This window comes from Comamonas sp. F1-6 (assembly GCF_039581415.1).
Lineage (GTDB): Bacteria > Pseudomonadota > Gammaproteobacteria > Burkholderiales > Burkholderiaceae_C > Comamonas > Comamonas thiooxydans.
In genome coordinates, this window is sequence record NZ_JBCPWN010000005.1 from 1 (window position 1) to 115,343 (window position 115,343).

94 protein-coding genes and 5 pseudogenes (1 of these 99 running past the window's edge) are annotated in these 115,343 nt (G+C 61.0%); 50 read left to right on the forward strand and 49 right to left on the reverse strand.

The genetic code is table 11. The features are described 5' to 3' along the window. Positions 1-252: 252 nt before the first annotated feature. From AAIL66_RS06680 to AAIL66_RS06705, 6 genes are all read right to left on the reverse strand, one after another. The gene (locus AAIL66_RS06680; RefSeq protein ID WP_034351494.1) at positions 253-1,590 is read right to left on the reverse strand and encodes an enolase C-terminal domain-like protein; all 1,338 of its coding nucleotides are present in this window, start codon (positions 1,588-1,590) and stop codon (positions 253-255) included. 37 nt (positions 1,591-1,627) lie between these two features. After that, positions 1,628-2,593, reverse strand: a complete 966-nt coding sequence (locus tag AAIL66_RS06685) for a 2-hydroxyacid dehydrogenase (RefSeq protein WP_343496295.1) — start codon at positions 2,591-2,593, stop codon at positions 1,628-1,630. Positions 2,594-2,700: 107 nt separating this feature from the next. Further along, positions 2,701-3,660 carry a tripartite tricarboxylate transporter substrate binding protein gene (locus AAIL66_RS06690; RefSeq protein ID WP_343496296.1) on the reverse strand — a complete coding sequence of 320 codons (960 nt, stop codon included), beginning with the start codon at positions 3,658-3,660 and terminating at the stop codon, positions 2,701-2,703. 56 nt (positions 3,661-3,716) lie between these two features. Further along, positions 3,717-4,628, reverse strand: a complete 912-nt coding sequence (kdgD, locus tag AAIL66_RS06695) for a 5-dehydro-4-deoxyglucarate dehydratase (protein WP_034351488.1) — start codon at positions 4,626-4,628, stop codon at positions 3,717-3,719. Positions 4,629-4,670: 42 nt separating this feature from the next. Next, positions 4,671-5,648: a tripartite tricarboxylate transporter substrate binding protein gene (locus AAIL66_RS06700; protein ID WP_343496297.1), complete on the reverse strand. Its 978-nt coding sequence runs from the start codon at positions 5,646-5,648 to the stop codon at positions 4,671-4,673. A gap of 303 nt (positions 5,649-5,951) precedes the next feature. Then, positions 5,952-6,707, reverse strand: coding sequence for a FadR/GntR family transcriptional regulator (locus AAIL66_RS06705; RefSeq protein ID WP_080745909.1), 756 nt, complete (start codon positions 6,705-6,707; stop codon positions 5,952-5,954). A gap of 143 nt (positions 6,708-6,850) precedes the next feature. On the opposite strand from AAIL66_RS06705, the gene AAIL66_RS06710 reads away from it, so the two are divergent. From AAIL66_RS06710 to garD, 3 genes are all read left to right on the forward strand, one after another. Continuing rightward, a complete protein-coding gene (locus AAIL66_RS06710) occupies positions 6,851-8,146 on the forward strand; it encodes a glucarate dehydratase family protein (protein ID WP_343496298.1) in 1,296 nt (431 codons plus the stop codon). 118 nt (positions 8,147-8,264) lie between these two features. Further along, entirely contained in the window at positions 8,265-9,266 is a 1,002-nt protein-coding gene (locus tag AAIL66_RS06715) for a tripartite tricarboxylate transporter substrate binding protein (RefSeq protein ID WP_034406932.1), read from the forward strand. A 158-nt stretch (positions 9,267-9,424) separates the two neighbouring features. Continuing rightward, on the forward strand, positions 9,425-10,990 hold the full coding sequence (gene garD, locus AAIL66_RS06720) for a galactarate dehydratase (RefSeq protein WP_343496299.1): 1,566 nt from the start codon (positions 9,425-9,427) through the stop codon (positions 10,988-10,990). A gap of 128 nt (positions 10,991-11,118) precedes the next feature. On the opposite strand, the gene AAIL66_RS06725 is transcribed toward garD, so the two are convergent. After that, a complete protein-coding gene (locus tag AAIL66_RS06725) occupies positions 11,119-12,657 on the reverse strand; it encodes an acetyl-CoA hydrolase/transferase family protein (protein WP_034406927.1) in 1,539 nt (512 codons plus the stop codon). Between the two features lie 365 nt (positions 12,658-13,022). Between AAIL66_RS06725 and AAIL66_RS06730 the strand changes: the two genes are divergently transcribed. After that, complete coding sequence (locus AAIL66_RS06730) at positions 13,023-14,003, forward strand: YihY/virulence factor BrkB family protein (protein ID WP_343496300.1); 981 nt, start codon at positions 13,023-13,025, stop codon at positions 14,001-14,003. 105 nt (positions 14,004-14,108) lie between these two features. Here AAIL66_RS06730 and AAIL66_RS06735 read toward each other — a convergent pair whose 3' ends face one another. After that, a complete protein-coding gene (locus AAIL66_RS06735) occupies positions 14,109-14,882 on the reverse strand; it encodes a ferredoxin--NADP reductase (protein WP_003059561.1) in 774 nt (257 codons plus the stop codon). A gap of 397 nt (positions 14,883-15,279) precedes the next feature. On the opposite strand from AAIL66_RS06735, the gene AAIL66_RS06740 reads away from it, so the two are divergent. The 4 genes from AAIL66_RS06740 to AAIL66_RS06755 all read left to right on the forward strand — a co-directional run bounded on the left by AAIL66_RS06740 (position 15,280) and on the right by AAIL66_RS06755 (position 20,027). Continuing rightward, entirely contained in the window at positions 15,280-16,482 is a 1,203-nt protein-coding gene (locus tag AAIL66_RS06740; RefSeq protein ID WP_034382852.1) for an ABC transporter substrate-binding protein, read from the forward strand. A gap of 94 nt (positions 16,483-16,576) precedes the next feature. Then, positions 16,577-18,502, forward strand: coding sequence for an ABC transporter permease (locus AAIL66_RS06745; RefSeq protein WP_343496301.1), 1,926 nt, complete (start codon positions 16,577-16,579; stop codon positions 18,500-18,502). Continuing rightward, positions 18,499-19,260, forward strand: a complete 762-nt coding sequence (locus tag AAIL66_RS06750; RefSeq protein WP_343496302.1) for an ABC transporter ATP-binding protein — start codon at positions 18,499-18,501, stop codon at positions 19,258-19,260. Before AAIL66_RS06745 ends, AAIL66_RS06750 begins: the two co-directional genes overlap by 4 nt. Further along, positions 19,257-20,027, forward strand: a complete 771-nt coding sequence (locus AAIL66_RS06755) for an ABC transporter ATP-binding protein (protein WP_343496303.1) — start codon at positions 19,257-19,259, stop codon at positions 20,025-20,027. The genes AAIL66_RS06750 and AAIL66_RS06755 overlap by 4 nt, the downstream gene beginning before the upstream one ends. Positions 20,028-20,037: 10 nt before the next feature. Here the strand turns inward: AAIL66_RS06755 and AAIL66_RS06760 are convergent, their stop codons facing one another. The 10 genes from AAIL66_RS06760 to AAIL66_RS06805 form a co-directional block, all read right to left on the reverse strand. After that, positions 20,038-20,628, reverse strand: a complete 591-nt coding sequence (locus AAIL66_RS06760; protein ID WP_343496304.1) for a YiiX/YebB-like N1pC/P60 family cysteine hydrolase — start codon at positions 20,626-20,628, stop codon at positions 20,038-20,040. Next, a complete protein-coding gene (locus AAIL66_RS06765) occupies positions 20,625-21,047 on the reverse strand; it encodes a DUF4878 domain-containing protein (RefSeq protein WP_343496305.1) in 423 nt (140 codons plus the stop codon). Before AAIL66_RS06765 ends, AAIL66_RS06760 begins: the two co-directional genes overlap by 4 nt. Positions 21,048-21,129: 82 nt before the next feature. Beyond that, entirely contained in the window at positions 21,130-21,987 is an 858-nt protein-coding gene (locus AAIL66_RS06770; RefSeq protein WP_343496306.1) for an SDR family NAD(P)-dependent oxidoreductase, read from the reverse strand. A gap of 71 nt (positions 21,988-22,058) precedes the next feature. After that, a complete protein-coding gene (locus AAIL66_RS06775; RefSeq protein ID WP_224649512.1) occupies positions 22,059-22,931 on the reverse strand; it encodes a CoA ester lyase in 873 nt (290 codons plus the stop codon). A gap of 79 nt (positions 22,932-23,010) precedes the next feature. Then, positions 23,011-24,006, reverse strand: coding sequence for a tripartite tricarboxylate transporter substrate binding protein BugD (locus tag AAIL66_RS06780; protein WP_343496307.1), 996 nt, complete (start codon positions 24,004-24,006; stop codon positions 23,011-23,013). A gap of 185 nt (positions 24,007-24,191) precedes the next feature. After that, on the reverse strand, positions 24,192-25,556 hold the full coding sequence (locus tag AAIL66_RS06785; RefSeq protein ID WP_343496308.1) for an MmgE/PrpD family protein: 1,365 nt from the start codon (positions 25,554-25,556) through the stop codon (positions 24,192-24,194). A 34-nt stretch (positions 25,557-25,590) separates the two neighbouring features. After that, entirely contained in the window at positions 25,591-26,784 is a 1,194-nt protein-coding gene (locus tag AAIL66_RS06790; protein ID WP_343496309.1) for a CaiB/BaiF CoA-transferase family protein, read from the reverse strand. Positions 26,785-26,955: 171 nt separating this feature from the next. Next, the gene (locus AAIL66_RS06795; RefSeq protein WP_343496310.1) at positions 26,956-28,122 is read right to left on the reverse strand and encodes an acyl-CoA dehydrogenase family protein; all 1,167 of its coding nucleotides are present in this window, start codon (positions 28,120-28,122) and stop codon (positions 26,956-26,958) included. A 61-nt stretch (positions 28,123-28,183) separates the two neighbouring features. Beyond that, positions 28,184-29,074, reverse strand: a complete 891-nt coding sequence (locus AAIL66_RS06800; RefSeq protein ID WP_343496311.1) for a MaoC family dehydratase N-terminal domain-containing protein — start codon at positions 29,072-29,074, stop codon at positions 28,184-28,186. A 22-nt stretch (positions 29,075-29,096) separates the two neighbouring features. Next, positions 29,097-30,110, reverse strand: a complete 1,014-nt coding sequence (locus AAIL66_RS06805) for a tripartite tricarboxylate transporter substrate binding protein (RefSeq protein WP_343496312.1) — start codon at positions 30,108-30,110, stop codon at positions 29,097-29,099. 134 nt (positions 30,111-30,244) lie between these two features. On the opposite strand from AAIL66_RS06805, the gene AAIL66_RS06810 reads away from it, so the two are divergent. Continuing rightward, complete coding sequence (locus tag AAIL66_RS06810; RefSeq protein ID WP_343496313.1) at positions 30,245-31,174, forward strand: LysR substrate-binding domain-containing protein; 930 nt, start codon at positions 30,245-30,247, stop codon at positions 31,172-31,174. Here the strand turns inward: AAIL66_RS06810 and AAIL66_RS06815 are convergent. After that, on the reverse strand, positions 31,171-31,800 hold the full coding sequence (locus tag AAIL66_RS06815) for a Crp/Fnr family transcriptional regulator (protein ID WP_231905838.1): 630 nt from the start codon (positions 31,798-31,800) through the stop codon (positions 31,171-31,173). The genes AAIL66_RS06810 and AAIL66_RS06815 overlap by 4 nt on opposite strands. Before the next feature lie 206 nt (positions 31,801-32,006). On the opposite strand from AAIL66_RS06815, the gene AAIL66_RS06820 reads away from it, so the two are divergent. From AAIL66_RS06820 to AAIL66_RS06835, 4 genes are read left to right on the forward strand one after another with little or no spacing between them, the layout of a single operon-like run. Further along, positions 32,007-32,945, forward strand: a complete 939-nt coding sequence (locus tag AAIL66_RS06820) for a 3-keto-5-aminohexanoate cleavage protein (protein ID WP_343496314.1) — start codon at positions 32,007-32,009, stop codon at positions 32,943-32,945. Between the two features lie 36 nt (positions 32,946-32,981). Further along, positions 32,982-34,190 (forward strand): ABC transporter substrate-binding protein, encoded by a 1,209-nt coding sequence (locus AAIL66_RS06825; RefSeq protein ID WP_012836699.1) that lies wholly within the window; start codon positions 32,982-32,984, stop codon positions 34,188-34,190. Further along, positions 34,187-35,134, forward strand: coding sequence for a 3-hydroxyacyl-CoA dehydrogenase NAD-binding domain-containing protein (locus AAIL66_RS06830; protein WP_343496315.1), 948 nt, complete (start codon positions 34,187-34,189; stop codon positions 35,132-35,134). Before AAIL66_RS06825 ends, AAIL66_RS06830 begins: the two co-directional genes overlap by 4 nt. Positions 35,135-35,154: 20 nt before the next feature. Next, positions 35,155-36,960: a feruloyl-CoA synthase gene (locus AAIL66_RS06835; protein ID WP_343496316.1), complete on the forward strand. Its 1,806-nt coding sequence runs from the start codon at positions 35,155-35,157 to the stop codon at positions 36,958-36,960. 131 nt (positions 36,961-37,091) lie between these two features. Here the strand turns inward: AAIL66_RS06835 and AAIL66_RS06840 are convergent, their stop codons facing one another. Together AAIL66_RS06840 and AAIL66_RS06845 are read right to left on the reverse strand one after the other, a co-directional pair. Next, positions 37,092-38,159 (reverse strand): nitronate monooxygenase, encoded by a 1,068-nt coding sequence (locus tag AAIL66_RS06840; RefSeq protein ID WP_343496317.1) that lies wholly within the window; start codon positions 38,157-38,159, stop codon positions 37,092-37,094. A gap of 34 nt (positions 38,160-38,193) precedes the next feature. Then, complete coding sequence (locus tag AAIL66_RS06845) at positions 38,194-39,372, reverse strand: YbfB/YjiJ family MFS transporter (RefSeq protein WP_343496318.1); 1,179 nt, start codon at positions 39,370-39,372, stop codon at positions 38,194-38,196. Positions 39,373-39,483: 111 nt separating this feature from the next. On the opposite strand from AAIL66_RS06845, the gene AAIL66_RS06850 reads away from it, so the two are divergent. Beyond that, positions 39,484-40,413: a LysR substrate-binding domain-containing protein gene (locus AAIL66_RS06850; RefSeq protein WP_343496319.1), complete on the forward strand. Its 930-nt coding sequence runs from the start codon at positions 39,484-39,486 to the stop codon at positions 40,411-40,413. Positions 40,414-40,426: 13 nt separating this feature from the next. Here the strand turns inward: AAIL66_RS06850 and AAIL66_RS06855 are convergent. Then, positions 40,427-41,098 (reverse strand): annotated as a pseudogene (locus tag AAIL66_RS06855) (ATP-binding protein); the annotation flags it as partial. Positions 41,099-41,193: 95 nt separating this feature from the next. Here AAIL66_RS06855 and AAIL66_RS06860 point away from each other — a divergent pair. The 12 genes from AAIL66_RS06860 (at position 41,194) to AAIL66_RS06915 (ending at position 52,508) form a co-directional block, all read left to right on the forward strand. Further along, entirely contained in the window at positions 41,194-41,898 is a 705-nt protein-coding gene (locus AAIL66_RS06860; RefSeq protein ID WP_343496320.1) for a TnsA endonuclease N-terminal domain-containing protein, read from the forward strand. Beyond that, positions 41,891-43,819 (forward strand): Mu transposase C-terminal domain-containing protein, encoded by a 1,929-nt coding sequence (locus AAIL66_RS06865; RefSeq protein WP_343496321.1) that lies wholly within the window; start codon positions 41,891-41,893, stop codon positions 43,817-43,819. The genes AAIL66_RS06860 and AAIL66_RS06865 overlap by 8 nt, the downstream gene beginning before the upstream one ends. 3 nt (positions 43,820-43,822) lie before the next feature. Then, complete coding sequence (locus tag AAIL66_RS06870; protein ID WP_343496322.1) at positions 43,823-44,722, forward strand: TniB family NTP-binding protein; 900 nt, start codon at positions 43,823-43,825, stop codon at positions 44,720-44,722. A gap of 2 nt (positions 44,723-44,724) precedes the next feature. Further along, the gene (locus tag AAIL66_RS06875; protein WP_343496419.1) at positions 44,725-45,675 is read left to right on the forward strand and encodes a TniQ family protein; all 951 of its coding nucleotides are present in this window, start codon (positions 44,725-44,727) and stop codon (positions 45,673-45,675) included. Positions 45,676-46,309: 634 nt separating this feature from the next. Continuing rightward, positions 46,310-47,260 carry a hypothetical protein gene (locus AAIL66_RS06880; RefSeq protein WP_343496323.1) on the forward strand — a complete coding sequence of 317 codons (951 nt, stop codon included), beginning with the start codon at positions 46,310-46,312 and terminating at the stop codon, positions 47,258-47,260. A gap of 198 nt (positions 47,261-47,458) precedes the next feature. After that, on the forward strand, positions 47,459-47,782 hold the full coding sequence (locus AAIL66_RS06885; RefSeq protein WP_080745933.1) for a metalloregulator ArsR/SmtB family transcription factor: 324 nt from the start codon (positions 47,459-47,461) through the stop codon (positions 47,780-47,782). A gap of 13 nt (positions 47,783-47,795) precedes the next feature. Further along, complete coding sequence (locus AAIL66_RS06890; protein WP_343496324.1) at positions 47,796-48,281, forward strand: ArsI/CadI family heavy metal resistance metalloenzyme; 486 nt, start codon at positions 47,796-47,798, stop codon at positions 48,279-48,281. Between the two features lie 6 nt (positions 48,282-48,287). After that, complete coding sequence (locus AAIL66_RS06895) at positions 48,288-48,794, forward strand: arsenate reductase ArsC (RefSeq protein ID WP_343496325.1); 507 nt, start codon at positions 48,288-48,290, stop codon at positions 48,792-48,794. Positions 48,795-48,919: 125 nt separating this feature from the next. Next, on the forward strand, positions 48,920-50,209 hold the full coding sequence (locus AAIL66_RS06900; protein WP_343496326.1) for an arsenic transporter: 1,290 nt from the start codon (positions 48,920-48,922) through the stop codon (positions 50,207-50,209). A 25-nt stretch (positions 50,210-50,234) separates the two neighbouring features. After that, positions 50,235-50,666, forward strand: a complete 432-nt coding sequence (gene arsC, locus AAIL66_RS06905) for an arsenate reductase (glutaredoxin) (RefSeq protein ID WP_343496327.1) — start codon at positions 50,235-50,237, stop codon at positions 50,664-50,666. Next, positions 50,653-51,369: an arsenical resistance protein ArsH gene (arsH, locus tag AAIL66_RS06910; protein ID WP_343496328.1), complete on the forward strand. Its 717-nt coding sequence runs from the start codon at positions 50,653-50,655 to the stop codon at positions 51,367-51,369. The genes arsC and arsH overlap by 14 nt, the downstream gene beginning before the upstream one ends. Before the next feature lie 62 nt (positions 51,370-51,431). Next, positions 51,432-52,508, forward strand: a complete 1,077-nt coding sequence (locus AAIL66_RS06915; RefSeq protein ID WP_343496329.1) for an ArsO family NAD(P)H-dependent flavin-containing monooxygenase — start codon at positions 51,432-51,434, stop codon at positions 52,506-52,508. Between the two features lie 105 nt (positions 52,509-52,613). Here AAIL66_RS06915 and AAIL66_RS06920 read toward each other — a convergent pair whose 3' ends face one another. Continuing rightward, positions 52,614-52,937 (reverse strand): multidrug efflux SMR transporter, encoded by a 324-nt coding sequence (locus AAIL66_RS06920; protein ID WP_343496420.1) that lies wholly within the window; start codon positions 52,935-52,937, stop codon positions 52,614-52,616. A gap of 96 nt (positions 52,938-53,033) precedes the next feature. After that, on the reverse strand, positions 53,034-53,846 hold the full coding sequence (locus tag AAIL66_RS06925; RefSeq protein WP_343496330.1) for a sulfite exporter TauE/SafE family protein: 813 nt from the start codon (positions 53,844-53,846) through the stop codon (positions 53,034-53,036). A 70-nt stretch (positions 53,847-53,916) separates the two neighbouring features. Here AAIL66_RS06925 and AAIL66_RS06930 point away from each other — a divergent pair, with 70 nt between their 5' ends. Then, positions 53,917-54,300 carry a LysR family transcriptional regulator gene (locus tag AAIL66_RS06930; RefSeq protein ID WP_343496331.1) on the forward strand — a complete coding sequence of 128 codons (384 nt, stop codon included), beginning with the start codon at positions 53,917-53,919 and terminating at the stop codon, positions 54,298-54,300. Between the two features lie 273 nt (positions 54,301-54,573). On the opposite strand, the gene AAIL66_RS06935 is transcribed toward AAIL66_RS06930, so the two are convergent. Together AAIL66_RS06935 and AAIL66_RS06940 are read right to left on the reverse strand one after the other, a co-directional pair. Then, positions 54,574-56,295 (reverse strand): UvrD-helicase domain-containing protein, encoded by a 1,722-nt coding sequence (locus tag AAIL66_RS06935; protein ID WP_343496332.1) that lies wholly within the window; start codon positions 56,293-56,295, stop codon positions 54,574-54,576. Next, the gene (locus AAIL66_RS06940) at positions 56,292-58,013 is read right to left on the reverse strand and encodes an AAA family ATPase (protein WP_343496333.1); all 1,722 of its coding nucleotides are present in this window, start codon (positions 58,011-58,013) and stop codon (positions 56,292-56,294) included. Before AAIL66_RS06940 ends, AAIL66_RS06935 begins: the two co-directional genes overlap by 4 nt. Before the next feature lie 255 nt (positions 58,014-58,268). Between AAIL66_RS06940 and AAIL66_RS06945 the strand changes: the two genes are divergently transcribed. Beyond that, positions 58,269-59,405: a hypothetical protein gene (locus AAIL66_RS06945; RefSeq protein ID WP_343496334.1), complete on the forward strand. Its 1,137-nt coding sequence runs from the start codon at positions 58,269-58,271 to the stop codon at positions 59,403-59,405. A 305-nt stretch (positions 59,406-59,710) separates the two neighbouring features. Next, positions 59,711-60,112 carry an antitoxin Xre-like helix-turn-helix domain-containing protein gene (locus AAIL66_RS06950; protein WP_343496335.1) on the forward strand — a complete coding sequence of 134 codons (402 nt, stop codon included), beginning with the start codon at positions 59,711-59,713 and terminating at the stop codon, positions 60,110-60,112. 101 nt (positions 60,113-60,213) lie between these two features. Here the strand turns inward: AAIL66_RS06950 and AAIL66_RS06955 are convergent, their stop codons facing one another. The 8 genes and pseudogenes from AAIL66_RS06955 to AAIL66_RS06990 all read right to left on the reverse strand — a co-directional run bounded on the left by AAIL66_RS06955 (position 60,214) and on the right by AAIL66_RS06990 (position 70,594). Then, positions 60,214-61,878 carry a hypothetical protein gene (locus tag AAIL66_RS06955; protein WP_343496336.1) on the reverse strand — a complete coding sequence of 555 codons (1,665 nt, stop codon included), beginning with the start codon at positions 61,876-61,878 and terminating at the stop codon, positions 60,214-60,216. Positions 61,879-62,078: 200 nt separating this feature from the next. Beyond that, positions 62,079-62,282 (reverse strand): annotated as a pseudogene (locus tag AAIL66_RS06960) (transposase); the annotation flags it as partial. An 814-nt stretch (positions 62,283-63,096) separates the two neighbouring features. Then, positions 63,097-63,444 (reverse strand): annotated as a pseudogene (locus AAIL66_RS06965) (IS30 family transposase); the annotation flags it as partial. 46 nt (positions 63,445-63,490) lie between these two features. Continuing rightward, positions 63,491-65,995, reverse strand: coding sequence for a heavy metal translocating P-type ATPase (locus AAIL66_RS06970; RefSeq protein ID WP_343496337.1), 2,505 nt, complete (start codon positions 65,993-65,995; stop codon positions 63,491-63,493). A 284-nt stretch (positions 65,996-66,279) separates the two neighbouring features. Further along, on the reverse strand, positions 66,280-67,206 hold the full coding sequence (gene copD, locus AAIL66_RS06975; RefSeq protein ID WP_343496338.1) for a copper homeostasis membrane protein CopD: 927 nt from the start codon (positions 67,204-67,206) through the stop codon (positions 66,280-66,282). A gap of 4 nt (positions 67,207-67,210) precedes the next feature. Beyond that, on the reverse strand, positions 67,211-67,597 hold the full coding sequence (gene copC, locus AAIL66_RS06980; RefSeq protein ID WP_343496339.1) for a copper homeostasis periplasmic binding protein CopC: 387 nt from the start codon (positions 67,595-67,597) through the stop codon (positions 67,211-67,213). Between the two features lie 110 nt (positions 67,598-67,707). Next, positions 67,708-68,679 (reverse strand): copper resistance protein B, encoded by a 972-nt coding sequence (locus AAIL66_RS06985; protein ID WP_343496340.1) that lies wholly within the window; start codon positions 68,677-68,679, stop codon positions 67,708-67,710. A 25-nt stretch (positions 68,680-68,704) separates the two neighbouring features. Beyond that, positions 68,705-70,594: a copper resistance system multicopper oxidase gene (locus tag AAIL66_RS06990; protein ID WP_343496341.1), complete on the reverse strand. Its 1,890-nt coding sequence runs from the start codon at positions 70,592-70,594 to the stop codon at positions 68,705-68,707. Positions 70,595-70,959: 365 nt separating this feature from the next. Here AAIL66_RS06990 and AAIL66_RS06995 point away from each other — a divergent pair, with 365 nt between their 5' ends. Both AAIL66_RS06995 and AAIL66_RS07000 read left to right on the forward strand, forming a co-directional pair. Beyond that, on the forward strand, positions 70,960-71,643 hold the full coding sequence (locus AAIL66_RS06995; RefSeq protein ID WP_003052290.1) for a heavy metal response regulator transcription factor: 684 nt from the start codon (positions 70,960-70,962) through the stop codon (positions 71,641-71,643). Further along, positions 71,644-73,047, forward strand: a complete 1,404-nt coding sequence (locus AAIL66_RS07000; RefSeq protein ID WP_066483269.1) for a heavy metal sensor histidine kinase — start codon at positions 71,644-71,646, stop codon at positions 73,045-73,047. A gap of 40 nt (positions 73,048-73,087) precedes the next feature. On the opposite strand, the gene AAIL66_RS07005 is transcribed toward AAIL66_RS07000, so the two are convergent. Then, on the reverse strand, positions 73,088-73,372 hold the full coding sequence (locus AAIL66_RS07005; RefSeq protein ID WP_003055071.1) for a heavy-metal-associated domain-containing protein: 285 nt from the start codon (positions 73,370-73,372) through the stop codon (positions 73,088-73,090). A gap of 297 nt (positions 73,373-73,669) precedes the next feature. Between AAIL66_RS07005 and AAIL66_RS07010 the strand changes: the two genes are divergently transcribed. The 5 genes from AAIL66_RS07010 to AAIL66_RS07030 all read left to right on the forward strand — a co-directional run bounded on the left by AAIL66_RS07010 (position 73,670) and on the right by AAIL66_RS07030 (position 81,216). After that, positions 73,670-74,014: a DUF4148 domain-containing protein gene (locus AAIL66_RS07010; protein ID WP_012838519.1), complete on the forward strand. Its 345-nt coding sequence runs from the start codon at positions 73,670-73,672 to the stop codon at positions 74,012-74,014. 920 nt (positions 74,015-74,934) lie between these two features. Further along, positions 74,935-76,167 (forward strand): TolC family protein, encoded by a 1,233-nt coding sequence (locus AAIL66_RS07015; RefSeq protein ID WP_343496342.1) that lies wholly within the window; start codon positions 74,935-74,937, stop codon positions 76,165-76,167. Continuing rightward, complete coding sequence (locus AAIL66_RS07020) at positions 76,164-77,684, forward strand: efflux RND transporter periplasmic adaptor subunit (protein WP_343496343.1); 1,521 nt, start codon at positions 76,164-76,166, stop codon at positions 77,682-77,684. Before AAIL66_RS07015 ends, AAIL66_RS07020 begins: the two co-directional genes overlap by 4 nt. Continuing rightward, complete coding sequence (locus AAIL66_RS07025) at positions 77,681-80,827, forward strand: efflux RND transporter permease subunit (RefSeq protein ID WP_343496344.1); 3,147 nt, start codon at positions 77,681-77,683, stop codon at positions 80,825-80,827. The genes AAIL66_RS07020 and AAIL66_RS07025 overlap by 4 nt, the downstream gene beginning before the upstream one ends. Positions 80,828-80,877: 50 nt before the next feature. Then, the gene (locus AAIL66_RS07030; protein ID WP_343496345.1) at positions 80,878-81,216 is read left to right on the forward strand and encodes a copper-binding protein; all 339 of its coding nucleotides are present in this window, start codon (positions 80,878-80,880) and stop codon (positions 81,214-81,216) included. A gap of 96 nt (positions 81,217-81,312) precedes the next feature. On the opposite strand, the gene AAIL66_RS07035 is transcribed toward AAIL66_RS07030, so the two are convergent. After that, positions 81,313-83,274 carry a cytochrome c/FTR1 family iron permease gene (locus AAIL66_RS07035; RefSeq protein WP_343496346.1) on the reverse strand — a complete coding sequence of 654 codons (1,962 nt, stop codon included), beginning with the start codon at positions 83,272-83,274 and terminating at the stop codon, positions 81,313-81,315. Positions 83,275-83,338: 64 nt separating this feature from the next. Beyond that, entirely contained in the window at positions 83,339-85,417 is a 2,079-nt protein-coding gene (locus AAIL66_RS07040) for a heavy metal translocating P-type ATPase (protein WP_343496421.1), read from the reverse strand. A gap of 926 nt (positions 85,418-86,343) precedes the next feature. Here AAIL66_RS07040 and cadR point away from each other — a divergent pair. Further along, on the forward strand, positions 86,344-86,754 hold the full coding sequence (gene cadR, locus AAIL66_RS07045; RefSeq protein WP_343496347.1) for a Cd(II)/Pb(II)-responsive transcriptional regulator: 411 nt from the start codon (positions 86,344-86,346) through the stop codon (positions 86,752-86,754). 362 nt (positions 86,755-87,116) lie between these two features. On the opposite strand, the pseudogene AAIL66_RS07050 reads toward cadR, so the two are convergent. Together AAIL66_RS07050 and AAIL66_RS07055 are read right to left on the reverse strand one after the other, a co-directional pair. Then, positions 87,117-88,001: pseudogene (locus tag AAIL66_RS07050) on the reverse strand (magnesium chelatase domain-containing protein); the annotation flags it as partial. Between the two features lie 84 nt (positions 88,002-88,085). Beyond that, on the reverse strand, positions 88,086-88,637 hold the full coding sequence (locus AAIL66_RS07055) for a MarR family transcriptional regulator (protein ID WP_343496348.1): 552 nt from the start codon (positions 88,635-88,637) through the stop codon (positions 88,086-88,088). Positions 88,638-88,729: 92 nt separating this feature from the next. On the opposite strand from AAIL66_RS07055, the gene AAIL66_RS07060 reads away from it, so the two are divergent. The 9 genes from AAIL66_RS07060 to AAIL66_RS07100 all read left to right on the forward strand — a co-directional run bounded on the left by AAIL66_RS07060 (position 88,730) and on the right by AAIL66_RS07100 (position 98,533). Further along, entirely contained in the window at positions 88,730-89,701 is a 972-nt protein-coding gene (locus AAIL66_RS07060; protein ID WP_034394273.1) for a tripartite tricarboxylate transporter substrate binding protein, read from the forward strand. 140 nt (positions 89,702-89,841) lie between these two features. Continuing rightward, on the forward strand, positions 89,842-90,834 hold the full coding sequence (locus AAIL66_RS07065) for a Bug family tripartite tricarboxylate transporter substrate binding protein (protein WP_343496422.1): 993 nt from the start codon (positions 89,842-89,844) through the stop codon (positions 90,832-90,834). Positions 90,835-90,947: 113 nt separating this feature from the next. Then, entirely contained in the window at positions 90,948-92,276 is a 1,329-nt protein-coding gene (locus AAIL66_RS07070) for a sulfatase-like hydrolase/transferase (RefSeq protein ID WP_343496349.1), read from the forward strand. Between the two features lie 374 nt (positions 92,277-92,650). After that, the gene (locus tag AAIL66_RS07075) at positions 92,651-93,403 is read left to right on the forward strand and encodes a TorF family putative porin (RefSeq protein WP_052057548.1); all 753 of its coding nucleotides are present in this window, start codon (positions 92,651-92,653) and stop codon (positions 93,401-93,403) included. A gap of 17 nt (positions 93,404-93,420) precedes the next feature. Beyond that, on the forward strand, positions 93,421-93,759 hold the full coding sequence (glnK, locus tag AAIL66_RS07080) for a P-II family nitrogen regulator (RefSeq protein WP_003059648.1): 339 nt from the start codon (positions 93,421-93,423) through the stop codon (positions 93,757-93,759). Between the two features lie 39 nt (positions 93,760-93,798). After that, positions 93,799-95,151 carry an ammonium transporter gene (gene amt / locus AAIL66_RS07085; protein ID WP_034406877.1) on the forward strand — a complete coding sequence of 451 codons (1,353 nt, stop codon included), beginning with the start codon at positions 93,799-93,801 and terminating at the stop codon, positions 95,149-95,151. A 132-nt stretch (positions 95,152-95,283) separates the two neighbouring features. Then, positions 95,284-96,432 carry a glycolate oxidase subunit GlcE gene (gene glcE / locus AAIL66_RS07090; RefSeq protein WP_343496350.1) on the forward strand — a complete coding sequence of 383 codons (1,149 nt, stop codon included), beginning with the start codon at positions 95,284-95,286 and terminating at the stop codon, positions 96,430-96,432. 18 nt (positions 96,433-96,450) lie between these two features. After that, positions 96,451-97,704 carry a glycolate oxidase subunit GlcF gene (gene glcF / locus AAIL66_RS07095; RefSeq protein WP_224649495.1) on the forward strand — a complete coding sequence of 418 codons (1,254 nt, stop codon included), beginning with the start codon at positions 96,451-96,453 and terminating at the stop codon, positions 97,702-97,704. A 76-nt stretch (positions 97,705-97,780) separates the two neighbouring features. Continuing rightward, positions 97,781-98,533 (forward strand): ProQ/FinO family protein, encoded by a 753-nt coding sequence (locus AAIL66_RS07100; RefSeq protein ID WP_045839249.1) that lies wholly within the window; start codon positions 97,781-97,783, stop codon positions 98,531-98,533. Between the two features lie 55 nt (positions 98,534-98,588). Here AAIL66_RS07100 and AAIL66_RS07105 read toward each other — a convergent pair whose 3' ends face one another. Both AAIL66_RS07105 and AAIL66_RS07110 read right to left on the reverse strand, forming a co-directional pair. Next, on the reverse strand, positions 98,589-100,019 hold the full coding sequence (locus AAIL66_RS07105) for an aldehyde dehydrogenase family protein (protein ID WP_343496351.1): 1,431 nt from the start codon (positions 100,017-100,019) through the stop codon (positions 98,589-98,591). Positions 100,020-100,147: 128 nt separating this feature from the next. Next, positions 100,148-102,170: pseudogene (locus AAIL66_RS07110) on the reverse strand (PQQ-dependent dehydrogenase, methanol/ethanol family). 161 nt (positions 102,171-102,331) lie between these two features. Between AAIL66_RS07110 and AAIL66_RS07115 the strand changes: the two are divergent. Then, entirely contained in the window at positions 102,332-103,483 is a 1,152-nt protein-coding gene (locus AAIL66_RS07115; RefSeq protein ID WP_045839407.1) for a helix-turn-helix domain-containing protein, read from the forward strand. Positions 103,484-103,598: 115 nt separating this feature from the next. Next, the gene (locus AAIL66_RS07120; protein WP_003070509.1) at positions 103,599-104,114 is read left to right on the forward strand and encodes an AmiS/UreI family transporter; all 516 of its coding nucleotides are present in this window, start codon (positions 103,599-103,601) and stop codon (positions 104,112-104,114) included. A 124-nt stretch (positions 104,115-104,238) separates the two neighbouring features. Here the strand turns inward: AAIL66_RS07120 and AAIL66_RS07125 are convergent, their stop codons facing one another. Next, on the reverse strand, positions 104,239-105,123 hold the full coding sequence (locus AAIL66_RS07125) for a DMT family transporter (protein ID WP_343496352.1): 885 nt from the start codon (positions 105,121-105,123) through the stop codon (positions 104,239-104,241). Positions 105,124-105,210: 87 nt separating this feature from the next. Next, positions 105,211-106,512: a lysophospholipid transporter LplT gene (gene lplT / locus AAIL66_RS07130; protein WP_343496353.1), complete on the reverse strand. Its 1,302-nt coding sequence runs from the start codon at positions 106,510-106,512 to the stop codon at positions 105,211-105,213. A 133-nt stretch (positions 106,513-106,645) separates the two neighbouring features. Between lplT and alr the strand changes: the two genes are divergently transcribed. Next, on the forward strand, positions 106,646-107,752 hold the full coding sequence (gene alr / locus AAIL66_RS07135; protein ID WP_003070517.1) for an alanine racemase: 1,107 nt from the start codon (positions 106,646-106,648) through the stop codon (positions 107,750-107,752). A 120-nt stretch (positions 107,753-107,872) separates the two neighbouring features. Here the strand turns inward: alr and AAIL66_RS07140 are convergent, their stop codons facing one another. The 3 genes from AAIL66_RS07140 to AAIL66_RS07150 all read right to left on the reverse strand — a co-directional run bounded on the left by AAIL66_RS07140 (position 107,873) and on the right by AAIL66_RS07150 (position 111,348). Beyond that, positions 107,873-109,072 (reverse strand): aspartate aminotransferase family protein, encoded by a 1,200-nt coding sequence (locus AAIL66_RS07140; protein WP_343496354.1) that lies wholly within the window; start codon positions 109,070-109,072, stop codon positions 107,873-107,875. Between the two features lie 217 nt (positions 109,073-109,289). Continuing rightward, positions 109,290-110,114 (reverse strand): YggS family pyridoxal phosphate-dependent enzyme, encoded by an 825-nt coding sequence (locus AAIL66_RS07145; RefSeq protein ID WP_343496355.1) that lies wholly within the window; start codon positions 110,112-110,114, stop codon positions 109,290-109,292. A gap of 4 nt (positions 110,115-110,118) precedes the next feature. Continuing rightward, on the reverse strand, positions 110,119-111,348 hold the full coding sequence (locus AAIL66_RS07150; RefSeq protein WP_343496356.1) for a benzoate/H(+) symporter BenE family transporter: 1,230 nt from the start codon (positions 111,346-111,348) through the stop codon (positions 110,119-110,121). A 108-nt stretch (positions 111,349-111,456) separates the two neighbouring features. Here AAIL66_RS07150 and AAIL66_RS07155 point away from each other — a divergent pair, with 108 nt between their 5' ends. After that, positions 111,457-112,938: a PLP-dependent aminotransferase family protein gene (locus AAIL66_RS07155; protein ID WP_343496357.1), complete on the forward strand. Its 1,482-nt coding sequence runs from the start codon at positions 111,457-111,459 to the stop codon at positions 112,936-112,938. Between the two features lie 35 nt (positions 112,939-112,973). Here AAIL66_RS07155 and bioF read toward each other — a convergent pair whose 3' ends face one another. The 3 genes in view from bioF to bioA are tightly spaced (each overlapping or abutting the next) and all read right to left on the reverse strand, a layout consistent with a single transcriptional unit that may run on beyond the window. Next, positions 112,974-114,170 carry an 8-amino-7-oxononanoate synthase gene (gene bioF / locus AAIL66_RS07160; protein WP_343496358.1) on the reverse strand — a complete coding sequence of 399 codons (1,197 nt, stop codon included), beginning with the start codon at positions 114,168-114,170 and terminating at the stop codon, positions 112,974-112,976. After that, positions 114,167-114,850, reverse strand: a complete 684-nt coding sequence (gene bioD / locus AAIL66_RS07165; protein ID WP_034351399.1) for a dethiobiotin synthase — start codon at positions 114,848-114,850, stop codon at positions 114,167-114,169. Before bioD ends, bioF begins: the two co-directional genes overlap by 4 nt. Beyond that, positions 114,847-115,343, reverse strand: the 3' portion of a protein-coding gene (gene bioA / locus AAIL66_RS07170) for an adenosylmethionine--8-amino-7-oxononanoate transaminase (protein WP_343496359.1). 847 nt of this gene lie beyond the right edge of the window; 497 of the gene's 1,344 nt are visible here — the last part of the coding sequence; its start codon lies beyond the right edge, outside the window; the stop codon is at positions 114,847-114,849. Before bioA ends, bioD begins: the two co-directional genes overlap by 4 nt.

Consider the following 115,343-nt stretch of genomic DNA (forward strand, 5'->3'; position numbering starts at 1 on the left):
ATCGCTGGGGTTGGTGTTGGGGGAGTAGCTGTCAGCAGCCGTCCACTGGCCGTTGATGAGGTTGTCGTAACGGGACATGAAATGCTCCAAAAGAGAGATTCGATAAAAGAGGTGAGCTAGTTGGGCGCTGCATTTGAAGCAGGCGCGGCCCAAAGCGATGGACACCGAGCAAGGGCCGTCCCGCAGCGAAGGTGTCGTCCCCCTCCCGCGCAGCGAGAGAGGGGGAAGCGGCGCCAGCCGCTCAGGGGGTGCTCAGCGCACCATGCAAGGCCTTTTGTTGTCGAACTTCCAGCCGGGGATCAGGTGTTGCATGGCGATGGCGTCGTCGCGCGCGCCCAGGCCGTGTTCCAGGTACAGGGCGTTGGCGCGCTTGAGGGCTTCGCGGTCCACGGTCACGCCCAGGCCGGGGGTCTTGGGCACTTCCACAAAACCGCCTTTGATCTGCAAGGGTTGCTGCGTGAGGTACTGGCCGTCCTGCCAGATCCAGTGCGTGTCGATGGCCGTGACCTTGCCGGGCACGGCGGCGGCCACGTGGGTGAACATGGCCAGCGAGATGTCGAAGTGGTTGTTGGAGTGCGAACCCCAGGTCAGGCCCCAGTCACGGCAAGTCTGGCCCACGCGCACCGAGCCGGCCATGGTCCAGAAATGGGGGTCGGCCAGAGGGATGTCCACGGACTGCAGCGACAGGGCGTGCACCATCTGGCGCCAGTCGGTGGCGACCATGTTGGTGGCCGTGGGCAGGCCGGTGGCACGGCGGAATTCAGCCATGACTTCACGGCCCGAGAAACCGCCTTCGGCGCCACAGGGGTCTTCAGCATAGGCCAGCACGCCGCGCATGTCGCGCATCAGGCGGATGGCGTCCTTGAGCAGCCAGCCGCCGTTGGGGTCCAGGGTGACGCGGGCGTCGGGAAAGCGTTTGGCCAGGGCCGTCACGGCTTCGACTTCCTGCTCGCCAGCCAGCACGCCGCCCTTGAGCTTGAAGTCGTTGAAGCCGTAGCGTGCGTAGGCCGCTTCGGCCTGGCGCACGATGGCCTCGGGCGTCATGGCCGTCATGTGGCGCACCTGGGTCCAGTCGTCCGTGCCCAGCTTGTCTTCGCCGGGCTTGACGTAGTCCAGGCCGGTCTTGTCGCTGGGACCCACAAAGAACAGGTAGCCCAGCATTTCCACGCGATCGCGCTGCTGGCCTTCGCCCAGCAGGGCGGCCACGGGCACACCCAGGTGCTGGCCCAGCAGATCCAGCAGAGCGGATTCGATGGCCGTGACCGCGTGCACGCCGATGCGCAGGTCAAAGGTCTGCAGGCCGCGGCCGCCTGTGTCGCGGCCTTCCAGGGATTTCTGCAGCTCTTGCAGCAGCTGCAGGTGCTGGCCGACAGAGCGGCCGATCAGCACCTGCCTGCTGTCCTCCAGAGCCTGGCGAATGCCTTCCCCTCCCGGCACCTCGCCCACCCCCGTACGGCCCGCGCTGTCGTGCACCAGCACGACGTTGCGCGTGAAGTAGGGCGCATGCGCGCCGCTGAGGTTCATGAGCATGCCGTCGCGGCCGGCGACGGGAATGACTTCGATGGCGGTGATGGTCGGGGTAGTGGACATGGGAAGACTCTTCAACAGACTCGGAGGGAAAAGGAAATCACTGCGCGGCGGACCAGGGCACCTCGGCCGCAGGGCGGCCCGTGGCGATGAATTGCTGCAGATTCAGCAGAACCAGGTCGGCCATGGCGCGGCGGGTTTCATGGGTGCCGCTGGCGATGTGCGGGGCCAGCACCACGTTGTCCAGGGCCAGCAGGGCAGGCAGGGGGCGGGGCTCGTCCTCGAACACGTCCAGGCCCGCACCGGCGATGCGCTTGTTCTCCAGGGCATCGGCCAGGGCGGCTTCGTCGACCACGCTGCCGCGCGCCACGTTGACCAGGAAGCCCTGTGGGCCCAGGGCGGCCAGTACTTCGGCATTCACCAGGTGGCGCGTGCCTTCGCCGCCGGCGGCGGTGATGACCAGGATGTCGGCCCAGCGTGCCAGCTCCAGCAGCGAGGGCAGGTACTGGTGGGGCGAGCCTTCGACGGGGCGGCGGTTGTAGTAGGCCACTTCCATGTCGAAGCCCGAGGCGCGGCGCGCCACGGTGCTGCCGATGCGGCCCATGCCGAAGATGCCCAGGCGCTTGCCGCTGGCGCGGGTACGGATGCCGAAGCGGCTCTTGCTCCAGTCGCCGCGGCGCACGAAACGGTCGGACTCGCTGAGGCCGCGCGTGGCGTCCAGCAGCAGGGCAAAGGCCAGGTCGGCCACACAGTCGTCGAGCACGCCCGGCGTATAGCCCACACGCGCGCCGCGGCGCAGCAGGGCGTCCTTGTCCAGGGCATCGAATCCCACGCCGAAGCTGCTCACGAACTTGAGCTTGGGCAGGGCGTCGACCACACGGGCGGGCAGGCCCATGGCGGCCGAGGTGACCGCATATTCGAACTGGCCGCCATGCTCGGCAAGAAAGCGCTCGGGATCGGGCTCCTCGGAGAGGATGCTCACCTCGTAGGCCTGAGCCAGTTCGGCATCAAGCTGGGTCAGCGGCATCTTGCCGTATTGAAGAACGCGTGGTCGGATGGTCGCCATGCCTTGGAATCCTTGGAACTTGCGGGGACTGAAAGCCCCTGTGAAAAGGGCCTGCGTGGTGGCAGGCCTGCGGGAAACGGCCTGGGGGCCATCCCGTTGTTTCTAGCTCAATCTGCGGTGATCTTTCGCGTTTGGATCAGGGTTTTCCAGCGCTCGTTCTCCTGGGCCTGAAAGCGTGTGAATTCTTCGGGCGTGTTGCCCACGATTTCCAGCCCCTGCTCCACAAAGCGCTTGCGGATATCGGGTTGCTGCACGGCGACAATGGCGGCCTTGGCCAGTCTGGACTTGACATCTGCCGGCAAGCCCCTGGGAGCGGCCATGCCTTGCCACGAATAGACCTCGGCTCCCTTGACGCCGGACTCGGCCAGTGTGGGAACGTCGGGCAGCACAGGCGAACGCTGGCTACCGGTCACGGCAATGGCGCGCAGCTTGCCGCTACGCAGATGGGGCAGCACGGCGTTGACGTTCTGGAAGGAAAAATCCACCTGTCCACCCAGCAGATCGGTGATGGCCGGTGCTCCGCCCTTGTAGGGTACATGCACGGCTTCGGTGCCCGTTTGCTGCCAGAACAGCTCGGCCGACAAATGATCCGAAGAGCCATTGCCGGAGCTTGCAAAACTGACCTTGCCGGGATTGGCCTTGAGCGCGGCAATCACCTCGCTCACGCTGCGGGCCTTTTGCGTCGGGCTGGCAACGAGCACATTGGGCGCCTGCACGGGGATGGTGATGTAGTCGAAATCCTTGCTGGCGTCATAGGGCACGTTCTTCACCATATGCGGGGTCACCACAAAGGGGCCCAGCGATGCCACCAGCAAGGTGTAGCCATCGGCCGCAGCGCGCTTGACGGCTCCCGCACCGATGGTGCCCGTGGCTCCAGGACGGTTTTCCACGACAAAGGGCTTGCCCAGTTGCTCGGCCATGCTCAGGGCCACCGCACGCGCCACGGTGTCGGTGGAGCCGCCAGCCGGGAACGGCACGATGATGTTCACGGGCCGGTCGGGAAAGTTGCCAGCCGCCTGGGCGGCCAGGGCCAGGGTGGCACCCAGCGTGATCAGTATCTTTTTCATGCTTTGTCTCCTGAAGACGCGGGGCCCGGTTCTTGGCCTGACCCCTGCATCGGGTCTTACTGGGGGCCGAGCTTGTCGATCAGGACCTTGAGTTCTTCCATCTCGGCAGGCTTGAGGTCGGTCAGGGGAGCGCGCACGGGACCGGCATCGTGGCCGACCAGCTTGGCGCCGGCCTTGATGATGCTCACGCCGTAGCCTTCGACACGGTTGCGGATCTTCAGGTAGGGCATGAAGAATTCCTTGAGCAGCTTGTGCTGCGTGGCCTGGTCATCCGTGCGCACGGCTTCGTAGAACGCCATCGCCGTCCTGGGGATGAAGTTGAAGACGGCAGAGGAGTAGACGGGGGTACCCAGAGCCTTGTAGGCGGCCGCGTAGACCTCGGCCGTGGGCAGTCCGCCCAGATAGGCGAAGCGATCACCCATCTTCATGAAGATGGAGGACATGGTCTCGATATTGCCCAGACCGTCCTTGAAGCCCACCAGGTTGGGGCAGCGCTCGGCCAGGATGGCCAGGGATTCAGGCGTGAAGCGAGAGCGGTCGCGGTTGTAGACGATGACGCCGAACTTCACGCTCTTGCAGACCTGCTCCACATGGGCGATCAGGCCTTCCTGGCCGGCTTCGGTCAGGTAATGAGGCATCAGCAGAATGCCGTGGGCACCCAGTCGTTCAGCCTCCTGGGCATGGGCGATGGCATTGCGGGTGGGGCCGCCGGCGCCGGCGATGATGGGCACCTTGCCACGGCAGGTATCCACGGCGGTCTTGATGATCTGGCCGTATTCCTCGCCATACAGCGAGAAGTATTCGCCGGTGCCACCAGCGGCGAACAGGGCACTGGCGCCATAGGGAGCCAGCCATTCAAGGCGTGCGGCATAACCCTTGGCATTGAAGTTGCCCTGGGCATCGAAGTCCGTCACGGGGAAGGACAGCAGGCCGGAACTCATCACGTCTTTGAGGTCTTGGGGTGTCATGGTAATCCTTGAAAAGAGGAGAGCAAAAAAAGATCTGGCAGCTCAGTCCAGCTGCAGTTGGGCGGCTTGCACCACGGCGCGCCAGCGCGCGCGCTCGGCGTTGAAGAATTTGTCGGTTTCGGCGGGCGTCATCGTGACGACCTCGGCACCCTGGCCGGTCAGTCGGGAGCGGACCTCGGTGGAGCGGATGGCAGCGAGCAACACCTGGTTCACACGCTGCACCACGGCTTCAGGCGTCTTGGCGGGCAGCACCACACCCTGCCAGGTGCCCGAGGCAAAACCCTGTGCGCCCTGCTCCGCCAGCGTCGGCACATCGGCAATCAGCGGCATGCGGGTGTTCTTGGAAATGCCCAGCAGCTTGAGCTTGCCGCTTTGCACATGCGGATAGGTAGCCAGCATGCCGTTCATCAGCACCTGGGTCTGGCCGGCTACCGTGTCCTGCACCGACTGCACGCCGCCCTTGTAGGGCACGTACACCCATTTGGCGCCAGTGATGCGGGCCAGCTCCACGCCAGCGAGATGGGGGGCACTGCCCGATGCGGTGACGGCAAAGTTCAGGTCCTGCTTCTTGGACAGCTCCACCAGCTCCTTGAGATTGCCGGCCTGGACGGAGGGATGCACCACCAGCATATGGGGCGAATAGGCCAGCATGGCTGCACCGCGCAGCGCCTTGGAAGGATCGAAGCTGAGCTTGGTATAGATGGAGGGAGAGATGGCCAGTGCACCGAGATCGCAGAGCAGCCAGGTATAGCCGTCGGCCGGTGCACGGGCGACGAACTCAGCGCCCAGATTGCCATTGGCGCCGGGCTTGTTGTCGATCACCACGGTCTGCTTGAGCTCCTGGGAGATCAGTTGCCCGATGGAGCGCGCAATGATGTCGGAGCTGCCGCCGGGCGGATAGGGAACGACCAGACGGATGGGCTTGCTGGGCCAGGCATCGGCAGCCAGCAATGTGGACGACAGCAAACCGCCGGCCGCCAGGGCCAGCAGAGAGCGCAGAAAGTGCGTGCGTCGGACCATGGTGAAATGTCTCCTTGTTGTGGTCAGTCATCATACAACTAGGTTTTTTTGAACACCAAGCGATTTTTTCTAAGGGTAAGCACGGATCGCTGACGTCTACCAGGCTTTGGTCTTCGTCATTTTCATCCAAGAAATATGCGTCAAACTCAATCCTCAAGATCGCTTGAAGCTATAAATTTGGAAGCATTTCCAAGTGCTCGGCGCAGCGGCACACTGCGGTCGCCGCATGCCGCGGGCGGTCCGCCGCGCTTTGCAGCGGAGTGTCTCTTCCATCTGGCGCCCGCCCAGGCCAGGGTTTCGGAATCAGGACTCTGCGCTCAGACTCAGACGCTGGGCCAGACGCAAACGCTCCCGCGAGTTGGTCAGATGGATGCGCATGGCGGCACGGGCCGAATCGGCGTCCTGGCGCACGATGGCGGCATAGATCTCCTCGTGCTCGCGGTTCACCCGGCGCAGATAGTCGGGATCGCGTGCCGGCGTATGCATGGAGGCAATGCGATTGCGCGGAATCAGCAGCGTTCCGAAGTGCTGCAGGATGTCCTGAAAATACCGGTTGCCTGTGGCCTGCGCGATGCTCAGATGAAAGGCCAGATCATGCTCGACGGTGTCGTGCCCCAGGGCGAAGTGATGCTCGAACGCCTGTAATGCCTCGCTCATGACCTGCAGATGGGCTTCGCTGCGGCGCTGGGCTGCCAGACCGGCAGCCTCGGTCTCCAGACTGATGCGCAGCTCCAGCACAGCCAGCACATCGACGGACTCGCTGAGCTCGCGCGCGCTGAGCATGGGGCTTGCGCTCTGGCGCGCGGGCAGCACAAACGTGCCTATGCCATGGCGGGTCTCGACCAGCCCTGCAGCCTGCAATTTGGACAGCGCCTCGCGCACCACGGTGCGGCTGACGTCATAGCTGCGCACGAGTTCGGACTCGGTGGGCAGCTTGTCCCCCTCATGCAGCAGGCCCTGGCGGATCTTGTGCTCGAACTCCTCGGACAACAGATTCGCCAGACTGCGGCTGCCCTTGCTGGTTTTGCTGCGCAGCGCGTACCCCTCCGTCAGCGGCAAAGACGGGGTTGATTGGGGTAATTCCGATGTCTGAGTACTCATGAGCCTGATGATAATGGCTTTCAGTTGTACGACAACATACCACAAAGCCTCCCTATTTCAACTTCGGTCCGCAGCTCCTGCGCCGCATCAGTCATCTCAAGATGAGCACTTCTCACCAGATCCGCCACATCCGCATCACGCCGATTGCCTTCCGTGATCCGCCGCTGCTCAACGCCGCCGGCATTCACGAGCCCTGGGCGCTGCGCTCCATCATCGAGATCGAAACTGCTTCCGGCCTGGTCGGCATCAACGAGAGCTATGGCGACCAACCCATGCTGGATGCTTTGGCCAAGGCCGCACCGGCCCTGGTCGGGCTCTCGCCCTGGGCCCTCAATGAAATGGAGGCCCGTGTCGTTGCCCTGGTCACTCCGCCCAAGCTCACGGCCTCGGAATTTCTAGGTCAGCAGGTCTCGCTGGCCCCTGGCACCCATGTCTCCAAGACCGTGGCCAAGGTGGTCAGCGCCTTCGAGGTCGCCATGCTGGACCTGCAGGGTCAGATGGCCCAGGCCCCCATCGTCGACCTGCTGGGCGGACCCGCACGCGACCGCGTGCCCTACTCGGCCTATCTGTTCTACAAATACGCCGAGCATGTGGGCCAGCCCTATGCACCCGACGCCTGGGGCGAGGCCCTGGCGCCGGCCCAGTTGGTGGCCCAGGCCCGGCGCATGATCGATCAGTACGGCTTCCAGAGCATCAAGCTCAAGGCCGGCACGCTGCCGCCCGAGCAGGAGGCCGCCGGCATACTGGCGCTGGCCGAGGCTTTCCCCGGCACACCGCTGCGCATCGACCCCAACGGCAACTGGACCGTGGAAACCAGCCTGAAGATCGTGCAGCAGTTGCGCGGCGTGCTTGAGTACTACGAGGACCCGGCCCCGGGCCTGGACGGCATGGCCGCCGTGGCACGCGAGTGCGATGTGCCACTGGCCACGAATATGGTGGTGACGGACTTTGCCGAGTTCCGCCGCAACGCCGACATGGGCTGCCCCGTGAAGATCGTACTCAGCGACCACCATTACTGGGGCGGCCTGCGCGCCACACAGCGCCTGTCCACGCTGTGCCGCACCTTCGATCTGGGCCTGTCCATGCACAGCAACTCCCACCTGGGCGTGAGCCTGGTGGCCATGACGCATCTGTGCGCCAGCGTGCCCCTGCTGACCTATGCCTGCGACACCCACTATCCATGGCAGGACGAGGAAGTCGTCGAAGGCGGTCGCCTGCAGTTCGAGCAGGGCAGCCTGCGCGTGCCCACCACGCCCGGCCTGGGCGTGACCCTGGATCGCGAAGCCCTGGCCCGCCTGCACGACAACTATCTGCACTGCGGCATCCGCAACCGCGACGACCTGGGCCAGATGCGCAAATACGACCCGGAATTCACCGGCAAGCAACCGCGCTTCTGAATTCCGACTCCTGCACAAAACAGACCGCACAAAGCAAGTATCCAGCCCAAGCCGAGCTGGTTCGATCGCACCCCTTTCCACAGCGCGAAAAGACGCTTTTCAACCGGAGACAACCATCATGCAACGCCGCACCCTGCTTCAATCCACCCTCGCCGCCAGCGCCCTGCTGCTGGGCACATCCCTTGTCGCCGCACCGGCCCTGGCACAGGGCAACTGGCCCACGGGCAAGCCCATCACCTATCTGGTGCCGTTCCCCCCCGGCGGCAATACCGACACCCTGGCGCGCGTGATTGCGCAGCCGCTGAGCAAGGCCCTGGGCACGCCCGTGGTCATCGAGAACAAGGGCGGCGCCGGCGGCAGCGTGGGTTCGGCGCTGGCGGCACGCGCCCCGGCCGACGGCTACACCATTCTGGGCGGCACCATCAGCTCGCACGCCATCAATGTCAGCCTGTACTCCAAGCTGGACTATGACCCCGTCAAGTCCTTCACGCCCGTCGCCATGCTCGGCTCCGGCCCTCTGGTTCTGGTGGTGCCTGCCTCCAGCCCCTACAAGACTCTGGCCGACGTGCTGGCTGGCAGCAAGGCCAAGGCCTCATCGGGCGGCCTGACCTCTGCCTCTCCGGGCAACGGCACCTCCAACCACATGGCGCTGGAACTGCTGGCCTACCAGACCGGCGTGAAGTTCACCCATGTGCCCTACAAGGGCAGCGGCCCCGCCGTGCAGGATGTCATGGGCGGACAGGTGGACATGATGTTCGACACTGCCCTGGTCGTCGGCCCGCACATCCAGTCCGGCAAGCTGCGCCCCATCGCCGTGAGCAGCTCCAAGCGCCTGGAATCGCTGCCCGATGTACCGACGATCGCCGAGGCCGGCGAGAAGGGTTTCGACATGGGCTCCTGGCAGGCCGTTTTCGCCCCTGCGGGCACGCCCAAGCCCATCGTGGACCGCCTTCATACCGAGATCCTGAAGATCGTGGCCACCCCCGAAGTCCAGGCCCGCCTCAAGAACTTCGGCATGCTGCCGTCGAACATGAGCACCGTCGAGCTGGCCGATTATCAGAAGGCCGAGGTGAGCAAGTGGGCCAAGGTGATCAAGTCTGCTGGAATAAAGGCTGAATAAGTAAGGCCCCCCTGAGCCGCTTCGCGGCTTCCCCCTCTCTAACTTGCTTCGCAAGGGAGGGGGACGACACCATCGCTGCGGGGCGGCCCTTGCTCGGTGTCCCTCGCCTTGGGCTGCGCCGTAGCCGTGCTGGCCCTCTAGAAAATTGAGACATTGCCATGAGTACCCCACTACCGCTTTCCATCACCATGCACGCAGCCGACAACGTGGCCATCGTGGCCAATGACGGCGGCCTGCCTGCGGGCACCGTGCTGCCGTCCGGCCTCACGCTGCTCGACAAGGTGCCGCAAGCGCACAAGGTGGCGCTGGTGGACATTCCCGAGGGCGGCGAGGTGCGCCGCTACAACGTGATCATCGGCTATGCGCTCAAGCCTATTGCCGCCGGCAGCTGGGTGCACGAGCGCTTGCTGCAGATGCCCGAGGCACGCTCGCTTGAGGGCCTGCCCATCGCCACCGTCCAGCCGCCCGTGCTGGAGCCGCTGGCTGGCTATAGCTTCGAGGGCTACCGCAATGCGGACGGCACGGTGGGCACGCGCAACATCCTGGCCATCACCACCACGGTGCAGTGCGTGGCCGGGGTGCTCGACTTTGCCGTGCGCCGCATCAAGTCCGAGCTGCTGCCTCGATACCCCCATGTCGACGACGTGGTGGGCCTGGAGCACAGCTATGGCTGCGGCGTGGCCATCGATGCCGTGGGAGCCGAGATCCCGCAGCGCACGCTGCGCAATATCAGCCGCAACCCGAACTTCGGCGGCGAGGTCATGGTGGTCAGCCTGGGCTGCGAAAAGCTGCAGCCCGAGCGCCTGCTGCCGCCGGGCAGCTTTCCCATCGTCGACGAACGCGAACCAGCACTCGATGTGGTCTGCCTGCAGGACGAGGCCCATGTGGGCTTTATGTCCATGATCGACTCCATCATGCGCCAGGCCGAGCAGCATCTGCGCCGCCTCGACGCCCGCCGCCGCGAGACCGTGCCCGCCAGCGCCCTGGTGGTGGGCGTGCAATGCGGGGGCAGCGATGCCTTCAGCGGCGTCACGGCCAACCCCGCCGTGGGCTTTTGCACCGACCTGCTGGTGCGCGCGGGCGCCACCGTGATGTTCAGCGAGGTGACCGAGGTGCGCGACGGCATCGACCAGCTCACCTCGCGCGCCGCAAGCTCCGAGGTGGCCGAAGCCATAATCGAGGAAATGGCCTGGTACGACGCCTATCTCGAAAAGGGCCGCGTGGACCGCAGCGCCAACACCACGCCGGGCAATAAAAAAGGCGGATTGTCGAACATCGTCGAGAAGGCCATGGGCTCCATCATCAAGAGCGGCACGGCCCCCATCACCGGCGTGCTGTCGCCGGGCCAGCGGCTGGCCGATCGCGACATCAGCCAGGGCCTGGTCTATGCGGCCACGCCGGCCAGCGATTTCATCTGCGGCACGCTGCAGCTGGCGGCCGGAATGAACCTGCATGTCTTCACCACGGGCCGCGGCACGCCTTACGGTCTGGCACAGGTGCCGGTGATCAAGGTGGCCACGCGCAGCGACCTGGCGCGACGCTGGCACGATCTGATGGATATCAACGCCGGACGCATTGCCGACGGCGAGGCCACGATCGAAGACATAGGCTGGGAAATGTTCAGGCTGATGCTCGATGTCGCCAGCGGTCGCAAAAAGACCTGGGCCGAACATTGGCAGTTGCATAACGCGCTGGTGCTGTTCAACCCGGCCCCGGTGACCTGAATCCGTACGGCGCCCTCACCTCTGAAACGCTTGCAAATCCAGAGCGCTTTGCGAAGCTGCTACCTGAGCTCCAGACAGAATCGCCGGAAACGCTGCCATGGCAGCGTTTCCGGTTTGCGCATGCGCCCTCAGGCCTGCATGGAGCCCGTCTTCAGATAGCGCTGATGCCAGGCATAAGCCTGGTCGAGCAAATGTGGCGTGTGCTTGCCCGGTGCGTCGCGCAGCGCGCGCTCCAGATACTCGCTCATCGCCACCTTGTAATCGGGGTGCACGCATCTCTCGATGATCAGACGCGCGCGCTGCACCGGAGCCAGGCCGCGCAGATCGGCCAGGCCCTGCTCGGTCACGATGACCTGTACGTCGTGCTCGGTGTGATCGACATGGGAGACCATGGGCACGATGCAGCTGATCTTGCCATCCTTGGCCGTGGATGGCGTCATGAAGATGGACAGATAAGCGTTGCGTGCAAAGTCGCCGCTGCCGCCAATGCCGTTCATGATGGACGAGCCCATGACATGCGTGCTGTTGACGTTGCCGTACATATCGGCCTCGATCAGCGCGTTCATCGAAATCAAACCCATGCGGCGGATCAGCTCCGGGTGGTTCGATATCTCCTGCGGGCGCAGCATGATGCGCTGGCGGTAGTAGTCGATGTTGGCCAGAAAGCGCTCCATGGCCGCCGGGCTCAGCGCCAGCGAGGTGGTCGATGCGGTATCTAGCTTGCCCGACTCCAGCATGTCCAGCATGCCGTCCTGCAGAACCTCGGTATAGGCGTTCAGGTGATCGAACGGGCCCTTGTTCAGCCCCGCCAGCACGGCGTTGGCGATATTGCCAACACCCGACTGCAGCGGCAGCAACTCGGGCGGCAGGCGACCCGCCTTCACCTCGTGCTGCAAAAAGTCGATGATGTTATCGGCAATGCGCATGGAGCCTTCATCGGGTGCCGTGAACGCCGCCAACCTGTCGCGCTGGGCAGTGGGCACCACGGCAATCACCTTGCTCGGGTCGCAATGCAGATAGGGCTCGCCGATGCGGTCGAACGGATGCTCCATGGGTATGGGCTTGCGCTTTGGCGGCACGGCCGCGCCGTAGTAGATATCGTGCATGCCCTCGAGCTCGGCGGGCTGTGCGCTGTTGACTTCGAGAATGATCTTGTCGGCCTGCTCCAGCCAGGTCTTGTTGTTGCCCACCGAGGTCGACGGAATCAGGCGACCGTCGGGCAGGATGCCCGCCACTTCGATCACCGCCACGTCAAGATGACCGAGGAAGCCGAACCACACATGCTGCGCCACATGGGACAGATGGATGTCCACATACTGCATGCGGCCCTCGTTGATCTCCTTGCGCACCGTGGGGTCCGACTGATAGGGCAGACGGCGCTCGATGCCATGCACCTTGGCCAGTGCGCCATCGAGTTCGGGCGAGGTCGAGGCTCCCGTCCACAGACTGATGCGGAAGTTTCCGCCGTTGGCGTTGCGCTCTTCAATGCGGCGTGCCAGTGCCTGGGGCACAGCCTTGGGTGCACCTGCGGGTGTGAAACCGCTCATGCCCAGTGTCATGCCAGATTGAATCAGGCCGGCGGCCTGGTCCGCCGTCATGATGCGCTCGCGCAAGACAGGGCAAAGCACGCGATCTGCAGGAGAAGCGGTGGAAAAGGAAGTCTGCATGTAATGTGTCTCGTCTTGCCAGCCTTCTTGAAGAGGGATGGCATTTTTTTGTAGTTCAATGGTTGCACTTTGACTGGTGCAAACCCGGATTGAACTACGACACACAGAGAGTCGCCAAGCGTAGTTGACTAGAGAAAACCCCGATGCGCTTTCTTGAAAGAAGCTGTCGAAATTGAATTCATAACTCAAAAAGGTGAGCATTCATCGCTCAACGGATAAAGGATGAAAACTTGAAACTGCTGAAATCAATCACCATGGCAGAGTTGCCAGAATGCTGGCGGAAATTACAAAATATTTGCCTGTACTCACTGCCAGCAGACATAGGCTGACAAAACCACCATGGTTCAGCAACCAGAATTCGATACATGGCTTTTGATACCTCCGGCTGGCAGCACAAGCTGCGACGCCTCGCCCACCCCCTGCAACCGCTGATCGACTCCGTACAGCTCTGGCTGCAGGCTGACGGTCTGCGCATGAGTGCCGCCATGTCTTTCTACGGCATGCTGAGCCTGGCGCCGCTGTTGCTGGCCGTCGTGGGGCTGCTCGGCTGGTGGCTGGATCGCAGCTATGTGGAAAGCACCTTGATCAGCCAGATACAGAGCGTGGTCGGGGAGCGCGCGGCACAGGTCGTCAAGAGCGCTCTGGCCAGCGCCCAGAATGCCAATCAGGGCTCGCTCGCGTCCGTACTCGGTCTGGTGATGATGCTCTCGGGCGCCACCGGTGTATTTGTGGAACTGCAGGCTTCGCTGGACAAGCTCTGGTCCATGGGCGAAGAGTCTCGCCCGCAGGAAAACAAGCCCTGGTGGAGCATGGCCATCTCACGTCTGTGGGGATTGAGCTATGTCGTGGGCCTGGGCTTTTTACTGCTGGTGTCCATGGTGCTTTCGACCGCCATCCAGATGATCACCAAATGGGCCAATGACGAGCTGCAGCTTGTGCCGCTTGGCCCGCTGATGGGACTGATCAACGAGGGCCTGTCCTTCGGCATTGCGGTGTTGCTGTTCTGGGGTCTGATGCGCATAGGTACCGGCATCAAACCCGTCACCAGATACCTGCTGCTGGGCTCGCTGACGGGAGCAGCCCTGTTCACCATCGGCAAACAGGCCCTGGCCTGGTATCTGTCCACCGCCGCCGTGGTATCGGCCTATGGCGCAGCCGGCTCGCTGGTGGTCGTGCTGATGTGGTTTTATTTCACCTCGGCCATCCTGCTGTTCTCGGCCGCCACGGCCAAGGCCTGCAGCAAATCCAAGGTCCAGCTGGGCATCCCGTTTGTCTCGCGCAAGTCGTCCAGCGCCACACCCATGGATGTGCAGCGTCTTCCCGAAAATGCAGGGGAGAACATATGAAGCCACCGAGATCGACTGCCATACCTGGGCTCGCAACCATCTGCGCCATGTCGACAATGTAAAAAGGCCTGCTGATGCAGGCCTTTTGCTCGGGGCGAGGTGGAATCACTTTTCCACAAATGCACGCTCAATGACGAAGTCGCCGGGCGTGGTGGTGTTGCCTTCCTTGAAGCCGCGCTTTTCCAGCAGCTCCTTGAGTTCGGACAGCATGGCGGGGCTGCCGCACAGCATGACGCGATCGGTCTCGGGATTCAGATCGGGCAGACCCAGGTTTTGCGGGAAGGTGCCGTTGTTGATCTGGGCGGAGATACGCCCTTGGTTGCGGAAGGGCTCGCGTGTCACCGTGGGGTAGTAGTGCAGCTTGCCCTTGACGATATCGCCGAGGAATTCATGCTCGGGCAATTCCTTCTCGAACAGCTCCTGATAGGCCAGCTCCTGCACCTGACGCACGCCATGCACCACGACCACGTTGTCGAAACGCTCATAGGTCTCGGGGTCGCGCGCCACAGCCAGCCAGGGAGCCAGGCCGGTGCCCGTGCCGATCAGGTACAGATTCTTGCCGGGCAGCAGATAGTCGATCAGCAGCGTGCCTGTGGGCTTCTTGCCCACGATGATGGTGTCACCCACCTGGATGTTCTGCAGCTTGGAGGTCAGAGGGCCTTCGGGTACCTTGATGGACAGGAACTCCAGATGCTCTTCGTAATTGGGACTGGCGATGGAGTAGGCGCGCAGCAGATTCTTGCCATCCACCTTCAGGCCGATCATGGTGAAGTGGCCGTTGGAAAAGCGCAGCGATGTGTCGCGGGTGGTGGTGAAGGAGAAAAGACGGTCGGTCCAGTGGTGGACGGACAGCACGCGTTCTTCAAGAAAAGCACTCATGATTCGTCTGAAATAAAAACTCTAAGCAGAAAACCTGCGCGGCAAATGCTGGGCGGTGGCGGGGCACTGCAGGTCAGGGCTGCTAGCGCGTTGGCTGCCGGTTGCCAAGCGGGACAAGACCTATATTGTCCGGCAATTGCACAGAAACGGGTGAATCACCCATCAATGTCTTGAGATCGAATAGTGATAAGCAGAATGAAGCTGTCCGATACCGCGGTATCGACGAAAAACTGCCCGCCGTTCTTGACTCAGGGAAAACGCTGCTCTAGGATCATTCCCCACGCGCTTTGAACAAGCGCTTTATTTGTCTATATAAATGCTCAGATTGAGCATTAGTAATTGCGGCGACCCTGTGTCTCAGGCCATGGTCGCCCACCTAGCATCGAGGAGAATGACAATGCAGTTGCGCTGGTCCCTGCCCCTGCTGACACTGGCCGCCCTGCCCGCCTGGGCACAGGGCGTGATCAAGATTGGCGAAATCAACAGCTACAAGGCCCAACCCGCGTTTCTGGAGCCCTACAAGAAGGGAATGGAGCTGGCGGTTGAACAGGTCAATGCCGCAGGCGGCATTGCCGGCAAGAAGCTGCAGCTCATCGTGCGCGACGACAACGCCACGCCGGGCGATGCCGTGCGTGCCGCCGAAGAGCTCTACACGCGCGAAAAGATCGATGTGCTCACGGGCAGTTTTCTCTCGCATGTGGGCCTGGCACTGACCGATTACGCCAAGCAGAAAAAGCGCTTCTTCCTCGCCTCCGAGCCGCTGACCGACAAGATCGTCTGGGCTGACGGCAATCACTACACCTACCGTCTGCGCGGCTCCACCTATATGCAGACCGCCATGCTGGTGGAGGAAGCGCTCAAGCTCAAGAAGAAGCGCTGGGCCATCGTCTACCCCAACTACGAATACGGCCAGTCCGCGGTTGCCACCTTCAAGACGCTGATGAAGGCCAAGCAGCCCGATATCGAGTTTGTGGCCGAGCAGGCACCTGCGCTGGGCAAGATCGACGCCGGCTCCGTCGTGCAGGCGCTTGCTGACGCCAAGCCCGATGCCATCTTCAACGTGCTGTTCGCCACCGACCTGGGCAAGTTCGTGCGCGAAGGCAATACACGCGGCCTGTTCAAGGGTCGTGAAGTCGTGGGCCTGCTGACGGCAGAACCCGAATACCTGGATCCGCTCAAGAAGGAAGCGCCTATCGGCTGGACCGTGACCGGCTACCCCTGGTATTCCATCAACACCCCCGAGCACGCAGCCTTCCTCAAGGCCTATCAGGCCAGGTTCAAGGACTACCCGCGCCTGGGCACCATCGTGGGCTACAACGCCATCCAGTCGATTGCTGCGGGCCTGCGCAAGACCAAGGGCGATCCCGACACCGAGAAACTGATTGCGGCCTTCAAGGGCCTGGAAGTCGCCACGCCTTTCGGCCCCATCACCTACCGGGCACAGGACAACCAGTCCACCATGGGCGCCTATATCGGCAAAACCGCCTATGACGAGAAGCTGGGGCGCGGCGTGCTGGTCAACTACCACTATGCCGACGGCAAGAACTACCAGCCCACGGACGAGGAAGTGAAGAAGCTGCGCCCCGCGACAGCGAACTGATTTCGCATCGGCGAAAATACCAGGCCACCTGCACTACAGCAGGTGGCTTTTTCATCTCTGAACACACTATGTCGAGCTTCAGGAGCTACGCAGCATGAGTGCATCCGGCCTGCTGGCCCAGTTGCTCAACGGACTGGCCAGCGCATCGTCGCTGTTTCTGGTTTCGGTCGGGCTGTCGCTGATCTTCGGTGTCACCCGCACCATCAACTTCGCCCATGGCTCGTTCTATATGCTGGGCGCCTTCATCGCCTACAGCAGCGTGGACCGGCTCTCGCCCCATATCGGCTTCTGGCCAGCGCTGCTGCTGGCTCCGCTGGCCTGCGGCGCACTGGGGGCGCTGACCGAGACACTGCTTCTGCGTCGCATCTACAAGGCGCCAGAGCTGTTTCAGCTGCTGGCCACGTTTGCGCTGGTACTGGTCATCAAGGATGCTGCGCTGTGGCTGTGGGGCCCCGAGGAACTGTTCGGCCCGCGTGCCGCAGGGCTTGAAGGCTCGGTGGAGATTCTGGGCCGCCAGTTCCCCACTTACGATCTTTTCTTGATAGCGGTCGGTCCCTGCGTACTTTTGGGCCTGACGCTTCTGTTGACCAGGACCCGCTTTGGCACCCTGGTGCGTGCCGCCACGCAGGACCGCGAAATGGTGGGCGCCCTTGGCGTCAACCAGGCCTGGCTGTTCACCGCCGTCTTCGCACTGGGTACGCTGCTGGCAGGCCTGGGCGGAGCGCTGCAGCTGCCGCGCGAGCCTGCGAGCCTCGAGATGGACATGCTCACCATTGGCGCCGCGTTTGTGGTGGTCGTGGTCGGCGGCATGGGCAGCATACCTGGCGCCTTCATTGCCGCGTTGCTGGTGGCAGAGCTCAAAGCCGTCTGCATCTGGCTGGGCATGCAGGAGATCGCGGGTCTTGAGCTGTCGTTCTCCAAGCTCACGCTGGTGGTGGAGTTCCTGGTCATGGCCGTGGTGCTGATCTGGCGGCCCTGGGGCCTGCTGGGCAAGCCACAGGCGCTGGCACGCAGCGCTGGCGAGCCCGAACAACCGCTACATCCTGCTGGCCGTGGAGCAGCAGCCGCATGGCTGGGCCTGCTGACCCTGCTGGTGCTGCTGCCGCTGATGGCCAGCGACGTCGAAGGCGGCAGCTACGCCACCGTGCTGCTGGCCGACATCTTTGTCGCCGCACTGTTCGCGAGCAGTCTGCACTTCATACTCGGGCCCGGCGGCATGCACTCCTTCGGTCATGCGGCCTACTTTGGCCTCGGTGCCTACGGTGCGGCACTACTGGTGCGTACGCTGGATCTGCCCATGGAAGCGGCGCTGCTGCTCGGCCCCCTGGCCGCCGCTGCGGGCGCCCTGCTCTATGGCTGGTTCTGCGTGCGGCTGTCGGGCGTCTATCTGACCATGCTGACGCTGGCGTTTGCGCAGATCAGCTGGGCCATCGTCTTTCAGTGGGATGACTTCACGGGCGGCAGCAACGGCCTGACCGGCGTCTGGCCCCCCGAATGGGCATCGCAGGGCCCGGCGTTCTACTGGCTGGCTCTGGGCATCTGCGCGCTTGGCATCTATCTGCTGCGCCGCCTGCTGTTTTCGCCGCTGGGCTATGCGCTGCGCGCATCGCGCGACTCGGCGCTGCGGGCCGATGCGATCGGCATCGACGTGCGACGCATTCAGTGGACGGCATTCGTGATCGCCGGGCTGTTTGCCGGTCTGGCCGGAGCGCTGTTTGCCTTCAGCAAGGGCGGCGTTGCGCCCGACGCCATGTCGGTCACCAAATCGGTGGATGCACTGGTCATGGTGCTGCTGGGCGGCGTGCAGACACTGGCCGGCCCCGTGGTGGGCGCGGCCGCCTTTACCTGGCTGCACGACACCGTGGCACGCAACACCGAATACTGGCGCGCGCTGATGGGGGCGACCATGCTGATTCTGGTGCTGCTGGCACCGCAGGGCATTGCAGGCTATGCGCAGCTGCTGTGGTCGCGCACATGTGGCGAGGTATGCGCCAAGGACAAAGCAGGAGCAAGGACATGAAGCTGCTGCAGGTACAGAACGTCAGCAAGGCCTTTGGCGGCGTGAAGGCCGTGCAGCAGGTCTCATTCAGCCTGCAGGCCGGCGAGCTGCTGGCCCTGATCGGCCCCAACGGTGCCGGCAAGAGCACCACCTTCAATATGGTCGGCGGCCAGTTGCCGCCCGACAGCGGCCAGGTGCTGCTCAACGGCCAGAGCATCACCGGCCTGCCGCCGCGCGCCATCTGGCGCAAGGGCGTGGGACGCACCTTCCAGATTGCACAGACTTTTGCCTCGCTCAGCGTGGTGGAAAACGTGCAGATGGCTTTGCTGTCGGCCGATCGCAGGATCTTCAGCTGGTGGCCGCGTGCCGCCAGCCACCGGCGTACCGACGCCCTGGCCCTGCTGGAGCAGGTGGGCATGGCGGCTCAGGCCGATCGCCCCTGCAGCGCTCTGGCCTATGGCGATGTGAAACGAGTCGAGCTGGCCATGGCGCTGGCCCATGATCCGCTGCTGCTGCTCATGGACGAACCCACGGCCGGCATGGCCCCGGGCGAGCGTGTCGCGTTGATGCAGCTGACGCGCCAGATTGCGCAGCAGCGCCGCATGGGCGTGCTGTTTACCGAGCACAGCATGGACGTGGTTTTCGGTCAGGCCGATCGCGTGGCCGTGCTGGTGCGCGGCCAGTTGCTGGCCGAAGGTACGCCACAAGTCATTCGCGACGACGAGCGCGTGCAGCAAGCCTACCTCGGTACCGGCCTCGTTCTTGAAAAACAGCAATGAATCAAATGCATAGCAACCAGCGCTTGATGGATAAAAGCAAGAGCCCAAAATTGCTTGAAGTCCAGAACCTCAACGCCTGGTATGGCGCGGCCCATATCCTGCATCAGGTATCTCTGTCCGTGGGGCGCGGCGAGGTCGTGGCGCTGATGGGGCGCAATGGCGCGGGCAAGTCCACCACGCTCAAAAGCATTGCTGCTCTGGTGCCGCGCCGCGAGGGCAGTATCCGCTTCATGGGAGAGGCGATAGAGAAAAAAGCCTCGCACCAGATCGCGCAGCGCGGCCTGGGCTATGTGCCCGAGGATCGCCGCATCTTCACCGAACTGACGGTGCTGGAAAACCTCGAGGTCGGCAAGCAAAAGCCTCGCCGCTGGCCCGATGGCCAGGCCGTTCCGCACTGGACGCCCGAAAAACTGTTTGCGCTTTTTCCCAACCTGGGCGAGATGCCTGACCGCCTGGGCGGGCGCATGAGCGGTGGCGAGCAGCAGATGCTGAGCGTGGCCCGCACGCTGATGGGCCAGCCCTGTCTGGTGCTGCTGGACGAGCCCTCCGAGGGGGTTGCTCCGCTGATCGTCGAGCAGATGGCGCGCACGATTCTGGAGCTGAAGGCGCAGGGCATAGGAATCTTGCTTAGCGAGCAGAACCTGCCGTTTGCCGAGGTCGTGGCCGACCGGGCCTATGTACTGGAAAAGGGCCAGATCGTGCACGCAGCCAGCATGGCCGAACTGGCAGGCGACAAGGCGGCACGCCAGCAATATCTGGGCGTTTGAAAGCCGAGGTTCAGCGCGTCGGCAGCAAGGGCGTCAGCGCGCGCAGCCGGCTGGAGCGCAACAGGCTGCTCGGCAGCAGATAACGGCCGCCCAGAATCGGCAGTTCCACCTCGGTAAATACCACCTCGAGATCCGCTCCACTTTGCAGCCAAGCCTGCCAGACCAGGGTGGTGCAATAGATGCCCTGGCCCGAGCCCAGCAGCTGAAACGGCTGGCCCTGCTGCGCCATGGCCCAGGCCACGGCTCGCTCACGCGTGCCGGGGTCGGAAGCGACCTGATACAGGCGATAGGCCCGGGCGCGCCGAGCATCCAGAAAAAAGTCCAGCGAATCCAGCACCACGGCATCCGCCTGACCCGGGCGCTCGGACGGTGTGGCATGCAACACCTGCCAGTGACCGGGCCGGCCCACCAGCATGCCCACATGGCTGAAGTCACCGCGGTCCACCGCTTGTACCAGGTGACTGACGTTCTCCGTACCTCGGCGGAAGATCAGATCGCCGGGCGCCGCCTGCGGCGGCAGTTGCGGCGTTGCGAGAGCATGGCCGGCACAGCAGGCCGAGACCGCCATCACAGCGGCCGTTGCCAGCCGCCGAAAAATCACAGCTGCACTTTCCAGACGCCCTGTTCCTGGAACAGATTGATGCGCTCGCGGCGGGTGCTGCCATCGCGATAGTGAACCTGAACCCTGAGCTTGGTGACCTGCTCTTCCTGGGACACAACTCGCTCCAGCACCTCGACCTTGAGCAAACCGCCGCGGGAGTTGATCAGCTTCTGACCGCTGGTCAGTATCCGGCGCAGCTTGCTCTCGAAACCTGCCAGCTCTTCCTTGGAAATATGGCGTGCCGAAATCAAACGTATGCAAGCGTCGAAATCGCCTTCGGCAATCAGTTGGTAAAAGTGCTGGACCAGTTCATCCTGACTTTGTTCAGGGGTGGTCGTGGCACAGGCCGACAGACCCAGAGCCAGAGAGAAGGGAAGAAGCAGACAGCAGCGGCGGGAAAGGGAGACAGAAGCAGACACGGACCGGGTACAGCAAAAGCAAAGAAGGCCGCAGTGTAGTCGCCACAACGGCCCTGCTCTTGCGTGCAGTCAGTGCACCGACCTATTCGACCACCACCGGACTGAACTCCGGTGGCGCGCCGAAGTAGGCGCGCGGCGACGGCGGCTGCGCGCCATCGATATCCTGCACGCCGTACTCGCTGGCCAGCTCGGCCGTATAGAACACGCCGCCGGAGCGCTTTTCCAGGCAGTCGGCATCGCCATGCAAGGCCAGTACCACCCGACCTATGAATTGCGGCGTTTCGGCGCTGTCGAAGCTGTCGCCGTATTTGTCGGGTTCGGCCGCGCAGACGCGTTCGGAACGTTCGGTCCTGACCAGTCCGGGCCAGAGCGAGACCACGCTCACGCCGGCAGGCTTGAAATCGTGGGCCATGTCGAAGCTCATCTTGTCCGTGCCGGCCTTGCCCGCGCCATAAGCCGGCCCATGCATATAGCAGCGGCTGCCTGCCGACGAGATATTGACCACCAGGCCGCGCGCCGCGATCAGCAGGCCGGCCGCGCAATGACTGGCCACGTAGGTGGAACGCAGACCCACATCGAGCAGCCCGGTCATCTCCAGCGGCTTCTGCCAGAAGGGGCCGGGTACGGTCAACGGATCGGGAATCGCAATCGCACAATTGACCAGAATATCGAGCCGGCCATGCTCGCGACGCACACGCTCGAACAGCGCCGCCACCTGGACATCATCGCCATGGTCACAGGCCACGGCAATGCCGCGGCCGCCGGCTGCCGTCACATCGGCAGCTGTTCTGCCTACCGTGCCCGGCAGCGGCGAGTCGCCCTCCTTCACGCTGCGCCCGGTGACATAGACGGTGGCCCCCGATGCACCCAGCGCCAGCGCCACACCCCGGCCCACGCCACGGCTGGCCCCCGTCACCACACATACCAAAGCCTGGCTCATGCTCTTTCCTTTGTGTCTTGAAGCAGCATGAATCTGAACCAGACGAGGGAACCCGGCAACGTCCGATAAGACTAGGTGTTGCGCTGCATGCGCTGCTGTGCCCAGACATGTCGGGCCAGTGTCTGCTGCGCCAGTTGGAGCACGGGCGCATCCACCATCTTGCCGTTGACGGTGCAGACGCCGCCGCCAGAGGCCTGCATGGCCTGCACCACCGCACTGGCCTGAACCACGGCCGGATCGCAAGGAGCAAACACGCGGTTGACCGTGCCGACCTGGTCCGGGTGTATGCACAGCTTGGCGCCAAAGCCCATGCGCAGCGCGCGCCGGGTGTCGATCTCCAGGCGTGCCACATCCTTGGTGTCGATGGTGACGCCATCCACGACACGGGCCAGGCCCCGCCGGCGCGATGCCAGGATCAGCGCCAGACGCACCGGCAGCAGCTCGGCTTCGTCCGGCTCGCACTGCATGCCGGCATCGACCTGAAAGTCCAGATGCCCGAAAGCCAGCCGCACCACCTGCGCAGTGCCGGCAAGCGCATCGCAGGCATCCAGGCCGGCCACGCTTTCCACCAGGGGCAGCAACGCACAGCGCGGGCCTGCTGCACCGGCAATCTGCTGCAGCACCGCCGCGCTTTCCGCCTTGGGCACCACGGCCCCGGCCACGCCGACGGCCACCAGCCGCGCCAGCGCCTGCAGATCTTCATCGAACCATGGCGTTCCCCAGGCATTGATACGTACCAGCAGCCGTTCTCGCTCGGACATGGAAAGCTGCTGCACGGCCTGCTCCAGTGCCAATCTGGCGGCCGGCTTGTCGCCAGGCGCCACGGCATCCTCGCAGTCGGCGATCACCATATCGGCGCCGCTGGCAAGAGCCTTGGCAAGCCGCTGCGGCCGGTTGGCGGGGACGAACAGAAAAGTGCAGGCGTTATGCAGCAAGGTGCTCATGGCGTCTCTTGGGAATGCAGGATGTCAATCGGGTGGTGGTGGCCCGCGCCGGGGCGCGGGCCTCATGCCGTGCACGGTCTCACTCGGCCGATACGCCGGCGGCCTTGATGACGGTGCGCCAGCGCGCGACTTCGGCCTCCAGGTGCTTGCGCAGTCCTTCTGGTGTGGCCTTTTCGGGTGTTACAAGGTCGGAGCTGAGTTCGGCGATGCGCTTTCTGACGTTGTCGTCCTTGATGGCCACGTTCAGCGCCTTGTTGATGGCCATGACCACCTCCTTGGGCGTGCCCTTGGGCGCATACATGCCGTGCCAGACCTTGACGTCAAAGCCTTTGAGGCCCTGTTCGTCCAGCGTCGGGATATTGGGCAGCGACGACAGGCGCTGAGGTGTGGTCACGCCGAAGACCTTCGCGCGCTTGCCGTCCTGGATCACGGGCACGGTCTGCGTGGTCTGGTCGCACAGCAGGTCGACCTGCCCGCCCATCAGATCGTTCATGGCGGGACCGGCCCCCTTGTAGGGCACGACGGTCAGCTTCACACCCGCCTGGTGCATGAACAGCATGCCGCACAGCTGCGACACGGCGCCCACGCCAGCATTGGCCAGCGACACCTTGTCCTGCTGCTTTTTCACATAGTCCAGCAGCTCGGCAAAGTTGTTGGCCGGGAAGTCCTTGCGCGACAGCAGGGTCATGGGGACGTCCAGCACCTGGCCGATGTACTCGAAGTCCTTTAGCGGGTCATAGGGCAGCTTTTTGTACAGCGATGGCGCAGTGGCCATGCCCATGTGATGGATCAATATGGTGTAGCCGTCGGGCTTGGAGCGCACGATGCGCGCCGGCGCCAGCGTGCCGCCTGCGCCCACGGTGTTTTCGACAAGCACCGACTGTCCCAGGTACTGCCCCATCGGCACGGCCAGCAGCCGCGCCACCACATCGGTAGGCCCTCCGGCGCTGTAGGGAACGACCAGGGTCACGGGTTTGTCCGGCCAGCCTGCAGCCATGACGCCGCTGCTGGCAGCGAATGCGCAGGCTGCGGCCGAGGCGCAGATCAGTCGGCGGCGGATGGATCGATATTGCATGTTTTGTCTCCTTTGCACTTTGTGGAAGCGGGAGGCACTCTGTGGTGGCGCCTTTTGCCCGAGGGATGCCGGCCTTGGCTGCACCGGCGAAAAGAAACTCAATAAGACTCACGCAAACAAGAATGCAGCAACGGCCTACCTCCTGAGGCAGTCGTCTGGCCTGAATCGATTTTGCGTAAGTCGTGTCAATCCAGCAGATGCCGTACCTGCGGCCATTGCGCGACCTGCCACAGCCTTGCCACCGCTGCCTGGGCGTGCTCGGCGGGCACATGGCCGCCGTAGGCGATCAGCCGCAGCGCCTTGGCCGTGATTTCCTCGCGCGACAGCGTGTTGCCGGGGTCGCCCTTGGGCTCGTCGACACGGCCCTTGAGCAAACGGCCATCCGTGGTCTGCACGCTGACCTTGCCTATCCAGCGTCGGGGATAGGCAGCGTCGACCTCGGCATCAAGCTCCATGCTCACCTTGTCGCGCAGCGCCACGGTTTCCTGTGCCAGATAGTCGCGGTCGAACTCCGTCAGCCCCGCATGGCCATGACGCGCCGCCAGCGCCAGCACGGTGCCCATGGAGAACTTGCTCTGGTGCACGGTGCTCGGCCTGACCACGGGGCCCAGCACATCGATGGCGCCCTGATGCACATGACAGGTGACCTGGGCCAGGTCGGCGGGGGTCAGGTCATGGTCCTGCATGACCTGCAGCAGCGCATCGGCGGCCGGGTGGGTGTGGCGGCATGAGGCATGCCATTTGAACGAGGTCTCGGCCGTGGCCCAGCGTGTGCCCAGCCTATCGCAGAGCCGTGCCGGGTCGGCATCCGTGGACATGCCTGCCGCCAGTCCCTGCGGCCCCGTGAAGATGTCCTGCGCGCCCGTGAAGCCGTCCTGCGCCAGGAAGGCGGCCATCAGTCCTGCTGAGGCAGCATGCGCCGTGTGCAGCTGCTTGCTGTCGGCGCCTGTGCGCAGGAACTCCCACAGCCCCGCCGACTGCGTGCCGGCCGAGCCGAAGGCATGCTGCATCTGCTCGGGCGTCAGCTTGAGCAGACGGCCCACGGCGGCAGCCGCCGCCAGCGTGCCGGCCGTGGCCGTGGTGTGGAAGATGCGGTAGTGGCTGCGACCCAGAAACTCGCCCACCCGGATGCCGACCTCATAGCCGGCAACACAGGCCTGCATGAGCTCGACGCCGCTGGCACCAAGGCTCTGCGCCACAGCCAGTGCGGGCGGGAAGACCACGGCTGCAGGATGAAACACCGAGCCGTTGTGCACATCGTCCTGCTCGGCCACATGCGAAGCAGCGGCATTGGCCAGGGCCGCCATCATGGGCGAGCTGGTGGAGGCACTGCCCAAGATTTCGCAAGCGCCCTGTGCCGGGCCCTGGGACAGCGCAAAGCGCATGATGCTCTGCACGGGGCGCGCGTTCTGGCCGGCGAGAGCGGAGCCGAACCAGTCCACCCACAGATCCTCGGCGCGGCGCTGCACCTGCAGTGGGACATCCTCCCAGCACAGCGTGGCCGCGAACCGCGCCAGCGGATGAATGCTCACTTGGGTCTCGTTCTTCATGGAATCACTCCCGCGCATACGCTGCGCACAGCTTTCACAGAGTTGCTTCTTCGGCGTACAGAGCACGGATGCGCTCGGCCGACCAGCCCAGCTCGGCCAGGATGGCCGCACTGTGCTCGCCTACGGAGGGCACAGCCTCCATGCGGTAGTCAAAGGCGCTGTTGGCACCGGGCGGCAGCAGTGCCTGCACCGGCCCGGCCGGCGTTCCCACACTGCACCAGCGCTGGCGTGCGGCCAGCTGCGGATGGGCCCACAGACCCGCCATGTCGTTGACTCGCGCATTGGCAATGCCTGCCGCGTCCAGCCGCTGCACGACCTGGGCCGCATCCAGCGCGTTGAACACATCCAGGATCAGCGCTCGCAGCTCCTCGCGGTTGGCGTTGCGCTGCGCATTGCTGTCAAAGCGCGCATCGCCAGCCAGAGCAGGCTGCAGCAGCACCTGCTCGCAAAAGGTCTTCCATTCGCGCTCGTTCTGCAGGCCAAGCATCACCGTGCCGCCGTCACCCGCCTCGAAGGGACCATAGGGGTAGATGCTGGCATGCGATGCGCCCGTGCGCGGCGGCGGCGGCGCGCCGTCCCAGGCGTAGTACATGGGGTAACCCATCCACTCGCCCAGCGCCTCCAGCATGGAGACGTCGATATGGCTGCCCTCGCCCGTACGGCCTCGCAGCAGCAGGGCCGAAAGAATATTGGTGTAGGCGTACATCCCGGCCGCGATGTCGGCCACCGAGATACCGGCCTTGGACGGAACCTGCTCCGTGCCCGTGACCGATAGAAACCCCGCCTCGCTCTGGATCAGCAGGTCGTAGGCCTTCTTGTCGCGGTAGGGACCGTCGGCGCCATAGCCGCTGATGTCGCAGACGATGAGCCTGGGATTGTGGGCCTTCAGCACCTCCCAGGACAGACCCATGCGCGCAGCCGCGCCGGGCGCCAGGTTCTGCACCAGCACGTCGGTGCCTTCGAGCAGCTGCATCAGAGCCTCCAGTGCGTCGGGCCGCTTGAGATCGAGCGCCAGGCTTTGCTTGCTGCGGTTGATCCAGGTGAAGTGCGAGGACTGGCCGTTGACGCGCTGGTCGTAGCCGCGCGCGAAATCACCGCTTCCCGGACGTTCCACCTTGATCACGCGCGCCCCCAGATCAGCGAGCTGGCGGGTGCAGAAAGGCGCAGCCACCGCATGTTCCAGCGAAACGACGGTGATGCCGTCGAGGGGTCGTTTTTTTTCAGTCATGTCGGTCTTCCATAGCGCAGTCCAAGGCACGCCGGGCATGGCCCACCTCAGAGACAGCAAGCAAGGGCCTGGGCCGGCCGCGCCGCCCCGCAGCGAGGCTGTCGTCCCCCTGCCCGCGCACAGCGCGAGAGCGGGGGGAAGGCGCGCAGCGCCTCAGGGGGGTGTCGCACATCAAAACGAGCGGGGCAGCCCGAGGATGTGCTCGGCCACATAGGAATAGATCAGGTTGGTGGAGATCGGCGCCACCTGATAGAGGCGGGTTTCGCGGAACTTGCGCTCCACGTCGTACTCGCAGGCAAAGCCGAAGCCACCGTGGAACTGGATGCAGGCATTGGCGGCCTCCCAGCTGGCCTTGGCCGCAAGATACTTGGCCATATTGGCCTGAGCGCCCATGGACTCTCGAGCGTCGAACAATTCGCAGGCCTTCCAGCGCATGAGATTGGCGGCCTCGACCTCGATAAAGGCATCGGCGATCGGGAACTGCACTCCCTGGTTCTGGCCGATGGGACGGCCGAACACCTGGCGGTCCTTCACGTAGTTCGTCACACGGTCCAGGAACCAGTAGCCGTCGCCTATGCACTCGGCCGCGATCAGCGTGCGCTCGGCGTTCAGGCCGTCGAGGATGTACTTGAAGCCCTTGCCTTCCTCGCCGATCAGGTTCTCCTCGGGAATCTCCAGATCCTCGAAGAACAGCTCGTTGGTCTCGTGGTTGACCATATTGAGGATGGGGCGCACGGTCATGCCCTTCTTCTCGGCCTCGCGCAGATCGACCATGAAGATGGACATGCCCTCGCTTTTCTTCTTCACTTCTGCCAGCGGTGTGGTGCGCGCCAGCAGGATCATGAAGTCGCTGTGCTGGATGCGGCTGATCCAGACCTTCTGGCCATTGATCACATAGCGCCCGTCCTTCTTCACGGCGCTGGTCTTGATCTTGGTGGTGTCCGTGCCCGTGGTGGGCTCCGTGACACCCATGGACTGCAGCCGCCATTCGCCCGAAGCGATGCGCGGCAGATATTTCTCCTTCTGCGCCTGCGAGCCATGGCGCAGCAGTGTGCCCATGTTGTACATCTGGCCGTGGCAGGCGCCCGAGTTGCCGCCGCAGCGGTTGATTTCCTCCATGATGACGCTGGCCTCGGTCAGCCCCAGGCCGCTGCCGCCGTACTCCTGCGGAATCAGCGCGGCCAGCCAGCCTGCCTGCGTGAGCGCGTTGACGAAGGCTTCGGGGTAGACGCGCTGCTCGTCGATCTTGCGGAAATACTCGTCGGGAAACTCCGCACACAGCGCACGGATGGCATCGCGGATCTCATGGTGGTTGTTGGAGCTGGTGTGTTCGATCATTTCAAGCCTTCTGGCGACAAACGCTTGTCCAGCAAGCGCTATCAGCTATGGGTTTCAGTCTTCAAGCCACTGTGGCCGTGGCCTGCATGGTCAGAAGCCCTTCGTGGTCCTGCGCCCACAGGTCGATGGTCCTGCCGTCCTCGCGCGGCTTTCCGTGCACGCTGAAAGGATGCAGGTCGAAGGTCGGTCGCAAGGCCTTGAAGTCGAACGCGACCACCCTGGCGCCCTGCACCTGGCGGCGCAGCAGATCGAGCAGCAGCGTGGCAATCAGCGGACCATGCACGATCAGGCCCGGGTAGCCCTCGACCTGGGTCACGTACCGGCGGTCGTAGTGGATGCGGTGGCCGTTGAAGGTCAGCGCCGAGTAGCGAAACAGCAGAACGTCATCGGGCACGATGGTGCGCGACCAGGCAGCCTGGCCCGCGAGCGGCGGCTGCTGCGGTGGCGGCACCGGGTCGCCGTGCCTTGCAGCGGCCCGGTAGACGATGTCGTGCTCTTCAGTCAGCGCCAGACCGTCCTGGTTCGAGAACCGGTGTTCCACCAGCACGAACAGCAACTCGCCCGAGCGTCCGGTCTTGTGCTGCACGCTGCGGATGGTGGAGACGCGCTGCACTTGCTGCCCCACACGCAGCGGATTACCCGCTTCCCAGCGCAGCCGCCCGCCCGCCCACATGCGGCGCGGCAGCGGCACGGGCGGCAGGAAGCCACCGCGCCGGGGATGCCCGTCGGGGCCGATCTCGCTCTGGCGCGCATGCGGCAGGAAATACAGCCAGTGCCACAGCGGCGCCACCGGCGTACCGTGTGCGGGAGCAGGGTCATCCCGGTCCAGCGTGGCCGACAGGGCACGCAGCGGAGCGGCGGTGATGACGTCGGACATGGTCTCGCTGCGCTCCTGCCAAGACTGGAGCTTGGTCAGCGCGGCTGCGTCGATCTGGACAGTGTTCGGGTTCATGGATGGAAGTGCTGGAAGGGATTCAGTTCACCGTGGCGCCGGAGGTCTTCACGATATGCGCCCATTTGGCGATGTCCTGCTTGAGGACGGCAGCCAGCTCGTCGGGCGTGACTTGACGCTCTGGCGTGCCCGCAAGCTCCACGCCCTGGGCCTGCAACTGGGCGCGCATGTCCTTGTCCGCCATGGCCTGCTGCATGCCTTCGCGCAGCCGGCTCATCACCGCAGGCGGCAGGCCGCGCGGCGCGAACAGGGCAATCCACAGCGTGCCGTTGTAGCCAGGCACGAACTCACCCAGCGAGGGCACTTCGGGCAGCAAGGGCGAGCGCGCTGCACTGCTGACCGCCAGCGCCCGCAGCTTGCCCGACTTGATGTACTGCAGCGTGGACGGCAGGCTGCCGAACAGCAGCGGTAGCTGCCCGCCCAGCACATCGTTAAGTGCCGGCGCTACGCCCTTGTAGGGGACATGCTGCAGCTGCACGCCGGCCATTTGGTTAAGCATCTCGCCCAGCAGGTGGTTGAGCGTACCGTTGCCTGCCGATGCATATTGCAATTCACCGGGCTTGGACCTGGCCAGGGCCAGCAGCTCGGGAACAGTCCGGGCAGGAAATGATGGATGGGCCAGCAGCACATTGGGCACGGCGCCGATCATGCTCACCGGCGTGAAGTCGCCCACCGGATCGAAGCCCGGCGACTTGTAGAGTGCGGGATTGATGGCCTGGCTGCTGCTGATGGTCATCAGCAATGTATGGCCGTCCCTGGCGGCCTTGGCCACGGCCTGGGTACCGATGTTGCCACCCGCACCGGGGCGGTTCTCGACCACCGTGCCCACGGACAGCTTCTCGCCCAGTTTCTGCGCCACGATGCGGCCCACGATGTCATTGGTTCCGCCCGCTGCCTGGGGCACCACCAGCACGATGGGGCGGGCGGGATAGGAGGTCTGCGCCCAGGTCGGCAGGCCCAGGGTCAGCAGGGCGCCGGCGCAGAGGCTGCGGCGCGATACCGATGGAGTGGAGGGCGGGGCTGATCGGACTGGCACGGCGACTGTCTCCTCTTTTGGGGTTGATAGCCCTATGCTCGCTGGCGCCAGCTCTGTGCACAATCTCTGATATTGGAATCAAGCCTTTTGTTTTTCCGAAGCCTTGACTTGATTGGTATAAACCATGAGCCGCCATGCAATTCGATCTCAAGGATCTAAGACTCTTTGTTTTGATAGCACAGACAGGAAGCCTGACAAGGGCTTCTGAACAATCTCACCTATCGCTTGCAGCCACCAGCGCACGTGTCAAGGCACTGGAGGAGCAGGCCGGCATGCCTTTGCTGATACGAGAGGCTAGAGGGGTAAAACTGTCGGCACCCGGCGAGGCCTTTTTGCACCATGCGCGCGCCATGCTGCAGCATTCGCAGCAATTGCAAGCCGACCTGCAGGAGTACGGCGCGGGCCTGCGCGGCCATGTGCGCGTATTCGCCAACACCACGGCCGTGACGGAGTTCATGCCCGACATACTTGCGGCCTACCTCACCCAGCACCCGCACATCAGCGTGGATCTGCAGGAGCGCCCCAATGCCGGCATTGCCGCCGACATCCGCGACGGCCGCGCCGACCTGGGCATCGTGGCTGGCGAGGTGGACACGCACGGCCTGCGCGTGCTGCATTTCAGCACCGACCGGCTGGTGCTGGTGACCCCCGACACCGCGCGCTGGGCGGACATGAGCAGCGTGGCCTTTGCCGATGTGCTGCACGAGCGCTTTGTGGGCATGCACCGCGGCAGCACGCTGCAGACCTTTCTGGAGCGGCTGAGCCAGCAACTGGGCACCACGCTGAAGCTGCGCATACAGTTGTCCAGCTTCGACTCGATGTGCCGCATGGTCGCGGCAGGCGTTGGCGTGGCCGTGGTTCCCGAGACCGTGGCCCAGCGCTACCGCGGCCTGCCGCGCGTCTGCCGCGTGCCGCTGACCGACGCCTGGGCAGTGCGCCCCCGCTATATGTTGGTGCGCGAGGAGCAGCAGGTATCGGCCCAGCTGCAGGAACTGATGGACGCCATCGCTGCCTACCATGAGCACGGCGAGAGCAACGTGACGCAGAGCGAATCTGGCCGCTAGAACGACGCGGCTGCGAGCACGCGTGATCGCAGCCGCGGCAGGTCGATGACGGTGATGCCGCCGTATTCGATCTCTATCTGGCCGGCCGCCGCCAGGCGCCGCAGCGCTGCGTTGCAGCGCTGGCGCGACAGGCCGGAGAGGTTGGCGATCTCCTCCTGGGACACCCGCAGGCGCGGGTCGCTTCCCGGATGCAGCCAGGGGTGGAACAGGCCTACCAGTGCACGCGCCACCTGACTGTCGGTATCGAGCAGATGGTGGGCCGCAAAGTTGCCCAGGAACCAGTGCATGCGCTCGTTGATCTGACGCAGCAAAAAGGCTTCGAAGCTGCGCTCGCTGCCGCGCAGCCATTCAAAGACCTCGGCAGGCATCAAGGCCACGCGGCTGTCTCGCAGAGCGATCACGTCCGCCGTGCGCGCCACTCCGCGCAGCACCGTTCCCTCGCCGAACCAGCTGCCCACCGACAGACCTCCCAGCGTGACCGAGCGACCGTCGGCGCTGCTCACCGACCATTTGAGCAGCCCTTCGATGGCGCCATACCAGTGCCGAGGCGCATCTCCCATACGGCACAGCGCAGTGCCCGCGGGCAGGTCCACCTCGCGCATCTCGGCACGCACGCGTTCGCGCACGGCAACGTCGAGCGCGGGAAACCAGGCCGAGCCAGACAGCAGTTCATCGAGGGTGGGACGGGCCGCGGCCGTTGAGCGGTGATGGCGGGCGATGGTGAAGCTCCTTGCGTACTTACCCCGAGGTCAAATGTCATCGCAACGACTGATTCGTGCAGGGGTGAAAAAAATAATAGCTGACGACCCAACCCCACGCATCAGGAGACGCCATGAGCAAGCGCAAAGTGATCGTGACCATTGCCCCCACGGGCGGCATGGCCCACAAATCGCAGAACCCCTATCTCCCTACCCAGCCGGACGAGATCGCCGAGGACGTGGTGCGCTGCTGCAATGCGGGCGCCAGCGTGGCTGCCATCCATGCGCGCCGCCCCGATGACGGCGCCACCTGCAATGCCGACATCTACCGCGACATCAACACCCGCATCCGCGCTGCGGGCTGCGACATCGTGATCAACAACTCCACGGGTGGTGGCGTGCACGGCGACATGGTGCGCGAGCTGCAGGGCGGGCGCTGGGAAATCGCCTGGGAGGAGCGCATCAAGGGCATGGACGCAGGCGCCGAGATGTGCACGCTGGATGCGACCACGCTGAACCTGAGCTTCGGCGGGCGCGAGATCCTCATGGACACGCCGCTGTCCCGGGGCCGCGAGCTGGCCGTAGGCATGAAGGCACGCGGCATCAAGCCAGAGTGGGAGGTCTTCGCACACACCCATATCCTGCAGGACGTGACCACGCTGATCGAGGAAGACCACGATGCCGCACCGCACTTCATCAACCTGGTGATGAACGTCCACCGCAACTTCCAGAACGCCATGCCGTTCTCGCCGCGCTACCTGCAGCAGATGGTGGACGTTCTGCCCGCCAACAGCATCTTCTGCGTCAGCGGCATCGGCCCCTCGCAGCTGGAGGCCAATGTGGCTGCGCTTCTGCTGGGCGGCCATGCGCGTGTGGGCCTGGAGGACAACCTCTACTACCGCCAGGGCGAGCTGGCCACCAATGTGCAGCTGACGGAGCGCATCGTGCGCCTGATCCGCGATCTCGACATGGAGCCCGCCACACCCGAGGAAGCGCGTCAGATCATGGGGCTGCAACGCGGCGGCATGCCGCTGCCCGCGTTCGCGCCCGCCGCCATGGCACAGGCTGCCTGAGCAGCACAGTTCGCACAACAACGAGGAGACAGCATCATGAACTTCACATGCAAGGCCCTGGCCGGCGCCGTGACGCTGGCCGGTGCGGCCACGGCAGCAGCCCAGATTTCGGACGATGTGATACGCATAGGCTTCATCAGCGACATGTCGGGCGTATACCGCGACTACGACGGACCGGCAGGCGCAGAGGCCATACGCATGGCCATCGCCGACATGGGCGGAGCCATCAACGGCAAGAAGATCGAGCTTGTGGCGGCCGACCACCAGAACAAGGCCGACATCGCCGCAGCCAAGGCGCGCCAATGGTTCGACGTGGAGCGCTTCGACATGCTGATCGGCGGCGTGAACTCGGGCGCGGCCATTGCCATGGCGGGCGTGGCGCGCGATAAGCGCAAGCCCTATTTCGTGGTCGGCTCGGGTGCTTCCAGCCTCACCAACGAGCAGTGTTCGCCCTACACGGTCATGTATGCCTACGACACGGTGGCCATGGCGCGCGGAACGGCCAGCGCCGTGCTCAAGAGCGGCGGCAAACGCTGGTTCTTCGTGACGGCCGACTATGCCTTCGGCAATGCGCTTCAGGCCGATGCCGCCAAGGTGCTTGAAGCCGGCAGCGGCAACGTGGCCGGTGCGGTCAAGCACCCGCTGGGCGCCAGCGACTTCTCGTCCTTCATGCTGCAGGCTCTGGCGGCCAAGCCCGATGTACTGGCCCTGGCCAACGCAGGCGGCGACACGGTCAACGCCATCAAGTCGGCGGCGGAATTCGGGCTGGCGCAGAAGATGAAGCTCGCGGGCATGATCATCACCATTCAGGACGTGCACGCCCTGGGCCTGAAGACAGCACAGGGCATGTATCTGACCGACAGCTGGTACTGGAACCAGAGCCCCGAGGCCAGCGCATGGGCGCGGCGCTTCTTCGACAAGCACAAGCGCATGCCCACCTCATTCCATGCGGGCGACTACTCCGCCACGCTACAGTACCTCAAGGCCGTGCAGGCCGCGGGCACGGACGATGGCACCAAGGTGATGGAACAGCTCAGGAAGACCCGTTTCAACGACATGTTCGTCAAGGATGGCTGGCTGCGCGCCGACGGCCTGATGGTGCATGACATGCATCTGATGCAGGTGAAGACGCCGGCCGAATCCAGAGAGCCCTGGGACTACTACAAGGTGGTCGAGACCATCCGAGGCGAGGCCGCCTGGACCACACGCGCCGAGACGCGCTGCGCGCAATGGAAGACATCATGAGCGCAGCCGCACCCGTGATACGGCGCGTGGCCGTGGTCGGCACCGGCGTGATCGGTGCCAGCTGGGCAGCGTTCTTCCTGGCGCACGGCCTGGATGTGACGGCCACCGATCCAGCACCCGGCGCCGAGCAGCGCCTGCGCGAAGCGGTGCAGCGCCACTGGCCGACCATGCAACGCATGGGGCTGGTGGATGGAGCTTCGCTCGAACGCCTGCGCTTCGACGCCGAACTTGAGCGTGCGCTGGACGGCTGCGACTTCGTGCAGGAAAGCGGCCCCGAACGCGCCGACTTCAAGGCTGACCTCTATGCGCGCATGGACGCGGCCACACCACCCCGGGTACTGCTGGCCAGCAGCAGCTCGGGTCTGCCGGTCAGCGGCATGCAGGCACGCTGCAAGACGCCGCAGCGCGTGGTTCTGGGCCATCCCTTCAATCCGCCGCACCTGATTCCGCTGGTGGAAGTGGGTGGTGGCGATGCCACCTCGCCAGACAGCATCCAGCGCGCCATGGACTTCTACGCAGCGCTGGGCAAGCGCCCCATTCATGTGCGGCGCGAGATCGCTGGCCACATCGCCAACCGCCTGCAGGCCGCGCTGTGGCGCGAGGCCTTTCACCTCGTTGACCAGGGGGTGGCCAGCGTCAGCGACATCGACACGGCCATCGCCCACGGCCCCGGCCTGCGCTGGGCGCTGATGGGGCCATTCATGAACCTGCATCTGTCTGGCGGACAGGGCGGCATGCAGCATCTGCTGGAGCACCTGGGCGGCCCCATCGAAAGCTGGTGGCGCGATCTTGGCAATCCGGCCATGACAGAGGCGCTCAAGGCTCATGTGGTGCAGGGCGTGGCCGAGGCGCGCGGCATGCGCCGCGAGGAGGAGCTGGAGCGCACGCGCGACGAGTTGCTGACCGACCTGATACGTGCCAAGGCCCAGGGCTCGCTGTTCTGAGCCCACATAAAGGAGCATGCATGCAAGCCATAGACTTCCTGTCCGATCCGCAGCAGGTGGCCCCGCCGCGAAGCCTGCGCATCGATCTCGACGACGGCAGCTTCGTGCTGCGATCGCCCGTGGCGCTCAAGCCCTATGCACGTTGCGTGGGCGAGTGGCTGGAGCGTTGGGCGCGCGAAACACCCGAGGCGCCGGCCCTGGCCGAGCGCACGCCCGACGGCAGCGGCTGGCGCATGCTGAGCTGGGGCGAGCTGCGCGAGGCCGTGGGACGCACGGCCCAGGGGCTGCTGGACCTGGATCTGCTCCCCGGCCCTGTGGTCATCCTGTCGGACAATGCCATCGATCACGCGGTGCTGATGCTGGCCGCCATGCACGTGGGCCGGGCAGCCTGCTCGCTGTCCAGTGCCTACTCGCGCACGGCGCGCGACTTCGGACGGCTGCGCCAGATGCTCCAGGTGCTGCAGCCCGCGCTGATCTACGCATCGGACGCGCGTCTGTACGGACCGGCGCTGGCGGCCTGCGAAACCCGCGCGCCCTGCGTCTTCAGCGCACATGCACCGCACTGGCCTGGCGGGCTGGATTTCGGGGCGCTCATGGCCAGACCCGAGACAGTCGCCGTGCGCACCGCCTATGAGGCCATCGCGCCCGACACGCATGCCAAATACCTGCTGACCTCGGGCTCCACAGGCACGCCCAAGGTCGTCATCAACACGCACCGCATGCTGTGCGCCAACCAGCAGCAAATGGCGCAGACCTGGCGCTTCCTGGAGCATGAAAAGCCCGTGCTCGTGGACTGGCTGCCCTGGAGCCACACCTTCGGCGGCAACCACAACCTGCATCTGGTACTGGCGCACGGCGGCACGCTCTACATCGACGAGGGCAGGCCCGCACCGGGTCTGATCGAGAAGACGGTGCGCAATCTGCGCGAAGTCCGCCCCACGCTGTGGTTCAACGTGCCGCGCGGCTTCGACATGGTGCTGCCGCTGATGGAGGCCGACAACGCGCTGGCGGCGGACATGCTCTCGCGCCTTCGCCTGGCCTTCTACGCAGCTGCGGCGCTGGCCCCCTCGACCTGGAAGCGACTGGAGGCGGTGGCCCAGCGCGTGCGCCCGGGCCGCCCCCTGTGGCTGACCACTTCCTGGGGCTGCACCGAGACCTCGCCCGCGATCACCTCGGCCCACTGGCAGCTCGACGGCGCAGGCTGCATAGGTGCGCCGCTGCCCGGGCTGGAGCTCAAGTTCGTCCCCAACGGCAACAAGCAGGAAATGCGCGTGAAGGGCGTGTCGGTTTTCCCCGGCTACCGCGACGCACCGCGCGAAACGGCAGCGGCCTTCGACGAGGAAGGTTATTACCGCATCGGCGACGCAGGCTTCGTCGTGGACGAGCAGCGACCCGAGCGTGGCGTGATCTTCAACGGCCGCGTGGCCGAGGACTTCAAGCTCTCCAGCGGCACCTGGGTCTCGGTGGGAACGCTGCGCGTGGAACTGGTGTCGCGCCTGGCGCCATGGGTGCAGGACATCGTCATCGCAGGCCACGACCGTGACGAGCTGGGCCTGCTGGTATTTGCCACGCCCGCAGGCGCTGCCGCCCCCGAAACCCTGGCACAGGCACTGCGCCGCGTGATGCACGAGCAGCGCGACGCAGGCGCGGGCAGCTCGCAAAGCCCCGGCTGCGCGCTGGTGCTGGCCGATCCGCCGGACGCGGAGGCCGGAGAGATCACCGACAAGGGCTACGTCAACCAGCGCGCGGTGCTGACGCGGCGCGCCGATGCGGTGCGACGTCTGTTCGCTTCAAAGGATGCATCGGTCATTCGCTGCAACAGCTAAAACCATAGCATTCATCGCAAGTCAGTATTCAAATCTTGGCGTAAGCAATCCAGATCTTATGCATTACAAGCGATGACAGCTATCAAATCAGATGGTTGCTCCAGGCGCACAGAATATCCGCTCAAGCCCGCTCAGGCGTGCTCCGCCTGCTCCAGCTCCTGCGCCAGCGTGAGCACGAGTTCGGCGGCGGGCATGGCGCGAGCCAGCGGTGCGCCCTGGCCGGCCCAGTGCGCGGCATAGTCGCTGCTGCCCTGCGCGCTGGCGGCCTGGTGCAGCGCCTTGCCTGCGTCATACACCATGGGATAGGCAGGCAGCGCTCCCGCATAGTCCCGTCCCAGCTGGTGCAGACGGTTGAACATGCCGCGCGCAGGACGCCCGGAAATGGCGGCGGTGATAGCCGTGTGCTGCGCGCTGTCGCCTTGCAGCTCGGCGCGGTAGGCCTGGCTGGCGGCGGATTCGGGGCAGAGGATGAAGGCCGTGCCCATCTGCACGGCGCAGGCTCCGAGCTGCAAAGCGGCAGCGATGCCGGCACCGTCCATGATGCCGCCTGCGGCGACCACGGGCAGGCGGGACTCGCGCGCCAGCAGCCGCACCAGCGCCAAAGTGCCCATCAGTCTGTCCTGCTCGGGCACGAAAGCGCCGCGATGGCCGCCCGCCTCCATGCCCTGGGCCACGATCACATCCACCCCGGCCTGCTCGATCTGGCGCGCCTCATCGAGACTGGTGGCGCAGGCCAGCGTGGTGATGCCGGCGGCGCGCAAGGCATCGACAAAACTCTGCTCCGGCAGGCCGAAATGAAAGCTCACCACGGCGGGACGCAGCTCCAGCAGCATGGCCTGCAATCGCGCATTGCCCAGCGCTGACTCGTAGATGCAGCGCAGGCCAGACGGCACGGACGCGCCGTAGCGCTCGAACTCCGGCGCCAGATAGCGCAGCCACTGTGCTTCGCGCTCGGCATCTGCTACCGGCGCACGATGACAGAAGAGGTTGACGTTGAAGGGGCGATCGGTCAGCGCACGCGTCTGTTCGATGTGCTGGCGCGCCTGCTCAAGGCCGTAGGCGCCTATGCCGACCGAGCCCAGGGCGTATGCATTGCTCACGGCAGCCGCCAGCTGCGGGGTCGAGGTCCCGGCCATCGGGGCCTGAATGATGGGATGCTGCAGACCCAGGCCTGTCATCCACAAAGGTAGTTTGCTCATCGCGCGTCTCCCGGTTGTCACATCTCGATCCTGATCATTGCGCAGTGCGGGCCAGGCGGCTTGAGGCCACCAGCAGCGCCCCCAGGCCCAGCGCTGCGCAGCCCAGCACGAACAGCTGGCGATAGCTGCCGCTGCTGGCGTAAACAAATGCCATCAGATAGCCGGAGCTGGCCTGCAGCAGCGCAAATGCCGCCGTGGCGTAGCCCCACATTTTCTTGTGCTGGCCGGGGCCGATGAGCTGCATCAGATAGCCCGAGGTGATGGCAGCCATGCCCGGCGACAGCGCCCCCACCAGAAAGCCCGACAGCGCATGGCCGCCGAAACCTGCCCAGGCCAGCGGCAGGCCGATGGCCACGGCCTTGAGGGCATAGGCGCCCGTGGTCGTACCCCACCAGCCCCAGCGCGTGGCACAGTAGGCCGCACACAGCGGCCCGACCATCGCGCCAAGCCCGAAGAATGCCCATTGCGTCGAGGCATAGGCGCCGCCCAGCTGCAGCTCGCGATCCAGGTAGTCCACCCAGAACACGGTGTGCGGCACAAAGCCGAAGGCGTCGCAGGCATAGGCGACCAGCACCAGAATCACCGCCAGGCTCCATGGCGTTGTGCTGGAGGCTGCGACCGCCGTGGGCTGGATCGCCACCGGTGCATGCAGCGGGATCTGACGCGCAGCATGCCGGCCGCTGTAAAGCGCCAGCGCAGACAGCGCCGTCAACGCCCACCATACGGCACTCAGGCTGCTGCGCGCAAACATGGGCACCAGCGTGGCGGCCAGCAAGGCGCCCACGCCAATGCCGCAGAACATCAGCGGGCCCAGCGTGGCACGGCGCTGCGGCGCTGCGGCAGCCATGGCCACCGACGGGCCCAGCACCATCAGCGCGGCACCGGCAATGCCGGAGATCAGCCGCCAGACAAAGAACAGGGCCATGGGCTGGGGCAGGCTGCAGCCTGCAAAGCTCAGCGTCACGGCCACCCAGCAGATCACCAGCACGCGCAACGCGCCCATGCGCTCGGCCAGCGGCGCGGCGACCAAAGCCCCGATCAGATAGCCGAGCAGATTGGCGGCCCCCAGATAAGCCACCTGCTCGCCGCTGAACCAGCCCGCATGCACCATCTGCGGCATCAGCGCCGTATAGGCGAAACGGGCCAGGCCGACGCCGCTCAGGGTGGCCATGAAGCCGGTCAACAGCAGGGGAAGTTCTTTGCGTTCGATCACAGCTCGGGTTATGGAGGGGAAATTGGCATCAAGCCTAAACGCTGCGACTTGATCATGTCCAATGATTCAAAATGATGACTTGCATCTCAATTCGAGATATTGGAGCCGCATATGCAACTCAAATCCCTGCGCATGTTCGAAGCCGTCTGCGAAAGCGGCAGCTTTGGTGCCGCAGCCCAGCTTCTGCACACCGTGCAATCCAATGTCACGGCCCATATCAAAAAGCTCGAGGACGAAGCAGGCGTGCAGCTGCTGATGCGAGCCAACCCGGTCTTTCCCACTCCGGCCGGACGCACGCTGCTGGAGTCTGCGCGGCAGATGCTGCAGTCGCATGACCAGGTGCTGGCCATGCTGCAAGCCCGGCAGTTTGCAGCCGGCCAGGTCAAGAGCGCCTTGCGCATAGGTTCGATGGAAACCACGGCCGCACTGCGTCTGCCACCACTGCTGGCCGAGTTGCGCAGGCAGCATCCGGGTATCGACCTGGAGCTGGACGCCCAGCCCAGCGCCGCATTGCTGATGGAGCTGGCGGCCGGTCGCATCGACTGTGCCTTCATCAACGGTGCCGCACCACAAAACGAGCTGCAATCCTGGCCGGTATTTCGTGAAGAGCTGGTGCTGGTCAGCGGACAGCCGCTGACGCGCTTCCCCACCGCCGCAGAGTTCAGCAGCGCCGTGTTTCTGGCCTTTCGCCAGGGCTGCAGCTACCGCCAACGGATCGAGTTGCTGATGGCTTCGATGGGGGTGACGGCGGTACGCATCATGGAGCTGGGCATGCTGGACACCATCCTCGGCTGCGTGGCCGCCGGCATGGGCTATGCGCTGCTGTCGCGCTCGCTGGTCGAAGCCCAGCAGCAGCGCTTTGGCGTGCATTGGATGACTCTGCCCGGCAAGAGCGGGCAGGAGCTGGCCTTTGTCGACACCTGTTTTGTGACCGCTGCCGTACAAGGCTGGTCGCCGGCACTGCATGCATTTGCGCAGGTACTGGGTGTCAATCCGCAGGCCACACGGGCACAGCCCGTGGCGCTGGCTCTTGCCGCCTGAGAGCGGCAGGACATCACGGCTGCATCAGCGCGCGGCGATACTGCAATGCCTCGGCCAGATGGGTTTGCGTGATGGCATCCGAGTCCGCCAGATCGGCAATGGTTCGCGCCACCTTCAACGCCCGGTGCGTGCCGCGCGCCGACCAGCCAAGGCGCGCTGCAGCCTTGTGGGCAAAGGTCAGCGCCTCGGGCTCCAGCTGCAGATGCGTGTCGAGCTGTGCCCCCTGCAACTGATGATTGGGCAGGCCCTGGCGCTGCAAGGCCTTGTCCCTGGCCGCACTCACGCGTTGCTGCACGGCAGCGCTGCCCTCCCCTTCGGGCGCTGCAAGCAACTCCTCGGGCGACAGCGCTGCCACCTCCACATGCAGATCGATACGGTCCAGCAAGGGTCCGCTGATGCGTGCCTGATAACGTGCCACCTGATCGGGCGAGCAGCGGCAGGCCCTGATGCGCGATCCCCAGAAGCCGCAGGGACAGGGGTTCATGGCCGCCACCAGCAGGAAACGGGCCGGGAACTCCGCCCTCTGCACGGCCCGCACGATGGTGATGCGCCCGGTCTCCAGCGGCTCTCGCAGGGCCTCCAGGGCGCTGCGCGCGAACTCGGGCAGCTCATCCAGGAAAAGCGCACCGCAATGGGCATATGAAATCTCGCCGGGCCGGGGCGGAGAGCCGCTGTTAATTACAGCGAAATCGTTAACTTTAGACACCCTCTTTTCCTCTAAAGGGGCGTAGATTTTTACTTTGAAAGGCTTAACTGCGCACAACGAAATACTGAACTGATATGGAAATTACATTGATTGGCGTAACTGAAAAGGAAGGTGGGGTACGGGCCATCCCGATGAACTACCGGTCAGTTACGGGCCGTGTTGAACCGCCTGAAGGGCCCACAGTGGGTTTCGAGAGCACGTTGGAGCGCGATTTGGCTCTGCTGCTCGACTTCGATATGACGGTCAAGCGGGTCACTTCCCAGCCATTGCGTATCGATTTCACTGTTGGATCGGGACGCAAACGGACCTACACACCAGACTTACTAGCCACCTTCCACCACACAATCGACGGCCAGACACCTCCGCCTATCCTTTACGAAGTGAAATATGCAGATGAGCTGCGCGAGCGCGCTCAAGAGCTTGAGCCTGGATTCAATGCTGCCCGCATGTTGTGTGAGCAACGAGGCTGGCACTTCCAGGTCATGGACGAAACATTTATCCGTACGACATACCTGCAGAACGTGCAGAAGCTGCGCCACTTTCGCTCCTACCCCGACGATGGGAGATCGGCCCTTATGTTGGTGGATACCTTGCGAGAGCTTGGGATCTCCACCCCGTCTGAGTTGCTTGCTTCAACATTTATGGACCGAACAAACCGCGCCCAGGCCGTGGGCGCCATGTGGCGTTTGGTGTGTGAGCAGGTTATTGGGGTAAACCTCATGAACGTTCTAACCATGAAGTCTGAGATCTGGTTAACGGAGGTCTCGATCTATGGCTAATGACTTCAACCCCGCTGGCTTTGTGGTTTGCCCAGGAGCCCCAGTGGGGTTCAACAAACGCATTCACATCGTGCGCCGCGTTCTCGCATCAGATCGTGTGATAGTGGAAGATCCCGCATCGGGGCAGTCCGAAGTGGCGTTTCTTTATCAATTGACCTCGGTTAGCAAGCTGCCGACTGCAGAAGGTACGCCAGAGACACCTGTACTAGCACGTCCGGAACTCCTGTCATTTACCGATCATGACATTGCCCAAGCAGAGGAGCGGTTTGAAGTTATTGCTCCGCTTATTACGATGCACCGACGTAGACGCAGCGACGTAGAAGCCCGAGCAAAGGAGGCAGGAGTCAGTGCAGTGACTCTCTACACCTGGATCAAGAACTACAACGGTTCCGGGCTGGTTGGCCTGATTGACTCCAAGCGCGGCGCTCCTTCAATCCCGAAACTCAATGACCGGGTGGAGCAAATCATTAGCGACACCATCGACAAAATATATCTATCGTCCCAACAGCTGGGGCCGATAGAGGTCCATCACCACGTGAAAGAGCGGTGTGAGCTAGAGAAGCTGCCCGTACCGCACATAAATACTGTGCGCAATAGGATTGCCGCACTGCCGCAAAACTTGGCCTCCAGACGGCGTGGCCATCCCGACCTGGCTGATAAAAATTTCCCCACTCCTGGGGAATTTCCAACACCATTTGCGCCACTCGGACCGGTGCAAATCGACCACGTCCGGCTGGATATCACGATTGTGTTCTCGGACACTCGTCAACCCTGGGGACGTCCGTGGCTCACACTCATCATCGACGTGATGACCCGAGTGATTGTTGGCTTTTACCTGAGCATGCGGGCACCCTCCTCTGTGGCGGCAGGCATGGCCCTGGTTATGGGCATGCTGCCCAAGAACGACTACCTCGCCTCTCTTGGAGTACCCGGAAACTGGCCGGTGCACGGAAAAATTCTGAAGATCATTTGTGACAATGCAAAAGAATTTCGCGGCAACGCCTTGAAGTTTGGATGCAAGGAAAATCTGATCGACATGGATCTGCGGCCCGTGAAAACACCTCGTTATGGGGCGCACATCGAACGCATGATCGGTAACGTTAACGCCATGCTGCGTAAAAAGCCAGGCACTACGTTTTCGAACCCTTCGCAGCGCGGCACATACAACTCTCGCAAAAAATCTGCCTATACGCTGCATGAGTTAGAGATCGAAGTTGCTGACTGGATCGTGAACCACTATCACGTCAGCAAGCACAGCTTCTTGAAGATGCCGCCTATCACTGCTTGGGAGCGAGCTGTCTTTGGGAGTGACCAACAAATTGCAGCCGGGTTACCCATCCAGATTTCCGACCCCGAGAAGCTCAAGCTGGACTTCCTCCCAATGGATACCCGAGTGGTGTCACCCACAGGGGTGCGCATGAACAAGGCTGACTACTACCATGAGGCACTCAACCGTTGGATCAATGCACCTGATCCTGAGCACCCTAGCGAGAAGCGACAGTTCGTGTGCAAGTACCATCCGAGCCGCAAACGTGAATTGTGGTTTCTTGATCCGGATCTCAAGCAATACATCAAGCTTGATCGCTATCCCTTTTACGCGCCAGTCGAGGGCGACGAAGACAGCTTTGTCGGGGTTGACGAGTACATGGCCACCGAGGCTCGTGATCACAAGGACGGGGAACGGCTGGAAGACAACGAGGCAAAGGCATCGTATCGGCAACGCAGCTCAGACCGTGAGGCTAAAGCTGTCGCAGAAACGAAGCGGGTGCGCAGAAGGGGTAATGAGGTTACACGCCCCCGAAGTGAGGACCGTTCAGTGATCGAGGAGAAAATGCAGCCAGAGAGAATTCAGGAGGAGTTCTCCAGCAATCCATTTTTGGCATTTGCGGGCAAAAAAATCACCCCGTTTGAAGGGGTGTAAAGCATGAACAGTTTTGCCCATCTGTCAGACGATGCCATTCAAATGCTGGAAGCCTCGTTACCTGAAAAGCTGACTTTCCTCCGTACCTCTCACCTTTTCTCCTATCCAGCCTTTGAGCATATCCTGCGTGATCTACAAGACTTGGTGAGATTTCCTCGCACGACAAAGCCAGAGTGCCGTGCAGTCATCGCCGATAGTGATAACGGGAAGACCACACTCACCCGTAAGTTCTTGGCCAATAACCCGGTCGTGTTGGATGAAGCGGGGTATCCGATCAACAAAGTGCTCTGGGTGGAAACACCTCCCAGTGCCGATGAACGTCGGCTCTATAGCTCAATCCTGCAAGCATTGGACATCACCCATCGTCCTGATGCGCCCCCCTCCCGCCTTGATGCTTTAGTCCAGCAGGAATTGGCTGCCCAGCAAACCACTGTGCTGGTCCTGGATGAATTGCATGCAATGCTCAACAGCCCAGCACGTCAGCAGAAGCAATTCATGGCAGCACTTAAACGGCTGTCGAACGTCCGTAGCTTGAGTATCGTGGCTTGCGGTACGGTAGATGTTTCTCGTGCCCTCGCCATCGACAGCCAGTTTGTCAGCCGCTTCACCAGACTCGCTCTGCCGCGATGGCAAGCCAACGAAACATTCCTTCAGTTGCTCGCTTCGTTCGAGACGAAGATGCCCTTGCCCCAACCCTCCAAACTGAACGCGCCGGAGAAGGCTATGGAAATTTTCAAAAGCAGCGACGGCACCATCGGGTCAGTGCAAAAAATCACTATGCGTGCAGCCGAAGCAGCACTCAAAAAAGGCAGTCCCAGTATTACCTTCAAGATCTTGCAAGAGGAGTGTCAGAGCTATCGAAGGGGTTTGCTAATGCCATCCCAGCCTCCGTTAGGAGCATGACTATGTTGCCCTTGCCAAGCGAAACACTCGGATCATTCCTAACCCGTTGGGCATGGGCTCGCGGCGAAGAGCCCTCATCCTTGTCGCATCGCCTAGGCCTGGGCTATTTAGTCTGGCGACAGGACCTTGATCGTAGCCTTCCTCATGCAATGCTCATGATCATTGCACGCGCTATCGGCGTCGAAGTTTCAATCATTCGTGATATGACGTACTGCGCGCGGCTGGCACAAGCAGATATACCGGTGCAAAGAAGCGGCTTTCAACCATGGCTGACCCCCGTGGGGATCTACCATCTGCGCCGATTACGCTTCGGCCAACTGTTCTGCCCCTTGTGCCTGAAGGAAGACACTCCACGGCATGTGCATCTGGAGTGGCGTATAGCGTCCACTTGGCTATGCGCAAAACATAGGGTGAGCTTGATGGACAGTTGCCCTGGTTGTGGAGCTCCTTTTGCGCCATACCGTAACGACTCTCTGTTGTTTGGTCGTTGTGAGCGCTGCGCACTCCCGCTGTACGATGCCCGCCCCTCATCTTGTTCTACACACCAAGTTGAGCTGCAGAGGTACGTCAATTCATTATGGAGCCAAGCTTCTGACGGCAATCCATTGCCCTTGGCACGCATGTACTGTGAATTAACAAAGGCAGCGAAATACTCTCCAGATTTCAGATTTGCCGGAGAGCCGTGGAGCTTTTGGCGAATCTTGCAGCGTGGACAGTTGCTGGAAAACGTTCTGACAAAGGAGGTGATGAAGGCACGTTCTGCGATATGTCGAGACAACGCCGAGACCCTGTATGTCAGAGCCGCTCCAACAAAGAGAGTGCAACCTCGAACCTGCTGGGTTGACCTCAAAGACCCGCAGCAGAGGGCAAAAAAAATAATGCAAATTGCCCTGCGTCTACACCCCAAGCGATCAATGTCGTCGCGTGTGAGCAAAAATGAACGCCAGTTCTGAAGTAGGCCCTGAAGGCAAGTACCTCGCACATGTCACCAAACCTAGTTGTGACAATTGCGGCCGACCTATGCAGCGGGCTCACCGCATACATCATGGGGTGAGCTATTGCAGCATCTGCTATCCGACCAATTTCCCTTCGCGGACCTGTGAGGTGTGCGGAAAGTCCGCGCGATCCCACAAGAACAACCCTTCGCCAGTCTGCCGTCAGTGCTTGCAGGAGAGCCGCACCTGTCTACGCTGCGGCAAGCTGACACCCCGTGCAGATCTGAGGGTTGGCGACAGGGTGGCTTGTGCATCCTGCGCCCCCTACTACCGCCCCCCTCGCCCGTGCGACACCTGTGGCACCCTCAGCTCCAGACTAAGCCGGGCACAAGGCTTTTCTGAGCGCGGGCAGATGTGTGAAAAGTGTCTACGCAAGACAGTAAAAGCGACCTGCAGCCATTGCCATAAGCATCGCGGTATGTTCTTCATGACATTAGCTGGCGCACATTTATGCAAATCGTGCTGTGAACACGGTCTACCTTCTCATGCGTGCCCAGGATGCGGAGAAACTGTCGGTGGTGTAGGCTTGGCACCCTGTCTCGCATGTTCTATCAAGAACTCCAATTTTCGACGGCAAGCAGCCGTGCAACCAATGCTTGAGACCCCACAAGCGAAACAGTTGCATGCGGAATTCACTCATTGGGGAAACAACACACATCGCGCCAGCAAGGTGGCAACGAATGCCTCTCGCTATCTAGAGTTCATCATGCGTATCGACAATGCTTTACAGCGTGGTCAACAACTCGGACAAGAACTTTTGATGCAGGAGTTCAGCACAGAAGAGCTACGCAGAATGGGCCTGCTTGCGCAATTCCTAGCAGAGCAGGGTACTTTGCAGCTCGATTCAACTGCACGTCGGCAGCGCTCAGACCTCAACCTCATTCAGAATAAATTGCAGTCCAGTGTTGGGCAAAGTTGGGGCAATGCTTTGCAAGGCTTTAATGCTGCGATGGACGCTCAGCCCAAGGAGCTGAATGTGCGTAGTCGCAAGGCCTACCTGCATGCTGCAATATCCTTGCTTGGCGATGCAAATGTCCGCCGAGCTGAACAACTCACGCAGGCCTGTGTTGATGGATTCATTCGTAAAAAGCCTGGTCTCCGCGCCTCACTGGGCCCCTTCCTTACGTACCTCGCACAGCAGCATGGATTGGTTCTTAAGACTCCTCGCAAAAAGGCGATATCGCCTCCATCTCTTTTGCCTCAAGCACGTGCTGTCCGAGCTTTGATGGATGCACTTGCAGGCGGTATTTCAGAGGCGGCACGACTCGCCTTAACCGCAGCGCTGTTGGCAAAGTTATTGAATGCAGACCTGGAAAAAATACTGCAACTGCGGCACATGGATGTGATCTGGCCGACCGGGGATTGCATTCGTCTCGACGGTCAATGGCTGCAGTTGCCTGAAGCCGTGTGGCCGATAGTCCGTGCGCTTGAGGCACCACCGGGAACGAACGGTAACTCATGGGCCTTCCCAGGTCGTAGCTTCACCGACTGTCTGTCGACAGCTGCGGTGAATTACCACCGCCGAAAGCACTTGATGGTTTAGGTGCGTATTCCGATTGAATTGACCACCTGTACCAGTTACGGCTGACTAGTCTGCTTATCGTGAACGGCTGAGTTCAGCCAACAGCAGTCACTTGATGCAGGACTCCATGAGCGGTCATCGACAGTCTGCGCGCGTAAAAGGTGGCCACTTATTGCGCATATTTATTCATTAATTCAACAATTGATGTATTATTCATAAATGCAAGAAGCAAACGTCATCCGCTCACTTTCCGCTCTGGCGCATGAGGCCCGATTGCGCGTATTTCGCGCTCTTGTTGTGGCCGGACCTGAAGGCCTGACACCCAGTGCACTCGCTGAGCAACTGGGCATCGCACCGAATGCACTGTCCTTTCATCTGAAAGAGCTTTTTCATGCCGATTTGGTAAGCCAGGAGCGGCAGGGGCGCAATGTGCTCTATCGAGCAGCGTTTCCTGTCATGAATGAGCTGCTGGCGTATCTCACCGAGAACTGCTGCCAAGGCGCGGTTTGCACCTCTGACACAGCAACTTCATGCCATTGCTAAAGGGAGCTTCATCATGAAACGCTTTCACGTACACCTGCATGTCGACGATCTGAACAAGAACATTGACTTTTATTCCAAGTTGTTCGGGGCTGAGCCTTCTCGTGTGGAAAGTGACTACGCAAAGTGGATGCTGGATGACCCCCGCGTGAACTTCGCCATCTCTACGCGCGGGAACCAGGCGGCAGGGCTTGACCATTTGGGCTTCCAGGTCGATGAGACAACCGAGTTGGCTGAGCTCAAGCAGCGTGCGCAGGCCGCTGATATGGCACTTCTTGATGAAGGCGACACCACTTGCTGCTATGCCCGCAGCGAAAAGCACTGGGTTACCGATCCACAGGGAGTGGCCTGGGAACACTTTCACACGCTGGACAACATCCCAGTCTTCAATGAGCCAGAGCGAGTCGCCGCACAAAGCGCGGCCTGCTGCACGCCTCATACCGCGCCAGTGCAAGCGCAGTCTTGCTGCCCCCCCAGTTCTTCCTCTAAGTCCTGCTGCTGATCCATCATGTCTGACAACAAAGCTCCCCTGAATGTCCTGTTCCTCTGCACCCACAACTCGGCGCGCAGCATCCTGGCTGAGGCCTTGCTCAACGATATGGGCCAAGGCCGTTTTAAGGCCTATTCGGCGGGCAGCAGCCCCCGAGAGAATCAGCAACCCAATCCGTTAGGACTGCAAGTGCTGCAAAAGGCTGGTGTTTCGGTGGATGGCCTGCGCAGCAAGAACTGGGATGAATTTGCCGTGCCTGGCGCACCGCACATGGATCTGATCATCACCGTGTGCGACAACGCTGCTGGGGAGGTTTGCCCGTTCTGGCCTGGTCATCCCGCCACAGCGCATTGGGGCTACCCGGACCCCTCGGAAGGCGAGGCCCCTGACGAAGCAAAGTTGGAAGCCTTCCGGCAGACGATGCACATGATTCGCCGTCGCCTGGAGCTATTGGTGAACCTCCCGGCGCAAAAGCTGGAGCAGGCCATGCTCCAGTCCACCGCGCGTGAGCTGTCGTCTCACTGAATCGACGCAGCCTTTGGAACTCCCGGGCGTAGGCCTTCGTGCAAACGTCCGAGGCCTCACGCCAGGGGGGAACGCCCACGTCTCGCCCTGATGTCACATCCAAGTTTTTCTAGGACCTATACGTCATGTTGACGGCCATCCTGATTTTCATCTTCACTCTGACGCTGGTTATCTGGCAGCCGCGCGGCCTTGGTATTGGCTGGAGCGCCTCGATTGGTGCCGGTATCGCGCTGCTGCTGGGGGTCGTGCACTTGGCTGACATTCCCGTGGTCTGGAATATTGTCTGGAATGCCACGGCGACCTTTGTCGCGGTCATCATCATCAGCCTTTTGCTGGATGAGGCCGGATTCTTCGAGTGGGCCGCATTGCACTTTGCCCGCTGGGGTGGCGGCAGTGGAGTCAAGCTGTTTGCTTTCATCGTGCTGCTGGGTGCTGCCGTGTCGGCCCTGTTCGCCAATGACGGAGCAGCCCTGATTCTCACGCCCATCGTGATGGCCATGCTGGTGGCGCTGGGCTTTTCTCCAGCGGCAACGCTGGCATTTGTCATGGCCGCAGGGTTTATTGCAGATACGGCAAGCCTGCCCTTGATCGTCTCCAATCTGGTGAATATCGTCTCCGCCGACTTTTTCAAGATCGGCTTCAACGACTACGCATCGGTGATGGTGCCAGTCAACATCGTCTCGGTCCTAGCTAGCCTCGGTGTGCTGCTGCTGTTTTTCCGACGCGATATTCCTGCCTCCTACGACGTGGCCCAGCTCAAGCAGCCGTCGGCTGCGATCAAGGATGTGGCCACCTTCCAGGCTGGCTGGGTCGTACTGGTCTTGCTGCTGGTTGGCTTCTTCGCGCTGGAGCCTCTGGGCGTCCCCGTCAGTGCCGTGGCCGCCGTGGGAGCCGCGATCTTGCTGGCGGTGGCTGCGCGTGGCCATGTCATCAGCACCAGAAAGGTACTCCATGGTGCTCCATGGCAGATCGTCGTGTTCTCGCTGGGGATGTACCTGGTGGTCTATGGGCTGCGCAACGCGGGGCTGACGGATTACATCGCCGCGTTGCTGAATCAATTTGCAGCCGGTGGCGTATGGACAGCCTCGCTGGGCACAGGCGTGCTGTCTGCGTTGCTGTCTTCCATCATGAACAACATGCCCACGGTGTTGATCGGAGCCTTGTCCATCGATGCATCCACGGCCAGCGGGGCGGTCAAGGAGGCCATGGTGTACGCCAATGTGATTGGCTGCGATCTCGGTCCGAAGATCACGCCTATTGGCAGCCTGGCCACGCTCCTCTGGCTGCATGTGCTCGCCAAGAAAGGCACAACGATTGGCTGGGGCTACTACTTCAGAGTGGGGGCAGTGCTGACCATGCCTGTGCTCCTCATCACCCTCGCAGCACTAGCCTTGCGGCTCAGTGTGGCGTCATGAACCTTGGCAACGGAAATCTAGCGCTATGAGTGACATCACGATTTATCACAACCCAGCCTGCGGCACCTCCCGCAATGTTCTGGCTTTGATCCGTAACAGCGGAGAAGATCCCACGGTCATTGAATACCTCAAGACGCCCCCTGATCGCCCCACGCTAGTGGGCCTGATCCAAGCGATGGGCATACCTGTGCGCGAGGTGTTACGTCAAAAAGGCACGCCGTATGACGAACTGGGCCTGGGCGAGCCCAAATGGACGGATGAGCAATTGATTGATTTCATGCTCCAGCACCCCATCCTGATCAATCGTCCGATAGTGGTCACCCCTCTGGGGACCCGCTTGTGCCGTCCCTCGGAGGCTGTGCTGGACATCCTGCCGCAGCCTCAACAGGCCGCATTCTCCAAAGAAGACGGGGAAGCCGTCATTGACTCGAAAGGAAATCGAATTGGCAATCTCTGATCTACCGAACCTCGACGAACAAGTCTTTGAAAAGCCCAGCCTGGAAGGCCTGTTGCCCGCACAACGTGCTGCGCACGCGCCGCGCATTCTGCTGCTGTATGGCTCGGTTCGCGACCGCTCCTACAGCCGACTGCTGACCGAAGAGGCGGCGCGACTGCTGCGCAAGATGGGTGCCGAGACCAGGATCTTCGACCCGCGTGGCCTGCCCCAGCCCGATGGTGCCCCTGACGATCACCCGAAGGTCAAGGAACTGCGTGAGCTAGCTATATGGGCCGAGGGTATGGTCTGGACGTCTCCTGAGCGTCATGGTGCGATGAGCAGCATCCTCAAAGCGCAGATAGACTGGATTCCTTTGTCCGCTGGTGCCGTGCGACCGACGCAAGGCAAGACATTGGCGGTGATGCAAGTCTCGGGTGGCTCGCAGTCCTTCAATGCGGTCAACCAGATGCGTGTGCTGGGTCGCTGGATGCGCATGATCACCATCCCGAATCAGTCGTCCGTTGCCAAGGCATTTGCCGAATTCGATGAGGCTGACCGGATGAAGCCCTCTTCGTATTACGAACGGGTGGTGGACGTGATGGAAGAGCTGGTCAAGTTCACGCTGCTGACGCGAGACTGTGCGGACTATCTGGTGGATCGCTACAGCGAGCGCCGTGAAAGTGCCGAAGAACTGTCCAAACGGGTCAATCAGCGCAGCATCTAAGCGGTTACACATGGCGCGTAGAGGGAGCGCCTGGGGGCAGCGACAACAATAGGAAGCAATCGATGTCTTTCCACGATGTGATCATCATTGGTGCGGGCCAGGCAGGCTTATCGGTAGCGTATTTCCTGCGTCGCACCAACTTATCGGTGCTACTACTCGATGCAGAGGAGGCCGGTGGAGGCGCTTGGCAACATGGATGGGACTCGCTGAGGCTTTTTTCTCCTGCTTCCTGGAGTTCCATCGCAGGATGGGCGATGCCTGCTTCTGGCGAGCAGTATCCAAGTCGTGACCATGTGGTCGACTATCTTCGCAAGTACGAGGCACGCTACGAGCTCAAGATCGAGAGGCCGGTACTGGTCACTGGCATTGAGCAAACGGAGCAAGGTTTCCAGGTCAACGCGGGTGCGAGAAGCTGGCATTCACGTGCCGTTGTATGTGCCACGGGTACATGGCGAAACCCATTTTTGCCCGAAGTTGAAGGTATGACGTCCTTCAAAGGGCAACAGTTGCACTCAGCTCAGTACGTGTCTCCTGAGCCGTTCAAAGGCAAGAGGGTGATGGTGGTCGGGGGAGGAAACTCCGGCGCTCAGATCCTGGCGGAAGTCTCACTCGTAGCGGAGTCCACGACCTGGGTCACGTTGGAGCCTCCAGCTTTTCTACCGGATGAGGTCGATGGGCGAGTGCTCTTCGAGAGGGCTACCGCACGTTGGCAGGCCTTGCAGGAAGGCAAAGATCCAGAGAATCTGCCGGGTGGCTTTGGTGACATCGTGATGGTTCCCCCGGTCCTCGACGCACGGAATCGTGGTGTGCTGCATTCTGTGGGGCCGTTCGCGCGCCTCTCCACAGAAGGAGCCCAGTGGGCCGATGGGAGCTCAAAGGCCTTTGATGCGATCATTTGGTGTACTGGGTTCCGACCCGCTCTACAGCCTTTGGAGTCGCTTGGCCTCGTGAAGGATTCCAAAGTTGCCGTGGAGGGCACGCGGGCAAGCGACCGGCCCGGCTTGTGGCTGGTGGGCTATGGGGAGTGGACAGGACCTGCATCTGCCACGCTTATTGGCGTCATGCGTACCGCTCGTAGTACGGCAAGTGAGATAGCTCAGAACCTGCCATTCCGCACTGCACTCCAAAATCGCCACTAGGTCACAGGCAGGATCAGCAGCATCTCATTGGCCGCTTTTCCCATGAACGAAGGGTGCAGTGGGCCCATTGTTGACATCCGCTACGCCGGAAGCATCAGTGGTAGATCACTTCTCAGCAGACAAGAACTTCAGGCCCACAATCCCTGCAAGGATCAGTGAGAAACAAATGATCCGTCCAAGGCTCCGGTCTTCACCCAGCATCAGAACTCCGTAGATCGCGGTGCCTACGGCCCCAATGCCAACCCAAACAGCATATGCCGTGCCAACGGGAATGGTTCTGGTTGCGAGGGAGAGCAGATACATGCTCATCACAATGAAAGCTGCACAAAACACGCTAGGGCCGAGTTTTGTGAACCCATCGGTTCTCGGCATAGCTGCCGCATAGAAGATTTCACAGACGCCAGCTAAAACCAGATAGATCCAACCCAACATACGCTCCCAAAGCGCGCAACTTTACACAACGAGTTCACGCCAGCGTCCTGCAAATGTCCTGAATAACCCGAGACGCGGATCTGCATGTCTCCATTACTTGTGACGCCACACCTTCACTGACGAAATCAGCAGGATGGCAGCAAGTCCTGGGAGCAGGATGCTTGACGGAATGACACCCAGCAAATTCCCGCCGATGGCTGCACCTGCGATGGAGCCTACCGCCATTGCCAACACAAACCGCTTGTGTGTGCGGAGAATGCCAAAAGCCTGGTCCTGGCTGTAACGCGCGAAGCCCACAACCATCGTTGGCAGGCTGACGGCCAACGAGAGCGAGCCTGCGAGCTTGATGTCCACACCAAAGAGCAGCACCAGTGTTGGAATGAGCAGCTCACCTCCGGCTACTCCCATGATGGATGCCACCACACCAATGCCAAAGCCGGCGACAACTCCTGCGATGAGTTGGGCAACGCCAGTGACCATAGGTTCGCGTGAGGCGTGCCCGTGACCGAACAGAAGAACGATAGCGATTCCCACCAGCATGACAGCGAGTACCTGATACAGCGTCCGACCGCGCATTTTGGACGCCCAGGACGCGCCGAGCCAAGCACCAGCAAGACTACCCGCCAGGAGATTCAGGATGATGGGCCACTGCACAGTCACATCGATAAAGGGAATGGAGGTGCTGCGGAACACCAGAGCGCTGGCCACCACAAACAGGCTCATGGCCTTGTTCAGAATGACAGCGTGTAGTGCGGCAAAGCCAAATAGGCCAATCAACAGCGGAAGGCGAAACTCCGCACCGCCCAGCCCAATGAGCCCGCCTAGGGTACCCACAGCGCATCCTGCTACCAAGGCGCTGACCAGGCGCGCTGCACCTGAATTCGAATCTTCCATTGCTTCAGACATTGTTCCCCTAAGGTCTCGATATGTTCATCAAGTTTATATCGGGAAGATGTTTGTAGTGGACAATCAATCCATGAAAGCGACACTCAGGTCAAAGTCCCATGACGGAACAACACAATTCCGTATCGAACTGAATCACAGCGTTGCCATCGGACCTGGCAAAGCAGACATCCTTGAGGCCGTGCAAGAGACGGGCTCCTTAGCAGAGGCCGCCCGCCGTCTAGGAATGAGCTATCAACGTGTGTGGGTGCTGGTCGGAGCAATGAACCAAGACTTCGTGCAGCCGTTGGTGCAAACGCAGCGCGGCGGGGCATCCCGTGGCGGCGCCTCACTCACAGACACGGGCCAGCAGGTTCTGAAGCTGTACCGAGAGAGCGAAAATGCCGCAATGAAAGCCATCAACAAAAGGCTGCCTGCATTGATAGCGCTGCTGCATCCGAGAGTCCGATCCGAGTGAAACTACTTTCAAGTTTGAGAGAGGCGAGACTCGGTTCCGAATTTCCGGTGTTCTAGAAGCTTGACCGACGGCTCAGGGTCGTGAGCAAGCCTCGGTCTGCCGGAGCGGACAAGCGCAGTACACCTTTGAACGACAGCTTCAGGCTGCAGTCACCCAAACCTGTAGAGACGAGTGACGATTTGAGGCAACACCTGTCTTCAAGGAGTCAAGTTCGCTTCAAATTTCCATCGGTGCGGCAAGGGGAGCAGGTCAAAGTTAGGTAAACGCGGACAACTATGACCAATCACTGAAACCGGCGTCCCTGAAGCGCTTAATCAGCGCTGCCTTTGTTGTGTCTGGCAGCGCTACCACCAACAGATCTCTCGCTCTCGTCAAGCCAACGTAGCCGATCCGCCCGTCCTCGTGGACTGGTCCAGCAAGAAGCTTGGACACGTCGATTGACCGCAGCAAGTACAAGACAGCATCGATACTCTGCCCCTTCGCCTGGTGAACAGTCCTGACGGGGGGAAGTGGTACGGTCGACGTAGCGAGGTCCTGGCACCACAACGGTTCTTCGGTGAGCTCCTTCGACGTGACTCCATACCCCCACTTCGAGATGCAGGGCAAATCGCATTTCGATTCCAATATCGTCAGCAATGGCTTTAGATTTGCCTTCAACTTCGGGAGCCAGTCACTTTTGGCGTTCAATGATGCTGGCGGAATACCCGTCGCAGGCGTCCTGAGGAAACCCCAGATGATGCGTCGCACGGCTTTTGCCAAAAGGTCGTCAGAGCCACTCAGCACCGCGGCTCTGAGGTTCGGCGGTGGCCCGTCTAGCAGCCGAAACGCGCCGTCCACTGCGTGGGTAAAGGCGTCCGCAATGTCTCCGTTTCGATCGCGACTGAAAGCCGCGCGCGCGAAGTGCTCAGTGGCTCCCTGACCCCAGTTGTCCCCAGATCCCGCGATAAGCGATACGGTGTCTCTGGCTCTGCAGAGTACTGCGGCCGAGTCATGCGCATATCCATGGATGGCAAGTATTTCAGCAAACGTCGAACGGACCTTGAAGAGCTCTTCACCCTTGTAAGTCATCAGATACGGCCCACTCTTGCGACTCGGGACGGGCCTGGCGGAGAAGTATGTCGTTTCACTCAATTTGTTGGTCACGTCCACAAGCGACTGGATCGAGCGCCGGTTCTCCGATAGCGTCTCCTTCTGACCAGCCGGCCCAGGATCAAAATTGCGTAGAAAGCTACCGTCAGCATGGGCGAACTCATAGATAGCCTGGTTGGGATCACCCACAAGCGAGACAGTCACCCCTTCAGCGATGAGTAACTCCAGTAGGCATCCGTGTACGCTTCCGATGTCCTGTGCCTCGTCGATCAGGATGTAGGGGTAGAGCTGCGCAAGAATTTTGAGCAATCGCGGCCGATTTACTAACGTGTTGATCGCCCAGTAGCGTCCAAGGTCGTGCGTGTATGCACCTGCCTTGCCCAATTTTCTAATCGCAGCGTGCGCGATGGAATCGTTGACGGGAACGGCGTTGCCGCGCATGGCAGTGTTGAAGAAATTCCATTCGACCCCATTCAAGATGGCAGAGAGGTAGCGGATTTCCTCGTTGAATCTCCCGTTGAAGAAGGTGAAACCTTTCAAGAACGGTTCGTGACCATTCACTAAGTACGGCCTTCGAACGCACTGCATCGTTGACGCAGCATGAGGAGACAGGATGTGCGATGTCACGAATGCGTCGACCGTGGATATCAGCACTCGGTTAGATAATCCATGCTGCCCTGCAGTCAACTTCGCGTATTCAGCTCGGAAGGTTTCGACTGCGACGTTTGAATAAGAGAGCAGAGCCACGTATTGCTTGGAGGTGCCAAGCTGCCGGCGGATTTCAGCGAGCCTTCGTACGGCCGTCGCCGTCTTGCCGCTGCCGGCGCAAGCAATAACTCGCTGACTAACGAGGCCTGCCTCAATGATCAGCTTCTGCTGCGGAGATGGGATAAATGGCCCGGTCATGGCGCTGTCACGTATGCCAGTGCATCGGCAATGTAGGTCGGCGTTGTGAACGAGACCCCAGGATCAGCGATGACGGCCGCAAGAGCCTGAGCAAACTCGCCCTTCTTAACGTTGCCGAGAGTCGGACCGCGATCGAACATTCCGCGAAATAACTCTCGTGGCTTTTCTGCGGCCTCTGCCGCATCGACTTTGGCTTTTAGATCTGCGGCAATGCCAGGATGGATATCGGCCAAGGCAGTCAGCATGTGCGCCTGGTTCGCAGGAAGCAGCGCCAGATCGTATTCCAGCGTGCGTGCGGCGAAGTACGCCTTTATGTGGCTGTTTGCGAGCTTGGCAATCGCACTTGCCGCCGAAGACATTGTCGGCGTAGTCCCCAGGGCGGGATAGTCTGGTGCGTCTGCGTCAGTCAGAATGGCAACTCGGATTGGGATCGCAGCGCTGCCGAAGAGCGGAGCGAAGCAATCGAAGTTCAGCCCTTCTGTGCTCAGGATCGTCACCGAGTGCTCACGCAGCTTTATGCCCATCTTGGCTGCCATGGCATCGACCAGAAAGCGCTCAGCCGCTCCTTCGACAAGGATGAGTCGGCGCGCAAAGAACAAGTCCGCACGCGTCACATCGAGGTAGCGCTGGAGCTTCTGCTTCTTCTTTGGCAGGAAGGTGACTTCTCTCGGGAAGAACGCACCAGTCTTGCCTTCGCCCTGATGTAGGCAGGTCAAGGAATCGAGCTTTGCCGCACTAGCGAAATGTGGCGAATGGCTTGTGACGAAAACCTGAACTGGCTTTTGTCCCGGTACAGGTGCTTCGATCGCCTGTAGATGTTCCAATAGCACGACCTGTAACTGAGGATGCAGGTGAGCCTCAGGCTCTTCGACAATCAAAGCCTTGTAAGCTGCATCTGGATTCAGGGCCAGCTCGCTGAGAACAACAGCCATGTAGATAAGGTTGTTGTAGCCTAGCCCGTTTTGCTCGATGTCGAGCCCTTCGACTGCAAGCGTCAAGCGTGCGGCCAGCCGCTGAAACTCGGGAGGCGTCAGGCCGATCTTCAATGCCTGTTTTAGCGTCGAGCCAAGCATCGCGACATGGCGAGTCTCAATCGCAGACTGCGTCTTCGAGACGGGTGTCTCGACTTCGAGCTTCTCTTCGAATTCCTTCAGCAGCTCGACGAGTTCCTCCTTCTCGCTTTCGCTGGCGAGCCGATCAATAAGGCGTGCTAGCTGGCTGCTACGGCTTGGTTTGAGTCCCGACGCTGGATCTCGCAAGGGAGGCAGATACACCGCCCGGAGGTCTTCAAGCATCTCTGTAGTGATGCTGTTCTCTTCATGATCGCCGCACCAACGTTTAGGACGTATTCGGCCAGTTGTTCCGTTGGAGCTGTACCGCACCCACAGATGTGCCTCGTACTTTTCGGGGGTACCCAGTGCGGCCGGCATTGGCTTCAAGGCTGGGAGAAAGTCTGCCTCTTCATCCAACGTGAGATCCCTGAACACATAGTGAAAGGTAATCTCAGTGGCGACGTGTCCGCCAGATGCGTGGAGGTCGTAGGCATCAACTCGGAGGGCTCCTTCTTCCGCAGTTGTGAGCAATGCACGTAGTCCATCCACTACCGCAGTCTTGCCGACATTGTTAGGGCCGACCAGCACATTAAGTCCCGGTCTGAACCGAAGGTTGAGCTCTTCTACCCGTCGAAATCCTTTGACATTCAAACCAGCCAAATACATTTATTCTCCTTGTTTGGTCTTCAGATATACAGTCCTTCCCCCCGTTGAAATATAACCATGGTGACTTTCATTCTGATTACTAAGATCCTTCATTGGGGATGCATATCAAGGTACCGATAAGTGACTTCAGACTGATATTGAATTTCAACGGCCCGTTAGATCATGAACAAAGCTGCGACAAGCATTCAACGCACCGACTCGAATCACCTCGCGATCATCTTTTTTCAATTCGTCGCCTAACGTCATACCGAGCCCATGGAAGAAATCACAGGAGCTGTCTGGCTACCACTTTTACCGGACGAACGCGACTTCCTTGAACACACGCTCAGATCGGCGGCCGTGCTGACTCCGGGCAACTACGACGATCCATCCGGCCCGAGCTTGGCCACCTATATCTCAAACGCGCGCATCGGTGGCGTGGAGTTCAGAGCGCTCTTTGACCGCAATCTGATCTCGCCGATTGCCCGCCTGGCCTCCGGCATGGCGATGCCCAGTAACCCCCAAGAAGAACGAATCACACGCTTGGCATGTGCAGCATTCTCGTTTTGCATCTGGGCAGACATCTTGATTGAGCCATCCATGGCTTTGTATGAATACGCATCGTCTATGGGCCATCCTTCCGCCCTACAGGATTTGCGTCACTTTCGGATCGCCGACAACGCAGACCCACGATTGCTTTTCGACATCGCCGCTGGCTTGGCCGATGCGCTGCCCGTAGAACATTTGGAAGAAGTAGCCCAAGATCCTGGAATCCAAGCGTTGAAGCCGCGCGAGGACAATTTCGCAAAGACGCTCACACCCTGGCGTCCGAACTATCTATGCGTCCTGAAAACGCTTGACCTCCTGCGATCTGGCTTGAAGCCAATAGATGCCGCCTGTGCGCTATTGGCCTGGCAGACACGCGAGTCGTTTTTTAACGGTGTTGCCTTGATGTACTGCCTGGCAGCAATGTCGCACCGCCCTCCAAAAGGCGGAATGCTGAAAGGCGTGAAGTCAACCAACATTTCGATGCTTAGAGATGGCGCAGTCAATGCCACCTGGGACATCTGTTTGTTGAAACAATTCGGATCGTATGTGATCCAATCAGACTCTCCATCCTGGAGTCTCTGGTCAGACGATTTCGCCCTGAAATCCATCGCCCGAAGCCTGTTCATTCCCAGCGAAGCATCCGAGTTGGATAAGCTGCGTGAGTTCTTTTTGAAGACCTGGGGCAAAGATGGCCCACTTCTGTTTTCTCGATATGTCCAGTTTGTGCATGAAGCCAACGTCGGCTCTCCCGAAAGGAAGAAGCATACGAAAGACGCATTTGATCGAGTCGATGAAGACATCGCGCATCTTGAAAGCAGCCTTGGCCTCCATACCATTTCTCCCGATGTGAAGAGATATGCGTAACTACAGCCTTCAGTAATTGTCGAGTACACGCCTTCGTCGTTTATTGACGTTGCCCGAGTCCTAGCGAACTCGGTTGCACAGCCATGAGTAAAGTAATTGGCATAAAGCCAATGACTGCTGAGTCGCTGAAACCGTGATTTCAGGGGCTGATCTCTGTCGACAACAGCCGCTGCACAGCAAGTATCTACTGACAAAGCCCGGACGGCAGCAGCAGTTCAGAGGTGGGGAATTTAGTCAAAATTTTTCGACTTTTGACCACTCTTCTAAAGTTGTACGTAAGCTAACAAGCTTCTCAGGAGATGATCATGACATCAGAGATCAACTCTAGCCCCAGCAAAGAAGCCGTGCTGAGCAAGGCAACTCTCAATGCAGCGAAGTACTTGGGACTGAGCCTTTCAGAGCTGGCTCAACTTCTTGAAATCAGCGAGCTGTCAGTCTCTCGGCTTGCCGCTTCCAAACGCTTCATTGATCCGTGTGGGTATGAAGGTGAGCGAGCGTTGATGCTGATTCGGATCTTCAGCGCGCTTGATGCACTTGTGGGGGGTGATATGGATGCTTCTGTCACATGGATGAACGCGCATAACAAAGCCATAGGCGATCTACCAAGACACGCGATCCAGACGCTCTCAGGTTTAGAGCGCACCATGGCATATCTGAACAATTTGGTAGCAGTAACTGCAACCGGGCAAGTATGCAAACCTCAATGAATCACGCTAGTCTTCAGAATTAACGGATTCCCAGGTTAGAGTCAGCGTAGGCAGAAGACACATTTGTAGGTATTTTCCAAATGAGTCTCCAAGAAATGGCGTTAAGCGAGGCCCGCCTTCAAATGCTTAAGGTCAATCATTCCATCGGTGATTTTGTGCTGAACTAGACGAAATGTTGCTCGGCCCTGAATGCTGGCCCAGTTGACTTTCTTCCAGCGGCCCTGATTGGCAACCGCTCTCTTGAGGATCTCGTCCAACGTTCTCTCATCGAGCATTTCTTCCTGATTTGTGAACTTGAGGACCATCGCATAGAAGCCCTCCCACTCCTGAGCCTCAAGATCAAAGAAGTAGCGGAAAGATCCATCAGCAAGCTCCAGCTCGCTCACCCAACACAGGCGAGATCGAAGGCCTTCCGCAGTGCCTATGATTGCCCAAGAAATCGGTGTGCTACCGAGCGTTGATGGCAACTCACAATAGGTAGCCCCGTTGGTCTCACTGGGGCGGCAAAGCGCATAGTCTCGGCGATTTAACAAAAATCCCTCTTGTAGCAACTGCTCGAAAGAGTTGCCTAGCGCCCTAAACCGATCCTTTATCTTATTGTGCTCATCGCCGCTAAGGGATGCACTGTTGAGATGCCCCATCTCGGAGACATGACCGGTGCTGAGTTGACGCCTGCGCTTTGGTCTAGCTATTCCAGCCTGCGGACTGGCAGAAACAAAGCGCCGGGTTATGTACCTCCTTGGAATAGTTGGGAGGTCAGACCAGCTTTCCTGGATCGCCAAGTGGGCGATGTGCTTTCCGAATTTGGTGTCTGCAGGTACGCTTAGAGCAATTGGAGCCTGCCCAGGGTCTTCAGGCACTTGCAGTCCAGAACGCTCACTGTGGCAATTGTCTCGCGCATCGTCATAGACAGGAATTGTCACCTCCGGGAACACGCGCATGAGAGGCCGAGGCAAGCGAGGGAAATGCGAATCGTAAATCCATAGAACCAACGTCACGCCATTTGCAAGCTGGTGCCCGATGAAGGAGATGCCCATGCCGCCTTCATTGGTCGTTGCATTTCCTTGCCATGGAGGAATCACTTTGATCCAGGGATCGTCCCTTTGCTCCCGGCGCGCGTTCACCAAGGAAGGATAGATACCTTGGGCCTGCGCCTTGGCGAATTCGCACTCCTCAAACAGTGCAATCGCGCGGCAGCCAATGGAAGAAATGTCCTTCTTTGTTAGCAACTCAAAGTGCTTTGCATCATCGGACATTCCCGTGTGGTCTCGGTCAATCAGTTGGTCCAACTCGCGCTGCCAATGGCCCGCCAATAGAGCATTAGAAAGAGTGGAACACACCCCATAAAACCGCCGAAAGATTTCATAGCATGGGATAAGGAGTTGCTCTCCACTAGCGGTTTCGCATATCAACACTGGCGCGTCACCGAATCTATGAGTCTTTCCGCTGACATCGTTTCCTTGCAACGGAAACGCTGCAGAGCCTTTTGCAGCGACCAATCCCACGCAGTCCCGAGCTTTCATCAACCGCCAGTTTTGAGGTGAGATGTATGCCCGTTCAACCTTGACCTGGTTGCTCATCCACAGACCGCTTTGAAGGGTCCCATCCTGCCAGTAGGAGCCCAGCGGGTATGCCGGCAGTGAGCCAGCTGCTTCATCTACGGCTAAAAGGCTAACCTCTCCGTTTGCTCGCCGTGCATACCCTAGGTTCGCAGTGTCCGTGGCGTCCACTTCTGCAAACCACAGTTGCACGCGCGCGGTGGCCATTTCAAGGTTTTTAGGAAGCACTGTGCCTCCGCCAACGAGGCGATAGAGCTTGTTATCAAGAGGCAGACGAGCGAAGGAGTGAGCTTGCACTAGATAAGAAGGAAGCGAAGAAGAGAATGCGTTTGCGTGAAGGCGAACGTAAAGGCCGGCAGTTACGACGGAGGGTAATCCCCCATAAACCACCGCTCTGACAAGTAGAGCTATGCGGCCATGGCCAGCCGCTTTTTGGGGGTGATGCCGCCCAAAGCCATATTTGGGCGTTCATGGTTGTAGCGCCACATCCACTGTGTGGCGAACTCCCGAACCTCGCGGTCGGACCAATAATACTGTGACAGCCATTCGTAGCTGACCATTCTGTTGACACGCTCCACGTAGGTATTCTGCTGGGGCTTACCGGGCCGGATGATTACTGTCCGCTATCTGAGCAAGTATGAATTTTCCAGCTGACTTCGATCAAGGCAACCAACCTTATTGCAGCGCCGGAATTAAGATCTCACCTCCGCTAAGCCACGCGCCAGCTTCCACAGCATTCCATACAACCTCGCTAACATCATGAGTGATCACGCTAGGCCCACGTGCAACATTAGCAATTATCAAAGTAGTTAAGTGCAGGTCATGCTCTGGAGGTGCGCACAAGCGATAACTTCGACCAGATTCGGTCCTGACAATCCTCCGAAGAAGATCAATCGCACAAAGTGAGGTTGTCACTCGAAATGACCCTGAGTCCATTTGGGCGCCTATGCGCAGCGTTCCAGAGTCTAGTTGCAGGATGCGCCAGTGATACAGATCAACTTCAGCCTGAAACTCAACGCTTGGTGCTTGGCGGCTGTTAGTAACGTAAATCTCCATGATGGCCTCCAATTTGCAATAGAAATGGACCAGCTAGAAGGTAGCCTAAAGCATGCCAACCGCACTTACAGCACCTTTCACCCAAGATGAACTACTCAGGTGGACTATGTGCACTGAGAACTTTCACAAGAACCAGAAGATCGCTTGCTTGTTTGGAAAAATCTTAGCCCTTGCAACGAGCCTCGGGTCTACGCTTAGCATGTCAGACTAGCAAGTTTTCTTGGTAAGCAACTGTAGGCTGATCTGCGTCATTCGCGATCCAAGGCTTGAACTGCAGCAATCGCCAACACTGGGGGTTGAGCTCCACCAGTTCTGAGCATCCACTTCATCCTTGAAACCGGCCGTTCTGCCGCTCGGTTCTCCGCATGCTAGGCTGTTGGCGTTCTCGTTCGCTCCGCACTGCCACGGGTTTGGAGGTCTCTGAAGTAGCCCTGGATGTTGGTGGCCACAGTGAATGGCTTGTGCCCCGCCATTTCCGATCCCAGGCCAAGGAACGCAAGAACTCTTGCGGCAAGGTCTGTCCATGTTTAGCCAGCGCTGCTGCCACGGTGAACGAGTCCTTGTCCACCAACTTGACCAGCATTACGTAGCGGTTGTGCCGCTCTACTAATGTTGCCACCTGGCTGTAAGCATCGCCGAACAACAGATCACCTTCCCATGTCCCGGCACTGCACGATCCTCGATGCAAGCCGGGCGCTCGCTGACGGGTACGGCATCGAGCGGGACTACCGCGTGAATCGAGTGCAATTCACCGATGCGATAGCTATCTTCTTAAACGCAGTGCATTGAAGATCACAGATGCCGAACTCAGGCTCATAGCAAGTGCCGCGATCATTGGCGACAGAAGCCACCCTGTGAACGGATACAGAACTCCCGCTGCAATTGGCACACCAATTCCGTTGTAGATGAAGGCAAACAGCAAGTTCTGTCGCATATTGCGCACTGTGTCAGTTGAGATTTCACGAGACTGGGCAATGCCACGCAAATCACCCTTGACCAGCGTGATCTGACCGCTGTTCATTGCTACGTCAGTCCCTGTTCCCATGGCTACACCTACATCAGCTTTTGCCAAGGCTGGCGCATCGTTGATCCCGTCACCAGCCATGGCAACCACATGGCCTTCACTTTGCAATCGCTCCACGAGAGCTAGCTTGTCGGCGGGCTTGACTTCGCCATGGACTTCATCAATTCCAAGCTTGGCACCAACAGCCTTGGCTGTGGTCAGACCATCTCCCGTTGCCATGACAATTCGCAAGCTGCTTGCATGAAGTGTTTGAATGGCATCCAAAGTGCTAGCTTTGATAGGGTCTGTTACTGCCAGGATGCCTGCGAACTTCCCATCAGCAGCTAAATGCATGATGCTTGCACCCTCTCCTCGCAGGCGTTCTCCGTCCGCTTGCAAGGAAGATACAGAAACGCCTTCTTGAGCCATCAGTGCGGTGTTGCCTAATGCCAAGCGCCGCCCCTCAACGGTTCCACGTACACCAATACCGCTGGCGGAATCGAAGTCCGCAGGTTTAGCGAGTTGCAAGCCTTGTTCGCGTGCAGCTCGGACGATGGCATCCGCAAGCGGATGCTCGCTACCCTGATCCAAGCTAGCGGCAAGCCTCAAAACTTCGTCAGCCGTGAAATCTGGAGCAGGAATCGCTTTATCGAATGCAGGCCGACCTTCTGTCAGGGTGCCCGTTTTATCTACGATGAGCGTATCCACTTCACGCATTTTCTCGATGGCGCCTGCGTCACGGAATAAAACGCCTTGTTCTGCAGCGCGCCCTGTGGCAACCATTACTGACATGGGTGTGGCCAAACCTAGCGCGCATGGGCAGGCGATGATGAGTACCGCGACGGCATTGATCAGCCCAAACACCCAACTGGGCTCCGGGCCAAAAACGCCCCAGACGAAGAAGGTCACTACAGCGACTAGCACGACAACCAGAACGAACTTTCCAGCCACTACGTCGGCCATTCGCTGCATCGGTGCCTTCGACCGTTGGGCCGATGCAACCATCTGAACGATCTGGGAAAGCATGGTGGCAGCCCCCACCTTTTCTGACCTCATGATCAGAGCTCCACTCGTATTGAGTGTGGCGCCGATCAGTTTGTCGTCAACGCGCTTTGTCACAGGTATTGGCTCGCCCGTGAGCATCGATTCATCAACGGCGCTTTGACCTTCCGTGACAATGCCATCCACGGGTACTTTCTCGCCTGGACGTACGCGCAGCAGGTCTCCGACATGCACGTGGCTGAGTGGAACATCTTCCTCACTGCCATCTGCATTGATACGCCTTGCCGTCTTAGGAGCTAGGCTAAGCAATGATTTGATAGCGGCCGAGGTTTGAGAACGAGCCTTCAGTTCGATGATCTGCCCCAACATGGTCAAAGAAATGATGACTACCGCTGCCTCGTAATAAACCGCTACACGACCCATGGATACGAACGAGTCGGGAAACACGTCGGGTGCCAGCGTCGCTACGAGGCTGTAGACAAAGGCGGCTCCCGATCCCAAGCTGATCAACGTCCACATGTTCGGGCTGCGGTGGATGATTGACTGCCAGCCTCGAACAAAAAAGGGCCAGCCCGTCCATAGCACCACGGGCAGGGAAAGTGTCAACTCGACCCACGTTTGGGTCTGCATAGTGAACCAGCCGAACTTGTGTCCGAACATGGCCAGAGTGGTAACAATCAGCGTGAGTGGCAGCGTCCACCAGAATCGCCGTTGGAAGTCTTGCAACTCACTGTTGTCCTCCTCTCCAACTGGGATCAGTGGCTCAAGAGTCATTCCACACTTGGGGCAGTTTCCGGGATGATCTTGCCGGACCTCCGGATGCATCGGGCAGGTATAGATCGTTCCGGCCGGAACCACGCCGGAGTCATCAAACGATTTCTGATCTGAATGACTTGCAGTCACATGGGCATGTTCGTGCGAGCTGAACAACTGGGCCTCAGGCACCAAATGCATTTGGCACTTTGGGCAGCGCCCCGGATGATATTGATGGACTTCAGGATGCATTGGGCATACATAGACTGTGTCCCCTCCTGCGTGATCAGCCTGCTCGTGACTCGATATGAATTGCGCGGGGCCATGAGCAAATTTTTGCTGGCAACCGTTGCTGCAGAAGCGATAGATCCGTCCTTCGTGAACTATCCGATGGGGCGACTGTAGAGAGACAGTCATGCCACAAACAGGATCCAGCAGAGGCTCGGCGTCAGTTTTGGTGTTTTCCAACTCAACTGATTCTGAAGAAGATCGATGCTGATGATGTTGCATGCAGATGGCCCTTCGCGATGTTGGATCGATCCTTGGCTCTTACACCATGTGAATGTCAAGCCAGAATCTGCTTGAGAAATAACTCTGTCCACCTCTTCTGAGGTACCGCAACCTGAGTACGGTGCTTGTGGCCATCTCAATCCAAGAAATGATTCTGGGGTTGAGGTGGGCTTTGTCATGACTACATGACACGGAGATCATCCAAGCATGGATCCTCCGAAGCGATGCACCCTTCCTCTCCGTGTGCAGTCCCCGTGTCAGCTGTCGGTGGGTGATCTAAAGGTTCATATTCCTTTTGGCGAAAGAATCCCTAACCAAGCCACACTCGCCAAAACCAGAACTGCCAGTGTTGCTTCCATGAACAGGCTCTGGCGTAGCTTAGCGACTGCTTGTGCATGATTTCCAGAGGTCAACGATGCCTCCAGACTTGGACTTAGCCGGAACCGATTTGCCGAAGCCAAAGCAAGCATTCCGAGAACCAGCATTAGCTTGCCTAACAGCAACTGACCATAGAGTGTCGAAACAAGCGGATCAAGCGAAGGCCCTGCGATCAACACGTAGTTGAGTACACCACTGATCCCCAGAACGACCACGATCAGCGTCCCGACCTGGGCGAAGCCATTTGATGTTCGGCTCAATATTGCTACTGTGTTTGATGCCTTATTCGCACTCGATACGGCCAAGATCAAAAAGGCGAGTAACGCACCGACCCATGCCCCTGCAGCCCAGAGGTGCGAGATGTCCGAAGCCAGGTGGATGTATCCGCGCATTCCATCGTCCATCGCACCATGACCAGTCCATGCCAGGGTCGCCAGTGCCACACCGCTAGATACGGACATGGCAACAAAGCGCAACGTTGGATTGCATTTCACCAATGCGATCAAGATGCAAAGCACCAACGCAAGAATACGAATGCACCAAGCAAGGCCCATGTGGGTGCCGGTGATGAGCATCTCGAAAACATGTGTTGATAACTCGGCATATGTTTGCGCACCGGACATCGCCTTGGCAAGGACTGTCATGCTGACCACGGACAGCCCAATTCCGAATGCTGCAAATGCACCGACACATATTCGATAGCAGCGCGCAATTGCCAAGGATCGCTCGTCATGGCCAAGGGCATAAACGCCAAACATGGCGACGCCAAAGGCCGCTGCCATGTCCAGATAAAGCGCAAGGCGCAATACGATGGTGAACCAATCCTCGGCCATTTGCTTACTTCACCTGGAATGTGACGTTGCCATTGATAGGGTGTGTGTCTGACGACACTGCACGCCAATCCACGCGATAGGCACCGGGTTGAAGCGTCTGAGCGGGAGTAATGACCATGGTTTTGCCATCGCTAGCGCCAGAGACGCTTGCGCTGACCTTCATGGCGCCGTGATTTGGCATTCCGGGCATCCCCGTCATGACCAAGTTCGCAGCCGAGAACTGAGGAACCAGCGTCTCAGAGAACTTCAACTCAATCGTGGCAGGTGCCGCGCCCTGCGACTTATCCGCAGGAGAGGAGGAGACTAACGAAGGATGCGCAAATGCTGCGGAAGCGAACAGCGTTACGGCAATTGGCGCAATGAACTTAGCGACCAGGTTTGAGCGGTTCATGAGAGACTCCTATCTAAGTGTGATGGTGGTTTGAAAATAGATGTCGAATCTAGGTCTGTAGAGTTGGCACCCCCAAGGACGCGCCAACTAGGAAGGGGAAATTGGCCAGGCTAGAACCAGAAGCGGACACCGGCCACCCAACGTGTTTGCTGAGCACGGCCACCTTCTGCACGAACGAGATCAGCGGTTCGCCCGAAACTTCCCGCACGTTCCACTCCGATATATGGAGCGAACTGACGGCTGAACTCGTAGCGCAGTCGCAGGCCAGCAGATGCTTCGGCTAGGCCCTTGCCGATATGGCGCTCTGGATCATCCTTGCCGTAAAACTGCATTTCAGCCCTAGGCTCAAGGATCAGGCGCTGTGTCAGCAATAGTTCGTAGCTTGCATTGAGGCGAAGCGCAGTTCTGCCGCCACTGCCGACATAGGCTGTGGCCTCCAGCTCGAACCAGTAGGGGGCTAGGCCCTGTACACCAAATGCCAGCCATTGACGGCTAGGTCCCACGCCGTTGTCTAAGCGCAGACCAAGCTGTGTATCCCAATAGGTTGTGGCAGCACGGCTCCATAGCAGTTCGGTGCGAGACTCTTCGAGCTTTCCTTTGGCGACGTCACCTTCTGCCTTCAAGACAGCTTTGTTGTATGAGGTCCCATACCATGCTTGCAAGTCATAGGCCGTTGAATCATCACCTCTGCGTGAAAAACGGCGTTCCAGGGTCTCACCACGCAGCGAGGCAAAGGTATGCTCGTCCGCAAGCATCAAGCGCGGGACGCCAGGCACCGCGTAATCGCCCGATCCCAAGGTCAACCCATTGGAATACCCATGAGGGTCGCGAGCATCTGGAGGTGCGGATCCCCCTTGCATCTGCATGCTGCCGTGATCCATCGCAGGGCCGCTTGCAGCGCTGCCAGTCATAGCACCATGACCTGCATGTGGATCAGCTGCGGTTGTGGCAGGGCTTGCCGGTGCTTCCATTTGCATATCCGCTTGGCCATGCGATGAATGGTCGCTTTGCGCCTGGGCCGCAATGCTCACCAGAGCGAGGAACGCAGTGGACAATGCACGAATGGGGAGTGCTTTGGACATTTTTGATCTTCCTTGTGAGGTTTGTTCAAGACACTACGACTTCGCGGAACATGCCTGCATCCATGTGGAACATCAGGTGGCAATGCCATGCCCAGCGGCCCAAAGCATCTGCTGTCACCAAGAAGCTGATTCGTTGTGCAGGCTGTACTGGCAAGGTGTGTCGACGGGCGAGGAATCGACCATCAGGGCTCTCCAGTTCACTCCACATCCCATGCAAGTGCATAGGGTGAGTCATCATGGTGTCGTTGTGCAGGATGACCCGCAAACGCTCACCGTGACGGAAGTGAACAGGCGTTGATTGCCCGAACTCCAATCCATCAAGAGACCAGGAATAACGCTCCATATTGCCCGTCAGGTGCAACTCGACCTCTCGTCCAGGACCTCGCGAGTCCATCGGACCTGAAGGTGTATGCAGATCTGCCAAGGTCAGCACCCGTCTGCCGTTATTGCGCAGACCAATACCTGGATCGTCGAGATTGGTGCGGGCCATATCGACTCGCATATCTGTTCTTGCGCCATATTCAGTGCGAGCATGGCGTGCGGTGGTGCTGGGCACTGCCAAGCCCCCAGCAGACATGGCATGCTGACTATGGTCCATCGCCATACCACCGTGATTCATGCCGCCCATCGCACCATGATCCATGCCGGCCATTGCCCCCGACATACCAGCCATCCCGGCCATGCCCGTCATGCCAGACATACCGGTCATCCCAGACATGCCGGTCATCTCCATGTCGGCTCCGGCAGTGCCATGGCTCATGGCGCCCATCATGTCGCTCATACCCAGCCATTCGACGGGATCGAGTGCAGGGACAGGAGCTTGCAGACCTTCGCGCACTGCTAACGTAGCGCGTGCGTAGCCTGTTCGGTCCATCGACTGAGCAAAGATCGTATAGGCGTCATCACGTGGCTCGACAATCACGTCTATGGTTTCGCCAGGGCCGAATCGGAATTCATCGACAGTCACAGGCTCTACGTCGACGCCGTCCACATGCACCACAGTGAGCTTCAGACCCGGAATACGTACGTCATAGAAGGTATTGCCCGCGCCGTTGACCATGCGCAGTCGGACACGCTCGCCCGGACGGAAAAGAGCAGTCCAATTGCCGGCAGGTGTGACGCCATTTGCGAGGTAGGTCAGGGTCGCAGAAGAGAGGTCGGCTAGATCCGTTGGGTTCATGCGCATCTCGTTCCACATCTTGCGCTTGTCTAATGCCGCTGACACGCCATCACGCGATGCATCACGGAAGAAATCAAAGACCGTGGGCTGGTTGTAGTTGTAGTAGTCGCCCTGAACCTTGAGCTTTGCGAAAACACGCATGGGGTCTTCGTCAGTCCAGTCAGAGAAGAGCACGACATGGTCACGATCTGCACGGATAGTCTCAGGTCCTGCGGGATCGATGATGATTGCTCCATACATGCCGGTGAGCTCCTGCATGCCTGAATGTGAGTGATACCAGTAGGAACCGCTTTGCTGAACCTTGAAACGGTAGGTGAAGGTCTCCCCAGGAGGAATGCCCGCAAAGCTGATGCCCGGAACTCCGTCCATTTGGTAGGGCAAGATAATGCCGTGCCAATGAATAGAAGTGGCCTCGCGAAGCTTGTTCGTGACGCGAATCGTCACCGTCTCACCCTCTCGCCAGCGCAGGGTTGGTGCAGGAAGCGATCCATTGATCGTTGTCGCCATGCCAGGCTTGCCTGTAAAGTTCACGGCGGACTCGGCGATCACCAGATCGAACTCGTTACCCTTCAGCACCGGAGCGGCCCCACGGACTGTTGAGCTCTGCTGCGCGAATGCCATGAGCGACTGCGTTGACAAGCCCGCCAGCACGCCTCCTGCGGCCAGTCCCTGAACGAAGCGCCGACGAGAGAACCCCTGAGTGGGAGTGACAAAAAATGGCGAATGACGCGGCATAAGGTGAAATCCTCCAGAGCTTTCAAGAAATTCGTTGTCGGCGGCGCTGCCTGAAACAACAAGCGCTCGATATGTTCAATATGCTAGGGCGCGCTGAATTTCGATGGAGTGACTCACGCATTACATTCATGTAATGCTCGCGTCATGTTCTGTGCGACTGGGGGCGTCTATCCACAAAAGCGTTCGCTGTAGCCGGGAGGCTCACGCTGCTCGCCACGATTGACGACTTCCCAGGAGGGAACAACAAGGCCGTGTTAAGCCTTTCTATCGCCAGGATTTCAGGAACATTACATTTTTCTTATCTTCATGTCAGAGGGCACCAAACTCGGCACACTCTTGATCGTCCACTGCAGCGGAGCGAGTACATGAGGATTTTGATTGTCGAAGATGAGCCTAAAACAGGTGAGTACCTGCGCCAAGGACTGACCGAGGCTGGCTACATTGCTGACCTCGTCCCAAATGGCTCAGACGGCTTACATCTGGCTTTGCAAGGTGAATACTCCTTGGTGATCTTGGACGTCATGCTGCCGGGCCTCAATGGTTGGCAGGTGCTCCAGTCTCTGCGTGATCGGGGACTACATATGCCGGTCCTGTTTCTTACTGCACGGGACCATGTCGAGGACCGTGTCAAAGGACTAGAGCTCGGCGCAGATGATTACCTGGTAAAGCCGTTTTCGTTCGCAGAGCTACTCGCCAGAGTTCGCATCATTCTTAGACGTGGACATCCGGCCAACGAAGGTACTACTCTGACTGTTGCAGATCTCGAACTAGACCTGCTGCGTCGCCGCGTATCTCGCAATGGCAAACGTGTTGACCTCACAGCCAAAGAGTTCGGACTCTTAGAGTTGCTGATGCGCCGACATGGTGAAGTGCTGCCACGTTCATTGATCGCATCGCAGGTATGGGACATGAATTTCGACAGCGACACCAACGTCATTGAGGTGGCCATGCGCCGTCTGCGAGTCAAAATTGACGAAGGCCACTCGATCAAACTGATCCAGACCGTAAGGGGCATGGGCTATGTGCTTGAAGTCCCTGAGGAGGAATAGGTGCAGCGTCTCACTCGCAAGGGAAAGCTCTCTTTAACGAGCCGTTTAGCACTATTTTTCACGGCTGTTGCGGCAGCCGTAGTGCTAGGTCTAGGCGGCCTATTCCTAGTCGTTACAGAAAAGCATTTCGTGGAATTGGACCGAATGACGCTTCAGGACAAGCGCCATTTGATCGAGAAAATTCTCCAGAACACCAAGTCGGTCGATGATGCTCGTTGGCGTTTAAATGAGGCACTGAACTATCACGAGGATCTTCAAGTCCAGGTGAAAGATGCCCAAGGAGAAACCGTATTTCAATCGCCCGCATCCGGCTTTGCAGTGCCGGATCGCAACTCGGCTTCTATCGACAAGGAAGGATCGTTTGGGGTGTGGCGGCATGCAGACGCAGAATTCCACATCTTGAGCTTTGAGACGCTACCGGCCTACGCACCGTCACCATTAAAGGTACTGATCGCAGCAGACACCAAGCATCACATTCAATTCCTCAACGGAATTCGCACAAGCTTTGCCATTTATGTGATCGCAGCAATTTTGCTGTGCTCACTTCTGTCTTGGCTCGCCGCTCGACAAGGGCTGGCACCGCTGCGAGAGATGAAATCACGTGCGGCCGTTGTGACGGGACAGAAGATGAGTGAACGCATGCCGGTCGAGGCTGTACCCGTAGAAATGGCCGATTTGGCGCATGAGCTCAATCGCATGCTGGATCGGTTGCAGGACGATTTTCAGCGACTGACAGATTTCGCGTCTGATCTGGCCCATGAACTACGCACGCCCATCAGCAACCTGTTGACGCAGACTCAGGTTGTGCTGGCATCCAAGCGTGACGCCGCGACATACCGAGACATTCTTGCCTCTAATGCCGAAGAGTTTCAGCGTTTGGCTCGTATGGTGTCAGACATGCTTTTTCTGGCCAAAACTGAACGGGGCGTAAGCCTGCCGCGCAAGGAGCAATTTTCGGCACAGCAAGAATCGTATGCATTGCTGGAGTTCTACGAGGCTGTCGCTGAAGAAAAGCAAATTCATTTGAAGTTAAAAGGCGATGGACTCGTTGATGGTGATCGACTGATGTTCCATCGTGCTGTGAGTAATTTGCTATCTAATGCTTTGCGCTACACGCCGCATGCAGGCATGGTCACCATCGACATTGAGACCGCAGCTTCCTGGACACTTGTCACTGTGGAAAATACAGGGCAGGACATTGATCCCAAAGTCCTGCCCAGGTTATTTGACCGCTTCTACCGAGCTGACCCTTCCAGGGCTCATCCGGACTCAGACGGTAGCGGATTGGGTTTGGCCATCACCCGAGCAATTGCCGAAGCTCATGGAGGCTCCATTACCGCCACTTCAGCCGATGGACGAACTCGCTTCACCTTGAAATTCCCCACTCCGCAGCCGACTTCCTAAGCAGATCAGAAAACAGGCTTTTCTTGAAAGCAAGAAGACACTATCCGCAGCAAGATGTCTTTGCTGAAGTTGAGCCGCAGCATTTCGTCTGCGGCTTCTCAGCATTTGCCTGCTCGGCTTCGGCTAACGCCAATAATTCTGGAGTGTATCCAGCGGTCTGGATGGCCAACATGTAGTCGGCGTCGCTCAGATCGCCAGAGACTTGCACCGTTTTATCTCGCGCATTCACTCCGATCTTTGCTTCATCATCGATCGCCAAAATGGAGCGCTGAATCCGCGCGGCACAGGCACCACATTTCATGTCATTGATGCGAAAAATAGCCATTACGTACTCCTTTAAAGCTTGTGGCTAAAGTTTCATCCTTCACATGATGTGAATGTCAAGCATCTGTCTGCACAAGCACTGGAGCACGCTGTGTACGTCCACTACGTTGGTCTTCACTTTTCGCTTTGGGCTTATTGGTGTGCAGATTTGGGGTAAGAGCTGCCGCGAAAAAGCTGACAACAATGTCACCGGACAGACCTGATTTTGTTGGGCTCCGATTCCTAAGATCAACCCATCTTCTCCTCACCTTGATCAAGGTCCAGGAGATGTGTTCATCAACTGTCTTAGGAGCCAACCATGTCTCAAAACCGCATCTCCATTTCCTCCGTACTCGCAAGCGTTGCTGCCGTTGTCACCCTGGCTCTTCCTGGAATGGCCTCTGCAGCCTACGAGCATCCAGCCAACAATGAACAAGGCGTGATCGTGCATCCGCAGCACTTTGAAAGCCAGAAAACCCGAGCTCAAGTCAAGGCAGAGACTGAAGCCGCCATGAAGCAGGGCCGCCTTTCTTACGGTGAAAGCAATTTCCCACGTGGAACTCCCGAGACAGGATCGAGCAAAACCCGCGAGCAAGTGATCAACGAAACGCGTAATGAATCGCCAGCTGCGCGAGATGCTCGCCTCCAATCATTTGCAGGCTGATCTCCATCAAAGACGCATGCATCGCGGATGCAGCTCTTTCCTGCATTTTTGTTCCGATCTACCGCAGAGGCCTCAAGCAACAGAGGCCTCTGCATGTAGAGCATCAGCTTGAGCGAACTACAAATTTCCCGGAAGAATTTCGGCCCAGATGATCGCAATCATCACTTAGGGGGGCGACACTGGGTTCAACGATGCGCGGACTCACCGAGGCGGATATCGCTACCGAGCATCACATTGCATGTTTCCTCATCCATTAACTTGAGGATGGGACAGGACACCGCCTTCTTCAGAACTGAGTTGTGCATACGGTGTCGCGCTTCCTTCAGACACAGCTGTAGCGTTTGCTCCTAGGATGCGAGTTAACCACTGGCTTGCCGAAGATCTGTAGCATTTAAAGATCGGTAGCAACGTATGGCCTTCACCGCGTACCCCTGGTAGATTGACTACACTAACTGCTGCCATGCTACGAAGTCGCATTCACCGCCTATCCACCGCAGTCCTTGTGGTGCTTTCGCTGCTGTTCGCACAGCTGGCGTTGGCGGGTTACGTCTGCCCACAGGAGGAAGGCGTTGATGCAATGACGGCCAGGATGGAGGCCGGCATACCATGCGAAGGTATGGACCAACAGCAACCGGTTCTGTGTCATCAGTACACCAATGCCCCGGATGTGACCTTCGAAGCAGTCAAACTGCCCGTGGCGTCATTACCTGCCATCGTGCAGGTGTTGGAGCTGCCGCTAGTGCTCGAATTTGATGCTGCACTTGCAGTGTCCTGGCCCATCACCTTGGAGGTTCGACCGCCTCCGGACCCTCTTTTTCTCTCTACTCTCAGACTCAGAGTCTGATCACTCCGTCGACTGACTGGTGCTGGCGTGGCTTGTCCATACGCCGGCAATGCCCTCGTTCGTCCACGGAGTTTCCATGTCCCCTATTTTTTTGCGAGCAGCCTCCTTGGCTGCCGTCTTTCTGCCGGCCGTTGCTGCTGCAGAATCGATTTCATTCGACCAGGCAATAAGCTTGGCCGTCCAACGCTCCGAAGCAGCCCGCGCAGCCCAGGCGGCGATGCAAGGCTCTGTCCATTCCATACAGGCTGCGGGTCAGTTGCCAGATCCCATGCTGCGGGCCGGCATCGACAATTTGCCGGTTACCGGCTCAGACCGCTTCAGCGGTACCCGTGAGTCCATGACGATGAAGCGCATCGGTATCAGCCAAGAGTGGCTCTCCGCCGATAAACGAGCCGCACGCGAAGGTGCGGCTCGTGCACGGGCCGACCGCGATGCCGTACAAAAAGACATTGCCGAAGCCGAGGCTCGCCTGCAGGTCAGCATGGCGTATGTCGATGCTTGGTTCGCCACTGAAGCACTCAAGCTAACCACACAAACCGAGCATCACTTGCACGAGGAGCTGAATGCGGCAAAAAGCCGCATAGCAGCTGCCACAGGCAACAGCGCAGAAGCGTTGCAGCTCCTATCCGCCAAAGGGATTGCAGAGGATGAAAGCGAAGAGGTTCGCCAACAACAGTCTGCAGCCATGGTCAGTCTGCAACGCTGGATCGGCATTCTTCCCGATGCCCTCAACAAGCCACCTGCCTTCCCTGCTCCCGAGGAATGGGACTACGTGGCGAGATATCCAGCCGTCGCAGGCTTAAAAAGCGACGTCGAAATTGCTCGCCAGAGTGCAAACGTCGCAGCCAAGGAGCGCTCTCCCAACTGGACCTGGGAAGTGTCCTACGGCCAGCGCACTGGCTATTCCGATTTGGTTTCAGTCGGCGTCAGCATCCCGCTCCAAATCGCACCAAGCCAGCGCCAAGACCGCGAAACCTCGGCCAAGCTGTCCATGGTGGACAAAGCAGAGGCTGACTTGACGGAGGGAATGCGCGCAGCCATGGCCGATTACCGCACCTTGACTAGCGACGCCACGCGCCTGCAGCAGCGTATCGAGAGATACCAAGGCTCCGTAGTGACCCCAGCCAGACAGCGTACTTCCGCCGCTCTGGCTGCCTACCGCTCCAACCAACTGGCCCTGACCGCCGTGTTTGAGGCACGACATGCCGAGGTCGAGGCTCAGAGAAAACTCCTCGCATTGCAGCGTGATTTGTTACGTACACAGGCCCAACTGAACCTCAAACCCATCGCTCATGGAGGTGCCCAATGAAGCGCACAGCACTGGTCACTCCATTGGTTACGGCAGGCGTGCTGCTGGCAACCGGTGGCTTCTTTATTGGCCGCTTGACCTCCCAAGGCGCTGCTCCCCAGGCCGTAGTCGCCTCGGAATCCAAGGCTCCCGCAGGCGAGCGCAAGATCCTTTACTGGCATGACCCCATGGTGCCGGGACCTCGCTTTGACAAGCCAGGCAAGTCGCCATTCATGGACATGCAACTGGTGCCCGTCTATGCGGACGAGGCCAATGACACGGGCGTCAAAGTCAGTTCTACGGTGCAGCAGAACCTTGGCATTCGGACCGCGACGGTCAAGCGAGCCGACATCGGCGCGTCGTTCGACGCCGTTGGAACGGTGCAGTTCGATGAGCGTCTGAGCGTCGCCGTTCAGACCCGTGTTGCCGGCTATGTCGAGCATCTAGCAGTGCGTGCTCCCATGGAGCAAATTCACAAAGGTCAGGCGCTGGCCACCATTTTTGCGCCAGAGTGGCTAGGGCCGCAGAACGAGCTGCTCGCACTCAAGCGTTCAGATGTGCCCCAGGACATCATTACGGCCACCCGTGAGCGCATGCGCGCCATGTCCATCCCCGCCGAACTGGTCCGCAAGACTGAGGAAACCGGGGTCGCCCAGGCTCGCTACACCTTGCAGGCTCCAGTAAATGGAGTGGTGACGGAACTCGGTGTTCGGGAAGGAGCCCAGGTGTCGCCTGGCCTGACGTTATTCCGCATCTCCGGCCTGGAGAAGGTCTGGGCCGTGGCAGAAGTGCCGGAGGCACAAGCCGTACGCCTGACGCGTGGCCAAAGGGTCAAGGCCGTTCTGCAAGCCGATGCATCCCAAACCTTCGAAGGCGAGTTGAAGGAAATCCTGCCACAGGTCAACGCCAGCACGCGCACCCTGCAAGCGCGATTCGAGGTCGATAACCGCAGCGGCAAACTGATCCCCGGATTGCTGCTGCGCCTGCAGGTCGGCGACGTTCCAGCCTCGCGCCTGGTCCTGCCTGCCGAAGCCGTCATCCGTACCGGCACCCGTGCATTGGTCATCGTCCGCAAGGAGTCTGGCAATTTCGAGCCTCGGGAAATCAAACTAGGCGAGGACTTGGGTGATCAATTGGAGGTGCTGCAAGGCTTGCGCGAAGGCGAGGAAGTAATTACCAGCGGCCAATTCCTGGTGGACTCCGAAGCGCGGCTCAAGTCAGCTCTGGGAGCCATGGAAGCCGGCCAACCCCAACCTGTGCCTGCTACGGCCACCGAAGCCTCGGGCATCTACCGCGCCGAGGGCAAGGTGGAAAGCATCGATGACGACGGGATCACGATCTCGCATGGTCCCGTACCCAAACTCAAGTGGCCCGCCATGACAATGAGCTTTGGCAAGGTCGACTCGATAACGCTCACGGGTTTGAAGCCAGGAGATCTGGTGCGCTTCGAGTTCCGAAAAGGCGGGCCCCTAGATTGGGAAGTCGTCTCCGTGAAGAAAAGCGGCAGCGACGCAGGAACCACCGGAGGCGCCAAGTGATTGCTACCCTTATCCGTTGGTCCATCGCCAACCGCTTTTTGGTGTTGGTCGTCACAGCGTTCCTTGTGGCGGCAGGCATCTGGTCGGCATCTCGCACTCCAGTCGATGCACTGCCAGACCTGAGCGACGTGCAGGTAATCGTCCGCACCACCTATCCAGGAAAACCACCTCAGGTGGTGGAAGACCTCGTGACCTACCCGCTGACCACGACCATGTTGAGCGTACCTGGGGCTAAAACCGTCCGAGGCTATTCGTTCTTTGGCGATTCCTTCGTCTACATCCTGTTCGACGACAAGACCGATCCGTACTGGGCACGGTCACGGGTGGTGGAGTATCTGAACCAGGTGCAAAGCCGCTTGCCGGTAGGCGCGACCGCCGCGCTAGGCCCGGATGCCACAGGTGTGGGCTGGGTCTACGAGTACGCGCTGGTCGACCGCAGCGGCCATAACGATATTGGACAGCTGAGAGCCCTCAACGACTGGTTTCTTAAATTCGAGCTGAAAACCGTTCCGGATGTGGCAGAAGTCGCCAGCATCGGCGGCATGGTCCGTCAATACCAGGTGGTGCTCGACCCGGACCGGATGCGAGTGCTCGGCGTTACACAGTCCATGGTCGTGCAGGCCCTGCAGAAGGCCAATCAGTCGTCGGGAGGCTCGGTAGTGGAAATGGCCGAGACTGAGTACATGGTGCGCTCGCGCGGTTTCCTTCAATCACTGGAGGACTTCCGTACCATCCCGCTCACCCTCAGCGGAGCGACACCTGTGCTGCTGAGAGACGTGGCCACCGTCCAGATCGGCCCAGAAATGCGCCGGGGCATCGCCGAACTAGATGGTGAGGGTGAAGTCACGGGGGGAGTGGTGGTCATGCGCTCCGGCAAGAATGCCCGTGCCACCATTGAGGCTGTCAAAGCCAAGCTGGAGGCGCTCAAACCCAGCCTGCCCAAAGGTGTGGAGGTGGTGGAAACTTATGACCGCTCCAAGCTCATTGATCGTGCAGTCGACAACCTGCGTGTCAAGCTCCTGGAGGAGTTCGCCGTCGTCGCCGTCGTCTGTGCCATCTTCCTATTCCACCTGCGCTCCGCGCTGGTGGCTGTTGTAACCCTGCCTATTGGGGTGCTAGCGGCTTTTGGCGTGATGCACTGGCAAGGCGTGAGCGCGAACATTCTCTCGTTGGGCGGTGTGGCCATTGCTCTAGGGGCTATGGTCGATGCCTCGGTGGTCCTAGTCGAAGCTGCGCACAAGCATCTAGAGCACTTTGAAGAACGACATGGACGCCCACCGTCCGTGGCCGAGCGCTGGGAACTGATCGCGCAATCAGCCGTGGAAGTCGGCCCTGCGCTGTTCTTCTCGTTGCTGGTCATCACGTTGTCGTTCCTGCCCGTGTTCACCCTAGAGGCCCAGGAAGGACGGCTGTTCTCACCACTGGCTTTCACCAAGACCTACGCAATGGCTGCTGCTGCCGGCCTCTCGATAACGCTGGTTCCGGTGCTGATGGGATACCTCATTCGCGGACGCATACCTAAGGAAACTGCGAACCCGATCAATCGCGGCCTGATTGCTCTTTACCGACCGGCTCTCGAACTAGTCTTGCGCTTCCCTAAAGCAACGCTGCTGGCAGCGGCATTGGCCCTGGCTATCACCGCAATTCCGGTCATGCGGCTGGGCGGTGAGTTCATGCCGCCGCTGGACGAAGGCGATCTGCTGTACATGCCCTCGGCGTTGCCTGGTATTTCGGTCTCAAAGGCCGCAGAGTTGTTGCAACAGACAGACCGGCTTATCAAAACAGTGCCCGAGGTTAAGCGTGTGTTCGGCAAGGCGGGACGGGCCGATACCGCCACCGATCCAGCGCCATTGGAAATGTTCGAGACCACCATCCAGTTCAAATCGCGCGAGCAATGGCGCCCTGGCATGACGCCAGAGAAACTGGTCGAGGAACTCGACCGGGTGGTCAAGGTGCCGGGCCTGTCTAACGTATGGGTGCCGCCCATCCGCAACCGCATCGACATGCTGGCCACCGGCATCAAGAGCCCCGTGGGTATTAAGGTCGCCGGACCAGACCTCGCCACCATCGACAAGCTCGCGGCACAGATTGAATCCGCCGTGCGCGGAGTGCCTGGTGTTTCTTCCGCATTGGCCGAACGCTTGACTGGGGGCCGGTACATTGACGTGGATGTAGACCGACAAGCCGCTGCACGGTTCGGACTTTCTGTGGCCGACGTGCAGGCGGTCATAGCCACCGCCATCGGTGGCGAGAATGTCGGAGAAGTCATTCAGGGTCGAGAGCGTTATCCAGTGAACGTCCGCTACCCGCGCGAAATCCGCGATTCGCTGGAACGCCTGCGCAAGCTGCCTTTCGTGACAGACAAGGGTGCCACCGTGCTCCTGCAGGACGTCGCCAAGATCGTCATCGCAGAAGGCCCACCCATGATCCGCAGTGAAAACGCACGGCTCTCGGGCTGGGTCTATGTCGATGTACGTGGCCGGGACTTGCGCTCCGTAGTCCATGACATGCAAGCCATTGTTGCCAAGCAGGTGGCCATGCCTGCCGGCTATGCCCTGTCGTGGTCTGGCCAGTTCGAGTATTTGGAGCGGGCTACGGAACGCCTGAAAGTCGTCGTACCACTCACTCTGGCCGTCATCTTCATGCTGCTCTACGTCCTGTTTCGCAGTGCAGGCGATGCCGCATTGGTCATGGCAGCGGTTCCATTCTCGCTGGTCGGTGGGTTCTGGTTCATCTGGGCGCTCGGTCACGCGGTGTCGGTGGCCTCTGCCGTGGGGTTCATTGCCCTAGCCGGCGTTGCCGCCGAGTTTGGCGTCGTGATGCTGGTCTACCTGCAGAACGCCTGGAGACAGCATCTAGCCTCAGGCGAGCCGGACAATGAAGAAACGTTGCTGGCTGCCATTCGAGAGGGAGCCGTCATGCGCGTGCGGCCAAAGGCCATGACCGTGGCTGTAGTCATGGCGGGTCTGCTTCCCATTCTGGTCGGACACGGCACGGGCTCAGAAGTCATGACCCGCATCGCTGCTCCGATGGTCGGCGGCATGGTCACGGCCCCGCTCCTAAGCATGCTGGTCATCCCTGCTGCCTGGTACTTGATCCATCGCAAGCGTCCAACCGCAGAGCGCCCCCCCCTCAAACCTTGAAGCATCTGCAATCAAGGCCTCCTAACCATTACACCTTGGAAGATAGAACCATGAAAACAGCCCACATCCTTGCCGCAGCCGTCGCGTTAGCAGCGTTCACAACAACTCATGCGCAGGACATGAAAATGCCGATTAAGCCTGCAGCCGGATCGACTTCGGCCAGCATGCCCCTCGTTGATGGCGAGGTTCGCAAAATCGACGCTCAAAAGAATCTCATCGTCTTGCGTCACGGAGATATTCCGAACCTGGCTATGCCGGCCATGACCATGGGCTTCGAGGTATCCGATAAGAAGATGCTCGACGGCATAAAGGTTGGCGATAAAGTGAAGTTCCAAGCAGAGGCGATCAATGGCAAGGCTATGGTCACGGAACTGAAACCGAACCATTGATAGAAAAAGGGACTGCCATTTACATGGCAGTCCCTTTGTTGAAAAGCCTCGTTTAAACCGCAAGCCCTGATAGCTGTGCATCAGGTCTGCCATCCGTCATTGCTCTATATTTTCCGGCTTCCGTTGAGCATTTCGGAAAAAGAAGGCCAGCACGAACAGAAGAACCAGGCCCTGCGCGACAAGCCCGATCACTGAAGGGAAAATGCCTAACACTTCCAAACGAGGTGCTGGCAAAGCACTGGGAGCAATCCATCCTGCTTCCTGCAACGCGGCAATTCCCTTCCCGGTTAACACCACCGCCAAAACTGCGACCAGCCAAGAACTTATAGAGAAGAATTTACCGATTGGCAGCTTGGCGCTGTATCGCAGCAGCAGAACCGTTATCAGCGCAAGACACAGCACGCCCACCCCAAGGCCTGCAAGGATTGCTCCATCATTTCCTTGGCCCCACATTGCGGCGAAGAACAAGATGGTCTCGAATACTTCACGGTACACGGCGACGAATGCCAGACCAAACATAAAGAAGGCCGAACGGCGATTCAGTGCAGCAGACATGCGCTCTCGCAGATACGCCTGCCACTGACCAGCGACGCTCTTTTGGTGCATCCAGATACCCACACTCAAAAGCACTGCCGCTGCAAACAGGCTGGAAAGCCCTTCGGTGACCTCACGATTGGCACCGCTGATCGAAACTGCATACGTCGCAATAGCCCAGGTGACACCACCTGCAGCCAATGCTCCGAGCCAGCCAGCGTGTACATAAGGCAGAACATCAGGGCGCTTTGCCTGGCGCAGAAAGGCGATCATTGCGACAACGACTAAAAGCGCTTCGAGGCCCTCACGAAGTAGGATAGTCAAGCTGCCGAAGAATGCCGCGGTCGCGTCAGTGCTAGATTCAGTGAGAACCTGATCCGCCGCATTAAATAGATCCTGAATACCGATAGCTGCCGTTTCAATCTCTTGAGCCGAAGCCTTCGAGGCAATCAACGAGCGATACTGACCCATGGCCACTTCAATGCGGGTCTTCAGTGTTCCGTCTCTTGTTGCCAGAGCTTGTTCGAAGGGCTCGACTCCATCTAAATAGGAAGACAAAGCAAACTCGGCTGCCTCCTTTGGTTTGCCGTCCTTGAAGGCAGCAACACTCTGATTCAGTCGTTCACGGGCAAGCGTCAGGCTCTTTGCACGCGGAGCAGAAAGCGAGTCCGGATGAGCCTGAAGAAAAGCTACAGTGGCCTTGGCCTGGTCCTCTCCCAGAGAGTCCGCCAACTCTGCCTCAGTTAGACGAACAAAATGATCCATGCCTGCGACCTCAGTCCGGATCTTCTCTGACTCCTTCCAAAGTAGCTGCCCTTGTTGGCGTTGGTGATCATCATGAGCGAAAGTTCCTAGGAACATAGCCACAGACCAACGGTCCTCCTCTGAAAGCTGTGCAAATGCGGGCATTGCTGTACCTGCGATTCCCTGACTCACCGCCTGGTAGAGCGCGAAAACACTGCGCTGACGGGCACGGTCATGGTCCGTGAACGCAATGGGTTTGGGGTCAAGCTGCTTGGCTAAAACTCCGTCCCCATTTCCTGATACACCATGACAAGCCGCACAGTTGGCCGCATACACGGAAGCACCCAATTGGAGATTCGGAACTGAGGTCGGGGCCAGTGGGACTGGATATACGGCAATCAAGTGATTGGCCAGGCCCTTTGCCAGGCTCCCCACAGTAGCAGGATCTGACTTGGTCGCAATTGCAGCCTGTAGAGCTTCGCTCTCTTTCAGTAGCGTCTGGCGCTCCGGCTTTTCCTCCAGAGAACTGATCTTGTTGCGAGCTGTCTGTGCAAACTCCTGCATTTCGTCATACTCAGATGGTGCGATCACCTTTCCATCCTGCACAGCACCGCCATAGTCCACCGCGAGATAGTCAAGTATCTGCCACACACGACGCACGTCAGCTTCAGAAGCACTGGCAACTGCAGCCCAGCTCACTGCGAGAAGCAATAGGCAAGTTGCAAGAACCTTTCGTGCAACGTGAGAGGTGGCTGGGTATGCCACGTAAGTACGACTCATTTTTGTTCCTGAGCGAAAAGCAGGCCCGTCTTGCGGGCCGAAAAATTGCGTTGAACAACGCGAGTTAAACGCGGGAGGCTTTAAGAAGGCGAAGGCCATTGAAAACCACCAACAAGCTAGCCCCCATATCTGCAAAGACAGCCATCCACATCGAGGCGTTGCCAAAGACTGCAGAAACAAAGAATACGGCTTTGATACCAAGGGCAATGGTGATGTTTTGCCAAAGGATTGCATGGGTTCGTTTGGAAAGACGAATGGTTTCAGCCACCTTGCGCAGATCGTCGTTCATGATCAGAACATCGGCAGCTTCCTTAGCCGTATCTGTACCAGCGGCCCCCATGGAAAATCCAATCGAGGCAGCCGCGAGCGAAGGACTGTCGTTCACGCCATCGCCAACCATACCGACGACGTGACCTTCAGCCATCTGCGCGACCCAGGACTGTTTGTCCTGCGGCAACAGATTGGCACGCACTTCATTGATACCAACCTCTCGTCCAATCGCTGCTGCTGTGGCTTCGTTATCGCCGGTCAGCATGACCGTCTGTACACCCAAGGCCTTCAATTCAGCAATGGCTTGCCGACTGGATTCCTTGGTGGTATCAGCAACCGCAAATACTGCGAGTACTTCACTGTCATTGGCAAACAACGAAAGTGTACGACCTTGCAACTCTTGTTCTCGCAGGGCCGCTTCAAGTTCAGATGAACACTGACCGCGTTCGTGAATCCAGCGATGATTGCCCAGCACGTAATTCACGCCACCAATGCTCCCGTGAACTCCTTTGCCCAGTTCCGCACCGAAGTTCTGAACCTCTATCGCATCATTTGCCAAACCGTTAACAACGGCCTTAGACACGGGATGGTCAGAGCGCTCCGCTAGGCTCCTAGCCCAGCTCAGAACATCGGATTCGCTGCTGACAGTGGATAGCACTTTGCTAAACACAAGCTTGGGACGCCCCTCTGTAAGAGTTCCCGTCTTATCTAGTCCGAGCATAGACAGCTGACGAGCCTGTTCCAAGTACGCTCCTCCCTTGATGAGGATGCCTCGACGAGCAGCTGCGGCGAGTCCACTGACAACAGTTACTGGGGTGGAAATGACCAAGGCGCATGGGCAGGCGATTACCAGAAGGACCAGTGCCTTGTAGATTGCTGTCATCCACTCCCACCCCAAAAACAAGGGCGTTCCAACAGCGACCGCTAGAGCCATTACGAAGACTGCTGGCGTGTAGACTGCAGCAAACTTATCCACGAACCGTTGTGTTGGGGCGCGTTGGCTCTGTGCCTCTTCGACCGCATGAATGATCCGCGCCAACACAGTGTCGCTTGCCGGTCTAGTGATACGAAATTCCAGCGAGCCACTTTGGTTGATAGTGCCAGCATAGACATCATCGCCTGGACTTTTGTCCACGGGAACGCTTTCCCCTGTGACAGGAGATTGATCTACCGCACTGTTGCCTGCAATGACAAGTCCATCCAAAGCAAACCGTTCACCTGGTTTTACGCGCGCCAATGATCCAACTGGCACCAGTTTCGCGTCCAAGGCGCTCCAAGAGCCATCCGGCTGCTGAATCTCCGCCTGTGACGGCGACAATGCCAGCAAGCCGGCGATGGCGTTGCGCGCTCGATCTACTGACCGAGCCTCAATCAGTTCGGCCAACGAATACAGCGCCATGACCATCGCGGCCTCGGGCCACTGTCCGATGAGAAATGCGCCAATCACTGCGACGCTCATCAGCGCATTGATATTTAACTGCCACCGCAATAGCGCACCAAGCCCTTTCTTGAAAACAGAAAGTCCAGATAGTGCAATGGCAATCGCCGCCACGCCCATACCAAGCCCCTTCCACGGCAGGCTGTCCGGCGCAAAAAAGTGGACGCCTTCTGCGAGTATTGCAACTACCAATGCTGCGATCAGGCGATTCAATTCAGTGCGTTGAGCTTGAGCCGTTTGCTCTGCCGACAAGGGAGCACTAAGCACTTCAGACTTGAATCCAGCGTTCAACAGCTCTTGGATGATCGAGTCTTTGGCCGATTCAGGGGCGTCTACGGACAACATGCGTGCTGGTAGATTGAACTGCAGTCTCCGCACTCCCGAAATGCCTTCGAGTGCACGACGGATCTGCCCTTCTTCTGTAGGGCAGTCCATCGCGGGTACTCTCAGAAGTAATCCGCCTTCGATTGCATCAACCTTTGCGGTTGAGACCGGGAGCGTAAGGGGTGTTTCACATCCCGAGCCTCCGCAGCTTGTGCCGCCACACGAGCTATTGGATACGCGTGCAACTAAGTCAGCTTGCAACTGAGAATTCGGTGTTTCTGGCTGAGCTTCAAACCCTAGTCGATTGATCGCTTCGATCACCGAAGGCCAGGATGTCTGGGTGGCATCTACGAACAGCTTGCGCTGTGCCAAATCGAAACGCATTCCCGACACGCCGACAACCTGCTCCACTGCGGCTCGAATAGGTCGCTCCTCGTTAGGGCAGTCCATTGATGGAATGTGCAGTCGCAATTCCTTCGGACTCACATCAGCATTCGGCTGCGCAGCAATGGGAGACGTCACTTCACATGCAGCGCTACTGCAAGTGGAATCTCCACAGTGTGTGCTTCCAGTTGAGATATCCGTTTTGCAGGCATCTTGTTTGGACAGCGGGGCTAAGGGCTCGACCTGAAAGCCCAACCCTCTGATCGCCTCAATTACCACCGGCCAAGAAGCGCTAGAGGCATCCACAGACAGGGTGCGCTGAGCCAAATCAAAGCGCATCCCGGTGACACCAGCGATTCGCTCTACGGCGTTCCGAATTGGGCGTTCTTCGTTGGGGCAATCCATGGAGGGGATGCGCAAACTCAGAAATGGCACTGCCTTTGCCTCTGGAACGCTGGACTGCTCGATTGACTGGTCGTCGATACAACTTGATGAGCAACCGCCCGAGCAGGTAGCAGGCTCGTGTGAAGCGGTTGTCGAAGGTGTTAGGCATGTAGGAGTGGTACTCATGACATCATTAGAAAACCTGCACCTACTACAGAGTCAAGCCCAAAAACCTTAAAATTTCCAAGCATTCACTTTGCGAGCACTCGATGAAAATTGGCGAGCTTTCCGTTTCCTCGTCCACGCCGGTAGAAACCATTCGCTTTTATGAGCGCGAAGGATTGTTGCCTGCACCTGCTCGGACCCAAGGGAACTTTCGGATCTACGAATCTTCGCATCTGGAGCGACTTCAAATGATTCGCCATTGCCGCAGCCTAGACATGTCTCTCGACGAGGTGCGTGTACTACTTCGGTTTCGAGACGACCCCGGTGCAGCTTGCGGAGATGTGAACGCCTTATTGGATTCGCATATCAGCCAAGTCGATGAACGAATTAAGGAGCTGCATCTTCTACAAAATCAACTCCAAGATTTACGCAAACGCTGTGGTGAGGAGCGAACCGCTCAACATTGCGGAATCCTTGCCGGCCTAAATGAGCGCCTTCAGATTCTTCCCGGATGACTGTGATAGCAAAGGCTTGACGGACGTGGAGATCGGAGACGCTTGCGCCGTACAGCTACACACAAGATTGCAACACTCCTGCCGCCTAAGCGGTAGTTAGTGTGTTGCATCTACGACTGCTAATGGACGGCTCTCTGGCAGATCATCGAAGACTGGACATGGCCGAACACAGTCAGTCACGGTCAGCAAACTGGAATGCTTTAACTGGGACAGGCGGTGAATTCAACAGGAATACACAGCTCGCTCGACTTGTTCAACTTTTTTGTGAGTTTTACGAGTTAATTTCCACTGAGTAACGGCCTTTAGCTAGCTCGCTGGTTAAGCATTTCAGTGTGTAGTTAATTCAATTGCTGTAATTCACAGCCGCCGCCAACCAGCGCGATGGAGCTGGCCGTGTGATGAGGAGCGGCAAATGGCCGCTGGCGCCACAGCTGCGGCGTGAAACGACCGCTGAGGCTGGCAATGGCGGCGGCTTCGAGCGCCTCTTCATCGGTCATGCCCGGCAGCAAACCCGCAAAGCGCTGGGCCAGCATGGATTTCCCCGAGCCCGGAGGGCCGATCATCAGCACACCATGTGCGCCGGCAGCTGCAATTTCAAGCGCGCGCTTGGCCTGCATCTGGCCGCGCACCTCGCGCAGATCCAGCGACGGCAAAGAGGCTTCGGCAGGTCTGGAGTGCACCCGCTGCCAGCCCTCCACGCCATCGCCCTGCTCCGACAGGGTGGCGTCATGCGCGATGAGCTGCCTGACCACATCCAGCAGATGCGCGGCGCCGAAGACTTCGATGGCCGGCACAAAGGCGGCCTCCAGCGCACTGTCTGGCGGCAGCACCAGCCGCACACGCTGTTGCTGACGCTGCAGGGCCAGCGCAGTAGCCAGGGCGCCGCGTACCGGGCGCAGGGCACCGGTCAGCGACAGCTCTCCTGCAAACTCATAATCGGCGAGCCGCTGCGCATCGATCTGCCCGCTGGCCGCCAGAATGCCCAGCGCTATCGGCAGGTCAAAGCGGCCTGAGTCCTTGGGCAGGTCTGCCGGAGCCAGGTTGACCGTGATGCGCTTGTTGTTCGGGAACTCCAGCCCCGCATTGACGATGGCTGCGCGCACGCGCTCGCGGGCCTCCTTGACCTCCACATCCGCCAGACCCACCAGGGTGAACGAAGGCAGTCCGTTGGCCAGATGGACCTCCACCGTGACAGCCGGTGCCTGCAAGCCCAGCAGGGCACGACTTTGAACCAGTGCCAGACCCATCACGCCCCTCCCCTTCAAGCCGAACTGTAGGGCCTAGCGTATGCGCCAGCGGCTCAAACAGGCAATAGGGGTGTGCACAGGCCGTCAGCCGGCAGCGTCGTCGTCACGGGCAGGCTGCCTGCCCGCAGCCCGGCCACGGCGGCGCTCGGCCTTGGGAAAGCTGCCCTGCTCCTGCATGAGCGCCGCCCGGGTGCGCACACGCTCGAACACCTGCGACAGCACCTCAAGCTCGGCATCGCTGACGTCGCCGAGCAGCTCCTGGTTGATCGCCTGTATCTGCGGAAACAGCTGGGTGTGCAGCGCCAGCCCGGCGTCCGTCAGCTGCACCATGGCCTGGCGCCCGTCGCCGGCCATGCCCTGCTTGTGCAGCAGCCCCTTGGCAATCAGCGTGGAGATGGTGCGCGAGGTGCGCGTGCGATCAAGCTGCGCCAGCTCCGCGAGCCTGGAGGGCTGCATGGCACCCTTGGTGGCCAGCAGCCCGATCATGCGCCACTCGCGCCGGGTGATGCCGAAGCCGCCCTCGCACAGGCGCACCACCATGGTCCCGGCCGAGCTCATCAGGCGGGCCAGATGGTAGAGGAACAGATCGTCCAGCTCGGACGGCTGCCGCCAGGGGTGGCGCTGCGCCTTGGTCATGGGTCTTTGTGGGTTTTCTCTAGGAATGATGGATTAGATCCATTATCGAGTCACTGCTTACAGTGGCTCCAAAGAAAACGACAGGAGACACCATGCCTTGCACCCGTATCGCCCGCCGCACTCTGGCCGGGCTGGCGGCCGCCGCGCTTCTGACGGCATCCCATGCTGCCGACAACTGGCCCGCCAAGCCCATACGCATCATCGTTCCCACGCCGCCCGCCGGCCCTTCCGACATCGCCGTGCGCCCGCTGGCGGCGGCCGTGCAAAAGGCGCTAGGTCAAGCCGTGATCGTGGAAAACCGGGCCGGTGCCAATGGCAATATCGGTGCGGCCGAGGTCGCCCGCGCCCCGGCCGACGGCTACACCTGGCTGTGGGCCATGGACCCGGTGCTCACCGTCAACAAGCATATCTACAAGAACATCGGCTATTCCAGCGATGCCATCGTGGTGCTCAACGCCGCCGCCAGGTTCTCGCAGACCCTGATCTGCAACCCCGGCCTCGGCTTCAAGTCCGTCAAGGACATGCTGGAGGCCGCCAAGTCGCGCGAGTTGACCTATGCCACCGGCGGCGCGGGCTCGCCCGGTCATCTGGTCATGGAGTCGCTGCTGTCCAGCACCGGCGTGAAAATGGTGCATGTGCCCTACAAGGGGCCGGCACCTGCCATGCAGGACCTCATGGGCGGCCAGGTGAACTGCGGCTTCCTGGCGGCACCCACGGTGCTGCCACAGATACAGAGCGGTCGCGTCACCGCCCTGGCCACCTCGGGGCGCACGCGCTCGCCGCTGCTGCCGACATTGCCCACGATTGCCGAGTCCGGCTACCCCGATTTCGACGGCACTTACTGGCTGCTGCTGGCGGCTCCCAAGGGCGTTCCTGCCGAGATCCAGAAGCGCTTTCTCGCAGCCATGGATGCCGCCATCCGCTCGCCGCAGCAGCAGGAGCGGGTGAAGCCCGTGGATATCGAGATGGTGGGCAGCAGCCCCGAGCAGGCGCAGGCCAGGGTGCGCGAGATCTCCGACAAATGGGAAGCGCTGACCCGCAAGATCAACCTGAAACCCGATTGATGCCCCAAGCCCGGGCGCCGGCCATTTGAGCGGTTCAGGCCGGTGCCGGAACCCACCTACACTGCCCGGTTTCCAATCATTAATGGTGTGAATTCGCGAGCCGGTACCGGCGCGGACCACAGACCAGGAGAGACATGACGATGCAAAGAAGAATCTTCGGCAAGCTCGCCGCGGGGCTCTGCCTGAGCGCAGGCTTGCTGGGCGGCGGCGCGCTGCAGGCCCAGGAGAGCCATGCCCTGTTTCCCAACAAGACACCGCTGCGCATGGTGGTCGGTTATCCGCCCGGCGGCGCCACCGACCGCGTGGCACGCATCGTGGCCGACCGGCTACAGGCCCGCCTCGGCAGCCCGGTGATCGTGGAAAACAAGCCCGGCGCAGGCGGCCGCCTGTCGGCCCAGTACGTGAAGAACGCGCCCGCCTCCCAGCCCGCCGTGCTGCTGGCCAATCCCGCCGTGATGGTGGTCGCGCCGCTGGTGTTTCCGGACTCGGGCTACGAGCCGGAAAAGGACTTCCGCCCCATCAGCGAGGTCAACCGCTACGAGTTCGGCCTGGCCGTCGCCAGCGCCGTGCCCGTGAAGGAGCTGCCGCATCTGCTGGCCTGGCTCAAGGCCAATCCGCAGCAGGCCAATTTCGGCGTGCCGGCCACGGGCAGCCTGCCGCACTTTTTCGCGCTGATGCTGGGCGAGGCCGCCAAGGTGCCCGTCGAGGTCGTGGGCTACAAGGGCTCGGGCCCGCTGCTCACCGACCTGATGGGCGGGCAGATCCCCATCGCCGTGGACACTCTAGACACCCAGATCGCCCAGCACGAAGCGGGCAAGCTGCGCGTGCTGGCCACCTCGGGCGAGCGCCGCAGCACCATGGCACCCGGCATTCCTACGCTCAAGGAGCTGGGCGTGAACCTGGTCGGCACGGGCTGGAACACCTTGTTCGCGCCGCAAAGCATGGCGCCGGCCACGGTGCAACGCCTGTCCCAACTGGTGCAGGAGGTGATGAAGGAAGCCGACACGCAGCAGAAGTTCGCCGCCTCCAACCTGGTGCCCGTGGTCAGCAGCGCGCAGGACACGGAAAAAATGCTCAAGGCCTACCGCGCGCAATGGGCGCCGGTGGTTCAGCGCTCGGGCTTCAAGCCCTGATATTTGAGGAGCAGCTATCGCTTGTTACCAAACATTTTCAGCATCAAATCTATCCAAAATCCTTGCATAACAATCGATAGAAGCTCCTGTTTTTGAATGTTCTCCGCTATCTCATGACCGACTCCCGCCCCAATCTGATCTTCATCCTGGCCGATGACCTCGGCTATGCCGACCTGGGCTGCACCGGTGCGCGCGATGCGCACAACAACGCCACTGACGTCTCGCCGCGCCTGGACGCCATGGCCGCCCAGGGCCTGCGCTTCACACGCGGCTACTCCAACTCCTCGGTGTGCTCGCCCACGCGCTTTGCGCTGGCCACGGGCCGCTGGCAGTACCGCCTGCGCGGTGCGGCCGAGGAACCCATCGCCAGCGTGCATGGCGACAAGGTGCTGGGTCTGCCGCCCGATCACCCCACGGTGGCCTCGCTGCTGCGCGATGCCGGCTACGCCACGGCCCTGGTCGGCAAATGGCATCTGGGCTACCCGCCGCATTTCGGCCCGCGCCTGTCGGGCTACGAGGAGTTCTACGGCTTTCATGCCGGCGGCGCCGACTACTTCGCCCACTGCGACCCGCGCGGGCGCCCCGACTTCTGGATCAACGAGGAGCCGCACACCGAAGACGGCTACCTGACCGACCTGCTGAGCCGCCGCGCGGTGGACTTCGTCAAGCGCCAGAGCGCCGAGCAGCCCTTCTACCTCTCGCTGCACTACAGCGCCCCGCACTGGCCCTGGCTGACGCGCGAGGACCGCGCCGAATCCGAGCGCCTGCAAGGCATGGGCAAGCATATCGACGGCGGCTCCATCGACACCTACCAGCGCATGATCCATCACATGGACGAAGGCATAGGCTGGCTGCTGGATGCGCTGGAGGAAAAAGGCCTGAGCGAGAACACGCTCATCGTCTTCACCAGCGACAACGGCGGCGAGCGCTTCTCCAATACCTGGCCTTTCGTGGGCCAGAAGATGGACCTGCTCGAAGGCGGCATCCGCGTGCCTTTGCTGGCCCGCTGGCCGGCGCGCATGACGGCCGGCGCCGTCTGCGACACGCCCAGCCTAACCATGGACTGGTCGGCCACCTTCCTGGCCGCAGCGGGCGTGGACGCGCATGCCGACTATCCGCTGGACGGCATCAGCCTGCTGCCCCTGATGCAGGATCAAAGCTGGATGCCCGAGCGCGACCTGGCCTGGCGCATGAAGCACCGCGAGCAAAAGGCCTTGATCCGGGGCGACTGGAAATATCTGCAGATCGAGGGCATCGAATACCTGTTCAACATCGCCAGCGACCCGCGCGAGCGCGCCAATCTGCGTGATCGTGAGCCCCTGCGTCTGGCCGAGCTGCGCAGCGCCTGGGAGCACTGGAATCAGGAGCTGCCGCCGATTCCCGAGGAAGCCAAGGTCTCGCTGGTGTTCACCAAGGCAGACCTGCCCCAGGCCAGCTTCTGAGCTGAGCGCTGCCTGCAAGCCCATCGCCCAGGCGATGGGCTTTTTTGCGTTCGTGCCCAAACAGAGAGCACGCACTCACTTTCAAATCACCTGTTTGGTGCAAAAAACCGGATAAAAACCGGGCCATGGCGGTGCATTGCAAAAACGCACCATCCTGGTGCATTCGGTTCAGGCCGCCAACCGGGTGGCGAAAGTTGCGCTCAGTGATTGTGAAAACTCGTAGCTTTTTGTACCGGGCAGCTATGGCCCGCTGCCTGTTCTAGGGCCTTGGGCAGCGAACCGTGCCGCAGCCGCCGCAGAGACTGGCACGGTCTGTGCTTTGAGAGTTCATCCGAGATTTTTGCCACGAAATTTTCAAACCGGAGGAACCCTGAATGCCTAGTCCCGCTGCAAGCCGTTTCAAGACTTTCGCCAAGACTGCCGCCCTGGCCTGCGCCGTTGTCGCCCCCATGTGGGCCCATGCCCAGCTCTCCGCCAACGTTGCCCTGACCACCAACTACAAGTTCCGTGGTCAGGATCAGGACGCCAGCCGCACCAGGGCCGTCAAGCCCGCGCTGCAAGGCGGTTTTGACTACACGTTCGGCGACAGCGGCTTCTACGTCGGCAACTGGAACTCCTCCGTGGACTGGCTGCCCGGCAACTCGCTGGAAACCGACTTCTACGGCGGCTACAAGTTCAAGGCTGCCGATGTGGACTGGGACGTGGGCATGCTGACCTATGTGTACTCGGGCAACGCCAACGGCAACACCACCGAGATCTATGGCTCCGGCACCTACGGCCCGTTCACGGCCAAGTACTCGCACACGGTGTCCAAGGACTACTTCGGCTGGGCCGGCGCCAAGGCAGGCTCGGGTCTCAAGGGCCGCAATACCGGTTATCTGCAGTTCTCCTACAGCCAGGAAGTGATGCCCAAGGTGACACTGAAAGCATCAGTTGGTTACACCCATTTCTCCAGCGACATCAAGGACCTGGGCGTTCCCAACTATGTGGACTACAGCGTCGGTGGTGCCTATGACCTGGGCGACGGCTTCTCTGCCGCGGCGGCGGTGACCGGCGCCAACAAGAAGGCCTACTTCGGCGATGTGAACAAGGCGCGTCTGATTCTGACGCTCTCCAAGACTTTTTAATTTTTCAGGAGCCCGTCATGAAAATGGTGATCGCCATCATCAAACCCTTCAAGCTCGACGAAGTGCGTGAAGCTCTTTCCCAAATCGGTGTTCAAGGCATCACCGTGACCGAAGTCAAGGGCTTTGGCCGTCAGAAGGGCCACACCGAGCTGTACCGCGGTGCCGAGTATGTGGTGGACTTTCTGCCCAAGCTGAAGATCGAGGCCGCGATTGCCGACGATCTGGTCGATGCCGCCATCGACGCCATCGAGGGCGCAGCCCGTACCGGCAAGATCGGCGACGGCAAGATTTTTGTGCAGGCGCTGGAGCAGTCGATCCGTATCCGTACAGGAGAAACCGGCGACGCGGCCCTGTAAAGGCCCAGTCTCTCTGGAACCGTTTTGAGAAAGATTGCCATGATCAAGAAACTATTGAGCGCAGGCCTGGGACTGGGCCTGCTGGCTGCCGGCGCCACCGGCTTTGCCCAGGAAGCTGCAACGGCTGCCGCCGCCGCAGCGCCTGTGGCCGAAGCAGCGGCCGAGGCCGTTCCCACCCTGAGCGCCGGCGACACCGCCTGGATGCTGACCTCGACCATGCTGGTGATCCTGATGGTCATCCCCGGCCTGGCGCTGTTCTACGGCGGCCTGGTGCGCAGCAAGAACATGCTGTCCGTGCTGGCCCAGGTCTTCGTGATCTTTTCGCTGATCACCGTGCTGTGGGCCATCTACGGCTACTCGCTGGCCTTTGGCGGCGAGGGCAAGTTCTTCGCAGGCTTCGACAAGCTGTTCCTCATGGGCATCACGCCTGACACGCTGTCGTCCATGCTCAAGACCATCCCCGAATATGTGTTCGTGGCCTTCCAGTCCACCTTCGCCGCCATCACCGTGGCGCTGATCGTGGGAGCGTTTGCCGAGCGCATCAAGTTCGCGGCCGTGATCGTGTTCTCCGTGCTGTGGTTCACCTTCAGCTACATCCCCATGGCCCACATGGTGTGGGGCGGCGGTCTGCTGGGTGCCGATGGCGCGCTGGACTTCGCGGGCGGCACCGTGGTGCACATCAACGCCGCCGTGGCCGGTCTGGTGGGTGCCTACATGCTGGGCAAGCGCATCGGCTTCGGCAAGGAAGCCCTGCCTCCGCACAGCCTGACGCTGACCATGGTGGGCGCTTCGCTGCTGTGGGTGGGCTGGTTCGGCTTCAACGCCGGCTCTGCCGGTGCCGCCAATGGCGTTGCTGGCCTGGCCTTCATCAACACCATCCTCGCGACCGGCGCTGCCGCCATCTCCTGGATCGTGGCCGAAGCGCTGCTGCGCGGCAAGGCCTCCATGCTGGGTGCTGCCTCGGGTGCCGTGGCCGGTCTGGTGACCATCACCCCCGCCGCCGGCTTTGTCGGCCCCATGGGCTCCATCGTCATGGGTATCATCGCCGGCCCTCTGTGCTTCTGGGGCGTGTCCGGCCTCAAGCGCCTGCTCAAGGTTGACGACGTCTGCGACGTGTTCGGCGTCCACGGTGTCGGCGGTATCCTGGGTGCCATCCTGACCGGCGTGTTCTGCGCCAAGGGCCTGGGCGGTATCGAGCCCGAAGGCTACAACATGGCGCATCAGCTGTGGGTGCAGGTCGAGAGCGTGCTGGTGACCATCGTCTGGTCCGGCGTGGTCTCCTTCTTGGCCTACAAGATTGCCGATCTGACCGTGGGTCTGCGTGTCTCGGAAGAGTCCGAGCGCCAGGGCCTGGACATCACTTCTCACGGTGAGGTGGCCTACACCCGTTAAGCGGCAGGCTCTTCGCAAGTTCAGTTTCATTACGTTGCCCCGCAGTGCGAACTGCGGGGCTTTTTTATTCACGCCTGCTTTTCAAAAAAATCAAAGACCAGGCCTTCCTGCCCCGGGGGCGCCCCGGCTACCATGCAGGCCATGGATTCAGCCACCAGCCAAATCAATCAGCTCGGCGAGCGCATTCGCGCCGCTGCCAGTGACAAGACCCCGCTGCGCATCTGCGGCGGCGGCAGCAAGGACTTCTACGGCCTGCGTCTGCAGGGCGAGCCGCTGTCCACGCGCGCGCTCAGCGGCATCGTCAGCTACGAGCCCAGCGAGCTGGTGGTCACCGTGCGCGCCGGCACGCCGCTGGCCGAGCTGGAGGCAACATTGGCCAGCCAGGGCCAGTGCCTGGCTTTCGAGCCGCCGCACTTCGGCGCCGCCAGCACCGTGGGCGGCATGGTCGCCGCAGGCCTGTCGGGCCCGTCGCGTGCCAGCGTTGGCGCAGTACGCGACTTCGTGCTGGGCCTGGAGATGATCAACGGCCAGGGCGAGCTGCTGCGCTACGGCGGCCAGGTCATGAAGAATGTGGCCGGCTATGACGTCTCGCGCCTGATGACGGGCAGCTGGGGCACGCTGGGCCTGATCACCGAGATCAGCCTCAAGGTCCTGCCCGTGGCTCCGGCCGAGGCCACGCTGCGCTTTGACGCCTGCAGCCAGGAGCAGGCTCTGGACTGGCTCAATCACTGGGGCGGCCAGCCTCTGCCGCTCAATGCCAGCAACTGGCTGGAAGAAGACGGAAAGGGCACGCTGTATCTGCGACTGCGCGGCGCCCGCGCCGCCGTTCAGGCCGCCACACTGCGCCTGGGTGGCGAGCGGCTGGACAGCGACGCCGTTGCCGCCGACTGGAGCGCCAGCCGCGATCTGAACCTGCCCTGGTTCCAGCAGCGCGCTGCCGATCATTGTCTGTGGCGTCTGTCCGTTCCTGCGACCACGGCGCCGCTGCAGCTGCCGCAAGGTGCAGCAGGCCCGTTCATCGACTGGCATGGAGCTCAGCGCTGGGTGCAGGCCCCGCGTTCGGCCGCCGCAGCCTTGCAGCAACTCGCGCAGGCAGCCGGCGGGTCCGCTTCTCTTTTCAGAGCCGAGGACGCCAATCAGACAAGCGCCAACAGCGATCTTGATGTTCATGCGCAGGCCAGCCCGGCCGGCCGCACATCGGCACAGCTGCATGCCCGGCTCAAGCAGGCATTCGACCCCGCCGGCATTCTCAATGTGGGCCGTCTCTCGGCGCATTGGTAAGAACAAGGACAGCACCCCATGCAAACCAATCTCGCGCCCGAATACCGTGCCACGCCAGAAGGCCAGGAAGCCGAAGCCATTTTGCGCAAATGCGTGCATTGCGGCTTTTGCACCGCCACCTGCCCCACCTACCAGACCCTGGGCGACGAGCTGGACGGCCCGCGCGGCCGCATCTATCTGATCAAGCAGGTGCTGGAAGGGCAAACACCCACGCGGGCCACACAGCTGCACCTGGACCGCTGCCTGACCTGCCGCAACTGCGAATCCACCTGCCCCAGCGGCGTGCAGTACGGCCATCTGGTCGATATCGGTCGCAAGATCGTCGATGAACAGGTCGAACGCCCGGCGGGCGAGAAGCTGCAGCGCTGGCTGCTCAAGGAGGGCATGAACTCCCCGCTATTCGCCCCCGCGCTGAAGCTGGGCCGCGCCGTGAAAGGCCTGCTGCCGGAGTCCCTGGGCGAAAAAATTCCGGCCGCCCAGGAGGCCGGAGCCTGGCCCTCACGGGAACATGCGCGCAAGGTGCTGCTGCTGGCCGGCTGCGTGCAGCCGGCCATGATGCCCCGCATCAACTACGCCACGGCCCGGGTGCTGGACGCCGTGGGCGTGCAGACCGTGATTGCCGACAAGGCCGGCTGCTGCGGCGCGGTGAAGTTCCACCTCAACGACCAGGACGGCGGCAAGGCCCAGATGCGCGCCAATATCGATGCCTGGTGGCCGCTTGTCGAGCGCGGCGAGGTCGAGGCAATCGTGATGAACGCCTCGGGCTGTGGCGTCACCGTCAAGGAATACGGTCATCTGCTGCGGCTGGAGCCGCAATACGCCGACAAGGCCGCGCGCATCAGCGCCTTGACCCGCGACCTCAGCGAACTGCTGCCCGACATGCTGCCCGAGCTGGTGGACAAGCTCAAGGACCGCATCACGGTGCCCCGGGCCCCCGTGGCCTATCACCCGCCCTGCACGCTGCAGCATGGGCAGAAACTGCGCGGCGGCGTGGAAGCGGGCCTGCGCGAGCTGGGGTTCGATCTGCGCGTGGCGCGCACCGAATCCCATCTGTGCTGCGGCTCTGCAGGTACCTACTCGGTGCTGCAGCCTGAAATCTCGCACCAGCTGCGCGACCGCAAGATCGCCGCACTGGACGAGCCGTTCGCCCCAGAAAAGCCCGCAGCGATTCTCTCGGCCAATATGGGCTGCATCGTCCATCTGCAAAACGGTACCGAGGTCCCGGTCATGCATTGGGTGGAGCTGCTGGATCAGGCCCTGGCCACCGGCTGACACCCCCGCATGCCACTGCAGTTTGCAATGCTGGCATGATTGGGGGTTTTGTTTTCCCAGGCCCACGGGCTTTGCCATGACTGAAATCGTGTCTGAATCACAAGAGCAGAAAGCCTCGCAAGCGGCATCGCAGCACAGCGTGCAGGACTCGCAGCCCGGCTCACGCTCGCGCCGAGGCGGCCGTGGCCGCCAGAACCCGGCTCCCGCAGCCAAAGCCGCCCCGCAGGCCGCACGTCCGCAACACCCCTTGCTGGAGCAGTTGGCACAGTGGCACCCGGCCCTGTTCGGCGAACAGCTGCTGCCCTTCAAGCGCGGCATTTTTGAAGACCTGCTGGCCGCCCACCCGGAGCTGGACAAGGACGCACTCAAGAGCGCGCTGCAGCAGCACACCCGCTCCGGTCGCTATCTGGCGGCCATGGCCAGCGGTCAGCAGCGCCATGACCTGAGCGGTCAGCCCGTGGAAGCCACTCTGCCCGAGCATGTTCACCACGCGCTGATCGAAGTCTTCCGCCGCCGCCAGCAGCGCACGCAGGAAGACCTGACGCCCAAGCTGCGCAACCGCATCGTCGTCGCCTACGAAGCCTCCGGTCTCACGCGCGAGGAATACGCCGAGCGCGTGCAGGGCCGTGACGAAAAGACCAACGCCCTGGTGGTAGATGCCCTGGCCGAGGCCGATGCCCGCGCCGCCAAGGACGAGGCGCTGCTGCGCTCCTTCCAGCTCAGCGGCCAGACTTCGGAGCAGGAGTTCGCCGAGATGTACGGCATGAATCCGCGTCAGGTCGTACAGCAGCTGGAACGCGCGCGTCGCCGTCAGCAGAATATTCAGTAAAAATAGCTGCTGACGCCTATCAAATGGGCGCCAGCAGCTATTGATTTTGAATAGATCAGGCCGCGCCGTAGCCCATGACAGCCTTGGTTTCGAGGAAATCGCGGAAACCGTGCTCGCCCCATTCACGGCCATTGCCTGACTGCTTGTAGCCGCCGAACGGCGCATTGAAGTCAGGCCCCGCGCCGTTGAGGTGGACCATGCCTGTGCGCAGGCGCGCGGCCACGCGGCGCGCACGCTCCAGGCTGCCCGATTGCACATAGCCCGAAAGGCCGTACACCGTGTCGTTGGCCATGCGGATGGCGTCTTCCTCGTCATCGTAGGGAATCATCACCAGCACGGGACCGAAGATTTCCTCGCGCGCAATGCTCATGTCATTGCTCACGTCGGCAAACACCGTGGGTTTGACAAAGTAGCCCCGGGCCAGCCCTTCGGGGCGGCCTGTGCCGCCCGCCACCAGGGTCGCCCCCTCTTCAATGCCCTTGCGGATCAGGGCCTGGATCTTGCCCCATTGCGCCTCGCTGACCACGGGGCCCATGTGCATGCCCTCGGCCAGCGCATCGGCCACGGTCGCTGCGCCGGCGACGCTACGGGCGATCTCCACGGCCTGCCCATGCAGGGCGCGCGGCACAAACATGCGCGTGGGTGCGTTGCAGCTCTGGCCCGAATTCATCAGCACCGCCTGCACGCCCTGGGTCACGGCCTTCTGCAGGTTGGCGTCATCCAGCACGATGTTGGCAGACTTGCCGCCCAGTTCCTGGGCCACACGCTTGACGCTGTCGGCCGCGGCCTTGGCCACGGCAATGCCCGCGCGCGTGGAGCCCGTGAAGGTCATCATGTCTATGCCGGGGTGGGAGGACATGGCCTCGCCCACACCGGGGCCGTCGCCGTTGACGAGGTCGAAGACGCCTGCCGGCACGCCGGCCTCGTGCAACACCTCGGCCACGAGCAGGGCATTGAGCGGAGCGACCTCCGAGGGCTTGAGCACCATGGTGCAGCCCGCGGCCAGGGCCGGGGCGACCTTGCACATGATCTGGTTGATGGGCCAGTTCCAGGGCGTGATCATGCCGACCACGCCCACGGGCTCATGCATGACGGCCGTGCTGCCCTGCACATGCTCGAAGGCGAAGTTCTTGAGGACCTCGATGGTGGAGCTCAGATGGGCCACGCCCATGGCGGCCTGTGCCGCCTTGGACAGCCACAGCGGCGCCCCCATCTCCTGCGAGATGGTCTGCACAAAGTCGCCGTAGCGGCTCTGGTAGACCTCCAGCACCTTGGCCAGCAGGGCCAGGCGCTCTTCGCGGCTGGTGCGCGAGTAGCTCTCGAAGGCGCGGCGCGCGGCGGCCACGGCCTTGTCCACGTCGGGGGCCGAGCCCATGCTGATGCGGGCAATGGCTTGCTCGTTGGAGGGATTGATGACCTCCAGGCTGCGCGGGCTGACCGGATTCACCCATTGGCCGTCGATATAGAACTGCAGATGGTCTTGCATGAGGCTATTTCCTTGGTATCGAGTCAAAAGAAGAGGTTTGCGATCTGGGCCCGCCGGTGCGTGGCTCGGGCGCACCGGCGGTCCGACGCTCCGGCGGCCCGACGCATCGGCGTGGTGAAGTGCAAGCTTCAGGGCTTGGGCCGGATGGCGTCCGCCGTACCCTGGATGAAGGCCTTGATGGACTCCACGTCATCGCCCGACAGCTTGCCCGTGAAGTCCGGCATGCCGCGCGCCATGACAGAACACGCAGTTGGCCACGTACAGCATGGTGCCGGCCTCGACCTTGGCGGGGTCGTATTTCACGCCCTGCAGCAACTGGCCCGTGCGCTGGGCCACGAATTCCGGCATCCTGGCCTTGCCGCCCACGACGAAGGTATAGACCGTGCCCGGCCCCTGGCGCTCGGTGGCGCGCGCAGCCAGGCCGTAGACACCGCCCCAGCCCACGGCCACCGAGACATACTGCTTGCCGTCCACCATATAGGTGCTGGGCGCGGCCACCACGCCGGTGCCCGTGGGCGCTTCCCACAGCTTTTCGCCGCTGGCCGCGTGATAGGCCACAAGGCGGCCATCGGCCGTTCCCTGGAACACCACATTGCCCGCCGTGGTCAGCGTGCCGCCGTTCCAGGGCGAGACATGCTCCACGCTCCAGGCGGCCTTTTGCGCAACCGGGTCCCAGGCCAGCAGGCGACCAAAAGGCTTGCTCTTGGGCGGCTCGGCATTGAAGAACTTGGCCGTGTTCCAGCCCGTGCCCGACTGGGGCTTGCCCGGTCCGGCCTGGTTGAACTCCCATTTCTTGTCGTCCATCAGGTTGACGGGCACGTTCTGCGCAGGCAGATACACCAGGCCAGTCTGGGGGTTGAAGGACATGGGGTGCCAGTTGTGCGCGCCATAGGGGCCCGGCACTGCATCCTGGGGCTTGCTGCCGTCGCGTGCCGCAGCAATGCCGATGGGCTTGCCGTTCTTGTCGTAGCCGCTGGCCCAGTTCACGGGCACGAAGTTCTTGGCCGAGATGAACTTTCCATTGGTGCGGTCGAGCACGAAGAAGAAGCCGTTCTTGGGCGCATGCAGTATGACCTTTCGCGGCTTGCCGGCGATCTTGATATCGGCCAAGATCATGGGCTGGGTGGAGGTGTAGTCCCAGTTGTCGCCCGGCGTTTCCTGATAATGCCACTTGTATTTGCCGGTGTCGGGATCCAGGGCCACGATGGAAGCCAGGTACAGGTTGTCGCCGCCCTTGGGGCTGCGCACCTTGTGCGACCAGGGCGAGCCGTTGCCCGTGCCCACGTACATGGTGTTGAGCTCGGCATCGAAGGTCATGCTGTCCCACATGGTGCCGCCGCCGCCGGCCTCCCACCATTTGCCGCTGGGGTCCCAGGTCCTGGCGGCGCGTTTCATGGATTCGTCCTCAAAGGGTTTGGACGGATCGCCGGGCACGCTGAACCAGCGCCATTTCTGCTCGCCGGTCTCGGCGTCATAGGCCGTGATGTAGCCGCGCACGCCATATTCGGCGCCGCCGTTGCCGATGATGACCTTGCCCTTGAACACGCGCGGCGCACCCGTGATGGTCAGCGACCCCTTTTGCCCCTCGAAGGTATTTTTCTGCCAGACCTCCTTGCCGGTGGCGGCATCGAGCGCGATCAGGCGGCCGTCCCAGGCACCCACAAAGACCTTGCCCTTCCACAGCGCCACGCCGCGGTTGACGACGTCGCAGCAACCCTTGAAGCCGGTGCTGCGGTCGACCTGCGGGTCATAGGTCCAGATCCTGTTGCCGGTACGAGTGTCGATGGCGTGCACCAAGCTCCACGAGGCACTGACGTACATGATGCCGTCCACGACGACAGGCGTGGCCTCCACGCCGCGCGTGGATTCGAGGTTGTACGACCAGGCCAGGCCCAGGTCCTTGACGTTGGCGGCATTGATCTGATCGAGGCGGCTGTAGCGGGTCTCGGCGTAGTCCACGCCGATGGTGGGCCAGTCGGGCGTCTTCGCGGCATTGGCGCTGATGAAAGCGCCATCGACTCGCTGCACGGCGGCCGCGGCCTGCGCCGCAGGGTCGGCTTGCGCGAGGGCCGCTGCGCTGCCCAGGCAGGCGGCCAGCATCCAGGCCATGCGACCGGGCCGTCCATGAGAGTTGTCGATCAGCCGTTTCATCGAGGTCTCCTGTTGTGATTGCTATGCCGCAAAGCATGGTGTATCGCCTGTTTTTCTTCATGATCGGGATTTCCCCAGGCTAGAACTGTTCCATTGCGGAACACATTGACCGCTCCTGCGGACAGCCTGGGCATGACATGAACGTTGATGAGCCACGCGCGATGGACGCGCTACAGCAGTGCTTCTCGAGCACCGGGGCGGAGCGGGCCTTGCAGGCTCGCCGCCAGTTCTTCGAGGCCGGCATACGCCCCTCGGGCCTGGTCAGCGAGGCGGTCATCCAGTCCTGGCTGCGCAGCCAGCGCCAGCACTGCAATGGACGGCGGCTGGCTCTGGCTCCGGTCAGCCCCAGTCGGCTGCATGCCACGCAGGAGCGCTGCCGCGGCCTGCTGCAGGCACTGCAGCACGAGCTGCCGACCCTGGAGCAGGCGCTGGCGGGCACCGGCACGCGCGTGATGCTGACGGACGACAAGGGCATCGTGCTCCATGTCTCCCCAGCATCCATGAGGCCCCGTGACGAGCGGGTCGGCCTGAACATGTCCGAGCAGGCCATGGGCACGACCGCCCCGGGCATCGTCGCCGCCACCGGCCAGGCCTGTACCGTCACCAACGGCGAGCACTATTTCGACGAGCTGCACGCCTTCCGCTGCGCAGCAGCCCCCATACGCGACGTGCACGGCCGCCTGGCCGGGGTGCTCAATCTGATGGTGGAACAGCAGCATTTCAGTTTCGATGCCGCTCCCGTGGTCGGCATGTACGCCACGACCATCGAAAACACCTTGCTGCAGGCTCAGTCGCACGAGCATCTGGTGCTGCGCTTTCAGGTGACGCCTGCCCTGCTGCACACGCCGCTGCAGGCGCTGATGGGCGTGGCCGCCGATGGCCGCGTCGCCTGGATGAACGGCACCGCCGCCCAGCTCATCGGCCAGCCCTTGGATACAGCGTGCAGCGCGCAGGAACTGCTGGGCCATGATCTATCGTGCCTGCTTCAACTGAGCGGCCAGCCCGCCCCCGCGCCGCTGCGCCTGGCCAGCGGCCTGGGCGTCTGGATGCAGGCGCATCTGCAAACCTCGCATGGCCTTGGCTCGCACCTGGACACCAGCAGCGTGGAAGACCAGGCCAGCCCCGCAACCACCGAAGCAACGCCCGTCGCCGAGGCACAGCCCCTGGCGACGCTGCGCGAGCACAGCGCGCAGCTGATCCGGGAGACGCTGGACCAGCATGGCGGCAATGTCTCCCAGGCAGCGCGCGCCCTGGGCATCTCGCGCGGCACGCTGTACCGCCGCCTGCGCGGCGGTCGGGACGAGGGTTTCTGAGCCCATTCCTGACCCATGGCGCAAGACTCTTTTGCGTTCGTCCAGGGTTCCGCCCCGCCCCGCTCGGCCCCACAATCCTGGCCGCGCTGCACCGGCCTGCAGCCAAGGAGCGTGTATGTGGTTGGGTTTGTCGCTGTTTTATGTGGGTGCGGTGCTGTTTCTCAACGGCCTGTGGATGCTGGGCAAGATTGCCGACAAGGAAATCTGGGTCATCAATATCTTCACCGGGGTGGTGTCGCTATGCATCGGTCTGGCCAGCATCTTCGGCCCGGCGGCCGACGCGGCATCGGTCAAGAGCGGCGCTCTGACCCTGCTGTTCGCCTTCACCTATCTCTGGGTGGCTTTCAATCGCTTCAGCGGTGCCGACGGCCGAGGTCTGGGCTGGTTCAGCCTGTTCGTGGCAATCACCGCTGTTCCCGTCGCCCTCGATACGCTGACCAGCGCCAGCTCGGGGCTGGACTGGTGGATGGGCGTCAACTGGGCCGCCTGGGCCGTACTCTGGGCCTTGTTCTTCGCGCTGCTGGCCCTGAGGAAAAGCATTGAACGCCCCACGGGCTGGCTGTGCATTGCCCAGGGCGTGCTCACGGGCTGGGTACCCGGATACCTGATCCTGGCTGGGAAGCTGATGTGACCCCCTGAGGCGCTGTGCGCCTGGGCGGCCCCGCCTTCCCCCTCTCTCTTCGGGAGGGGGACGACACCTTCGGTGCGGCGCGGCCGGCCCAGGCCCTTCCTCGGTATCCTTGATGTGGTTTGGGCTATTTTCTCGGGGCTCTGCCCAAGGTGGCCAGCAAGGCTGCTCCCATGATGAGCGCACCGCCGGCCAGCGTGCGTGCGCTGAGCTGCTCGTGGGCGATGAGCACCGAGGAGATGCTGGCAAACACCACTTCCGACAGCATGACCACCGAGGTCACGCCCGAGGGCAGACGCGCTGCGCCAAATTGCAGAGCCCAGTTGCCAAACATCAAAACCACGGCCAAGCCAAGTGCGAGAAAGGCCCAACTGCCATCAAAAGCAGGAAAGCCCGGCACCATGCCAGCGCTGCTGGCGCTCAAGGCGGTCAGCAGGCCCATGCTCATGCAGCCGGCAAACATGGCCAGCATGCGGGCCTGGGCCGGAATGCCTTGAAAGCGGCGCAGCAACACATTGGTCAGTGCAAACATGAAGCCGCCAAACACGGCCAGCGCATCGGCCAGGGTGAGACCGGTAAACAACCCGGAGAGCGAGGCATCGGCGGGCAGCAACACCAGCACCACACCGCCAAAGGCCAGCAACAGGCGCAGCAGCGCCATGGGCGTGGGCTTTTCGCCCAGCAGCTTCCAGGCCAGCAGCACCGCCCAGGCGGGCATGAGATAGAACAAGAGGATGACGCGCACCACGTCGCCCACGGTCACGGCCCAGTTGAAAGCCACGTTGTTCAGACCCGAGCTGGCCGCCAGCAGCAAGAGCACCGGGTATTGCCAGGCCTGCCTGATGCTGGCGGGGCGCAGCGCCAGCAGACCGGCCAGCACCAGCGCATACATCGATGCCGTGGCCCACAGCGGATGCAGTCCGGCTTCATGCATGAGACGAAACGGCCACCATGACAAGCCCCAGATAAGGGCATTGAGCAGCAGCGCAAATACAGGCAGTGGACTGTGCATAAAAAAGGCTTCTAACGTTTGCTCTGCAAGCGTTAGAAGCTATTGATCGTGTAGTGAATGCAGCTTGTCGGCGCCAGCTGCAGAGCTTCAATGGCAGTCGCGGCGGGCGACTTCCAGCAGTTTTTCAACCTCGGCCGGGTGCCTTCTGCAATTATTCCAGTGCCAGATGCCGATCAGCACCATGCTAGCGGCAACCAGCAGACCGAATACCGTGATCGCACCAAAGGCAGTCAGCCCCATCTTGGTGGACAGGCTGTAGAAGCCGCCCATGGCCAGAATGGCCAGTTGCTCGTTGAAGTTCTGCACCGCAATCGAGCGACCCGCGCCCATGAGATTATGGCCGCGATGCTGCAGCAGCGCATTCATGGGAACGACCAGAAATCCGCCCAAACCGCCAAGCAGAATGAGGAAGGGCACGGCCACCCAGAGATTGTCGATAAAGATCATGCAGACCACGAGCAGGCCCATGAGCACGCCCAGGGGGATCACACGCGTGGCGTTGTCCAGGCGCATGCGCATGGATGCCAGCACCGCACCGACGGCCGTACCGATTGCCACCACCCCCACCAGGGCCGAGGCCTGGGTGGTGCTGTAACCCAGGGCCGCAGCTCCCCAGGCCAGCACGATATAGCGCAAATTGCCCGAAGCCCCCCAGAACAACGTGGTGGTGGACAGCGAAATCTGGCCCAGCTTGTCGGCCCACAGGCGCTTGCTGCACTGCCAGAAGTCGGGCAGCAGACCCAGCAGATTGGCAACCAGGCTCTTGTTCGGGTCTTCGCGCAGCGGGCGCATGGCCACGCCCGTCAGCGGAATATGCAGATTGAACCAGGCCGCCACGACGTAGATCAGGATCAGCAGGGCAATTGCGGCCTCGGCTGGGGTGTCCACGCCGGTATTGAAATACGGGAAGTCAAAGCCCAGCAGATGCTGGGAAATGGTCGGCCCCACCAGTTGGCCGCCTACCAGCACGCCCAAAATGATGGAGGTGATGGTCAGCCCCTCGATCCAGCCATTGGCCTTGACCAGTTGAGAGGCCGGCAGCAGCTCGGTCAGGATGCCGTACTTGGCCGGCGAATAGGCGGCCGCGCCCAGCCCGATGACGGCGTAGGCGATCAAGGGATGATGGCCGAAGAGCATCATCAGACAACCCATCACCTTGATGGCATTGCTGATGAACATGACCCTGCCCTTGGGCAAGGCGTCCGCAAAGGCTCCGACAAAGGGGGCCAGGACCACATAGAACAGGGCGAACATGGGCACCAGGGCAGCACGTTGCCACTCGGGGGCACCATTGGCACGCAACAGCTCTACAGCGGTCACAAACAAGGCGTTGTCTGCCAGCGAGCTGAAAAACTGCGCTGACATGATGGTGTAGAAACCGCGCTTCATGAATTAGCTGTAACTGGCACCGGACGGACCGATGCCAAGGAAATAATAGACCCCGTGGCAAGTGACTGGCGGTTATATCACGCAGGCTCCAGCTGACAGTGCCAGAATCCCACTGGTCTGATTGAGAAAAACCATGCCTCGTCCCATTACTGCCACCATCCATCCTGAAGCCGTTCGCCACAACCTGGAGCGGGTACGGCAAGCCGTCCCTGATGCCAAATTGTGGTCCGTGATCAAAGCCAACGCTTATGGCCACGGTATCGAAAACGTGTTTGAGGGTCTGCGAGCGACGGACGGTTTTGCCATGCTGGACCTCGATGAGGCCCAGCGCGTGCGCAATCTGGGATGGCGCGGCCCCATCCTGCTGCTCGAAGGCGTGTTCGAGTTGCGCGACCTGGAAATCTGCTCGCGTCTGGGCATCTGGCATGCAGTGCACTGCGACGAGCAGATCGACTGGCTGGCCGCCCACAAGACCCAGGTCGGCCACCGTGTCTTTCTCAAGATGAACAGCGGGATGAACCGGCTGGGCTTTACACCCGAGCGTTTTCGTGCGGCTTATGCGCGGCTGAACGCTCTGCCCCAGGTCGACGAGATCTCGTTCATGACCCACTTCAGCGATGCCGATGTGGAGCATGGCCTGGATCACCAGCTCAGGGTCTTTCACGAAACCACGCTGGACCTGCCCGGCGAGCGCAGCGTCAGCAACAGCGCTGCCACCTTGCTGCATGGTGACGAGAACAATGTGCGCTGCGACTGGGTGCGCCCCGGCATCGTGCTCTACGGCAGCTCGCCAGACTTTCCCACTCATGATGCGGCTCACTGGGGTCTTGAGCCGACCATGACGCTGTCGTCAAAAATCATAGGCACGCAGGAACTGCATGCCGGTGACACCGTGGGCTACGGCTCGCGTTTTCAGTGCGACGGACCGCTGCGCCTGGGCGTGGTGGCCTGCGGCTATGCGGACGGCTATCCGCGCGTCTGCCCCACGGGTACGCCCGTGCTGGTGGACGGTGTGCGCACCCGCACACTGGGCCGCGTCAGCATGGACATGATGGCCGTGGACCTGAGCCCCGTACCCAAGGCCAGGCTGGGCAGCGAGGTCACGCTCTGGGGTCGAGCCAGCAATGGTGCCGTGCTGCCCATCGACGAGGTAGCCGCTGCTGCCGGCACTCTGGGCTACGAGCTGATGTGTGCCGTGGCACCCCGCGTTCCCAAGCAGGTGGAGGGTGCGGGCAAGTAGACCGGCCTGCTGCAGTCAAAAAACCGCGGCAAGCACAGTGGCTTGATATCGCTTCAGAAAGCGTGCTGCATGCCTTTGCCCGGCGCGGCGACTTCGGCCACAGCGCTCACGCACCGGCAGCTAAACAGTGTGGCGGCTTGGTGCACTGTCCAGGCACAGGCTGGCGACTCTGGCAACGATGTCGTCAATCTGTGCCTCGTCGCAAATCAGCGGCGGCAACAGCCTAATCGTGCGCTCACGGGTCACGGTAATCAGCAATCGCTGTTCGGCCAGCGCGCGACCGACCAGCTCCTGGCAGTTTCGGTTCAACTCGATCCCTGCCATCAGGCCCAGGCCTCGGATGGCCTGCACGTCTGGGTGTCCTCCCAGAGCCAGCCGCAGCCCGGCCAACAGGCGCTCGCCCAGCAGGGCTGCCCGCTGCGCAATGCCGTCTCTTTCCATGATGTCGAGCACGGCACAGGCCACGCGGCATGCCAGCGGATTGCCACCGAAGGTGGAGCCGTGCTGGCCGGGACAGAACAGGTTCGCGGCCGTGCCACGTGCCAGACAGGCGCCAATGGGAACGCCATTGCCCAGTGCTTTGGCCAGGGTCATCACATCGGGCGTGATACCGGCGTGCCGGTGCGCGAACCAGGCCCCTGTGCGGCCCAGGCCGGTCTGTATCTCGTCGAGCATCAGCAGCCAGCCCTGGCTGTCGCAGAGCTCGCGCAGAGCGCGCAGGTAGCCGCGACTGGCGACACGGATGCCGCCCTCACCCTGTACGGGCTCGACCAGCACGGCGACGATACCTGGTACTTCCTGAGCCGCACGGCGCACCGCATCGATGTCGTCATAGGGCACGCGCACAAAGCCCGGCATCTGCGGCTCGAAGCCCTGTTGCTTGGCCGCGTTGCCCGTGGCGGCGAGTGTCGCCAGCGTGCGGCCATGAAAAGCGTTCTCCATCACGAGAATTTGCGGCTCGGCCACCTGCTTGCGATGCCCGTGCAAGCGGGCGAGCTTGAGAGCCGTCTCATTGGCCTCGGCACCCGAATTGCAGAAGAACACCTTTTCCATGTCGGCGAGCGCGCATAAGCGCTCGCCAAGCTGCTCCTGCCAGTCGATACGGAACACGTTGGAGGTATGCAGCAGCGTCGCGGCTTGCTCGGCCATGACGGCGGCGATCTCCGGATGGGCATGACCCAGGCTGGTGACAGCCACGCCGGCGATGGCGTCCAGGTATTCCACCCCCTGCTCGTCCCAGAGGCTGGCACCGCGACCGCGCACAAAAGAAACAGGTTGGCGGGCGTATGCCCTCATCAGATGGGAGTCGGTTTGTGGCATGCAATGCTCCGGTGGGATGTAAAAGAAAACTGGCGGACATCAACCAGTTCAAGAGAACTCTGCAGCGGGCCAATGCCCGGTCTCAGCGGCAAAAGCGCGCATTGCGCCTGCCGGGCATGGCGCAGCACCTGCAGGACTTGGCGGCAGATTGGCCGGCTTGCTACGGCCGCAACGCACAGCGCGGGCACAAGCCACCTGCGATTGCGCCTATGCCATATCAATCGGTAACGGATTCCGGCGTCTGCGGATCAGAGCGCGTTGGCCAGTAATAGCTATCGGGTAACGGACGCGCGCCGAAGATGGCCTGCCCCACGCGCACCACGGTAGCGCCCTCCTCGATGGCGATCTCGAAATCGCCGGACATCCCCATCGAAAGCGCATCCAGCTCCATGCCCGCAGGCGCGCTTTGCTGCAGCTGATCGCGCAGCTCGCGCAGGAGAATGAAACACCGACGCACCCGTTCGGCTTCGGCGGAAAACAGCGCCAGCGTCATCAGACCACGCACGCGCAACGCGGAAAACACGGGCAGTTGCTGGATGAAACCCGGCACATCCTCGGGATTCAAGCCATATTTGCTGGCCTCGCCCGAGGTATTGACCTGCACGAACACGTCCAGCGACCGCCCTTGAGCCTGCAGATGCCTGTCCAGCGCCTCTGCCACGCGCAGGCTGTCCAATGCCTGGAACTCGCTGGCAAAACGTGCCACCAGTCTGGCCTTGTTGGTCTGCAGGTGACCGATGACCGACCAGCGCAGATCGGCCAGGTCCTGCATGGACTCCCATTTTCCAAACGCTTCCTGTACCTTGTTCTCGCCCAACAGGCGGCAGCCCGCTGCATAAGCCAGACGCAGGCTGGCTTGCGGCTTGGTCTTGCTGACGGGCAGCAAGCGCACGCTGGCTGGATCACGCCCCACGCGCTGGCAGGCAGATGCAATGCGCTCCTGCACGGTGGCGAGGTTGCGGCGCAAATCCTCTACCGTGCCGGCCTCGGGGTACAGGCCATGTTGATCGTGACGGGTCGGGGTTTCTGAAGTCATGGGCATCACCTCATCCTTTTTCCATGGCGGCTATCGCGCCCGGCTGTGCGCTCAACGGCAGCCGGCCGTTGAGGACGGCATAGGCGAGCAGCCCTATGACCAGTCCCCAGAAGGCGCCGCCAATACCCAGCAACGTGATGTTGGCGGCGGCGGCCAGGAAGGTGATCAGCGCGGCCTCGCGCACCTTGGCATCCGCCAGGGCCGTGGCCAGGCTGGCGCCAATGGTGCCCAGCAGGGCGAGACCTGCCAGCGTGGTGATGAAGGTGGCGGGAAAGGCCATGAAGACCGCCGCCAGCGTGACCCCGAACACGCCGACCAGGATGTAGCACATGCCTGCAGCAACGCCGGCAATCCAGCGCCTGGAGGGATCTTCATGCGCCTGCGGGCCGGTAGCGATTGCGGCGGTGATCGCGGCGATGTTGAACGCATGCGAGCCAAACGGAGCCATGAGCAGCGAGCCCAGACCCGTGATCGTGACGATGGGATTGGCGCTGGTCTTGAAGCCATCGTTGCGCAGCACCAGCATGCCGGGCATGTACTGGCCGGTCAGCGTGATGAGAAACAGCGGCAGCGCGACGCTGAGCAAGGCATTGAGCGAGAACTCCGGCCTGGTGAACACTGGGGCAGCAAGCTGCAACTCCAGCCCGGACAGATCGACCCGATTCTGCGACAGCAAAAAGACCAGCCCCAGCACCAGGATGCCGACGACGGCATAGCGTGCCGAAATCCGTTTGAGCACCACATAGGTCGCGATCAGCAGGCCCGCCAGCATGGGATCGACGCTCATGCCACCAAACGCCTTGATACCGAATTGCAGCAGGATGCCCGCGAGCAATCCGGCCGCAATGCCGGCAGGAATAAGCCGGATGACGCGCTCGAAATATCCCGACAGTCCCAGCACCACGAAAGCCAGCGCGGAGACCAGGTAGGCCCCCACTGCTTCGGCATAGGGCGTGCTCGCCAAGACAGTCACCAGGAATGCCGCAGCAGGTGTGGACCAGGCCGTGATGATGGGCTCGCGCGTCACCCAGCTCAGCAGCAGACCTGTCACCCCTACGCCAATCGAGATCGACCATACCCAGGAGGCCGTCAGCTCGGGGCCGAGGCCCGCCACCTTGGCCGCCTGGAACACAAGGATGAAGGTACCGCCGTAGTTGACGATGACCGAGATCAGGCCTGCCACTATGGGATGTGTGAGATCGTTCCAGCGAAGAGACGAAGGCGAGTGGGTGGTTGACATGGTCTTGCAAGGGCTCCCGGAAAAGTGATTGACCCCATGGGGCAACAGATTTATAGAATCGAAATGGCCTGATACCCCCAGCCACTTTTTTGTAGGAATACAGACCATTTGTTCAAGCACGCCCAACTCGAATCCGTCAAAGCCTGGATCGGAGACCCCGCTCATGGCGCCTTGCCGCTGCATGCCCGCATCCAGCGGGCCATACGGCACCTGATCCTCGATGGCGCGCTGGACGTGGGCCGGCGCCTGCCGGCATCGCGAGCCCTGGCCCAATCCTTGGGTGTCTCGCGCGATACGGTGGAGGCCGCCTATGGCCAGCTGCATGCCGAAGGCTTTATCGAACGACGCACGGGCAGCGGCAGCTTTGTGTCCGAGCAGGTGCAACGCCTTCCGGGACGCGGCCTGATGCAAAGTCCTTTGGCGCGCGTTCCCGCCCTGCGTTTGAGCCAACGCGGCGCAGCCATGTTCGCGGGCGGTGGCCTGCGTGACTTCCTCGCGCCACGCGCTTTTGCGCCCGGTGTGCCCGAGACACGCAACTTCCCGCTTCAGACCTGGGAGCGCTTGCAGCGGCAGGTGCTCAAGGAGCACGGCACCCGGGCTCTGCTGCACAGTCCGCCACAGGGCACCAAGGCTTTGCGCCAGGCCATTGCCGCCTATGTGAACCTGGAGCGCGGCGCGCGTGCCACGCCCGAGCGCGTGCTGGTGCTGACCAGTTCGCAACAGGCTCTGACCCTGTGCGCCAATGTACTGCTCGATGCCGGTGATCGCATCTTCATCGAAGACCCTGTGTATCACGGCGCACGCAAAGCCTTCGATGCGGCCGGGCTGGAATGTGTGCCCGTGCCGCTGGACGGCGACGGCATGCGGGTGGACTTACTGCAGACCCTACCCGCTGCCAGGGCGGTGTTTCTGACACCCTCCCACCAGTTCCCTACGGGCACCACTCTGGCTCTGGATCGCCGGCTGGCCGCCATAGCCTGGGCGCAGCAGGAGCAGGCCTGGATCATCGAAGATGACTACGACAGCGAATTTCACTACGCCGGCAAGCCCATGGCCTGCGTGCAGGGGCTGGATCAGCACGAGCGCACGATCTATGTCGGCACCTTCACCAAATCGATGTTCCCTGGGCTACGCATAGGCTATATGGTGTTGCCGGCTTCGCTGGTCGCCCCCATGACGGTGGCGCGAACCTTGCTGGATGGACACAGCGCAGCGATTGCGCAATTGACGCTGGCGCGGTTCATCGAAGGCGGGCACCTGGGTGCGCATGTGCGTACCATGCGCGCCGTCTATTCCGAGCGACGCGATGTGCTGGCGCGGCTGGTGCGCGAGCATCTGGGCGACTTCCTCGAGCCACGGGTGCCGGCGGGAGGCATGCAGATGCCTTGCACCCTGTTGCACGGCATTGCTGAACGCGCCGCCGTGGATAGCGCGCGCAGGGCGGACATAGACCTGCTCGGCTTGACGCAGCTGCATGCATCAAGCCCGCAACAGGCGGGTTTTCTCATGGGATTTGCCGCTCACACACCGCATGAGCTGGAAGTCGCCGCGAGGAAGTTGGCGCAGGTACTGCAGGCGCTACGCCACTGACAGCGACCGGCGCGCCAGCGCAAAACGGCCAGGCCTCAGCCGGCAAGCTCCTGCAGCGCCGCCAGCAATTGCTTCACATCGGCCTCGGTATGCAGCGCCGACAAGGCAATACGCAGCCGCGCCGTGCCCACGGGCACGGTGGGAGGGCGAATCGCCGGCACCCACAGGCCATGGCGGCGCAACCCCTCCATAAGGCCGAGCGCAGCGTCATTTCCGCCCACCACCAGTGCCTGCACGGCCGTGTCCGATGGCAAAAGCCGCCAGTCCTTGCCCTGCAACAAGGGCTGCAGCCCCGCACGCAGCTGGGCAATCCGAGCCTGCAGCTGCTCGCGCAAAGCGCTCTGCTCCTCAATCAGTTGCAGACTGGTTTGCAATGCGCGCGCCAACATCGCAGGGGCGGCGGTCGCAAAGGTGTAGCTACGCGTTTTTTGCAGCAGCCATTCGATCAGCAGCGCATGTCCTGCAACAAAGGCCCCCGACACGCCAGCCGCCTTGCTCAGCGTGGCCATGTAAAGCACACGCGGCGAGGCCTTGACCCCTGTCAGCCCCGCAGCCGCCAGGCTGCCACGGCCTTGCGGGCCGAGTACGCCGAAGCCGTGGGCATCGTCCAGCAGCAGCAACGCGTCGTAGCGCTCGCACAGTGCCAGCAGCCCCTCGATATCTGCCACATTGCCATCCATGCTGAAGACGGCATCGCTCACCACCAGCTTGCGCTGCACCGGGCAAGCAGCCAGCAGCTGCTCCAATGCAGCCAGATCGCCATGCTCGAAACGGTGGATCTTGGCACGCGACAGGCGACAGCCGTCGATCAGGCTGGCGTGGTTCAGAGCGTCAGAGAAAATGGCGTCGCCCGCCCCCACCAGCGCCGGGATGATGCTGGCGTTGGTGGCAAACCCGGCATAGAAGTAAAGCGCACGGGGCAGTTGCACAAAGCGGGCCAGTTCCTCCTCCAGCGCGGCATTGGCCGTGCTATGGCCGTTGACCATTGGAGAGCCGCCCGAGCCCACACCGAAATCCTGCGCACCGGCGCAGGCCGCCTCAATCATGGCCGGGTGCTGTGCCAGCCCCAGATAGTCGTTGCTGCAGAACTGCAGCATGGGCTGCCCGTCGACCAGAATGCGCGCGCCTTGCAGGGGCGCTACGGTACGGCGGGTACGGCGCAGCGCGGCGGCGTCCAGGGCTGCCAGCTGCTGTGGAATATCCTGCAGCCAGAAATTGGAAGATGCGGTCATTGCCATTCCTTGGGCAAGGAGAAATTGGTCAGGCGAGGATCGGGAGTGGCCTGCCACGGAATATCGGCCAGCAGCGGAGCGCCAAGCCGTCCCAGCTGGTTGCGCAGCCAGTCCATGTTTTCCTCGGGCACCAGCATCTGCGGCTCCACACGGCTTGCCACCCAGCCCGCCAGCGGCAAGCCGGCGGCGCGAATCGCCTCTGCGGTCAGCACCGCATGGTTCAGACAACCGAGCTTCAGCCCCACCACCAGCACCACCGGCAGTTGCAGCGCCACGGCCAGATCGGCAATGCACAGAGTCTCGGACAGCGGCACGCGCCAGCCACCCGCGCCCTCGACCACCACGGCGTCGGCCTGCGCGGCCAGTTGTCGGTAGGCGTCGAGAATCGGCGCCAGCGTCACCTCCACGCCCGCGCGCCGGGCTGCAATATGCGGCGACATGGGGTCGGGCAGCAGCACGGGGTTGTCCAGCGCTGCCGGCACGGCCAGCGTGGAGGCCGCGCGCAAGGCCACCGTGTCTTCGTTGACCCAGCCGCCCTGCCCGTCGGGCTCGGCGCCTGCGGCCACGGCCTTCATGCCCACCACGCGCGAATGGTGGCCTGCCAGTGCGTGCAGCAGCGCGCAGCTGGCCAGGGTCTTGCCCACACCGGTATCGGTGCCCGTGACGAAACAGCCGATCATGCTTTACCCTTCTTCGCGGCGAGCTCCGCTTCCTGCTGCAAGGTGGTATTCAACGCGGCCAGCGCGGCCTGACCCAGGTGGGCGATATCGGTATCGTTCAGCACATAGGGCGGCATGCAGTACAGCGTGCGTCCTATGGGGCGCAGCAGCAGACCGAGATCCAGAGCCGCCTCGTGGTAGCGCTGTGCAAAGTCCGGCAAGGCAGTATCGATGTCCCAGGCCCAGATCATTCCCTGCTGGCGCGCGTTGCTGACGCGGGGGTGAGCATTCAGCCCGGCGAATGCAGCACTGATTTTCCGGGCCAGCTGCCGATTGGCAGCCAGCTGGTCCAGTTGCTCGAACAGCTCCAACGTGGCCACGGCAGCGCGACAGGCCAGGGGGTTGCCGGTATAGGAATGCGAATGCAGAAAGCCGCGAGCGGCATCGTCGTCATAAAAAGCGGCATAGACCGCGTCGGTGGTCAGCACGGCAGACAAGGGCAGCGTGCCGCCGG

Coding starts and splice junctions, on each gene's coding strand:
- AAIL66_RS06835 (WP_343496316.1), top strand. CDS start 35,155: ATGCAAGCCATAGACTTCCTGTCCGATCCGCAGCAGGTGGCCCCGCCG.
- AAIL66_RS06740 (WP_034382852.1), top strand. CDS start 15,280: ATGCAGTTGCGCTGGTCCCTGCCCCTGCTGACACTGGCCGCCCTGCCC.
- AAIL66_RS07040 (WP_343496421.1), bottom strand. CDS start 85,417: ATGGACTGCCCTACAGAAGAAGGGCAGATCCGTCGTGCACTCGAAGGC.
- copC (WP_343496339.1), bottom strand. CDS start 67,597: ATGAACCGCTCAAACCTGGTCGCTAAGTTCATTGCGCCAATTGCCGTA.
- AAIL66_RS06780 (WP_343496307.1), bottom strand. CDS start 24,006: ATGCAATATCGATCCATCCGCCGCCGACTGATCTGCGCCTCGGCCGCA.
- AAIL66_RS06865 (WP_343496321.1), top strand. CDS start 41,891: ATGGCTAATGACTTCAACCCCGCTGGCTTTGTGGTTTGCCCAGGAGCC.
- AAIL66_RS07010 (WP_012838519.1), top strand. CDS start 73,670: ATGTCTCAAAACCGCATCTCCATTTCCTCCGTACTCGCAAGCGTTGCT.
- AAIL66_RS06945 (WP_343496334.1), top strand. CDS start 58,269: ATGGAAGAAATCACAGGAGCTGTCTGGCTACCACTTTTACCGGACGAA.
- AAIL66_RS06690 (WP_343496296.1), bottom strand. CDS start 3,660: ATGAAAAAGATACTGATCACGCTGGGTGCCACCCTGGCCCTGGCCGCC.
- AAIL66_RS06800 (WP_343496311.1), bottom strand. CDS start 29,074: ATGAACCCGAACACTGTCCAGATCGACGCAGCCGCGCTGACCAAGCTC.
- AAIL66_RS06710 (WP_343496298.1), top strand. CDS start 6,851: ATGAGCACTTCTCACCAGATCCGCCACATCCGCATCACGCCGATTGCC.
- AAIL66_RS07145 (WP_343496355.1), bottom strand. CDS start 110,114: ATGCCCATGACTTCAGAAACCCCGACCCGTCACGATCAACATGGCCTG.
- glnK (WP_003059648.1), top strand. CDS start 93,421: ATGAAAATGGTGATCGCCATCATCAAACCCTTCAAGCTCGACGAAGTG.
- AAIL66_RS06925 (WP_343496330.1), bottom strand. CDS start 53,846: ATGTCTGAAGCAATGGAAGATTCGAATTCAGGTGCAGCGCGCCTGGTC.
- AAIL66_RS06775 (WP_224649512.1), bottom strand. CDS start 22,931: ATGAGCACCTTGCTGCATAACGCCTGCACTTTTCTGTTCGTCCCCGCC.
- AAIL66_RS06790 (WP_343496309.1), bottom strand. CDS start 26,784: ATGACTGAAAAAAAACGACCCCTCGACGGCATCACCGTCGTTTCGCTG.
- AAIL66_RS06795 (WP_343496310.1), bottom strand. CDS start 28,122: ATGATCGAACACACCAGCTCCAACAACCACCATGAGATCCGCGATGCC.
- bioD (WP_034351399.1), bottom strand. CDS start 114,850: ATGATCGGCTGTTTCGTCACGGGCACCGATACCGGTGTGGGCAAGACC.
- AAIL66_RS06735 (WP_003059561.1), bottom strand. CDS start 14,882: ATGAGTGCTTTTCTTGAAGAACGCGTGCTGTCCGTCCACCACTGGACC.
- AAIL66_RS07035 (WP_343496346.1), bottom strand. CDS start 83,274: ATGAGTCGTACTTACGTGGCATACCCAGCCACCTCTCACGTTGCACGA.
- AAIL66_RS07070 (WP_343496349.1), top strand. CDS start 90,948: ATGACCGACTCCCGCCCCAATCTGATCTTCATCCTGGCCGATGACCTC.
- AAIL66_RS06725 (WP_034406927.1), bottom strand. CDS start 12,657: ATGCAGACTTCCTTTTCCACCGCTTCTCCTGCAGATCGCGTGCTTTGC.
- AAIL66_RS07120 (WP_003070509.1), top strand. CDS start 103,599: ATGTGGTTGGGTTTGTCGCTGTTTTATGTGGGTGCGGTGCTGTTTCTC.
- AAIL66_RS07065 (WP_343496422.1), top strand. CDS start 89,842: ATGCAAAGAAGAATCTTCGGCAAGCTCGCCGCGGGGCTCTGCCTGAGC.
- AAIL66_RS06880 (WP_343496323.1), top strand. CDS start 46,310: ATGCTTGAGACCCCACAAGCGAAACAGTTGCATGCGGAATTCACTCAT.
- AAIL66_RS06840 (WP_343496317.1), bottom strand. CDS start 38,159: ATGAGCAAACTACCTTTGTGGATGACAGGCCTGGGTCTGCAGCATCCC.
- AAIL66_RS06715 (WP_034406932.1), top strand. CDS start 8,265: ATGCAACGCCGCACCCTGCTTCAATCCACCCTCGCCGCCAGCGCCCTG.
- cadR (WP_343496347.1), top strand. CDS start 86,344: ATGAAAATTGGCGAGCTTTCCGTTTCCTCGTCCACGCCGGTAGAAACC.
- AAIL66_RS07140 (WP_343496354.1), bottom strand. CDS start 109,072: ATGCCACAAACCGACTCCCATCTGATGAGGGCATACGCCCGCCAACCT.
- AAIL66_RS06860 (WP_343496320.1), top strand. CDS start 41,194: ATGGAAATTACATTGATTGGCGTAACTGAAAAGGAAGGTGGGGTACGG.
- AAIL66_RS06785 (WP_343496308.1), bottom strand. CDS start 25,556: ATGAAGAACGAGACCCAAGTGAGCATTCATCCGCTGGCGCGGTTCGCG.
- AAIL66_RS06930 (WP_343496331.1), top strand. CDS start 53,917: ATGAAAGCGACACTCAGGTCAAAGTCCCATGACGGAACAACACAATTC.
- alr (WP_003070517.1), top strand. CDS start 106,646: ATGCCTCGTCCCATTACTGCCACCATCCATCCTGAAGCCGTTCGCCAC.
- AAIL66_RS06890 (WP_343496324.1), top strand. CDS start 47,796: ATGAAACGCTTTCACGTACACCTGCATGTCGACGATCTGAACAAGAAC.
- AAIL66_RS06895 (WP_343496325.1), top strand. CDS start 48,288: ATGTCTGACAACAAAGCTCCCCTGAATGTCCTGTTCCTCTGCACCCAC.
- AAIL66_RS06985 (WP_343496340.1), bottom strand. CDS start 68,679: ATGTCCAAAGCACTCCCCATTCGTGCATTGTCCACTGCGTTCCTCGCT.
- AAIL66_RS07125 (WP_343496352.1), bottom strand. CDS start 105,123: ATGCACAGTCCACTGCCTGTATTTGCGCTGCTGCTCAATGCCCTTATC.
- glcF (WP_224649495.1), top strand. CDS start 96,451: ATGCAAACCAATCTCGCGCCCGAATACCGTGCCACGCCAGAAGGCCAG.
- AAIL66_RS07060 (WP_034394273.1), top strand. CDS start 88,730: ATGCCTTGCACCCGTATCGCCCGCCGCACTCTGGCCGGGCTGGCGGCC.
- AAIL66_RS06810 (WP_343496313.1), top strand. CDS start 30,245: ATGCAATTCGATCTCAAGGATCTAAGACTCTTTGTTTTGATAGCACAG.
- glcE (WP_343496350.1), top strand. CDS start 95,284: ATGCAGGCCATGGATTCAGCCACCAGCCAAATCAATCAGCTCGGCGAG.
- AAIL66_RS06820 (WP_343496314.1), top strand. CDS start 32,007: ATGAGCAAGCGCAAAGTGATCGTGACCATTGCCCCCACGGGCGGCATG.
- AAIL66_RS06990 (WP_343496341.1), bottom strand. CDS start 70,594: ATGCCGCGTCATTCGCCATTTTTTGTCACTCCCACTCAGGGGTTCTCT.
- AAIL66_RS07100 (WP_045839249.1), top strand. CDS start 97,781: ATGACTGAAATCGTGTCTGAATCACAAGAGCAGAAAGCCTCGCAAGCG.
- amt (WP_034406877.1), top strand. CDS start 93,799: ATGATCAAGAAACTATTGAGCGCAGGCCTGGGACTGGGCCTGCTGGCT.
- AAIL66_RS06870 (WP_343496322.1), top strand. CDS start 43,823: ATGAACAGTTTTGCCCATCTGTCAGACGATGCCATTCAAATGCTGGAA.
- AAIL66_RS06825 (WP_012836699.1), top strand. CDS start 32,982: ATGAACTTCACATGCAAGGCCCTGGCCGGCGCCGTGACGCTGGCCGGT.
- AAIL66_RS06850 (WP_343496319.1), top strand. CDS start 39,484: ATGCAACTCAAATCCCTGCGCATGTTCGAAGCCGTCTGCGAAAGCGGC.
- lplT (WP_343496353.1), bottom strand. CDS start 106,512: ATGAAGCGCGGTTTCTACACCATCATGTCAGCGCAGTTTTTCAGCTCG.
- AAIL66_RS06885 (WP_080745933.1), top strand. CDS start 47,459: ATGCAAGAAGCAAACGTCATCCGCTCACTTTCCGCTCTGGCGCATGAG.
- AAIL66_RS06745 (WP_343496301.1), top strand. CDS start 16,577: ATGAGTGCATCCGGCCTGCTGGCCCAGTTGCTCAACGGACTGGCCAGC.
- AAIL66_RS07055 (WP_343496348.1), bottom strand. CDS start 88,637: ATGACCAAGGCGCAGCGCCACCCCTGGCGGCAGCCGTCCGAGCTGGAC.
- AAIL66_RS07150 (WP_343496356.1), bottom strand. CDS start 111,348: ATGTCAACCACCCACTCGCCTTCGTCTCTTCGCTGGAACGATCTCACA.
- AAIL66_RS06770 (WP_343496306.1), bottom strand. CDS start 21,987: ATGAGCCAGGCTTTGGTATGTGTGGTGACGGGGGCCAGCCGTGGCGTG.
- AAIL66_RS06940 (WP_343496333.1), bottom strand. CDS start 58,013: ATGTATTTGGCTGGTTTGAATGTCAAAGGATTTCGACGGGTAGAAGAG.
- AAIL66_RS06915 (WP_343496329.1), top strand. CDS start 51,432: ATGTCTTTCCACGATGTGATCATCATTGGTGCGGGCCAGGCAGGCTTA.
- AAIL66_RS06730 (WP_343496300.1), top strand. CDS start 13,023: ATGGCTTTTGATACCTCCGGCTGGCAGCACAAGCTGCGACGCCTCGCC.
- AAIL66_RS06970 (WP_343496337.1), bottom strand. CDS start 65,995: ATGCAACATCATCAGCATCGATCTTCTTCAGAATCAGTTGAGTTGGAA.
- AAIL66_RS06685 (WP_343496295.1), bottom strand. CDS start 2,593: ATGGCGACCATCCGACCACGCGTTCTTCAATACGGCAAGATGCCGCTG.
- AAIL66_RS07115 (WP_045839407.1), top strand. CDS start 102,332: ATGGACGCGCTACAGCAGTGCTTCTCGAGCACCGGGGCGGAGCGGGCC.
- AAIL66_RS06900 (WP_343496326.1), top strand. CDS start 48,920: ATGTTGACGGCCATCCTGATTTTCATCTTCACTCTGACGCTGGTTATC.
- AAIL66_RS06995 (WP_003052290.1), top strand. CDS start 70,960: ATGAGGATTTTGATTGTCGAAGATGAGCCTAAAACAGGTGAGTACCTG.
- AAIL66_RS06875 (WP_343496419.1), top strand. CDS start 44,725: ATGTTGCCCTTGCCAAGCGAAACACTCGGATCATTCCTAACCCGTTGG.
- bioF (WP_343496358.1), bottom strand. CDS start 114,170: ATGACCGCATCTTCCAATTTCTGGCTGCAGGATATTCCACAGCAGCTG.
- AAIL66_RS06935 (WP_343496332.1), bottom strand. CDS start 56,295: ATGACCGGGCCATTTATCCCATCTCCGCAGCAGAAGCTGATCATTGAG.
- AAIL66_RS07015 (WP_343496342.1), top strand. CDS start 74,935: ATGTCCCCTATTTTTTTGCGAGCAGCCTCCTTGGCTGCCGTCTTTCTG.
- AAIL66_RS06700 (WP_343496297.1), bottom strand. CDS start 5,648: ATGGTCCGACGCACGCACTTTCTGCGCTCTCTGCTGGCCCTGGCGGCC.
- arsC (WP_343496327.1), top strand. CDS start 50,235: ATGAGTGACATCACGATTTATCACAACCCAGCCTGCGGCACCTCCCGC.
- garD (WP_343496299.1), top strand. CDS start 9,425: ATGAGTACCCCACTACCGCTTTCCATCACCATGCACGCAGCCGACAAC.
- AAIL66_RS07075 (WP_052057548.1), top strand. CDS start 92,651: ATGCCTAGTCCCGCTGCAAGCCGTTTCAAGACTTTCGCCAAGACTGCC.
- AAIL66_RS06750 (WP_343496302.1), top strand. CDS start 18,499: ATGAAGCTGCTGCAGGTACAGAACGTCAGCAAGGCCTTTGGCGGCGTG.
- AAIL66_RS07105 (WP_343496351.1), bottom strand. CDS start 100,019: ATGCAAGACCATCTGCAGTTCTATATCGACGGCCAATGGGTGAATCCG.
- AAIL66_RS06680 (WP_034351494.1), bottom strand. CDS start 1,590: ATGTCCACTACCCCGACCATCACCGCCATCGAAGTCATTCCCGTCGCC.
- AAIL66_RS07005 (WP_003055071.1), bottom strand. CDS start 73,372: ATGGCTATTTTTCGCATCAATGACATGAAATGTGGTGCCTGTGCCGCG.
- AAIL66_RS06955 (WP_343496336.1), bottom strand. CDS start 61,878: ATGGCCACCGCGCGCGTGCAACTGTGGTTTGCAGAAGTGGACGCCACG.
- AAIL66_RS07020 (WP_343496343.1), top strand. CDS start 76,164: ATGAAGCGCACAGCACTGGTCACTCCATTGGTTACGGCAGGCGTGCTG.
- AAIL66_RS06830 (WP_343496315.1), top strand. CDS start 34,187: ATGAGCGCAGCCGCACCCGTGATACGGCGCGTGGCCGTGGTCGGCACC.
- AAIL66_RS07030 (WP_343496345.1), top strand. CDS start 80,878: ATGAAAACAGCCCACATCCTTGCCGCAGCCGTCGCGTTAGCAGCGTTC.
- kdgD (WP_034351488.1), bottom strand. CDS start 4,628: ATGACACCCCAAGACCTCAAAGACGTGATGAGTTCCGGCCTGCTGTCC.
- AAIL66_RS06755 (WP_343496303.1), top strand. CDS start 19,257: ATGAATCAAATGCATAGCAACCAGCGCTTGATGGATAAAAGCAAGAGC.
- AAIL66_RS06950 (WP_343496335.1), top strand. CDS start 59,711: ATGACATCAGAGATCAACTCTAGCCCCAGCAAAGAAGCCGTGCTGAGC.
- copD (WP_343496338.1), bottom strand. CDS start 67,206: ATGGCCGAGGATTGGTTCACCATCGTATTGCGCCTTGCGCTTTATCTG.